The sequence below is a fragment of the Synechococcus sp. CBW1004 genome (assembly GCF_015840715.1).
GTDB lineage: Bacteria > Cyanobacteriota > Cyanobacteriia > PCC-6307 > Cyanobiaceae > Cyanobium.
Window position 1 is genome coordinate 785,432 of sequence record NZ_CP060397.1, and the last position, 111,668, is coordinate 897,099.

The following is a 111,668-nucleotide window of genomic DNA, read 5'->3' on the forward strand; positions in this document are numbered from 1 at the left end:
CCTTGCGCAGGGAGCGCTCGACGAGTTCATCCATGTCACCGCGGTAGCCATTGATCCGGGCACCGAAGGCGATGTTCTCGTAGATGCTCTTCGGGAACGGGTTCGGCTTCTGAAACACCATGCCGATGCGACGCCGCACCTCCACCGGATCGACGCGGGGGTGATAGAGGTCCTGACCTTCAAACACCACCTTGCCCTTCAGGTGGCAGCCCGGAATCAGGTCGTTCATCCGGTTCAGGGCGCGCAACACCGTGGATTTGCCGCAGCCGGAGGGGCCGATGAAGGCGGTGACCTTCCCGTACGGAATGTTCATGAAGACATTGCGCACCGCTTCAAAGCTGCCGTAGGAGATCGTCACGTTCTCCAGCGCCATGCAGGTGCTGGTGCTGACGCTGGCCGGGCTGGCGAGGGTGGAGGTCATGACTGTAGAAAAGGAGAGAAGGAAGACCGGGCGTTGGAGGAATCGTGGCTCCGGAGGGCTCAGCTCCGGGAGACGTGGCTGATCCAACGAGACAGCAGATTGGCGATCAGAATCATGACAACCAGGACGAAGGAGGCCGCCCAGGCCAGTTCGTTCTGGGCCTCATAGGGCATGATCGCGAAGTTGAAGATCAGCACCGACAGGGTCGCGATCGGGTTGAACACCCCATCGGGCCAGAAGGGGGAGAACAGGGCCGTGAAGATCAGTGGCGCCGTTTCCCCCGCCGCCCGGGCGATCGCCAGCACGACTCCTGTGGAGATCGGCGTGAGCGCTGCTGGAATCACCACCCGCGTGATGGTGACGAAGCGCGAGGCCCCGACCCCGTAGGCGCCAAGCCGCAGGTCGTTGGGCACCAGCTTGAGGCCCTCGTAGGTGGTCTTGATGACGGTGGGAAGCATCAGCACCGAAAGGGCCACACCCCCGGCCAGGGCGCTGTAGCTCTGACCAAAGAACAGGCGGGTGGCGACGATCATCCCGTAGATGAAGACGCCGCTGATGATGGAGGGCACACCGGCCAGCACGTCATTGGCAAATCCCACGAACTGACCGAACCAGCCCTTGCCCGCGTATTCGGAGAGATAGACGCCACCGCCGATGCCGACAGGCACTGTGATCAGAGTGGCGAGAAGCGTCACCAGGATCGTCCCCAGGACCGCGTTGCCGATGCCGCCGCCACTCAGGCCCGGAGCCGGGGGCAGCTCCAGGAAAAGCCGCAGACTGAGCAGGCGTCCCCCCTGAAGGAGCACATACAACAGCACCAGGACCAGCGGCAGGACCGCGATGGCCGCAAACAGGGCCGAAACGCTGGTGAGCAGCTTGTTGACGCGGTTGCGCCTCAGAGCTGGATCGAACTGAAGCGGACGCCGCTCGAAGAGTCCGGAACTGGCGCTGGCTGAGGCGAGATTGGTGGGGTCCATGTCAGTACTTCAGGCTCAGGCGCCGGACGACCCACTGGGCCAGAACATTCACCGAGAATGTGAGAACCATCAGGATCAGCGCCGCATACATCAGCGCTGAAACCTGGATGCCATCGGCCTCGCCGAACTGATTGGCCAGCATCGAGGCGATGGTGTTCCCGGGGGCCAGCAGGGAAAAGCTGAAATTGAGCGAATTGCCGATGATCATGGTCACCGCCATCGTTTCGCCCATCGCCCGTCCCAAGGCCAGCATCACGCCGCCGATGATCGACGAGATGGCCGCCGGCAGGATCACGGCGAAGATGGCCCCCCAGCGGGTCGTTCCCACCCCATAGGCCCCCTGGCGGAGCTCCACCGGCACCTGGCGCAGCGCATCGCGGGAGATGGCCGTGATGATCGGCAGGATCATCACCACCAGAATGAGAATCGCCGGAGCCATGCCCGGCCCCATCGGAGTGGTGGAGAACAGGGGCAACCAGCCGAGCACGGCATGCAGCAGCTGGAGAACCGGTCGGATGGCGGGTTCCATCACGAAGATGGCCCACAGTCCGAGCACGACGGAGGGAATCGCCGCCAGGAGCTCCACCATCAGGCCGATCAATTCCCTGAGTTGCATCGGAATGAGATCTTCCGTGATGAACAGGGCTGTACCGACACCGAGCGGCACCGCGATCAGCAGGGCCAGGAGGGAACTCACCAACGTTCCATAGATGGCGACGAAGGCCCCGTAGCTCTCATTCACCGGGTCCCAGGCCGAGGTGGTGAGGAAGCGGAGGCCGAAGCTGGCGATGGCCTCGTGGGATCCCTGGATCAGGGTGAGGAAGATCGCCAGCAGGACGATCGCCACCACCGCCGCCAGGGCGAGAGTCAATTGCCGGAAGACGATGTCCAGCATCCGTTCGCCGGCAGGTCTGCGCCTGCGGCTGAACAGTTGCTCCCTGCCCGTTCCTGGGGTGACGGTCATGGAATCTGCGGCGGGGAGAGCTCGCTGTGGAGTCGATCGGACTGTACGAAGCCTGAGGACGGCGGCGATTAAACCCCGTTTAACGCTTGCCACCCCGCTCTCCCCGTGCCGGTCAGGAGCCGTGGGAAGCCCCGGCTCCAGCTTGTGTCGTTGGGGCTCGGTAGCCTGGGCTCGAACGAAGGACTGCATGGCGAGGAGCGCCGGACTGAACGCTTCCAGGGATCCGGGCCGCGAGCGGGGCCGTGATGCCGCCGCGACCGCGTCGCAGCCTGGTGACGCTGGGCTGGGCCGGATCGTCGGGATCGATCTGGGCACCACCAATTCGGTGGTGGCGGTGCTCGAGGGGGGCCGTCCCCAGGTGATCGCCAGTGCCGAGGGTGGTCGCACGACCCCCTCCGTGATCGGCTTCAACCGTGACAAGGAACTGCTGGTCGGCCAGCTGGCGCGGCGCCAGCTGGTGCTCAACCCCCGCAACAGCTTCGCCAACCTCAAGCGCTACGTCGGCCGCAGCTGGGACGAACTGGAGGAAGGCAGCCTGGCGGTTCCCTACACAATCCGTGCCAACGACCAGGGCAACGTGCGTGTCGTCTGTCCGGCCACCGAGCGGGAATATGCACCGGAGGAGCTGGTCGCCAGCATCCTGCGCAAGCTGGTGGACGACGCCTCCACCTATCTGGGGGAGCCGGTGGAGGCGGCGGTGATCACCGTGCCGGCCTATTTCAATGACGCCCAGCGCCAGGCGACCCGCGACGCCGGACGCCTTGCGGGCATCAGCGTCGAGCGCATCCTCAACGAACCCACTGCCGCTGCCCTGGCCTACGGCTTCGACCGCAGCACGGTGAAGCGGGTGCTGGTGTTCGACCTGGGCGGCGGCACGTTCGACGTCTCGGTGCTGCGCATCGCCAATGGCGTGTTCGACGTGAAGGCCACCAGCGGCGACACCCAACTGGGTGGCAATGACTGGGATCGGCGCATCGTCGACTGGCTGGCCGATGCCTTCCAGGCCGAACACGCCATCGATCTGCGCCGTGATCGCCAGGCATTGCAGCGTCTCACCGAGGCCGCTGAGAAGGCCAAGATCGAACTCTCGGGAGTGCAGAGCACGCCGATCTCGTTGCCGTTCATCGCCACCGGCCCGGAGGGGCCGCTGCACATCGAGACCACCCTCGAGCGGCGCACCTTCGAGGGGCTCTGCCCCGATCTGCTCGATCGTCTTCTCCGACCCGTCCAGCGGGCCCTGCGCGATGCCTCCTTGGCCGCCGATGACATCGACGACGTGGTGCTGGTGGGTGGCTCCACCCGCATGCCGATGGTGCAGGAGATGGTGCGAACGCTGATCCCCCGCGAGCCCTGCCAGTCGGTGAACCCCGATGAGGTGGTGGCGATCGGGGCCGCCGTGCAGGCCGGCATCCTCACCGGTGAGCTGCGCGATCTGATGCTCAACGACGTCACGCCCCTGTCGCTGGGGCTGGAGACGATCGGTGGCGTGATGAAGGTGCTGATCCCGCGCAATACGCCGATTCCGGTGCGCAAGAGCGATCTGTTCAGCACCTCCGAGGCGAATCAGAACTCGGTGGAGATTCATGTGCTCCAGGGGGAGCGCCAGATGGCCGAGGGCAACAAGTCGCTGGGGCGATTCCGGCTCTCCGGCATCCCGCCCGCTCCCCGCGGCGTGCCCCAGGTGCAGGTGTCGTTCGACATCGACGCCAACGGTCTGCTGCAGGTCTCGGCCACCGACCGCACCACAGGCCGGCAGCAGAGTGTCTCGATTCAGGGTGGTTCCAACCTCAGTGAGCAGGAGATCGAGGCCCTGCTGGCCGAGGCCGAGGCGAAGGCCGCTGAAGACCGCCGCAAACGGACCGCGATCGATCGCCGCAACCGCGCCCAGACCCTGATCACGCAGGCGGAGCGGCGCCTGCGTGACGCCGCGCTGGAGCTGGGCCCCTATGGGGCAGAGCGCCAGCAGCGGGCCGTCGAGCTGGCGGTGCGCGATGTTCAGGATCTGCTGGCGCGCGAGGACGATGCCGAGCTGGAACTGGCGGTCTCGCAGCTGCAGGAATCACTGTTCGGCCTCAACCGCAGACTGCTGCAGGAGCGCCGGGCCGAATCCGGGCCGCTGCAGGGTCTGAAGAACACGCTGGGATCCCTCAAGGACGAGCTGTTCTCCGACGATGACGACTGGGATGACTGGAACCGCGACAGTCGCTCCGATCCCTGGGCCTCTCCGCGCGATCGCGGCGACGAACGCTTCGGTTCCCGCTTGAGTGAGCCGCGCTTCGGTCCCGACCGCTTCGAGACGGCTCGCTTCGACGATCGCTTCGACAGCCGATTCGAAGAACCTGTCCGGGAGCGTTTCGGGGTTGATCGGGGCGGCGAGCGTCTCAGCGATGAGCGCCCGGCGGCCCGCTGGAGCGCTGAGCCGCAATCCGGCTGGGAGCGCGAGGAGCGCGGTGACGTCCCCGCCCGCCGCGAGCCGCGCCGCAGCCCCGATGCCGACCGCGAGCCCTGGAGCGATGCCGACTCCGAGGGCGGCTGGCGAGCCGACTCCCAGGCGCGGCAGCAGCCGTGGCGCCAGGACCCACCCTCCGCCGCATGGCCCGCCGAACGGGACGAGCGGGGCCGCGAGCCGCTCCGTCGCCCTCCGGTTCCGGCAGCCCGGGACGCCGAACCGGATCGCTCGCGGGGCTACGACGATGATCCCTGGCGCGACGTCTGATTCACGGTGAGTCGCTCCTTTCCCCAGGATCCCCCCGGCGCCGCCGCCCAGGATCACTGGCAGATCCTCGGCCTCTCACCCGGGGCCGACGCGGTCGCTCTCAAGCGAGCCTTCCGGGAGCAGGCCCGGCGCTGGCATCCGGATCTCAACGGCAACGACCCGGTCGCCGAGGAGCGCTTCAAGCAGGTCAACGAGGCCTATGCCGTGCTCTCCGACCCGGTGCGTCGCCGCGCCTGGGAGCGGGGTGAGGATCTCTCCGGCGGCGAACCCCCCGATCCGTTCGCCAGCGGCTTCCCCGACTTCGAGGACTATCTCGCGGAGCTGGATGGTGGCCGCTCCGCCAGGGCTGATCGCGACTGGGGCGAGCCGTCCAGGCCTGCAGGCCGGCGGAGTGACGAGCCGGCCCAGGAGTCCCCTGTCGATCCGGGGCGGCCGCAGCGTCAGCCGGAGCACGGCGAGCCGCCCACCAGCGAAACGCGTGGCTGGGTCGCCACCGCACCTCCCTCGCCGCCGCCGGTTCAGGCCGCGGGCGATCAGGAGAGCCTGGTGGAGCTCACTCCCGAGCAGGCCCTGCATGGGGAGCGGGTCGAGCTGGAGCTCCCCGACGGCACGCTCGTGGAGGTGCGCACGCCCCCGCTGGCCGGCGACGGCTGGCGGCTGCGCCTCGCCGGCGTGGCTCCCGGAGGCGGTGATCACTTTCTGCAGCTGCGGGTGCGCACCTCCGAGGGCCTGCGCATCGACGGTCTGCGGGTGCTCTATCCACTGGATCTCACGCCGGCCGAGGCCGTTCTGGGCACCCAGGTGGTGGTCCCCACCCTGGAGGGTCCGGTGCGCCTGCGCGTACCACCCGGATCCTCCAGCGGCCGCCTGCTGCGCCTGCGGGGCCGTGGCCAGCGCCTCGGCGAACGCCACGGTGACCAGCTCGTCGAGGTGCGCATCGCCGTTGATGAGCAGGCCGGCGATGCCGAGCTGGCCCTCTACCGCCGTCTGCGGGAGCTGGAACTGGAGCGGTGTGGCGCGACCGGCGAGGAATGAGACACTGGCCCAGCGCCAGGGAGTGTTGTCGTGAGTCTCAGAGAGCCCCAGGAGCGGGTGCATGTGCTGCTGTTCGATGCCGGCGGTGATCAGGAGGGCATCCATTCGCTCGAGCTGGGCGGCCGCACCGTGGTGCTGCTGTTCGAGGATCCCGATGACGCTGAGCGCTATGCCGGCCTGCTGGAAGCCCAGGACTTCCCGGTGCCCAGCGTCGAGGCCCTGGACCGCCGCGAGCTGGAGCAGTTCTGCACCGAGGCCGGCTACGAGGCCCGCTTCGTGCCCGCCGGCTTCCATCCCCGCAGCGATGAGGACCGGCTGCTGATCGCGCCGCCTGAACGCAACATGGATGTCAGCACCTGGCAGGAACAGGTGAGCGGCGATCCCGCCGACGGCGCCGCCAGCCCCTCCCAGTTGGAGGATGACGAGGCGTCCGGTGGTTCCGATCCCGAACTGGAAGCCTTCCGTCGTCGCCTCGAGGGTCTGCTGTGAGTCAGTCCAACCCCTCAGAGCCCCGGCCGCTTGTCAGCCGCGGTCACCTGCTCACCGAGCAGCCCCATCCCCGCAGCGGCGAACTCGATTGCCTGCCAACGCCCGAACTCGTCTCGCTGTTCTGTCAGAACGACCTGGACTGCGTGCGCGCCCTGGAGGGGGCCTCGTCCGCGCTGGCTGACGCCGTCGATGCCATCAGCGAGCGCCTCAGCCGCGGCGGCCGCCTCTTCTACCTGGGAGCCGGCACCTCCGGCCGTCTCGGGGTGCTGGATGCGGCCGAGTGCCCGCCCACCTTCTGCACCCCGCCGGAGCTTGTGCAGGGGGTGCTCGCCGGCGGCGCACCGGCGCTGCTGCGCAGCTCCGAGGGGCTCGAGGATCTCGAGCACGCCGGACGCGGTGATCTGGAGGAACGGGGCTTCAGCAGCGCCGACTGTCTGGTGGGCATTGCCGCCGGCGGCACCACGCCCTATGTGCATGGGGGCCTGCGCCATGCGCGCTCGATCGGGGCGCTGGCCATCGCCATGGCCTGCGTGCCCGCCGACCAGGTGGCCATGCCCTGTGACATCGACATCCGGCTTCTCACCGGCCCGGAGCTGCTCACCGGCTCGACACGCCTGAAGGCCGGCACCGCCACCAAGCTGGCCCTGAACATCCTGTCCACCGGCGTGATGGTGCGGCTGGGCAAGGTGTATGGCAACCGCATGATCGACGTCTCGGTCAGCAACAGCAAGCTCGAGGACCGCGCTCTGCGCATCCTGGCCGACCTCGCCGGCGTCAGCCGCGAGGAGGGGCAGCGGCTGCTGGCGCTCAGCGAGGGCTCCGTGCGTCTGGCGCTGCTCATGGCAGCTACAGGTCTGGAGCCCAAGGCGGCACGCGAGGCCATGGAGCGCCATGGCCCCGGTCTGCGCCAGGTGCTGGAGGCGCTGAGCGCTCAGCTGGCGCCGGCCTCCGCCGCAGGGGCTGCCCCCCAATAGGGGCCTGTGAACAGTTCGGTGCGGCGGCGGGTCTCCGCCGGCACCGCCTCGGGTGGCGTCATCAGAGCATGACGCAGGGCGTGATGGGCGCTGCTGCGCGGCCGCTGGGCCGCCACCCGTCCGGCGGCCATGCGCACGATCTCCTGGGCCAGGGTGGCGTTGGCCTTCAGGTTCTCGATCACCATCTCCACCGTCACCGAGGCATGGTCGTCATGCCAGCAGTCGTAGTCAGTGACCATCGCCAGGGTGGCGTAGGCCATCTCCGCCTCGCGGGCCAGGCGGGCTTCGGTGTGATTGGTCATGCCGATCACCTCACATCCCCAGGAGCGATACAGCTGTGATTCGGCCCGGGTGGAGAAGGCCGGCCCCTCCATGCAGAGGTAGGTGCCGCCCCGGTGCAGCCGGCGCCCTTCCGGCATGAGGCTGTCGCCCACATCGGCCAGGATGCGGCTGAGCACACCGCAATACGGATCAGCGGCGGTGACATGGGCGACAAGGCCCTCGCCGAAGAAGCTCAGCGGCCGCTGATGGGTGCGGTCGATGAACTGATCCGGCACCAGCATGTCCAGCGGGCGCACCTCCTCCTGCAGCGAACCGACCGCCGACACCGACAGGATCCAGCGCACGCCCAGGGAGCGCAGGGCCCAGAGGTTCGCCCGGTACGGCACGTCCGAGGGTGTGAAGCTGTGGTGACGGCCGTGGCGGGCCAGGAACACCACCTCGATGTCATCGATCCGGCCGAGCCGCAGGCTGTCGGAGGGGGAGCCGTAGGGGGTGTCCACCACGATCTCGCGCACGTCCTCGAGACCCTCCATGGCGTAGAGGCCGCTGCCGCCCAGAACCCCGAGCCGGGCGTTGCTGAGATCGGGGGTCGTGGGAGTGGCGCTGACCATGCCGCCGGAACGGGGGAGAAGGAGTCCCTGTCTACCGCAGGGCCCCTGGCGGGCGGATGCCGATCCTCTGGGCCACCTGGCAGGATTGCCGCACTCCCCGCCTCCCGACGCGATGACCACGGCCCTGATGGAGACTGACGCCGGCACGATCACCCTGACGCTGTTCGATGCCGATGCGCCTGGCACCGTCGCCAACTTCGTGAAGCTGGCCAATGAGGGCTTTTACGACGGCCTGGCCTTCCACCGTGTCATCCCCGGCTTCATGGCCCAGGGCGGCTGCCCCAACAGTCGCGAGGGCGCCCGCGGCATGGCCGGCACCGGCGGCCCCGGCTACACGATCCCCTGCGAGATCAACCCCAACAAGCACAAGGCTGGAACGCTGGCGATGGCCCACGCCGGCCGTAACACCGGTGGCTCGCAGTTCTACATCTGCTTCGAGCCCCAGCCCCATCTCGATGGCCAGCACACCGTGTTCGGTCAGACCGACAACATGGATGTGGTGCTCAAGCTGCGCAATGGCAGCCGCATCAACAAGGTGTCGATCCAGGCCTGAGCTGCGGCCCCCTCTCCCGTGGCGCCCCCTCCCCCGCCTGGATGGGGGATCCAGCCCGCAGGCCCGCCTGGCGATGCCTACGGGCCTTATTAGCAGTCGCGCGATCGTGCCGCCCGCAGTCTGCCCCCGCTGATCCGCGCGTCGGGCGCTGTTGCCGCATCGGTCGGCGCCCCGTTCAGCTCCAGACGAGGAACGCCCCGGGCTGCAGCACCGGCAGCGGGCAGCTGCGGCTCTCCGCAGCCCGCAGTTCACTCAGCGGACGCCGTTCCGGCTCCAGGCTGGAGCTCGGGTGGGCCGCACGGCGCAGATCCGGCGCCAGCAGCAGGGACACTGCCCCGGTCGCCGTGGGTTCCGCCAACCTCTGCACCGTCGCCGCCAGATCGGCGGCCGTGAGGGGGTGCCCCTGGGGTGAAGCCAGCAGGATCGCCAGATCCGGCCGTTCCAGCAGGGCCAGCAGCCGGGGGTCGTTCTCGGCCTCCAGCAGCAGCCCGTGGCCTGTGGCCCAGGCCTGCAGGGTTTCGAGCATCAACCCGAGCCGATGGGGATCCTCCTCCCCCCTCCAGGCGACGACCGCCGTGAGGCCATGGGCCTCCTCCTCCATCAGGTGGCCCAGCTTGGTGCGCTTCGCCTGCAGATAGGTGGCGTTGTGCTGGCCGGGATCCATCACCAGCGGCACCCGATCCACCACCTCGAGCCCGTAGCCGCCGAGGCCGGCGATCTTGCGCGGGTTGTTGGTGATCAGCCGCAGCCGCTGCACCCCCAGATCGCTGAGGATCTGGGCGCCGACGCCGTAGTTGCGCAGATCGGCCGGGAAACCCAGCCGCTCATTGGCCTCCACCGTGTCGAGTCCGCCGTCCTGGAGGCTGTAGGCGCGCAGCTTGTTCACCAGGCCGATGCCACGGCCCTCCTGGCGCAGGTAGACCACCACCCCCTCGCCGGCCCGCTCGATCATGCGCAGCGCCGCCTCCAGCTGCGGCCGGCAGTCGCAGCGCAGCGAGCCGAAGGCATCGCCGGTGAGGCATTCGCTGTGCACCCGCACCAGCACCGGAGCGCTGGCGGACTCCGGCTGACCTTTGACGATCGCCACGTGCTCGCTGCCGTCGAGTTCGTTGCGGTAGCCGATCGCCCTGAAGGTGCCGAAGGCGCTGGGCAGCCGCGCCTCGGCCTGACGGCGCACGAACCGCTCGGTGTCAAGCCGGTAGCGGATCAGATCGGCGATCGAGATCAGCCTCAGGCCATGCCGCCGGGCGTAGTCCACCAGCTGTGGCAGCCGCGCCATCGAGCCGTCCGCGTTCTGGATCTCGCAGATCACGCCGGCCGGGTAGAGGCCCGCCAGCCGCGCCAGATCGATGGCGGCCTCGGTGTGGCCGGCCCGCTTCAGCACGCCGCCGTCCCTGGCCCGCAGCGGGAAGATGTGCCCCGGTCGGCGCAGGTCGCTGGGTCGGCTGTCGGGATGGATCGCCACCTGGATCGTGCGCGCCCGGTCCTCGGCGGAGATGCCGGTGCTCACCCCGTTCTCGGGGCCGGCGTCGACGCTGACGGTGAAGGCGGTCTGATTGTTGTCGGTGTTGCGATCGACCATCAGGGGCAGATCGAGCGCATCCAGCCGCTCGCCTTCCATCGCCAGGCAGATCAGGCCGCGGGCTTCGGTGGCCATGAAATTGATCTGCTGGGGCGTCGCGAACTGGGCGGCGCAGATCAGATCTCCCTCGTTTTCACGGTTTTCGTCATCCACCACGACGATCACCTCGCCGTTGCGGATCGCGGCCAGCCCATCGGCGATCGAGTCGAAGCGGAACTCGGCCTGGGTCAGGCTGCCGGCAGCGTCACCCGCTTCGGCAGGGAGGGGCGAGGGCATGCCGGAGGTGGGAGGGGGAAGGAGGTCGGGTCGGAGGTTCAAGGGAACCGCGGCAGAGGATGCCGGCGTCGGTCCGGTCTCAGGAACCTTTTATAGAACCCGGTACGATCCCTGCTTCCTGCGATCGCGCCATGACGAGCCAGCGCGTCGCCGTGATCGGCGCCAGTGGATACGGGGGTCTGCAGACCCTGCGGTTGCTGCAGGGCCATCCCGGCTTCACCGTCACCTTCCTTGGAGGCGAGCGCAGCAGCGGCCGCCGCTGGAGCGAGCTGGTTCCCTTTCTCCCTCTGGCCGGCGATCCGCTGGTGCGCAGCCCCGATCCCGATGCCATCGCCGCCGAGGCCGATCTGGCGGTCCTCAGCCTGCCCAACGGCCTTGCCGCCCGCCTGGTGCCCCAGCTGCTGCAGCGCGGCGTGCGGGTGGTGGACCTCTCCGCCGACTATCGCTACAGCTCCCTGGCCCAGTGGCAGGACGTGTATGCGAGTGAGGCGCGCGAACTGAGCCGCACGGATGCCGATCTCTGCGCCGAAGCCGTCTATGGCCTGGCGGAGTGGCAGGCCGAGCGGATCGCCGCCGCCCGCCTGGTGGCCGCTCCGGGCTGCTTCCCCACCGCCAGCCTGCTGGCCCTGCTCCCCTTCCTGAAGCAGGGCCTGATCGAAACCGGCGGCATCGTGATCGACGCCAAGACAGGCACCTCCGGTGGCGGACGAGCCGCCAAGGAGCACCTGTTGCTGGCCGAGGCGGCCGAGTCGGTGATGCCCTACGGCGTCGTGGGCCACCGTCACACCAGTGAGATCGAGCAACTGGCCAGCCAGGCCGCCGGACAGTCGGTTCAGGTGCAGTTCACCCCCCACCTGATGCCGATGGTGCGGGGACTGCTGGCCACGGTCTATGCCCGGCTGCGTGACCCCGGTCTCACCGCCGAGGACTGCACCGTGCTGCTGGGGGCCGCGTATCGCCACAGCCCCTGCGTCGAGGTGCTGCCGGTGGGCACCTATCCGGCCACCAAATGGGCCCGCCACACCAATCGTGCCCTGCTCTCGGTTCAGGTGGACACGCGCACCGGCCAGCTGATCGTGATGAGCGCCATCGACAACCTGGTCAAGGGCCAGGCCGGGCAGGGGGTGCAGTGCCTCAACCTGATGGCGGGTCTGCCTGCGGAGACCGGTCTGCCTCTGCTGCCGTTCTATCCCTGAGCCGCCCCGCGTCAGCCCCTGAGACGGGCAGCCGCCAGGGCGATCGCCAGGGGAAGAATGCGGTGCTCCTGCCGATGGATGCGTGCCGCCAGGCTGCCGTGGTCATCCCCCTCCAGCAGGGGCACGGCCGCCTGAACCAGCACCGGTCCCGCATCCACCTCCGGCGTCACCAGATGGGCGGTGCAGCCGGTCAGCCTGACGCCGGCGGCCAGGGCCTGGCCGACGGCGTCCACGCCCCGGAAGCTCGGCAGCAGCGAGGGATGGATGTTCACCAGCCGCTCCGGAAACGCCTCGATCAGCACGGTCGTGACGATGCGCATCCAGCCGGCCATCACGATCAGATCGACCCCCGCGGAGCGGAAGGTCTCGATCAGGGCCTGATCCAGCGCCTCGCGGCTGGCAAACAGGCGGTGATCCAGCAGCTGCACCGGCACGCCCAGCCGGTCCGCCCGCTGCATCGCGCCGCACTCGGGCTTGTTGACCACCAGCAGCGCCACGTCAGCCCGCAGCGGACCCTGGCGGCAGGCCCGCACCACAGCCTCGAAATTGCTGCCGTCGCCGGAGGCCATCAGGCCGAGGCGCACGGGCCGATGCTCGGGCCAGGGCTGTGACGACGGCCACTGGACGGTCTGCAGGTGATCGCTAGGGTCTCCGGACCCGGACATGCCTTCATTCCTTGTCCCACCTCACCATCCTGCCAACGGTTCTGCGCGATGCCGATCGGCTCGAGGCCGTTCTGATCGCCCGGGGTCTGACGCCGAGCCGGGGCGGCAGCCTGCCCAGCTTCCCGCCGGAGCGGCAACCGGTGGAGCTTCAGGTCCAGCTGGCCGATGGTCTTCAGTTCGGCTGGCAGCGCCAGAGGGATGGGTCGCTGGGCCTGGTCTGTGATCTGCAGCGCCTCAGCCGCAGCCAGCGCCTCGAGCGCCTGCTCGGTGAGATCACCCGGGCCTACGCCGCCCGCAAGGCCCTGGACGAGGCGGCCGACCAGCTCCCGATGGCGCAGATCGAGCTCAGTGCCTGAGGTTCGCCTCGATCTACGCCAGCCCCACCGCCAGCTGGTGGAGGTGGAGCTTCATGTCCGGGCCCGCCCCCATCCGCAGCGACTGCGGCTGCCGGCCTGGACTCCCGGTTCCTATCTGATCCGGGACTACGTCCGCACCCTCGAGGATCTGCATGCCGAGGCGGAGGGGCGGCGGCTGCCGCTCGAGCGCACCGGGGTGGCCGAATGGCTGCTGGATGCCAGCAGGATCCGTGGCCCCGTGACGCTCCGCTACCGCATCCTGGCCACGGAGCTGACGGTGCGCACCTGCCATCTCAGCGCCGAGCACGGCTTCCTGGCCCTGGCCGGTGTGGTGCTGCTGGTGGAGGGAGAGCGCTGGTCGCCCCACAGGCTGGAACTGTGGCTGCCCCCGGGCTGGCAGGGTTTCGTGCCCCTGCCTGTGGATGGTCAGGGCGGCTGGCAGGCCCGCGATTTCGACCAGTTGATCGACAGTCCGGTGGAGGCCGGGCCCCATCCGGAGCATGCCTTCGAGGTGCAGGGCGTGCCGCACCGCTGGGTGAGCTGGGGTGGCGATCTGCCGCGCCACGACCCCTCCTGGCTGAGCGATGTGGCGCGGCTCTGCCACCAGTGTTGCCTGCTGATGGGTGAGCCGGCGCCGGCGGCGCCGCACTATCTGTTCGTGCTGCATCAGCCCCTGAGCGGCTATGGCGGGCTGGAGCACGATGACGGCTGCGTGCTGCTCTACGGAAGGCAGGATCTCGAGCGGCCCGAGGGACGCCGCCGGTTGCTGCAACTGGTGGCTCACGAATACCTGCACCAATGGAATGTGCGCCGCCTGCGCCCGGCGGAGCTCACCCCCTACGACTACGACCGGCCGACGATCGTGCCGACCCTGTGGTTCGCTGAGGGGATCACCAGTTATTTCGACCAGCTTCTGCCCGTCGCCGCCGGTCTGGTCGAGGAACAGCAGCTGCTCGACGATCTGGGAGCCGACCTGAGCCGGTACCTGCTCACCCCCGGCCGCCACGTGCAGAGTCTGCGCGCCAGCAGCCAGGAAGCCTGGGTGAAGCTCTATCGGCAGGATGCCCATTCACCGGACTGCCAGGTCAGCTACTACCTCAAGGGCGCTGTGCTGGCCCTGGTGCTCGATCTGCGCCTCAGGCGCCATGGCTCCTGGCTGGGGGCCGTGCTCCAGCAGCTTTGGCGCTCCCATGGCCGCTGCCGGCGCGGCTACCGGGAGGCTGATCTGCTGGAGGCCTTCACCGGTCACGATCCCGATCTGGCGACACTGTTGCCGCAGTGGCTCGATGGCCATCAGGATCCACCGCTGCACGAGGAGCTGGCCGGGGTGGGTCTGCGTCTGGTCAGCGAAGCCTCCAGCCAGTGGGGCTGCGGTTTCAAGGCGGCTGCCACGGCCGGCAGCCTGACGCTGCAGCGGGTGGAGCGCGATGGTCCGGCCCAGCGGGCGGGCCTGCTGGTGGGTGATGAACTGCTGGCCCTCGCCGGGCGGCGTCTGCGCAGCCCGGAGGAACTGGCAGCGGCGCTGCGGGCCACCGAGCCCGATGCTCCCTCGATGCCGCTGCTGTTCTGCCGCGACGGTCGCGTGCGCGAGACCCTGATCGATCTGGAACCGCCGCCGCTGACGGTCTGGCGCCTGGAGCTCGATCCCGCCGCCACCAGCGAGGCCCATCAAGGGCGTCGCCGCTGGATGCACCTGCAGCCATGAAGGCCCGCTTTCATCCTCTGCTCCCCGCGGCCGTCGGCGCCGCCGCGCTCGTCTTCGCCGGACTGGGCTGGCTGTTGTCCGGGCTGCGCTGGCCCGCTCCGCAGCTGAGTTCCGACCGGCTTCTCGAGATGCTGCAGGCCAACCCCACCCCCAGCCGGCCGGCGACGCCCGCACCACGCCCTCCCGAGGCCCCGGCCTGGCAATCACCCATGGCCGCCCTCTGTCCGGCTGTGGACGGGGATCTGGTGGAGCGCATGGCCGGCCTGCGGCTCAACCAGCGCAGCATCCGCACCGATCCCACCAACTATGGCGAGCGTTTCGAGCGGGATGCCTTCGGCAACCGCCTCGACCCCACACCCCGGGTGGTGGTTCTGCATGAAACCGTGTACGGGATCGAATCGGCCATTGCCACCTTTCTCACCCCCCATCCCCGTGATGAGGACCAGGTCAGCTATCACTCCCTCGTGGGTCTCGACGGGCAGGTGGTGCAGGTGCTCGATCCCTCCAGGCGCGCCTTCGGGGCCGGCAACTCCGCCTTCCAGGGCAAATGGGCGATCACCAATCCCAAGGTGGGCGGTTCGATCAACAACTTCGCCCTGCACCTGAGCCTCGAGACGCCTCTCGATGGCGAGCACGACGGGCCTCGGCACAGCGGTTACAGCGCGGCCCAGTACGACGCCCTCGCCCTCGTGCTCGCCGACTGGATGCGCGCCTACGACATTCCATGGGAGAACGTCACGACGCACCGCCATGTCGATCTTGGTGGCGAGCGTGCCGATCCCCGCAGTTTCGACTGGTCGGCGCTCAAGACACGCCTGATTGCCCTCGGGTTGGCCCCCGCCTGCTGATCTGAGCCCTCCGGTCCCGGGGGTGGCGGATCAGGGGCTGGCCTTCAGATCAGGGGGCTGGTGGGCGTGCGGCGCGTGCCGTAGAGGATTCCGTGCAGCTCGGGGTTCTGCATGTAGCGCAGGATGCGGCCGGGATAGTCGAGCTTGCCGTTGTGCAGATAGGCCAGGGTGGCCAGGGCCTTGGCGTCGCGTGGGTCGCGGCTGGCCATCAGCAGGCGATGGCGGGGCAGGTTCAGGACGCGGCTGAGCCGGGCGAACTTACCGACCAGCACCTCGACATTGCGCTCCGGATCGAGCAGGTGCAGGCGCGCCGCACTGATCTGCTCCGGGGTCGGGTCGTCGGGAAGCAGCCCCTGCTTCTTCAGTTCCCCGATGCTGAGCTGGGCCGGGCCGTGGGTCTGGAAGAGCCCGGATTCGGCGGCCAGGGGGGTGTCCTCGCCGGGCTTGGCGTGCTGCAGTTCATCAAAGAGCACGGCGGCGACCAGCATCGGATTGATCTGCTGGCGACGGCTTTCGCTGAGGATGACCGGCCTGAGCTCCTCGAGCCGGCTGAGGGTGTGAGCCCGCAGAGGCTGCAACTGATCAAGGCCCTCGGTGAAGAGCTGGGCCAGCTTCGGTTGGGGCCCGTGCACCCCGAAGCGCCGGCGCAGTTCCGCGAGCTCCTCGGCGGTGAAATCGAGCGGGTCGGGTCGCTGCCCTTCATTGACTGAACCATGGGGATCGGTGCCAGCAGCGCGACCCGGCGCTTCGGTGGTGAGAGCGCGGTCGGGCCCCATCTGACCGATCGGCCCGATTCTCCAGGCCAGAAGGGGACCGGCCAGCACCGCCGCCAGGGTGAGCAGCCCGAGCGGCCAGGGGAGTGGCCATCGCCCGGAAGAGCTGCGGCGATCAGGAGACAGGAGCCCGACGGCACCGCTCGCACCCAGGGATCCTTTGTGCCCGGCGCTGGAGCGGGAGAAAGGAGAGCGCAAGCGAGAACCGTAAAAAAGTCAGATTGATTTAAGGAGAACCTGGCGTTTTTGGCCAGTGCCGCAGCGCGGTGTGTGGGCTGGCCCATATGACCTGCTCCCGGCGCATCCGGCTTGCCGGATGCGCACCCGCCTGGATACGGTTCCCACGCCAGTGCGGCGCTCCAGAGGCCATGACATCGCTTCCGCCGCTTGACGGCCAGGATCCAGCCGCGCTCTGGCAGCGCTTCTCCCGGTTGCTCTGGCACGACGACGCCCTCGGTTTCTGGCTCGACGCCAGCCGCATGGGCCTCGATGAGACCAGCCTCGCCGCACTCGAGCCACGCTTCGCCCAGGCATTCGAGGCCATGGGTGCGCTTGAAGCCGGTGCCATCGCCAATCCCGACGAGCAGCGTCAGGTGGGGCATTACTGGCTGCGGGCTCCTGAGCTGGCGCCTGATCCCGCCGCCGCCCACCACATCACCGCTGAGCTGGATCGCATCGAGGCGTTCGGCCGTGATGTGCTCTCCGGGGTGCTGGAGGCCAGTCCCGGTCGGCCCTTCACCGATGTGCTGTGGATCGGCATCGGCGGCTCGGGCCTCGGGCCGTTGCTGATGATCCGGGCTCTGCAGGAACCCGGGGTCGGTCTTCCGTTCCACTTCTTCGACAACGTCGACCCCGACGGCATGCGGCGAACGCTGACGTCTCTGGGGGACCGGCTGGCCACCACCCTGGTGATCGTCGTCAGCAAGTCCGGCGGGACGCCTGAACCGCACATCGGCATGCTTCAGGCCCGACGGGCGCTCGAGGCCTGCGGTGGGACCTGGAACCGCCAGGCGGTGGCCGTCACCATGCTCGGCAGCAAGCTCGATCAGGAAGCCGAGCAGGGGCGCTGGCTGGCGCGCTTCGACATGTTCGACTGGGTGGGCGGCCGCACGAGCATCACCAGCGCCGTGGGCCTGCTGCCCGGTGTGCTGATCGGCAGTGACATCCGTGCCTTCCTGGCCGGCGCGGCGGCGATGGATGCCCTCACCCGCTGCACCAGCCTGCTCGACAATCCCGCCGCCCTCCTGGCCGCCAGCTGGTACGTCGCCGGTGATGGTCGCGGTATCCGCGACATGGTGGTCCTCCCCTATCGCGATCGGCTGGAGGTATTCAGCCGCTACCTGCAGCAGCTGGTGATGGAGAGCCTCGGCAAGAGGCTCGACCGTTCCGGCCAGGTGGTGCATCAGGGTCTGGCCGTCTACGGCAACAAGGGCTCCACCGATCAGCACGCCTACGTCCAGCAGCTGCGCGACGGTGTCGACAACTTCTTTGTGACCTTCATCGAGGTGCTGGAGGATCCCGGCGACATCCCGACGCTCGAGGGCGAGAATCCCGGTGATTTCCTCGATGGATTTCTGCAGGGCACGCGTGCGGCCCTCAGCGAGGAGGGGCGCTCCAACCTGACGATCAGCCTGCGCCGCCTCGATGCCCATGCCCTCGGTGCCCTGATCGCCCTGTTCGAGCGGGCCGTGGGCCTCTACGGCGAACTGGTCAACATCAACGCCTACCACCAGCCGGGTGTGGAGGCGGGCAAGAAGGCCGCCGCCGCTCTTCTGGAGCTTCAGGGGCGTCTGGAGCAGGCTCTCGAGCCTGCCGAGGAGCGCAGCCTGGTTGAGCTGCAGGAGCAGTTGCAGCTGCCCTCTCCCGAGCCCCTCTACTGGATCCTGCGCCATCTCTGTGCCAATGGCCGGCCGGTGGTGGCCACCGGAGACTGGGGCGAGCCCGCGTCGCTGCGCTTCCGGGCCACGGTCTGAACTCCTCTCCAGAGGGCGCCCCCCCCCCCGCAGGTCTGGGGGCCCGTCCTTGCTGTACTCAGAGCGCGACCAGCACACCCCCCACCGCGATCAGGGCCACACCGATCCAGGCGCGCAGGCTGAGCTGTTCACCCAGCAGTGCCGCCCCGAGCAGGGCCACCAGCACCACACTGAGCTTGTCGATCGGGGCCACCCGGCTCACAGGCCCGAGGGAGAGGGCGCGGAAATAGCAGAGCCAGGAGGCCCCGGTGGCCAGGCCCGAGAGCACCAGGGCGATGAGACTGGCCCGGGGCAGCGTCTGCAGGCCCTCCCAGCGCAGCTGCCCGCTGGCCGCCACCAGGGCCGTGAGGGCCAGCAGCACCACCAGGGTGCGCAGCAGTGTGGCGACATCGGGCGGGATCCCGCTCACCCCCTGCTTGGCGAGAACGGCGGTCAGTGCAGCGAAGGCTGCCGCCAGGAAGGCCCACAGCTGCCAGCTGCCGAGCAGTGCGCTCTGTCCCACGGAGGGGTCGCCGAGGCCGGGGTCGCCGCTCATGGAATCGCAGCCGCTGGGGAGTTCAGGGGACCAGATTCACCAGCTTGCCCGGAACGACGATGACGCGGCTGGGGGCCCTGCCCTCGAGCCATTTGGCGGCGATGTCGCTGGCCAGGGCCAGTTGCTCGAGGGTGGCCTTGTCGGCATCGGCGGGTACATCGAGGCTGCCGCGCACCTTGCCCTTGATCTGGATCACCAGAGGCACGGTGTCACGCACCAGGGCGCCGGCATCAACCGCGGGCCAGCCCTGGTTGTGGATGCTGCTGCTGGCCAGGGAATCCGCCTCGCTGCGGCCGCCGAGCTTGAGCCACAGCTCCTCGGCCAGGTGCGGCGCGAAGGGCGCCAGAAGGATCAGCAGCACCCGCAGGGCCTCGCAGGCGACCTCCGGGCGGCTGCCCTCCAGGTGCGCAGCCATCGCGTTGCTGAGCTTCATCAGCTCCGAGACGGCGGTGTTGAACTGGTAGTCGCCGTCGAGGTCCTCGCTGATCGCCGCGATGGCGGTGTGCACCGCCCGGCGCAGGGCCTTCTCGTCGTCGTTCAGGGCTGACCCCTCGGCTGCCAGGACGCTCTCCACAGCCCCGGCGCATCCGGCATCGCCCACGAGGCTGAGACCGCGCTCGTGTGCCCCTTCCACCAGGCGCCAGAGGCGCTGCAGGAAGCGGAACTGGCCCTCGACATCGGCGTCATCCCATTCGAGGTCCTTCTCGGGAGGAGCCTTGAACAGGATGAACATCCGCGCCGTGTCAGCGCCGTAGCGATCGATCACCGCCGCCGGATCGACGCCGTTGTACTTGGATTTGGACATCTTTTCGTAGAAGACCTCGAGCCGCTCACCGGTGACCGGATCGCGCGGATCATCGGGATCCGCCACATCTGCGGGAGCGATGTACTTGCCGCTGTGGGGATTCTTGTAGGTGATCCCCTGCACCATGCCCTGGGTGAGCAGGCGGCTGAAGGGCTCATCGAAGCTGAGCAGGCCACGATCGCGCAGCACCTTGGTGAAGAAGCGCGAGTACAACAGGTGCAGGATGGCGTGCTCAATGCCACCCACGTACTGATCCACCGGCAGCCAGTGGTTCACCGCCGCCTTGCTGAACGGCAGCTGGCTGTTGCCCGGATCGCTGTAGCGCAGGTAGTACCAGCTGGAGCACATGAACGTGTCCATGGTGTCGGTCTCGCGCTGGGCGGGCTGGCCGCAGCAGGGGCAGGCCACCTGCTTCCAGGATTCGAGCTGCGAGAGCGGCGAGGCGCCCTTGCCGCTGAAGGCCACATCACGGGGCAGCTCCACCGGCAGCTGATCGGCGGGCACCGGCACCACGCCACAGCTGTCGCAGTGGATCACCGGGATCGGGCAGCCCCAGTAGCGCTGGCGGGAGATCAGCCAGTCGCGGAGGCGGAACTGGATTTTCTCGCGGCCCCAGCCCTCCGCCTCGGCGGCAGCGGTGATGGCGCGCTTCGCCTCTGCAGAGGCCATGCCATCGAAGCGGCCGGAATGGATCAGCACACCCGCCTCGGTCCAGGCACCACCTTCGAAGGCATGCTCGTCGCTGCCTTCGGGGATGATCACCTGACGCACCGGCAGCTCGTACTGGCGAGCGAACAGGAAGTCGCGCTGGTCGTGGGCGGGCACCCCCATCACGGCGCCGGTGCCGTACTCGGCCAGCACGTAATCGGCGATCCAGAGAGGGATCAGCTCACCGTTGGCCGGGTTGCGCACCCGCGTTCCGATCGGCACGCCGCGTTTGGGCTTGTCCTCGGCGGTGCGCTCCTGCTCGCTCTGGCGGCTCACCAGATCGCAGAAGGCCTCGACGGGGATCTGCTTCGCTTCGGTGGTCAGCTGCGGCACCAGCGGATGTTCCGGGGCGAGCACCACGTAACTGGCACCGAAGATCGTGTCCGGCCGGGTGGTGAACACGGTGATCCGTTCGCCGCTGGAGTTCCCTGCGGCTTCCACCACGTCGAAGATCAGTTCGGCCCCGGTGCTGCGACCGATCCAGTTGGCCTGCATCGTGCGCACCCGCTCCGGCCACCCCTCGAGCCGGGGCAGGTCGTCGAGCAGCTGATCGGCATAGGCGGTGATCTTCAGAAACCACTGGCGCAGCTTGCGCTTCTCCACCAGTGCGCCGGAGCGCCAGGAGCGGCCTTCGCTGTCCACCTGCTCGTTGGCCAGCACCGTCTGATCGACGGGATCCCAGTTGACGCTCGCTTCCTTCTGATAGGCCAGGCCGGCCTCCAGGAACTGCAGGAACAGCCACTGGGTCCAGCGGTAGTAGTCGGGCCGGCAGGTGGTCAGCTCCCGCTCCCAGTCGATCGACAGGCCCAGCTGATCGAGCTGGCCGCGCATGGCGGCGATGTTCTGCTCGGTCCAGCCCGCCGGATCGACACCCCGTTCGATCGCCGCATTCTCCGCAGGCAGGCCGAAGGCGTCCCAGCCCATCGGATGCAGCACCCGCCTGCCGCGCATCCGCATCACCCGCGCCACCACATCGGTGATCACGTAGTTGCGCACATGCCCCATGTGCAGGCTCCCCGAGGGGTAGGGGAACATCGACAGGGCATAAAACGTCTCGCCGGGCTCGTCCGCGCTGGGCGTCGCCCACAGCTGTTCGTCCTGCCACCGGCGCTGCCACTGCTGCTCGATCGCCTGTGGGCGATAGCGGGAGGAATCGGTCACGGGCCAGGGGGACTGGAGCAGGCGTGATCGTGACACAGCCAGACCCAGGCTCGTCAGGCAAGAAGCCATCGCCACCGCCTGCTTCCTCCGCGCCAGGGAGTCCGTGGAGGAAGCAGGCCCCGGCGCCGCGCCCCGATCGCCGCCGGGCAGGAATCAGCTGAGCCAGGTCGTGTCGAAGCTGCTCACGCCGTTCAGGGCGATGACCCCATCGAGTGTGGCCGGGTCACCGAATCGGATCTGGAGCAGGCCCCCTTCCGCGGTCGTCTGGAATGCGACGACCTGCTGCCAGTCCTGCTGGGTGGGGATGAAGAACAGATCGCCGACGGACTCGGCGAAGGCGGCCGACAACTGCAGCCGATCTCCGTCAGCGGCATTGAAATCGAGGATGGTCTGCAGTCCGTCCGCCAATGCTTCCGAGCCGATGGCGAACACATCCGCCCCTGCTCCGCCCCGGAAACGGTTGCGGCCGCCACCGCCGATGAGCAGGTCATTGCCCACCCCGCCGTCAAGGAGATCGTCACCGTCCAGGCCGGTGAGCAGGTCGTTCCCGGCGAAGCCGTTGAGTTCACTGCCGCTGCTGAACGCCGTGATCGCGTCGTTGAAGCGGCTGCCGTTGGCCACCCCGCCCTGCGCCACGATCGTCTGATTCAAGGTGGCAGCGTCCAACTGCGTCTGCTCGGCCTCGAGGGTCAATTCGATCGACCGCGCCAGCATGGCGTGTCCGGACTGGGTGGGGTGGACATCGTCGAAATACAGATAGGCGTCAGCATCGGTGGCCTGATTCGCCTGCGACGATTCAGTGGTGTCGGCAATGCCATAGGAGGCGAAGGTTCCAAGGGAATCGCCGAACCGTGAGCAGTTGAAGCCGTACTCGTTGTTGAAATCAATCAGTGCCGCGTAGGGGAACATCGCCTGCACGTCGTCAATCATCGCCGAGAAGGCATCGCGGAACACCGTGACGGCGCCGGCGTCGAGCAGGGCCTTCCATTCGGGAGGCAGCTGGCTCAGGAAGGGCATGGTGTAGGTGACCCCATCCACCTCCCCCTGGAGGGGCGCCAGGCTGGATGTCAGCACCGAGCGGGCCCCTCCGGAGCGGAGCAGGGTGATCAGGCTGGCCCGGGTCTCCTCGAGAATCGTCAGCAGCGTCGTCTCCAGTGTCTCCCCGGTGCTGACAGCGGCCAGAAGGTTGTTCCCCCCGGACCAGAGCGTCACCAGATCGTTGGCCAGTGATCTGGACTCAACCGTCAGGGCGTGAGCGATCTGGGATTGCACCCTCAGGCCGCTGAGTGAGTAGGGGGGACCGAGCAGCGGTGGTGGAAACTCCGGCGGATTGAGACTCGCCAGCACCTCGAACAGAGTCTGGTTGCCGCTGAGTGCCCCTCCGATCGCATAGGAGGGGTTGCCGGGAGGGGCGGGAATCGTGCTGGGAGGCCCGCCGATGAAGCTGTTGCTGATGCCGGCGCCCGTGCTCGTGTCGAAGGGAATGCCCAGGCTGATGCGCAGGTCGGTCTGCCAGTTGGACTGGGCATTGCTGAAGGTGGATCCGCTCCAGGCGGGCTGGGCCTCCGGTGCCAGGACCTGCTGGTAGAGCGCGGCGGCACGGGAGCCGAAATCACTGAGGCTGTCACCGAAGACGGTGAGCTGTTCGAAGCCCGTCTCGAGTTGCGACTCGATGATCAGGATCAGGTCATTGAAGTCGTCGTCGCACGGGGCGGTGCCGATCTGGAGATCCTCCAGGCCAAAGACGACTTGGTTGTTGTCTTCCGGGAGAAAACTCTGCACCTGAACGGCGAAGCCGCGATTGGCAGCGGAATAGGTCGAATAGACAGTGCCGTTGGCGTCATCGAAGAACAGCACTCCGTAGCTGCTGCCAGCGTTCAGGCGCACATCGGTGAGGGTGATCTCCTCTCCGTAGGCGGGCATGCTGTCTGCAGCGAACAGCAGGCCAGTGCGTGTCGCCAGCTCGCGTGCCGCCTGCACATAGCCGGGCTGCACCGCAGTGAATGTCTGCCCGTCCAGCGTCACCGCCCCGGTCACCGGGTCGACGGCGTAGAGGGCAAAGCCGTTGTTGTTGGAGCCAAGTCGCTTGATGGTGATCGAGACGCTGTCGCTGCCTGCCGCGAGATTCAGAGCTCCCGAACCCTGCTCGTAGAGCCGGTAGACATCGCCTTCCGTGGTTCTGATCTCCACGGTGTTGGCCGTCGCCACGATGTCTTCGATCGTGGCAGCCATGCCAGCCTTGTCCCCGGCGACATCGCTGATGATCACCTGGTAGGTGCCGGCGCCGTTGATCTGTGTTGCCCGGGAGCTGCCGATCGCCTGCGCTTCGGTGATCAGCCAGTTGGAGGAGGGATCCGCGGAAAAGATCCTGGCGCTGGTGAGGGACTCCGGTGCGGACGCCTCCAGGGAGGTGATCAATGTCTGCAGCGTCTCTGCCTCCGACTCCGGTCGGGCGATGGCCAGCGAACTGTCGCGGCTGGCGAGGCTGTCGGCGCGGGTGACGTTGAGGCTGATGTCACGCAGGACTTTCAGTTCGAGCTTGTCGGAGACAACGAAGGCCGACTCCCAGGTCATCCCAGTACAGCGAATCACACGCTACATCTTAGGAACCCCTGAAAAACCCGATAGAATCAGTACAGTTCCAATAATGAGACTGGCAGCGGATGGCGGCCCCCCTCCAGTTGGGTTTCACGGACTACGAGCAGACCTACGCCAAGAAGAAAACGCGCCGGCAGCGCTTCCTCGATGAGATGGAAGCCACAGTGCCCTGGGATCCTTTCCTGGCCTTGATTTCGCCTGTGTACCACAGGCCTTCTGCCAAGGGCGGGCGCCCACCGTTTCCGCTGGAGGTGATGCTGCGCATCCACCTGCTGCAGCAGTGGTTCACGCTTTCCGATCCCTTGATGGAGGAGATGCTGATCGATACCCCCTGCTTCCGCCGCTTTGCTGGGATCGACATGGTTGAGGACCGGATCCCTGACGAGACGACGATCCTGAACTTCCGCCACCTCCTGGAAGAGAATCGGATAGCAGAGCAGATCCTGGAGACGGTGAACCAGAGCCTGCGGGAGAAGGGCGTGATGCTTAAGGAGGGTACGATCCTCGATGCCACAATCATCAACGCTCCCAGTTCAACCAAGAACAAGACGGGCGAGCGGGATCCTGAAATGCACTCGGTGGCCAAAGGCAACCAGTGGTTCTTTGGGATGCGGTGCCACATCGGTGTGGATGCAGCCTCGGGTCTGGTCCATTCCGTGGTGAGCACGGCTGCCAACGTCCATGAGCTGAACACGGCACCCGATCGCGTCCATGGCGAGGAACGCGTGATCTACGGCGACTCTGGCCACATCGGCATCGAAAAGCGTGAGGCGTTCAAGGACTGCGAAGCAGAGATGCGCATCGCCATGAAGCCCGGACAGCGCCGAGTTCTACCGGACACCCCAGAGGGAAGACTGCTGGATCTGATGGAGGCGGCGAAAGCACATGTCAGGGCAAAGGTGGAGCATCCATTTCGGATCATCAAGTGCCAGTTTGGATTTCGGAAGGTCTTCTACCGAGGCATCCGCAAGAACAACCTCAAGCTGACGATGCTGTTTGCCCTCGCCAATCTCTGGATGGTGCGCGAACGTTGTCCTTCTACAGCGTAAATGACAGAATAAGTGTGCCATCTTGAGGGTGAGCAGCCAAAAATGATCGGGGAACTCACGAGAAATAAGCCAGTCAGGCCCTGGATTGGAGTACCTGGCGAGTAGCCAAGGACAAAATACCCCACTTGTGTCTCATTGGCGAGAATGAGACACGCTTGCGCTCAATTCCCGGTCTTGATCAGAGCTTCCCTTACGGGGATCTGTCTCTATGGCTGTGCTGGTGACGTTTCGTCACTCTGCTTGGGTCGTCTTGGTCCTGAAATAGGAGTGAATGATGCGCGCGCCGGCCATGCGGAGAGCGCAATACCCCCCTGAGCATCGTTCCGTGCTCCGGCCGTCTGAGGCCATGGCCGCTCGCTGCCGGCGTCGATGGGCCAGGCCAGAGTGTCCTGCCGCGGCCACTCCGCGGCTCAGGCCAGTGCCCGGAGCACCACGATCGCGTCGCGGCTCAGAAGGGCCAGCGGCATCCCCGCCTCCTGCCGCAGCGCCAGGAAGTGAGCGTCCTGCCATTTGATCGTGCCCTCCATCTCGTGCCCTCCGAACAGCGCGATGCGGACGGGTGTGCGATTGCGGATCAGCTCCTGCACATGGCGCACGCTGGGCAGGCTGGTGTCGAGCCGGGGGGAGCGCTTTTCGAAGAAGCTCTGCATAGGATCAAGCGGTTCCGGCGCGGCGATTGTGCTTCAGTTCAGCAAGTATCAGGGCCTCGGCAACGATTTTCTGCTGCTCGACAGCCGCCATGGCCTGGCTTTCGGCGACGGTGGCGGTCCCGTTGATCTCGACCCGGAGAGCATTCGCCGCCTGTGTGACCGTCGCTACGGGGTGGGGGGCGATGGCGTGATCCTCGCTCTGCCGCCACGGGAGGGGGGCGAGCTGCGCATGCGCATCTTCAATGCCGATGGCACCGAACCGGAGATGTGCGGCAACGGCATCCGCTGTCTGGCCCGCTTCCTGGCGGATACGGACGGCGACAGCCCCGGCCGCTCCTGGCAGATCGAGACCCTGGCCGGCCGGATTGTGCCCGAGCTGCAGGCCGATGGCCGGATCCGCGTTGACATGGGCGCTCCCTTTCTCGAGCCGGAGCAGGTGCCGACCACCCTGCCCGTCGGTCCTCAGGGCCTGCCCCAGGGGGAACTCGAGGTGGACGGCTATCGCCTGCGGGTGGCGGCGGCGGGCATGGGCAATCCCCACGTGGTGATTCCGGTGGAGGACGTGGCGGCCGTCGACCTGGAAGGCCTCGGTGCCGCCCTGGAGGTGCATCCCGCCTTTCCGGCCCGCACCAATGTGCATTTCGTGCAGGCCCTGCAGCCACAGCATCTGGTGATGCGTGTCTGGGAGCGTGGCGCAGGCCCCACCCTGGCCTGCGGCACCGGCGCCTGCGCCACGCTGGTGGCCTGTCATCTGCTGGGGTTGAGCGAGCGCCGAGCCCGTCTCGATCTGCCCGGCGGCAGCCTCGAGATCGACTGGGACGACGCCAGCGGCCACCTGTTCATGACCGGTCCGGCGGAGGCGGTGTTCCAGGGGGTGCTGGCCCCCGACCTGATCGCGCTGCCGGAGTTTCCCCCGCTGGCGCCGCCTGCAGATGATGACGCTGCCGCGATGGCAGCCCCGCTCCCCGATGCCGCCCCCGACGTCATCGCGAGCGCCGCGCCTGCCACCGGCGTCCCGGACATCGATTGTTCAACGGCCTGCGTCAACGGTTGCGTGCGGCCCGAGGCCTGTGCCAGCGCCGAGGCGCGCGCCCGCGTCGAGGCGCTGCTGGGTGGCCGCTCCCTCGATGAGCTGGTGGATCTGGCGACCACGTCGCTGGAGTCCCGAACGCGGGCCCGCTTCACCTCCGGCGGCATTCCGGTCGACCCCGGGGTCTGACGGCCCTGCTGCGATGGCCCTGCCGCCCCTGAGCCGCTACCTCGACGCCTCGGCGACGGCGCCGCCGGCTCCCGAGGTGCTGGCGGCCATGCAGGAGGCGTCCCTGGAGGCCTGGGCGAATCCCTCCAGCCTTCACGCCTGGGGTCTGGCCGCCGCCGAACTGCTGGAGCGCAGTCGGTTGCGGCTGGCGGATGGGTTGGGCACCGATCCGCGGCAGCTGGTGCTCTGCTCCGGCGGCAGCGAAGCCATCCACCTCGCCCTGCTGGGAAGTGCCTCCCGCCTTCCTCCCGGTCGCCTGCTGATCTCGGCGGTCGAACATCCGGCCACCCTGGCCGCCGCCAGCCTGCTGCAGCGTCAGGGCTGGCAGCTTGAGATGCTGCCAGTGGACCGGCTGGGGCGGCTGGATCCAGCCCAGGTCGCGCGGCGACTCGATCCCCCCACCCGGATGGTGTCGATCCTCTGGGGGCAGAACGAGGTGGGCACTCTTCAGGAGATCGGGGCGCTCGGCCGTCTCTGCCGCGCCGCCGGAGTGCGGCTCCATGTTGATGCCGTGCAGGTGCTCGGCCATCTCCCGATCGATCTGGCCCGGCTGCCGATCGATCTGCTCAGCGTCGCCGCCCACAAGCTGCAGGGGCCGCGCGGCATCGGCGCCCTCGCCCTCGCTGAGGGGGTGGAGATCGACCCCCTGATCGCCGGTGGAGGCCAGGAGGGTGGACGCCGCGGCGGCACCGAGCCGGTGCTGCTGGCCCATGGATTCGCCACCGCCCTCGATCTGGCTCGCGATCGGCTGGCCGCCCATGGCGGCGTCGACCCGATGGCCGTCCGGCGTGATGACCTGTGGCGAGAGCTGCAGATGCTGCCGGGCGTGCGGCTCTCCGGCCCCGATCCGCTGCTGCCGGGTGCCCGTCTGCCCCATCACCTCTCCCTGCTCGTGGCGGATGGGCAGGGGCGGCCGCTGTCGGGTCGGGCGCTGGTGCGGGCTCTGGCCCGACGCGGTTGGGGGGTGAGCAGCGGCTCGGCCTGCAGCCAGGGCGGCGGTGAGCGCCCCAGTCCGGTGTTGCTGGCGATGGGCTGCAGCGCCGCGGAGGCCCTCAGCGGCCTGCGGATCAGCCTCGGCCCCTGGGTGAGCGCCGAGGTGCTGCAGACCTTCCCGGCGGCTCTGGAGGATGCTCGCCGCGATCCGGCGGTGGCGGCGGGCGCGTGAGTGCTCTCAGCGGTGGACGTCCATCGCCACGCCTTGGGTCTGCTGCAGGGTCCTGGATCCGGAGGATGCCGGCCGATGGGCCGGAGCCCGGGATGGCGCTCGCCTCGGCCTGGGAGCCAACCCGGTAGGGTCCGGCCACCACCCGACCGGCCATCGCGCGCATCATGCTTCCCCCTGATCTGCAGAGCGCTGAAGCCGAGGCCCTTGGGGCCATCCGCGCCGCCCTTGCGGTCGGAAGCGGCGGCCGCTGGACGGTGGAGCTGCGCTTCCAGGGGCTGCGCCTGCTGCCGGTGGTGCTGCGTCTGGCCTCGGCTCTGGTGCAGGACGGTGTGCCGCTGCGGTTGCTCTGCGCCGACATGGGGGCCACCGCCCTGGCCCGCCGGGATGCGCCGGAGCTCTCCGAGCGGATCGCCAGCTTCGGTGATCAGATCCGCCGCCAGGCCGAGGGGCCCAGCGAGGGGGTGCTGCTGCTGCTCGGAGCGAGCCAGGCGGAATACGAGCAGGTCGAGCAGCTCTGCGGCAACCATCGCGGCCCGGTGCTGCTGCTGAATGCGGCCCTCGAGGACGCCGCCGTGGGCATCGGCAGCGTTGCCCGCCAGCGCCGCCGCGGCTTTCTCTCCCAGTGGGAGGCCGCCTATGCCCTGATCCCCCAGGCGGAGAGCGCCCTGCGGCGCGTCTATCCCGGCTCCTGGCAGCTCTATCGCCTCGACCCCGATGGCTACCGCCTGGCCGGTGAGTTCGAGCGGCGTCCTGATGGTGAACAGCAGGCGGAGGCGCTGGGCGCAGAGGCGGGCCTGGGGGGCAATCTGAGGGCCCTGGGGGATCTGATCGAAGGCCTGCAGAACTGAGGCCGGCCATTGCGGGCACTGGTGGCCCCTGGCGGACCTCCGTACACTTCGCTGACTTTCCGGACGCCATGGCCAGCGAATCTTCCACCCCCCGCTCCTGGAACCTGGTGGACCTGGGCGCCGGGGCGGCCGTGCTGCTCGCCGTGGTCGGCGTGTTCTGGAGCCCCAAGCTGAGTGGTGCCGTCGCCCGTGCCACCGGTGGCATGCAGCCGGTGACGGTGTCCGTGGATGTGCGCGGCGTGCCCTCCGCCGACGCCGCCGGCCTGCTCAAGGCCGCTGAGAGCGAAGGCAAGGTGTCGATCGTGATCCGCAATCAGCCCCATGGCACGGTGAAGATCAACCGCATCATTCCGCTCCAGCGGCGCATCTCGACCCTCACTCCCGATGGACGTGTCGTGAGTGCCGACGACCCGAACCAGAAGACCTTCGGCACCTTCGATGCCCGTTTCATCCTCGAGGGTGAGGGGCGCAGGTCTGCCGGTGGCGTCGTCTTCGGCAACCAGACGATCAAGATCGGAGCGCCGGTGGAACTGGAAGGGGGCACCTATCGCTTCGGCGGCAGCGTCACCGATCTCAAATCCGGTCAGCCCTGACAGGGCCGTCTGACCGCTCCGATCCCTCCCTGAGTTTCCGCCATGCGTCCCCTGTCACTGCCCCGCACCTGTCGCCGACTGCCGCTGCGGGGGGGGCTGCCGGCGGTTCTTCTCGGGGCCTCTCTGTGCGCTCCGTTCCTGGTGGGCGCGGCGCAGGCCCAGTCCTGGGCACCGGCACTGCCCGCGAACCGGCCCCTGGAGGTGCCCGGGCCGGTGTCCCTTCCCCCCCAGCCGGCGGCCCTGGGTGCCCCGAGGTTGGCTAGCCAGGTCAGCTGTCCGACGCTGCAGCAGCGGCTGCAGGCGGTGATCGGCTCCGAATCGTCGGTCTGGAGCGTGTCCGTCGCGGACCCCAGCGGCCGTCTGCTGGCCGATGTCAATGGTCTGCTGCCGCGGGTTCCGGCCTCCAATCAGAAGCTGCTCAGCAGCGCCTTCGCGCTCGACCGTCTGGGGCCTGATTTCCGGCTCAGCACCCAGCTGTGGCGCCTCAACGACGGCACACTGCGTCTCACCGGCCAGGGCGATCCCGATCTGGCCGTGCCCCAGCTGCAGCGCTTCGCCAAGCTGGTGGCCACGACCAGCGGCGGCCAGCCGGTCCGCCTGGAGCTGGCGGAACTCCCCTCCCAGGCCTGGTGGCCTCAGGGCTGGGCTTCCGGTGATCGCGCCATGGCCTACGGCGCCCCGGTCACCCGGCTGGCGATCACCAGCAATGTGATCGAGGCCGCGGTGATGAATCCGCCCGCCCGCCTGCGCACGCTGCTCGGTCGTGCCCTGAACCAGCAGGGCGCTCGCGCGAATGTGAACCTCATCGATGCGAATGCGCCGCTCCCAGCGGATGCGGTACTGGTGCATGAAGAGCCCTCCACGACGATGCAGGGGCTGCTCAGCCTAGCCAACACCGAAAGCCACAACTTCACCGCGGAGGTGTTGCTGCGCTCCGCCGCCGGCACCTGGAATCTTGACCAGGCCGCTCGGGCGCAGACCGACTGGCTCTTCAATCAGGGGCTGCCGATGCAGGGGGTGCGCGTCTCTGACGGCAGCGGCCTGAGTCGCAGCAACCGGCTCACGTCACGCTTCCTGGCTGCCCTGTTGCTGCGCATGGATCAACATCCCTACGGCCGCGACTACATCGCTTCGATGGCGATCGCCGGTCAGCGCGGCACCTTGCGCAATCTCTACAAGGGAACCTCCCTGGACGGCCGTCTGTTCGCGAAGACCGGCACCCTGACCGGTGTGCGTTCGATCAGCGGCGTGCTGCAGACCAGCGACGGCCCCCGTTATGTCAGCGCGATCGCGAACGGGGCCTCGGCCCCCAATCGCACCATCGGTTCGATCCTGCGCCAGGTTCAGAATGTTTCCCTCTGCGCGGTGGCTCCCAGCGCGGTTTCCCCGTACTGAGGGTTCTGCCGGTCGCTGAGGGTTTGCCGCGGTGATGCGGCTGACGCTTCGATCTCAGCCCGTGGCCAGGGCGATCGTCCCGCTGATCCACGACACGGAACCGGGAGATCGGAGGCTGGTTTCACCTGAAAACCGCAGGAAGAGGGAGCCGAAGTGCACCCCTCCTCCTGCGGTCGCTTGTTCGTCCGGACGTTGGCCGGCGGTCTCCGCTCCTGACGGAATCCCTGCTCAGCTGGCCAGGTTGCGACTGGCGGCGCGGCGAAGCCGGCCTGCGGCACGACGGGCCCGTCCACCCACGGGCTCCAGCTCCTGGATCACGGCGGCATCGCTGCGGGGCGCTGCCGGCGGTTCCTGCACCTGAATGCGACCCAGCTCCTGGCGCCCGGCGAGCACCACCTGGCTCAGGTCCTTGAGGCGCCCCTCCAGCTCCCCCAGCACCTGCTCGGCGTAACGGTTCGCTCCCTCCTGAATCGCATTCGCTTCCTGGCGGGTGCGGCCCATCAGGATCTCGCACTGCTGCTGGGTCTGCTTGCTGAACTGCAGCGCGTCGTTATGCAGTCGCTCGGCCTCGGCCTGGCTGTCCCGCTGGATGCGCAGTCCCTCCTGGCGGATCGTTTCGAGTTCCTGCATCGCCTGCTGACGCGCGCGCTCATGCTGCTCGAGCAACTGACGACCGCGATCGGCCGCCTCCTGCTCCAGTTGTTGCCGGCGGGCCTGTGCCTCCTGCTCGAGCTGCTGACGCCGGCCGGCGTACTGCTGCTCCATCTGGGCCATCCGCCCCTGATGCTCCTGCTCGGTCTGGGCGACCTGCTGACGGGTCTGCAGGACCATCTGCTCGCACTGCTGGCGGGCCTGCTCGCGAAGCTCCGTCACCTGGCGCTCGGCCTCCTGACGGATGCCGGCCTGGTTGATGAGCTGCTCGCGTTCTCGCCGTGCCTGGTTGACGATCTCCTCGGCCTGCTGACGGGCCCGTTCGATGAACTCATCGCGCTTGCGCAGCAGATCCTCAGCCTGGGTGAGCTGCAGAGGGATCGCTTCCCGCAGGGCGTCCATCAGTTCGATCGCGTCCTGCTCGTTCACCAGTCGGCCGCCGCTGAAGGGGATGCGGCTGCCCTCAAGGACGATCTCCTCGAGCTGGTCCAGCTGGTCGAGGGCGGTGATGCGGACCTCAGACGTCATGGGGAGTGGAGGCTGATGCACGATTAAAGAGCCTCTGAAGGTCCTGCGCCACTCCCCTCGGCACCATGTGGGAGACATCGCCGCCGAAACGGGCCACCTCCTTCACCACCGAACTGCTGAGGAAGCTGTAGCCCACGGCCGTGGCCAGAAACAGGGTCTCCAGCCTGGGGGCCAGGCTGTGGTTGGTGTGGGCGATCTGCAGCTCGTATTCGAAATCGCTCAGAGCCCGCAGGCCCCGCAGGATCACATCGGCGCCGCATCGCTGGGCAAAGGTCACGGTGAGGCCGTCGAAGCTCGCCACCTCCACCCGCTGCAGATGGGCGGTGGCGGCGCGGATCTGGGCGAGCCGTCGCTCCAGAGGAAAGCAGGGCTGCTTACCGGGGTTCTGGAGCACCGCCACGGTGACGCCATCGAACAGGCGCACGCCCCGTTCGATCAGATCCAGGTGTCCCAGGGTGAGGGGATCGAAACTGCCGGGGTAGAGGGCACGCATCGCAGGCCTGGAGAGGGCCCAGCCTATGGACCCGTGGTGGATGCTGCGCGGGGCCACCCCGGAGCCGCTTCCGGCCGTCCTCCGGGAGGGGATCCCTAGAGTCGGTCGGCCTGCCCCTGCCTGCCATGAGCGAGATCGCCTTCGATCCGGCTGCCAAGAAGACACTGCTGCGCAAGATCCCCCACGGCGTGTTCATCTGCGGCGTCGCCGAAGGCGATGAGGTCAATGGGTTCACGGCCAGCTGGGTGACGCAGGGCTCCTTCGAGCCGCCCCTGGTGGTGATGGCGGTGCGCGCCGACTCCACCAGCAATGGCATGATCCAGCGCACGGGCCGCTTCTCCCTGAACGTGCTCGCCGCCGAGCAGAAGGATCTGGCGGCCGTGTTCTTCAAGCCGCAGAAGGCTGTCGGTGGTCGTTTCGACGCCGCCCCCTTCCAGCTGGGTGCCCTGGGTCTGCCGATCCTCGATGACGCCCTCGGTGCCGTGGAATGTGAGCTGGTCGGCCAGGTGGCGGCAGGCGATCACACCGTCTTCGTCGGCCAGGTGAAGAACGCCGTGCTGCACCGCGACGGCGCCGCCCTCGAGCTGGCCACCACCGGCTGGCAGTACGGCGGGTGAGCCACGGCATCGCGCAGGGGGCCGGATCCGGTCCTCTGCTGCTCGATCCGGCGCGGCTGAAGGATCGCCTGGGACAGATACCGGCTGAGCCCGGCTGCTATCTGATGCGCGATGGGGAGGATCGCATCCTCTACATCGGCAAGGCCAAGGTCCTGCGCCATCGTGTGCGCAGCTACTTCCAGAGTGGTGCCGGTCACGGCCACAGCCCGCGCATCCGTCTGATGGTGCGCCAGATCTGTGAGATTGAGTTCATCGTCACCGACAGCGAAGCCGAGGCGCTGGCGCTGGAATCGAATCTGATCAAGCAGAATCAGCCGCACTTCAATGTGCTGTTGAAGGATGACAAGAAATATCCTTATCTCTGTATCACCTGGAGTGAGGCCTATCCGCGCATCTTCATCACGCGCCGTCGCCGCTTCCACTCCCCTCTCGATCGCTTCTACGGTCCCTACGTCGATGTGGGGCTGCTGCGGCGCACCCTCGCCCTGGTGAAGCGGGTGTTCCCGCTGCGGCAGCGGCCCCAGCCCCTCCACCGGGACCGCACCTGCCTGAACTTCGACATCGGCCGCTGTCCCGGGGTGTGCCAGCAGAAGATCAGCTCGGAGGACTACCACCGCAGCCTGCGGCAGGTGGCGATGGTGTTCCAGGGCCGCAACGAGGAGCTGATCGCCCTGCTGCGTGAGCAGATGGAGCGCTACGCCGAGCGCCTCGATTTCGAGAGTGCCGCCCGCGTGCGCGACCAGCTGCAGGGCCTCGATGCGCTCACCGCCGATCAGAAGATGAGCATCGGCGACAGTTCGGTGAGCCGCGATGTGATCGCTCTCGCCAGCGACGGCCGCGTGGCTGCGGTGCAGCTGTTTCAGATGCGCGCCGGCAAGCTGGTGGGCCGTCTGGGCTACACCGCCGATGCTGTGTTGCAGGAATCCTCTGTGGCGTCTGCCGGCGGCGGGGGGCCAGCCGCGGCCCGGGCGTCGCCTGGCGACGCCGAGGACGACGGAACCGCAGCCTCCGCCAACGGCCTGATCCTGCAGCGGGTGATCGAGGAGCACTACAGCCAGGTGGAGGGCGTCGAGATCCCGCCGGAGCTGTTGCTGCAGGCACCGCTGCCGCAGCAGGAGCTGATCGAGGCCTGGCTCAGCGAGCTGCGCGGCCGACGGGTGAGGCTCTTGGTGCCGCAGCGTCAGCAGAAGGCGGAACTGATCGAGCTGGTGGTGCGCAATGCCAGCTATGAACTGCAGCGCGCCCAGCGGGCCAGCGAGCAGAACCAGCTGGCCACCGAAGACCTGGCCCAGCTCCTCGACCTGGCCGTGCCGCCGCGGCGGATCGAGGGCTACGACATCAGCCACATCCAGGGCAGCGACGCGGTGGCCTCCCAGGTGGTGTTCATCGACGGCCTTCCCGCCAAGCAGCACTACCGCAAATACCGCATCCGCAGCAGTGCGGTGCGCGCCGGCCACTCCGACGATTTCATGAGCATGGCCGAGGTGATCCGCCGCCGCTTCCGCCGCTGGGCACAGGCCAAGGCGGAGGGCGCCGATCTGGCCGAGCTGCGCCGCTGCGGCGGCTCGGCGCTGCACACCGACGGCATGGGCGACTGGCCCGATGTGGTGATGATCGACGGCGGCAAGGGGCAGCTCTCCGCCGTGATGGAGGCCCTGCGCGAACTCGATCTCGATCAGGAGCTGGTGGTCTGCTCGCTCGCCAAGCAGCGCGAGGAGGTGTTCCTGCCCGGCGAGAAGCAACCCCTCGACAGCGAGCCGGACCAGCTGGGGGTCGCCCTGCTGCGGCGCCTGCGCGATGAGGCACACCGCTTCGCCGTCACCTACCACCGCCAGCAGCGCGGCGAACGCATGAAGCGCTCCAGGCTCGGTGACATCCCGGGCCTGGGCCCGAGGCGGGTGCGTGATCTGCTCGCCCATTTCCGCTCGATCGACGCCATCCAGCTCGCCAGCCCCGAGACGATCGCCGAGGCGCCGGGCATGGGTCCGGCCCTGGCGCGCCAGGTGTGGGAGTACTTCCATCCCCAGGAGGATGAGGACCCCGGAGCCGCGTCGCCGGAGGCTGGCGACGGAGAGAATGAACGGTCTCTGGAGCTGGCCGGTTGAGGCACGTCGTTTTCCTCGCCGCCTGCACCTGGATCACCCTGCAGGTCCTGTGCGCCGCCCCCGTCCTGGCGGCTCCGGGGCTGTGCGTCGGTCCTGTCTGCGGCGATGCCTTCACCCGCAGCGCGAAGCACGTCTTCCAGCTGCGCATGCGTCTCAGCGATCAGAGCGGCCATCACGAACGGATCACGGTGGACTGTCGTGATGGCCGCATCAGTCCGGCGATCGGACCGGTGGAGCGCGGCTACGGATCGGCCGTGGCCCGCCGTGCCTGCCGCCTCGTCGGCCAGGCACAGTGAAACCGCTGGTGCAGCGGAGCGACGACCCATGACGGCGGGGATCTGGGTGCTCGGCGATCAGCTCAGCGCCACCCAATCCGCGCTCGCCGCCTTCCGGACCGGCGAGGTCCCTGTGCTGCTGATCGAAAGCACCTCGGTGCTGGAGCGCCGTGCCTTCCACCAGCAGAAGCTGGTGCTGGTGTGGAGTGCCATGCGCCACTTCGCCGCCGAGCTCACCGAGGCCGGCTGGGCCGTGGACCAGCGCCAGGCCGCCAGCTTCGGCGCGGCGCTCTCCGCCTGGATCACGGAACGCGGCATCGACGAGCTGCACCTGATGGAGCCCGCCGACCGGCCGTTCCGGCAGGCCATCGAGGCCACGGTGGCTCGCCTGGCCGACGAAAGCCCTCTGCGGCTGGTGTGGCATCCCTCCAATGCCTTCCTCTGGAGCCGCGAGGACTTCGCGGCCTGGGCCGGCCGCTACAGGCAGCTGCGCATGGAGCTCTTCTATCGCGAGGGGCGCCGGCGCTTCGGGGTGCTGATGGAGGACGGCGAACCGCTGGGCGGCCAGTGGAACTACGACCACGACAACCGCAGAGCGCCACCGAAGGGGCTGAAAGGACCCGAGCCCCTGGGGTTCGAACCCGATGCGATCACCGAAGCCGTCATCGCCAGGGTGGAGGCGCTCGATGGCGAGCGTCGCGCCGGGGGTCTGCCACCCCTGCCTGGCCAATCCCGTCCGTTTCGCTGGGCGGTGACGCGCGAGCAGGCCCTGGCGGTGCTGGAGCACTTCATCGCCACCCGGCTCGATGGCTTCGGCCCCTATCAGGACGCCATGGTGACGGGCCAGAGCACCCTCTGGCATGCGTTGCTGAGCCCGTACCTGAACGTGGGATTGCTGCAGCCGCTGGAGGTGATCCGCCGCCTCGAGCAGGCGGGCCTGGAGCGGGGCACGCCGTTGGCCAGCCTGGAGGGGGTGATCCGCCAGATCCTCGGCTGGCGCGAATACACCCACGGTCTGTACCACTGGTTCGGCGCCGATTACGCCGGCCTCAATCATTTCGACGCCCGTGCTCCCCTGCCGGCATGGCTGGAGGACCTGGCCACCAGCGGCATGACCTGCATGGACACGGTGCTGGGCGAGATCCGCACCAGCGGCTACGCCCATCACATCCAGCGGCTGATGGTGCTGGCCAACTACGGCCTGCTGGCGGGTCTGGATCCCCAGGCGTTCACCGCCTGGTTCCATCGCATGTTCATCGACGGCTTCGACTGGGTGATGCAGACCAACGTGCTCGGCATGGGTCTGTTCGCCGATGGCGGCCGCCTCGCGAGCAAGCCCTATGCCGCCAGCGGCAACTACATCCGCCGCATGAGCACCTACTGCCGGGGCTGTCGCTACGACGTCAAGGCGCGCAGCGGTGCCAAGGCCTGTCCGTTCAATGTCCTCTACTGGGACTTCCTGGATCGCCATGCCGAGCAGCTGCGCCGCAATCCGCGCATGGGGCTGGTGATGAAGCAGCTCGAGAAGCTTGATGCCACCGAGCTGGAGGCGATCAGAGCCGCAGCCGCTGCCCACCTCGCCGACGAGGCGATCTGATCTCCCGGGGTGTGGGCTTCAAGCCGCGTCGGGGAGCGGCCGGCCTGAGCCCCCTAGCCTGATCACTGCCTCCGCCCCGGCTGCCGCTCCCCCATGCCGCCCCTCGCGATGCCCTTCGCCGCCCTGCCTGCCCTCCCCTGGCCGCCCGAGGCCTACCTGTGGTTCAAGACTCTCCACATTGTCGGGGTGGTGGTGTGGTTCGCCGGGCTCTTCTATCTGGTGCGGCTGTTCATCTATCACCGCGAGGCCGACGAGCTCGAGCCCGCCCTGCGCACCGCCTTCCAGCAGCAGTACGGGCTGATGGAGCGGCGCCTGGCCAACATCATCACCACCCCCGGCATGGTGGTGGCGGTGGTGTGCGCCATCGGACTGCTCAGCGTCAATCCCGCCTGGCTGAAGCAGGGCTGGATGCACGCCAAGCTGGCCTTCGTGGCGGCGTTGCTGGCCTACCACTGGTTCTGCTACCGGCTGATGGGGCAGCTGCAGCGCGGAGTCTGTAGCTGGAACGGCAGACAGCTGCGCGCCCTCAACGAATTGCCCACACTGCTGCTGGTGATCGTGGTGATGCTGGTGGTGTTCAAGAACCAGTTCCCCACCGGCGCCGCCACCTGGTTTGTCGTGGCCCTGGTGGTGTTCATGGCCGCCTCGATTCAGTTCTATGCCCGCTGGCGACGGCTGCGGGCCGAGCGATTGGCGGCTGAGGCCGCTGGAGGCAGCGGTGCTGCGGCCTGAAGCCCTCGCCCATCCGCTGACGCCGGTGCTGCGGCAGGTGGAGGCCACAAGCTGCCCGGGCAAGCTGAATTTCCACTGCCACACGATTCACAGCGACGGCAGCCTCGACCCGGCCGATCTGGTGATGCAGGCCTGCAACCTCGGGCTGGAGCATCTGGCGATCACCGATCACCACTGTCATCGCGCCCTCGAAGGTGCCCGCAACGCCCTCGATCTGGCCGCTGCGGAGGGTGTGGCAGTGCCGACGCTCTGGCGGGGCGTGGAGATCAGCTGTCTTCTGGAAGGCTGTCTCGTGCATGTGCTGGCGCTGGGTTTCGGCGACGACCACGTCTCGCTGCTCCCCTACCTGCAGGGCAGTGCCGTGGTCGGACAGGCGCTGCGGGCCGAGGCGGTGCTGGCGGCGATTCAGGCCGCCGGCGGACTGGCGCTGCTGGCCCATCCCGCCCGCTACCGCCTGCCCTACACCCGGCTGATCGCCGCCGCGGCCGATCTCGGCTTCGATGGCGCCGAGACCTGGTACGACTACGACATGCAGCTGCGCTGGCAGCCGACGCCGCTGGTCTGTGAGGCGATCGCCGCGGACCTCGACAAACGTGGCCTTTTGCACTGTTGTGGCACCGACACCCATGGTCTGGTGCTGGATGGCCGCTAGGGTCTGCTGCAGCATTCAATGCCGCCGATGGGACTGTTCGACCGACTGCTGGGCAAGGGTTCCGCCTCCATGAAGGTGTCGGGCCAGGACGCCAAGGCCGCCCCGAAGCCTGCCAAGGAAGCTGTGTTCCTTGGCCCTGACGCGTCGAGCAGCCTGGGCAACGTGGAATTCATGCGCCGTTCGAACACGATCCGCCACACCTTCCCCGGCACCGCCGACAGCCCCGGCAACAAGGAGATGGTGGCTGAGGTGGCCTCGATGGAGGCCCGCCTCGAGACGATGACGCCTGGCCTGGCCGGCATCAATCCCGACTCCGATGTGAACGTCGACCTGACCGGTGGCATCCCCAAGCCGGTGAAGAAGACCTTTGCCAAGCCGATGTCCCAGGCCGAGCTCGACCAGCGGATGCGCGGTTCGGCGGTGGCCGTCAACGAGCCCGCTGCCTCCGCCCCGGTGGCGCGCAAGGCCGAGCTCAAGGAAGAAGCCCCTTCGCAGCAGCCCCAGATCACCCAGCAGGGCGGCAAGCCGGGTGACATCAACCCCTTCAAGGCGATGGCCAAGGACCTGCGCAGCTGAGAGGAGCGCCGTTCCGGCCCATCCGCCTGGTTTGCGTTGCCATCCGACGACTCCCAGATGTGTCGGGGGATCACGCAGACCGGCTCCGGGTGCATCCCCGGGGCCTTTTTGATGGACTCCCCTGCTGGCCAGCAGGACCGAGCGCCAACCTCCCCCAGGCAGATCCCTCAGCTTCCCCGATCGCTGCAGAAATCCGGTGGCTGGCCAACGATCTGCCGGCTCTGCTCCAGGTGATTGCGAGGGAGCGTGGATTGTCTTGGCGCCACGCTCCCCCGCCGGGGTTCAGCCCGACTCGATCAGCGCCTCGCTCTCGAGCAGCAACTGCCGCAACCGCGCCAGCTCCTCGGCGGGCGCCCCAGCCCACAGTCCCCGCTGCTGCGCTTCCAGCAGCCGCTCGGCCATGTCCCGCAGCGCCCACGGGTTGTGGCGTCTCAGAAAGGCCAGCACCTCCGCGTCCGCCAGCCAGGTGCGGCTGAGGGCGCCGTAGCTCCAGTCCGGCACCCGGCCGGTGCTGGCGTCATAGGCGAACAGGTAGTCCAGGCTGGCCGCCATCTCGAAGCCGCCCTTGTAGCCGTGCTGCTGCATCGCCTCGATCCAGCGGGGATTGAGCAGGCGTGAGCGCAGCACCTTGTCGAACTCCTTCTCGAGCCGGTGCAGCCGCGGCCGCTGACGGCGGGAATGGTCGCCGAACCAGAGTGCCGGGGCCTGGCCGCGCAGCCGCTCCACCGCCGCGCTCAGGCCCCCCTGGAACTGGTAGTAGTCGTCGGAATCAAGCATGTCGTGCTCGCGGTTGTCCTGGTTGTGGAGCACCACCTGCACCTGCGCCAGGCGCTCCTCGAGGCCGCCTCGGTCGAGTCGGGCCTGCAGGCCGATCCCGCCGGAGGCGCCGGTCTGTCCGAGGGCATCGTCCGCGGCAGGGCTGACCATGCCGGTGGCACCCGCCAGCATCTCGCCGTCGTAGCGCCACTGGCTCCAGTTCAGATAGGCCTCGGCCAGATCGCTCCGCTCCTCCCACTGGCCGCTGTCGATCAGCCCCTGCAGGCCGGCGCCGTAGGCCCCGGGGGCCGATCCGAACACTCTGCCGCAATGGCCTTCCACCAGCGCGGCCTGGGCCAGCGGATTGGCTGCGCCCTCCTCCGCCAGGGAAGCGATCAGCCGGGTGGCGCGGTTGATCCAGCCCACCAGCTGCGGGAAGGCATCGCGGAACAGTCCCGAGATGCGCAGGGTCACATCGACGCGAGGTCGGCCGAGCAGCGCGAGGGGGATCACCTCCAGGTCCACCAGGCGCCGGGTGGGGCCGTCCCAGACCGGGCGCACCCCCATCAGGGCAAGGGCCTGGGCGATGTCCTCGCCGCCGTTGCGCATCGTCGCGGTACCCCATACCGACAGCGCCAGGGTGCGCAGCTCCTCCCCCTGCTCGAGGCGGTGCAGATCGAGCAGCAGCTCGGCGCTGCGCCGGGCCAGATCCCAGGCGGCCTCGGTGGGCAGTCCGCGCAGGTCGACGCTGTAGAAGTTGCGGCCCGTCGGCAGCAGATCGGGCCGGCCCCGGGTGGGGGCCCCCGAGGGGCCGGCGTTGATCCGGCCTCCGTCGAGACCGCGCAGGAAGGCCTCCCGTTCGGCCTCGCCGCAGGCGAGCAGCGATGGCGCCAGGCGCTCCCGCACATGGCGCAGCACCGCCTCGGTGCGCTCACCGATCGGGGGAAAGGCGCCATGGCTGTTGGCGAACGGCCCATCAGAGGGCGTCGTCGTCGGGCAGCCGGTGCCATGCGCGTCGGTGGCTCCAGCGCCTCCGGCTGCTGCAGGGACCGCTCGGCGGGTCAGTTCGCGGCGCATCAGCTGCAGGGCCCAGGCCTCCAGCCGGGCGATGCCGTCGCCGCAGCAGCGCAGCAGGGGGGCCGTGGTTCCGTCCGCGGCCTCCTGGGATGGGACGTCTGACTGGGATGGGGCATCCATGGAGCTGGCTGGATCCCAGGCTGGCAGTGCCGCCAGAGCGCGCCGATCCCCCTCGGTCAGGGGGCCTTCCTCAGGGTCGGCCCAGGGATCGAGTTCCAGGCCCAGGTCGTGGGCCAGGGCCTGGGTGAGACCGCACAGACCGGCCTGGGGCGGCCGCGCCAGGCAGAGCAACAGCTCCGCCAGTGCCCCACCCTCGGGGAGGCTGCCGAAGCGGTGCAGCCCGATGCGGATCTGGGCCTCCTTGATCTCGCAGAGATAGCCATCAATCCGGTCCAGTCGCGCATCCAGTCCCTCGTCCGGGTCGGGCAGGGCCCCGCTGTTCACGGGTGAGGGAGCCGGTTCCGGCAACTGCAGCCGCTCCAGCTCCTTCGCCAGGCGCTGGCGCAGGCCCCGCGCCCGTTCGCCGCCCAGGGCGCGGGCCTCCCAGTACTCATCCAGCAGGCTTTCCAGCGCCTGCAGGTCGCCGTGCAGGCCGGCGCGGCCCAGGGGAGGGGTGAGGTGATCAAGGATCACCGCCTGGGCGCGGCGCTTGGCCTGGCTGCCTTCGCCCGGGTCGTTGACGATGAAGGGATACAGATGCGGCAGCGGCCCCAGCGCCCACTCCGGGAAGCAGCTGTCCGACAGGCCCACCCCCTTTCCGGGCAGCCACTCGAGGTTGCCGTGCTTGCCCACGTGCACCACCACGTGGGCGCCGAAGTTCTCCCGCAGCCACAGGTACTGGGCCAGATAGGCGTGGGTGGGGGGCAGATCGGGGCTGTGATAGCTGAGTGACGGGTCGCGGTCGTAGCCGCGCTCCGGCTGGATCAGCACCACCACCTGTCCGAAGCGCAGGCCGCGCACGGGGAAGCCCTGGGCTGAAGGGGGATCGGTTCCGGCTCCGGGTGAAGGGGCGACGAACCGCTCCAGTCCGGCATCTGACGCCGGCGCTCCCCACACCGCCTCCAGCCGCTGGCGCCCCGCCTCCGGCAGCTCCTGGTACCAGCGCTGGTAGGCCGCCAGATCCAGATGTTCCAGGGCGGGCCGGTGACCGCTCTCGGGATCGTTGCTGCGACCGGCCAGCAGTCGCTGAATCAGTGCCTCGCCATCGGCGGGCAGGGGGCCGTCGCCCAGGTCGTAGCCCGCCTGCCGCAGCCACTCCAGCATCGCCGCCGTGCTGGCAGGCGTGTCGAGGCCGACGCCGTTGGCCAGGCGGCTGTTCCGGGTGGGGTAATTGGCGAGGACCAGCGCCACCCGGCGCCGCTCCGCCGGGGTGTGGCGCAGCTGGATCCAGTTGTCGGTGAGCGATGCGATCCAGGCAAGCCGCTCCGGGTCGGGCCGCAGGCGCTGCAGGGCCGTGGCCAGGCCCGTGATGCTGCCCTCCCGATCGCCGCCGCCTTCGCTCGGCACCACCTCCTTGAAGGCGCCGACGCGGGTGCCGATGCGGCCGTCGAGTTCCGGCAGCGCCACCTGCAGGCTGAGATCGAGCGGGCCGAGCCCGATGGCGCTCTGGTCCCATTCACGGCGGGGACGTCCGCTGGTGAGCAGCTGCAGCACCGGTACCGCCAGGCGATCCCACAGCGGGGCGCCAAGACCCGCCTCCTCGAAGCTCACCGAGGCGAAGCCGGTGCCGCACAGCACCGCCTCCGCCCGCTCTCGCTCCAGCAGGTCGCCCACCCCTTGCTGCACGGCGCCATCCCGCAGGCTGCTCACCCACAGGCCACGGGGGCAGAGCCCGCGGGAGCGCAGGGCCGCCAGCACCGCCTCCATCAGTTCGGTGTCACCTGCCTGGTGCAGGGCGCGATACAGGATCACCCCCACCCGTGCCCCCGGCTCATCGCGCCAGTCGTGGGGCAGGGGATCGGGGGCCGGCACGACCGCCGGCGGCTTCGGCCGCTTCCCGGCCACCAGGGCGGCCAGGGTCTGCAGCACGGCCCTCAGGTTGTCGGCACCGCCGACGCGCAGGCAGTCCGCCAGGGCGAGGGCCAGCGGTTCTGGAATCGTGCCCAGTGCGGCCAGTTCCCGGTCGAGTTCGGGGGTGCCGGAGAGCACCAGCAGCTGGCGCGCACCGCCATCCGGGCCGGGCTGCCGCGCCCATGCCTGCAGCTGCTCGAGCCCGTAGGACCAGTGACCGCGGCCGCCGAGCAGCCGCACCAGCACCAGCCGCGCGTGGCGGACGGTGCTGGCCAGGTAGTGGTCGATCACCGCCGGATGGCTCAGCGCCGCCAGGTTGAGGGCCCGTGCCTCGACGCCGAGCAGCTCGGGTTGACGTGCCAGCAGCTCGGCGCAGGCCACCAGATCGGTGTCGGCGCTGCTGAGCAGGAGAACCGGGGCCGGTGGCTGCTCCACGTAGGGAATCTGGCCATCGGCATCCGGCCCCTCGGGCAGCCCCGGAACCGCTGCGAGTCTGTGCATCACCCCATCCTGCAGTCCGCAGTGAGAAGATCGGGCGATCGCTCCCGCTCCTCCGCCCGCTTCCCGCTGCCATGCACCAGTTCCTTCCGTACGCCTGGTTCGGTGGCAAGTGCGTTCCGTTCGCTGAGGCCACCCTCTCGGTGGCCACCCATGCCCTGCATTACGGCACCGGCGCCTTCGGCGGCATGCGCGCCCTGCCCAACCCGGCTGATCCCTCCGAGATCCTGCTGTTCCGCGCCGACCGCCACGCCCGCCGGCTGAGCCAGAGCGCCCGTCTGCTGATGGCGGAGCTGGAGGAGGAGACGATTCATGCCGCGATCGAGGCCTTCCTGAAGGCGAACCGTCCCACCTGCCCGATCTACCTGCGGCCTTTCGTTTACACCAGTGATCTCGGCATCGCGCCGCGTCTCCATAACATCGAGACCGATTTTCTGATCTACGGCATCGAGCTCGGCGACTATCTGTCTCCGGATGGGGTGAGCTGTCGCATCAGCAGCTGGACCCGCCAGGAGGACCGCTCCCTGCCCCTGCGCGGCAAGATCAGCGGCGCTTACATCACCAGCTCCCTGGCCAAGACCGAGGCGGTCAAGAGCGGCTTCGACGAGGCCCTGCTGCTCAACAGCCGCGGCAAGGTGAGCGAGGCCAGCGGCATGAATCTGTTCATCGTCCGTGATGGTGTCCTGATCACCCCCGGCGTCGATCAGGACATCCTTGAGGGCATCACCCGCGCCAGCGTCCTGGAACTGGCCCGTGCCATGGGCATCCCGGTGCTGGAGCGCGCTGTCGACAAGTCGGAACTGCTGATCGCCGATGAGGTGTTCCTCAGCGGCACCGCGGCACGCGTCACACCGGTGCGTCGCATCGAAACCACCGACCTGCCGGTCCACAGGCCGGTGATGGAGCGTCTGCGTGAGCGCATCACGGCGATCACGGAGGGTCGTGACCCGCAGTATGACCACTGGGTCACCCGCGTCCGCCTCGACAGCTGATGGTCGTCTCCGCAGACTCCCGCCCGGCCCAGCAACGGCGCGTCGGCTTTCTGGAGCGCCTGCATGGCCCCGGCCGGCCGGTGCTGGTGTTCGACGGCGCCACCGGCACCTCGCTGCAGCAGATGAACCTCACGGCCGCCGATTTCGGTGGCCCGGCCCTGGAGGGCTGCAACGAGAACCTGGTGTTCACCCGCCCGGATGTGGTGCAGGCGGTGCACCGCCAGTTTCTGCAGGTGGGCTGCGATGTGATCGAGACCGACACCTTCGGTGCCGCCTCGATCGTGCTGGCGGAATACGACCTGCAGGATCAGGCCTTCGCGCTCAACAAGCGCGCCGCCGAGCTGGCGCGCGAGATGGCGGATGCCTACAGCACGCCGGAGAAGCCCCGGTTCGTGGCTGGTTCCATGGGCCCCACGACCAAGCTCCCCACCCTCGGCCATATCGATTTCGACACGATGAAGGCCTCCTTCGCCGAGCAGGCCGAGGGCCTGATCGCCGGCGATGTGGATCTGTTCATCGTCGAGACCTGCCAGGACGTGCTGCAGATCAAGGCGGCGCTGCAGGGCATCGAGGAGGCCTTCGCCCGCACCGGTCAGCGGCGGCCGCTGATGGTCAGCGTCACGATGGAGACCACCGGCACGATGCTGGTGGGCAGCGACATCGCGGCGGTGGTGGCGATTCTCGAGCCCTTCCCGATCGACGTGCTCGGCCTCAACTGCGCCACCGGCCCGGAGCAGATGAAGGAGCACATCCGCTATCTGAGCGAGCACAGCCCGTTTGTGGTCAGCTGCATTCCCAATGCGGGTCTGCCCGAGAACATCGGTGGTGTGGCCCATTACCGGCTGACGCCGCTCGAGATGAAACTGCAGCTGCTGCACTTCATTGAAGACCTGGGTGTGCAGGTGATCGGCGGCTGCTGCGGCACCACCCCCGCGCACATCGCCGCCCTGGTGGAACTCGCCAGTGCGATGCGGCCTGCCGAACGGCATGTGCGCACGCCGGAACTGCTTCACGACCAGGCCGACCCGCGGCCGCTGCTGGCCTATGAGCCTGGCGCCGCCTCGATTTACGGCGTCACCCCCTATCTGCAGGACAATTCGTTCCTGATCATCGGCGAGCGGCTCAACGCCAGCGGATCGAAGAAGGTGCGCGAACTGCTGGCCGAGGAGGACTGGGACGGCCTGGTGGCGGTGGCGCGCGGGCAGGTGAAGGAGAACGCCCACGTGCTCGATGTCAACGTCGACTATGTCGGCCGCGACGGTGAGCGCGACATGCGCGAACTGGTGAGTCGGCTGGTCACGAATGTGAATCTGCCGTTGATGCTCGACTCCACCGAGTGGCAGAAGATGGAGGCCGGTCTGAAGATGGCCGGCGGCAAGTGCATCCTCAATTCCACCAACTACGAGGACGGGCCCGAGCGCTTCTTCAAGGTGCTGGAGCTGGCCCGCGATTACGGCGCCGGCGTGGTGGTCGGCACGATTGATGAGGAGGGCATGGCGCGCACGGCGGAGCGCAAGTTCGCGATCGCCCAGCGCGCCTATCGCGATGCGCTCGAATTCGGCCTTCCGGCCCACGAGATCTTCTACGACCCGCTGGCCCTGCCGATCTCCACCGGTATCGAGGAGGACCGTGAGAACGGCCTGGCAACACTCGAGGCGATCAGGCTGATCCGCGAAAACCTGCCCGGCGTGCATGTCGTGCTGGGGGTGAGCAACGTCAGTTTCGGTCTGTCGCCGGCGGCCCGGATCGTGCTCAATTCGGTGTTCCTGCACGACTGCTGCGAGGCAGGCATGGACGCGGCCATCGTCAGCCCGGCCAAGATCCTGCCCCTGGCCAAGATCAGCGAGGAGCATCAGCAGGTCTGCCGCGATCTGATCCACGACCGCCGCCGCTTCGAGGGCGTCGATCCGTCCGTGCGTGCCACCGAGGCGGCGGCCACCGGTGCCATCTGCAGCTACGACCCGCTCACGGCCCTCACCACCCTCTTCGAAGGGGTCAGCGCCAGGGAGGCGCGGGCTTCAGGCCCCTCGCTGGCGGATCTGCCGATTGAGGAGCGCCTCAAGCAGCACATCATCGACGGCGAGCGTATCGGCCTTGAGCCGGCGCTCGATGAAGCGATGCAGAGCTATCCGCCGCTGCAGATCATCAACACCTTCCTGCTCGATGGCATGAAGGTGGTGGGCGAGCTGTTCGGCTCGGGCCAGATGCAGCTGCCCTTTGTGCTGCAGAGCGCCGAGACGATGAAGGCGGCCGTGGCCCACCTGGAGCCCCACATGGAAAAGGTGGAAGGCCAGAGCTCGGCGAAGGCGAAGTTTCTGATCGCCACCGTCAAGGGCGACGTGCATGACATCGGCAAGAACCTGGTCGACATCATCCTGACCAACAATGGCTATGAGGTGATCAATCTCGGCATCAAGCAGTCGGTGGAGGCGATCATCGAGGCGCAACGCCAGCACAAGGCCGACTGCATCGCCATGAGCGGCCTGCTGGTGAAATCCACGGCCTTCATGAAGGACAATCTCCAGGCCTTCAACGACGCCGGCATCGACGTGCCGGTGATTCTTGGCGGCGCTGCCCTGACGCCGCGCTTCGTCCATCAGGACTGCCGTCAGGTGTATCGGGGCCAGGTGATCTACGGCCGCGATGCCTTTGCCGACCTGCGCTTCATGGATGCCTATGTGATCGCCCGTGACGCCGACCAGTGGGACAACCGCCGCGGTTTCCTCGCGGGTGCGCCTGAGGGTCTTGGTCTGGACGATCGCTCGCCGGAGTCCCCGGCCGGGGAGACGGAGCAGTCCGTTGATGAGGCTGCGGACGCCCCCCGTGCGGATGACACCACATCGGAAACGGCTGCAGCTCCCGTGGACACCAGTCGCTCCGAGCGGGTGGCGGAGGAGCCCCTGCTGCTGCCTCCCTTCTGGGGCAGCTGTGTGCTCAGCGAGGGAGACATCCCCCTGGAGGAGGTGTTCGGCTACCTCGATCGCAGCGCGCTCTTCGCCGGCCAGTGGCAGCTGCGCAAGGCCCAGGGTCAATCCCGCGAGGACTACGAGGCGATGCTGGCTGCCAAGGCCGAACCGGTGTTGCAGCACTGGATGGGCCGCTGCCGCGAGGAAGGATTGCTGACGCCGCGGCTGGCCTATGGCTATTTCCCCTGCGGTCGCGATGGCAACGCCGTGGTGGTGTTCGATCCGGCAGGGCTGGCCGCCGGAGCCGATCCCGCCGGCGCCGGGGCGGAACTGGGCCATTTCGCCCTGCCGCGGCAGCGCTCCGGCAACCGGTACTGCATCGCCGATTTCTATCGCGATCTCCAACCTGGCTCCGACCAGCGGTCGCGTCCCGCCGACGTGCTGCCGATGCAGGCGGTGACGATGGGCGAGCGGGCCAGTGTCTTCGCCCAGGAGCTGTTCCGCGCCGATCAGTACAGCGACTATCTCTACTTCCACGGTCTCGCCGTGCAGATGGCGGAAGCGCTCGCCGAATGGGTGCATGCCCGCATCCGCCGCGAGCTTGGCCACCCCGACCCGTCTGACATGCCCCTGCGCGATGTGCTGGCCCAGCGTTATCGCGGCAGCCGCTACTCGTTCGGCTATCCTGCCTGCCCGAACGTGGCCGATTCGCGGCAGCAGCTGCTCTGGCTGGGTGCCGATCGCATTGGTCTGTCGATGGATGAGAGCGATCAGCTCCATCCTGAGCAGAGCACCACGGCGCTGGTTGCCCTGCACAGCCAGGCTCGCTACTTCTCGGCCTGAGAAGTTCAGTCTGATCAGTTCGGCCTGAGCGGTGCTTCGTGGCCTCAGGCCTGCGCCGCCAGCCAGGTGGCCAGAGGCTGGAGCGGTTGGGCAGCGCTGCTCGTGATCTCGATGATGCGGCCGATGGCCGCCGGCGTCTCGAGGGCCTCCAGGCAGACCCGTCCCACCAGCCGGCGGGGGATGCTGTTGCTCTCCTGCTGGTCGGCGGTGCTGTAGAGCACGCCTTCGCGTTCGCAGCGGCTGTCGTCCTCGCTCAGACCGCCGGGTCGCACCACCGTCCAGTCGAGGCCGCTGGTCTCGAGCCACCGCTCCCCGAGTCGCTTCCACACCAGGATCAGCCCGAACAGGTTCAGCGGGTGCAGCCAGCGACCGGCGCACAGTGAGCTCACCAGCACGACGCGCTGGAGGCCGACGGCGCGGCAGGCCTGAATCTGCTCCCGCACGCCCAGGGCATCCACCTGAAGCGGCCCCGCCAGGTTCGGGGAGGGTCTGGCACCGGTGGCGATCACCAGGGCATCGCAGCCGCTCAGGGCGTGCTGCAGGGCCTCGGTCTGGCTCAGATCCAGCCGTTGCACATCCAGACGACCTTCGCGTTCGGCTGCTGACAGGGCGTCGGGGAGCCTGGACTCCGGCCGCACGATCGCCCGCACCGACCAGCCCCGTCGCAGGGCTTCATCCACCACCCGCCAGCCTGTCTTGCCGGAGGCACCGGTCACAGCCACCAGGGTCATCGCCCATCTCTCCAAAACGCGGCCCATGCTGGCTGCTGGCCGGCGGTGCCGCGGCTGTCCTGGTGCAGAGGCCGCGGTCGGATCACAGCCCCTGCCTGGCCCGCTTCACCGCCTGCCCAGCCTCCGCGGCGGTGACCCCCGCCAGCACCAGCAGTCCGATCAGTCCCAACAGCTGGTTCTGCGCTTCGGCGGCGGCATCCGCCCGCTGGCCCAGCAGGGCACCGGCGACGAACCAGGCGGTGGCCAGGGCCGAGGTGATCCAGTAGGCGCGCCAGCGCCGTTGGTACAGATAGCCGGCCCCCAGGCCGGGGACGATATTCAGCACCACAGCCACCCAGCCGGCTGACGCGGCGAGGATCTGCTCTCGGGTGGGTGGCATGACGTCGAAGTGTCTGGCCCGCACTCTGACCGAATCGGTTCCCTGCCGTGGCGCCCGCCGGGTGTGCTGTGGATCGGTTCCCCGTATGCAGCGGCACGCCCACTCGCCTGCCATCAGGCCAAGGATGGTGCTGTTCTGAACGTGATTGCCCCTGCATGCGCGAGGTCGTGTTTCGCGTCCTGGTTGAACGGCCCGGCCACCTCACCGCTCAGGCCGTGGATCCCTCCGTCCGCATCGAAGCGCCTTCCCTCGAGGAGCTGCATCACGAGGCCCGTGAGGCCCTGATCAAGCATTTCGGAGCCGCTCACACGGCCTTCCGCGTCAGGATCCGCCGCAACCGCCCCCAGCCCGTGTCCCGCATCCGCCCCCTGGCTCCGGGGTCGGGTTGCTGTCGCTGATCCAGCCGGCCCGATGAGGAGGCCTCGGATCCCTGTCGCTTTCAGCGGTTCAGACGCTGCATCTGCCAGGTCACCAGGGTCCCCACCGGGCTCCAGAGCAGATACGGAATCAGCAGCGCTGCCGCCGCTCCGGAGCGGGAGAGCACCCACACCGTCAGTGCCATCCCCCAGAGCCAGCCGCTGAACCCCAGCGCCGTGCCGTACGCCAGGCGGCGGCTGCGGCAGATCACCCAGGTGTAGCTCTGCACCAGCAGCAGCAGAACCAGGTAGGCCGCCATCAGCCCCAGGCTGCGGCTCGCGTTCCAACTCAGCAGCGCCGACAGGTAGAAGCATGCGTAGATGCTGATCCAGATCAGCGGGATCAGCCGCTCGAACCGCAGCCAGGCCGGCCGGCGCAGGCGCATGAACCAGGCGAACTGCTCCCGGCCCGGGTTCAGCGTGACGGTGACCACCACCATCACGATCAGGATCGACAGGGCCGCGCTCATGGGTGCAGGCGATGCCACCCCAGACTGGCGCGGCCCTGCCGTGGCGACTGCCTAGGCTCGCGGTGCCCTGCCTGCTCCCCATGGCCATTGCCGGTCCTGGCGGCGTCGATGACGCCATTGCTTCCGGTCTCGATCTCGACGGCACCCCCATCCCGACCGAGATGCTCGCCCTCTACAACGAGGTGATGGAACTCGAGAGCCAGCGGGCCCGCAGCGGCGTGAAGAAGTCGATGCGCAACCGCATCGTCAAGACAGGCTCCAAGCACCTCGACCAGCAGACCCTCGATGCCCGTCTGAGGGCAGCCGGCTGGGATGGCCTCAAGGACAAGGAGATCGCCTTCTTCTACGGATCCTGAGACGAATCGCCTGTCCCGGGGGCCCGGTTCAGATCGCCACCGGACCCCAGGGAGGCTGTGGATCGGCGTTCGGGGAGCCTGATCTCATCCCCGAGTCACGAAGGCGACGGGCTCGCTGCCGCTGTCAGCTGCAGAGATCCTCGAGGGTCTCGATCACTTCCTGCTGGAACTCCTCGAGATCGCTGGAATCGCTCAGGTCGATGCCCTCGCCGGCGGCGTTCTGGGAGAGCTCCTGGAAGTGGAAGGCGCCCTCGCCGTGGGCCAGAAACTCCATGGCGGAGGACTCACCGCTCTCCTTGAAGGCGTCGCAGAGGGCCAGGAAGGCCGCGTCCTCGGTGAAATCCCAGCTCATGAAGGGTGGCGGCGGAAGGCGCTTCGTTTCCTAGACCTTTAACGCCTACCCCCCGGAATGCGTCAACCACCCGGCCCGCTTTTTTGTGCGGATCCTCCGCCAGGATGGTGCTCCCCAGACCTGCGATGCCATGGCTCCGCCGGGCTCCTCCGCGATCGACCCCTCTTCCGGCGCAGGCCCTGACGGGCCACGCAACGTGCTCGGTGAACCCCTCCGGATCTGCGGCTGCCAGCCGATGACCGGCTGGTTCCGCGATGGTTCCTGCCGCTCCGACCCCACCGATCAGGGTCGCCACACCGTCTGCTGTGTGGTGAACGAGGCTTTTCTGAGCTACAGCCGCGCCCAGGGCAATGACCTCAGCACGCCCATGCCCGCCTTCCGCTTCCCGGGCCTGAAGCCGGGGGACCGCTGGTGCGTCTGCGCCAGCCGCTGGCTGCAGGCCTACGAGGACGGCATGGCACCACCGGTGGTTCTGGACGCCTGCGAGGCCTCCAGCCTGGAGGTGATTCCGCTGGAGGTCCTGCGCGGGCACGCCGCCTGAGCGGGGGCGAGCGGTTCCGGAGCTACCAGGGAATCGCCTCGCCGTCCCAGGCCAGGAAGGCACCGCTGCGCTCCGGCGTCTGCCCCGCCAGCACCGTCAGCAGTTGCTGGGCCGCCTGCTTCGGCGTGAACAGCGTCCCGGGGGGCACCGAGCCCCGGAATGGCGCGGACAGGGCCGTGGCTGTGGTTCCCGGGTGCAGGAGCGTGACGCAGGCCTGCGGCAGCCGGCGGCGCCACTCCAGCGCCAGGGTGGTGAGCAGCTGGTTCTGGGCCGCTTTCGCCGCTCGGTAGGCGTACCAGCCGCCGAGCCGGTTGTCGCCGATGCTGCCGACCCGGGCCGACAGGCTGGCGAAGTGGGTGGGGGCGTCGCGGGGAAGCAGCGGCTCGATCGCCTGGGCCAGCAGCAGCGGCCCCCAGGCGTTGACGGCGAAGCTGCGCTCCAGATGGGGACGGCGCACCTGGCTGAGCCGTTTCTCGGGCTGCAGGTTCCCGTCGTGCAGCAGACCGGCGGTGCAGATCACCATCCGCAGAGGCGCCAGTCGTTCTGCGGCCAGAATCGCGAAGCGCTCGAGGCTGGCGTCTTCCTCCAGGTCAAGGGGCAGATGGCGCGGGCCAGCTCCGCGTCGCCCCGCCGTCCAGAGCGTCAGGCCCGGGGCGCGAGCGGTAAGGGCTTCGGCCAGCGCGGTGCCGAGCCCACCGGTGCCGACGATCAGGGCGTGGCCCTGCCAGCCCCTCCACTCCTGCTCTGCCATCGACATCGGTTGAATCAGGGGTTCGGGCCGGTCCGGCATGGCGCATGATGGCCCTTCGCCGGAGGAGGGGAGCCTGCGCATCACCCTGCTGGGACGAGGGGCCTGGGGCAGCACGCTCGCCCATCTGTGGCGTGACGCCGGCCATGATCTGGCCCTGTGGTCGCGCCGTGACGGAGGCAGTGCGGCGTCGCTGCTGGCCGGCAGTGACCTCGTGGTGGCGGCCGTCTCGATGAGCGCCATCTCGCCGCTGGGGCGCGATCTGGGCGCCCACTGGCCCGCTGGTCTGCCGCTGCTGAGCTGCAGCAAGGGCATCGATCCCGAACGGCTCGGTACCGCCACCCAGCTCTGGGCCCACTGGCTGGGGGAGCAACCGCTGGCGGTGCTCAGCGGTCCCAACCTCGCCGAGGAGCTCGACCGCGGTCTGCCGGCTGCCAGCGTGATCGCCAGTGCCGACACGCAGCTGGCTCAACGGCTGCAGATCGCCCTGCGCACCCCCAATCTGCGCCTCTACACCAACGACGACCCGATCGGCACCGAGGCGGCCGGAGCGCTCAAGAACGTGATGGCCGTGGCAGCCGGCATCAGCGATGGCCTCGGACTGGGCGCCAACGCCAAGGCATCGCTGCTCACCCGTGGTCTGGCCGAGATCGCTCTGGTGCTGGCGGCCCTCGGTGGCCAGCCCGCCACCCTCTACGGCCTGGCGGGTCTGGGAGATCTGCTGGCGACCGCCAACAGCCCGCTCAGCCGCAACTACCGCTTCGGTGGCCTGCTGGCTGAGGGCCGCAGCGAAGCCGCGGCCCTGGCCGGCATCGGCGCCACCGTGGAGGGGCCCCGCACCGCCCGCGCCACCCTGCAGCTGGCCCGCACCCGCGGCCTGAACCTGCCGATCTGCGAGCAGGTCGTCCAACTGCTGGAGGGGCACTGCGATGCCCCGACCGCCGTGCGGCGGCTGATGGAGCGCGATCCCCGCCCGGAAGCGCTGCGCTGATGCCGGCCCGGGCCCTCACCGCCGTCGCGAGCACCCTGCCGGTGCGCCGTTCCGGATCCGCCTTCCGTGCTTCCAGGGACCGCCTGCAGGCCGCTCCACTGCCACCACCTCACCGGAAGCCGTCATGCAAGCCGTTCTGATCGAGGCCTTCAGCGACCGTTCCTGCGCCGGCAATGGCGCCGCCGTCGTGCTGCTGGATCAGCCCCGTACGGAGGCCTGGCTGCAGGCGGTGGCCGGCAGCCTGCGCCAGTCCGAGACGGCCTTTCTCCTCCCCCATGACGGAGGGTGGCTGCTGCGCTGGTTCACCCCCAGCTGTGAGGTGCCCCTCTGCGGCCATGCCACCCTGGCGGCCCTGCTGGCCCTGGCCCACTGGCGGCATCTGGCAGCCGGGCAGGCCGTGCGCTTCCTCACCCGCAGCGGTCCGCTGCAGGCCCGGCTGGACCCGGACTCCACCCAACGCGGCAGCATCGATCTGCCGAGTGGCGGCCTGCTGCCGGCGGAGGCACCGGCCGATCTGCGCGCCCTGTTGCAGCGAAGGAGGCTGGGGGATCCTCTGCGGTTCTGGACCTCCGCCCTCGGCTATGCCGTGGTGCTGCTGGAGCCGCAGGCGCCTCTGGCGGGCCTCAGCTCGATCGCCGCCGAACTGCAGGGGGATCTGGCCCGTGGGCTGGTGCTGATGAAGGCCCAGCCCGCAGCCGCTGCAGTCAGCGAGTCCGTCCCGGCCTCGGTGGCGGATCTGCCGGTGGACTATCAGCTGCGGTTCTTCGCCCCGGGCCTCGGCATCGCCGAGGATCCGGTCACCGGATCGGCCCACGCCCTGGTGGCACCGTGGTGGCAGGACCAGCTGGGCCGCAGCCGCGTTGTCGGATGGCAATGTTCCGACCGTCCGGGGGGGGTGGTGTGTGAAGCCCTTTCATCCGGCAAAATCCGCCTGTTTGGTTCGGGGCATCTGCTGTGGGACGGGACGCTGCACACCCAGAGCCCGGCGGAGTCCGCGTCTTCCGCCTCCCTTTCCGCCTCCGGCGACGACGCGACGGAGGCCCCGTCCGATCCGGATTCCGCCTGCGCTTGGCTGGAGCTGGCCGCCGCCGCCTGATCCGTGCCCTGCGGCTGCACCCGGTGCTCGTCACCGCACCCCTGGCAGCGCTGGCCGTGGGAGCCGGCTTCGGCGCCCAGGCCCTGCTGCGGCCAGAGACCCACGACCGTGACCTCCTGGAAGCCCTGATCGCCCGCCCGGAGGTGGTGGCCACCACCGCGCCCGGCCAGGTCCGTGGCGCAGCCCCTGCGGATGCCAACGGCCTGCCTGCTTCGCTCCAGGCCCAGCGCGCCGCAGCCGCCTCCGGTGGCGGAGGCGCGCTGGCCGAGCCTCAGGCCGGTCCGGAGGTGCCGCTCGAGATCCGGGTCGCCCTGCTCAAGCTCTCCGGCCAGCCCTCCCTGTCCGCGAGCGGCCCCTGGCGCCTCAGTGACCGCACCGGCCGCCTGCTGCGCAGCGGCGCGGGTGGCGAGGCGGTGCCGTACCAGGCTCTGCTCGGTGAGCTCAGCGAACTGTGGCTGGAAACGAGCGCGGGTGGTCGGCTCAAGGCCGATGGCCGCTCCTACGAAGGGCGGATGCGCCTGCTGCGCGGTGATGGCGGCGTTCGGGTGGTGAATCACCTACCGCTGGAGACCTATGTGAGCTCCGTGGTCGGCGGTGAGATGCCCAGCAGCTGGAATCCGGAGGCCCTGCGGGCCCAGGCCGTGGCAGCCCGCTCCTATGCGATGGCCCACATGGCCCGTCCTGCCGGTGAACACTGGCACCTGGGCGACACCACCCGCTGGCAGAACTACGAAGGTCTCGGCAGCGTCAGTGCCGCCACCCGCTCGGCCACGGCCAGCACGGCGGGCATCATCCTGAGCTACCAGGGAGGCATCGTCGAAAGCCTCTACGCCGCCACTCAGCAGATCGTCGATGAGGCCCACGCCCACCTTGGCGCGAGCATGAGCCAGACCGGCGCCCAGCAGCTCGCCGCCCAGGGTCTCCGCTACAACGAGATCCTCGGCCGTTACTACCGGGGCGCCTCGCTCGCCCGACTGCAGGCCGGTGCGCGCTGAGCGCCACTGGCGCAGCGCCCTGGAGGTGTCCCGCCTGGCGCTGGAGGCCGGAGCGCTTGTTCCCCTGTCCACCCGGCTGATCACGGATCCGGCCCTGAGCCCCTTCCTGCTGCGGGAGCTCACCGGTCTGCCCCCCCGTCATCTCCGCTCCCCCGGACCCCGCCCCAACCCTTTCCTGCCCTGGGATCAGCCGCTGGAGGTCGGCCGGCTCGGCACCCGCCATGTGCTGCTGCTCAACAAGTACCCGGTGCAGGCGGCCCATCTGCTGGTGATCACCCCCGAGTGGCAACCCCAGAGCGGCTGGCTGCGTCCGCTCGACTGGCAGGCGGTGGCTGAGGTGGCCGCCGATACCGGTGGACTGTGGTTCTTCAACAGCAGCGCCACCGCCGGAGCAAGCCAGCCCCATCGCCACCTCCAGCTCCTGCCGCGCCATGCGGGACAACCCAGCTGTCCCCTGGCCCCGCTGCTGCTGGGGCAACTGGCGGGAGAGCGGTCCACCTGGCCGTGGGCCTACCGGCTCAGCCGTCGTCAGGACCCTCAGGGTGGCAGCGATCTGAGCGGCCTTTACGCGCGTCACTGCCGTGACCTGGAGCTGGGCGATTCGGCCCAGGATGGCGCCCCCCTGCAGGCCTACAACCTCCTGTTCGACGACGAGTGGTTCCTCACCGTGCGGCGTGACCGGGAACACCAGGCGGGATTCAGCATCAATGGTCTGGGTTTTGCGGGCTGCCTGCTGAGCACCGCTGGTTCCGATCGGGACTGGCTGCTGCGCCATGGACCCTGGGCGCTGCTGGAGGCGGTCGCCACCCCAGGTTCCGTAATTCCACGGTTGCGGAGGCTGGATTGATCGGGGCTCTGTGAAGGAAGGGGAGCGCAGATGCCCCCCGTTCCGTTTGCCGTCCATCCCGTCCATGACCACCACCGCACCGCGCCGCTCGGACACCGCCTCCCCGGCACCTGCCGCGAGCGCCGTCCGCCGCTCCGGAGCCTCGGCCACCCTCCGCCGCCGGAACCGTCGCGTTGAGACCCACCGGGATCTGGTGCGGCCTCTGGCTCTCCACTACGCCCGTCGCTGCCAGGAGCCCCTGGACGACCTCCATCAGGTGGGGCTGCTGGGACTGATCCGCGCCGCGGAGCTGTATCGCCCTGAGCAGGGCACGCCGTTCGCGGCCTTCGCCAGGCCCCACATTCGTGGCGCCATCCTCCACTACCTCAGGGATGAAGCTCCTGCTGTACGGCTGCCGCGCCGCCAGGCCGAGCTTCAGGAGCGTCTGCAGCGGCTTGAAGGCGAAGCGGTCTGGACGGCGGGCGGGGCGGCGGATGGCCTGAGCCTCTGTCAGCGCCTCGGGGTCGATGAGGAGCACTGGAGGCTCCTGCTTCGCCACCGCCAGCTGTGCCGGCCCCTGCCCCTGGAGGGGCCGCAGCTGGAGGAACTGCCCGCCCCCGAGGAGGTTCCTGCGGAGGAGCGCCTCGTCGCCCTGCGGGAGCTCCTCGAGCAGCTGGATCCCCGCCAGCGTGAGGTGGTACGCCAGGTGGTGCTGGGGGGCTGGAGCTACCGCCGGCTGGCCGCCCGGATGCAGGTGAGCCCGATGACGGTGCAGCGACTGCTGCATCGGGGGCTCGCCAGCCTGCGTCAGCAGCTCGAGGAACGGGAGCTCAGGAGGGATCGGGCTGGCTGTCCCTCTGGATCTGCGCTTCGAGGGTGCTGATCGCGGCGTTCAGAGCCGCCAGCTGACGCTCAAGGCCATCCCGCCAGAAGCTGAGCATCTGGAGCTTGCGCTGCTGATGGCGGCGACGGAAGGCGAGGCCCTCCTCTCCCCCCCTGCAACATCCCATCGGTGGCATCATGGTGCGGTTTGCTTCGGCAGCAGGTTCTAGCTACCCCTTCGCATCCACCGGGAGTCGGCCAACGCCCCTCCCTCTTCCTGCCGCCACCGGCGGTGCGATGTTCCAGGCGACCCACGATCCAGGTCGGGAACCTCCCACCAGCCCCTCTCCTCTCCGCCGCATTTCCTCCCTGTCCAATCCGTCGCCCTGACCCGACCTCCCCGGGCGGTGGATCCCTCTGAACAGTTCCCACCCGCTGGCCCTTGCATTCGGTACGTCCCACTCCTGCTGTCCCGTCCCTGATGGCGGTGGCGGTGGCTCTCAGCGCCACCCTGCTTCCCACGGCCGCCCATGCCTACGTGGCCCTGATGGCCGGCCAGCGGGCCAGGCCCCTGAACGGCACCTTCAACAAGGTGCCCGTGCTGCACTCCAACCAGCCCGAGGAGGTGGAGGGGCCGGGAATCCTGATCAGCACCGCCCCTGGCTACGCCTACACCGCAGAGACCGGGCAGCCGCTCAGCAATGCCGCCTACACCTTCAATGGTGAGTTCGGCATGCATCTTCACCACAAGTATTTCCCTCCCAATCGGGCGTCGATTTCACCCGCTGATCGGCGAGCTGAACTCACGCTTGCGGCCATTCTGATCAATCCAGGCAACAAGCCTGTTCACATCCGTTTTGCGAATGGGGCTGTGCGTAACAGCTTCGAGGCCCCTTATCTCGCCAACAACCTGATGGGCGTCAAGCCGCTCGGTGTGCGCCCATGGAACACCGGCCCCGGCGATGCCACGGCGGTGCAGATGCTGCGCGGTCGTCTCGATGCGCGCCTCACCGATGAGATCACCATCCCGCCCCGTTCGCGTCTGGTGCTGTTCCAGACCGCTCTGCCGGCACTCGGCATTGCCAATGCCCTCTTGCGTGGCCGCAGCGATGGGCCGTTTCAGATCGCCGTGGTGGCAGCCAAGAACCCCCGAAGTGACGCCGATGTCCTGGCGGTGCTCGACAGCGGCCGCCTGGCTCCTGGTCGTGTCTATCTCAATCGCATCGCGGAGATCAACAATCGCCGCATCTTTTCCCGGGTCGGTGGGGTGGCCGTGGGTGATGCCTACCAGGCCTCGATCAGCCACGACCTGAGCAGCCAGGGGCCTCTGCATGTGCCCTTCACCAGCACCCATCGCCATGAATTCGGCACCGGTGACGTGCAGGTCAATCCGCTCGCCACCCGCATGCTCGATTCCTCTCTCGACAACGTCGGCACCTACGGCGTGCGTTTCGACATCGACCTCAACCTGCGTGGCAACGGCCCTTACGAGCTGGTGATGAGTCACCCGTCACCCACCGGAGGACGGGATTTCGTCGCCTTTCGCGGGTCGATCCAGATTCAGACCGAGGAGGGGCTTCGCGAAGTCCATGTCGGCCTGCGTTCCAGCCAGAGCCTGTCCCTCGGTCAGCTGAACCTGCAGCCTGATCGTGACAACAAGGTGCGGGTCAGCATGGTCTATCCGGCTGATGCCACTCCCGGCCATCTGCTCAGCGTCGTGACCGCCACCCAGCTGGCCCAGGTTCAGGAGCGGGAGCGCCGGCTGGCCCTGGCGCGCAGTGCACCGCCGCCGCCGGTAACGCCCGCGGCTGCTCCCCCCCAGCTTCCTGCAGCGCCGGGGCCGGGCGCGGCTGCCATGCCCGCACCTCCCCCCCGTTTGGCCCCACCGCCCCCCCTGGCGGGTCCCGCTCCTGCCGGCCAGCCCCTCAGGCCACCGCCGGCGCTGTGGCAACCAGCGCCTCCAGGTGGCCTGGCGCCGCCCCCTCTGTCACCCCAGAGTGCCGACCCCCTGATCGAGCGCTACCGTCAGGCGGTTGAGAACCAGCGACGCCTGATGCAGGGCTGGTCGCAGCCATGAGCCCGGCCTGAAGGAAACCATCCCCGTGGACGAGCCGGTCGCCAAGAGCTGGAAGCGCACCAGTGTCGAGCTGCCGACCTCCATGATCGAGCAGATCGAGCAGCTGCGGCGCGAGTGGGGACTGCGCCATCGCGGCGCCGTGCTGGAGCGGCTGTTGCTGCAGATCTTCGAAGGGGATGGCGATGAGCCGGCCCTGCCCGAGGATCTCGAAAGCGCCAGCCGCGGCGTCAGCGAGCCGGAGGAGCTGGATGACCAGGTGGCTCTCGTTCTGATCGGACGAGGAGAGCTGGAGCCGGTGGAGGTGGAACCGGAGGGATCCGCCGCCGGCGAGCGCAGCGACGCCACCCGGCGTGGGGGGATCGATCTGCCGGGTTTCGTCCAGCGCCGGGCCCGCGAGATCAAGCGGGGGCTGCGCACACCCATCCCGGATTCAGGCACCGCTCCGGTTCCGCCGTTGCGCCTGTCGGCCGAGGAAATCGAGCAGGCGCTTGTCGAGGCACGCGACCACTGGAGCCATCTCTATGGCCATGCACCCAGTTCCACGGTGCTGGAGAACGCCATGATCTGGCTCGCCCATGACATCTGGCCCCATTCCGATCAGAGCGACGGTCGCCTGTTCACCTGGAGTGCCGCCTGTCAGGTGATGCGCGATGTCGCTCCCTCCTGGACCGACAGCCCACCCAGCTTCGAGCGGGTGATGGTGGTGGCCGGGGTGCTCGAGGATCCCTACAGCGCCTCGACTCTGGCCCTGCGGTTGCCGACGCTGATCCGTCGCTTCGTGCAACGCTTCCGGCGCCGCAGCCGCGGCACCTCCTTCCAGACCCTGGAGCACACGATGACGCTGCAGGGAGCCCTGAAGCTGCTGCAGCTCCCGACCCATCTCGGCCAGAGCCTCACCCTGGGACAGATCCGCGAGGCGTACCGGGAGATGGCTCTGAGTCACCATCCCGACGCCGGCGGCTCTGCCGAGGCGATGCGCCGCATCAACGAGGCCTACCAGCTGCTCAAGGAGCTCTACCGGAAGCACAGCAACGCCCAGAGTCGCTGACTCGCCTGTCTCGGGCAGGCCTTGTTGATAGACGCATGATGCGTCTTGCCTGGGACGGCTGAGAGCTCGAGACCGCTCTCGACTCGACCGGACCAAGGCCCCTCGACCAGGTAGCCATGTCGAGTGCCGTGGGTCCCGATCGGGTCTCTCCATGAGTCCCGGGATCAGGCTCGCCTGGTCTCCGTGAGATTGATCCATCTGGGGTGGTTCCTGCACGGGCATGGGATGGCCGCACCTCCCTGGGGCATCACCCGGAATTGCGCGGGAGGGTGATCGCTTCCCGTGCGATGGGTTCACGCCCCGAGCGGCACGGTTCCGTCGTGCGCGCTCGATTGTGGTGCCGTTCAGGGAGGCGCCCTGCTGTCCGTCCGAGCTCGGCGAGGCTTTCCGAAGCGGCAGCCCTGCCTGCTCCATGACGGGTCCGAGCTGTCTCGTCCGGGATCGCTGCCTGGACTGAGCACCGGACACAGGTGCGACGATCAAGACCCTGATTTTCTGCGATTTTCATCTGAGCGTCTGGTCTTGCCGGTTCCCTGCGTTCCCGGGCTCAGAACGCGCGGGTTCCGGCTGCGGGCTGAGCCGTCGGGATACCTGGTGTGGCCATGGCCAACTCTGGCCAATCACGAAACCCCTTTCAGGCAGACGTCTCTGACTCTCTGCGTACCTGCTTCAGACACAGGTACGCAGGGTGTTAGCTTTCTGGGACGGGCCTGTCGGTCGTGATTCGGCATCCTTGGGTCGCTGCCATGGAACAGGCAACGCGTGCTCCGGACATCCGATGGCCGTTCATCAGTCTGGATCGCCTTCGGGGAGAAGAATCTGGCGATCAGGGATCACTCCTGAGCGGGTCCTCCCGTGCCGGTGGTGCGCAAAGGGCTCAGCCCGAGTCTTGCCATTGCTGATCAGCCGTTCAGGTCATGTCGGTCTGTCGCGCAAGTCCTGCATGCGTCCCAGACCAAGACCTGTGACAAGACTATTGCGAGACTCCTGCATCATGCTTTTACGCCCTCGCCGGTGTCCTCGGCCGATGCTCGACCGACTGCACGCCCTCCCGCTCTGAGACCGTTCGGATCATCAGAGTGCAGGAGAGGCATCTGACTGGTCTGCTCCAGGGCGCCAAATGGATCGCGCGTTGGTCGCTGGATGCTGCCCCTTTCGCTCATGGCAGCGGTGCCATGACATGGCGCACGGGAGGCACTCGGCTCGGCACCCCTGCGGCGGGTCGCTCCAGGGACGAGTCTTCTCGTCTGTCTTGCCTGTATCGCGAGGCTAGAAGCGAAATGGGATCTGGCTGAGACTCAAGAGAGCCTCTCGTGGCTGCTGCTGCTTGGCCGTCGCGGTCTTTCCCGAGAGTCCTGGCTAGGTACCGACGCAAGACCTGCGCCGAGACCATGGTGCGACACCTGAGTCGCGCAGGGGATTCCTCGTTGTTTCAGGCCGTGCTGATCCACGGGTCGCTGCCATCCCTTGGCGCAAGACGCACGCGACAAACAAAAAAAGCGGCCCCCCGGGGACCGCCGCATCGTGATGGCTCACGGATCTGATCGACTGAGTCTGAGCGCGACGGCCGGCTTCAGGCTCCCGTTCGGCACAGGGGCTCAGGTGGTGGTCTGCATCCCCTGGATCAGGAAGTCGAAATAGGGCGCAGCCAGGGCAGCATCCTCGCCATTGAGAAGATCGAGAGCCGCCTCCTTGAGCGTGCGCATGGCCTCCACCATGCCGGGCATCGGCACACCAAGGCTGTTGTACATCTCGCGGGCACCCACCAGTCCGATCTGCTGGATCATCTCGGTGCTGCCGGCGAGCACGCCATAGGTCACCAGGCGCAGGTACCAGCTGTAGTCGCGCAGGCACTGGGCTCGCTGCTTCTGACCGAAGGCATTGCCACCGGGAGCGACATATTCAGGCTTGCGCGTGAACAGCTGCTTGGCGGCTTCGTTGACGATCTTCTTCTCGTTCTGCGTGAGGACGCGGATCACGCTCAGGCGGCGATTTCCTCCTCCCAGGAAGTCCACCATCGAGCGCAGCTCGCCACCGGTGGGATAGCGGAGCTGATCATCAGCCTGGAGGATCAGATCGCGAACGACGCTCATGGCAGCGACCACAGACCGGCGCATTCTATCGAGCGCAACCGACCAGGCCCGACCTGACGTCGAAGGTGTAACGCCCGTTTGCACGCGCACCGATAGGGTCAGGCCAGAGGGATCGGGGCGGCGTCATGGACCAGGAGCAGGCGGCGGCGGTGGAGGTGCAGGTCACCGATCTCGACCGTCAGGGACGGGGCATCGCCCGCCACGGCACTCAGGTGTTGTTCGTGGACGGCTGTCTTCCCGGCGATCGCGCCGAGGTGCGCCTGTTGCCGCGCCGACGCGGTCAGATCAGCGCCCAGCTGCTGCGGTTGCTGCAGCCCTCCCCGGAGCGCCGCCGGCCTCCCTGCATCCTGGCGGACCACTGCGGTGGCTGCAGCCTGCAGCCGTTCAGTCCCCGGGGGCAGCAGCAGTGGAAGCAGGAGCTGGTGCACCAGACGCTGCTGCGCATCGGCGGACTGGATGTGCCGCTGGAGCCGCTGCTCACCGCCCCCGCGGAGCTCGGCTACCGCAACCGGGCGATCATTCCGCTGGAGCGCTCCGCGGATGGGCGCCTGCGCGCGGGCTTCTACCGCCGCGGCTCCCATCAGATCGTCAACATGAACCGCTGTCCGGTGCTCGACCCGCGTCTCGACGTGCTGATCGCGCCGCTCAAGGCGGACCTCGAGGCCACCGACTGGCCGGTGGACCGGCACGGCAGTGAAGGGGGCGGACTGCGCCATCTGGCCCTGCGGGTCGGTCATCACACCGGCGAGCTGCTGATCACTCTGATCGCCAGCCACGGCGACCTCGATGGCCTGGAGGACCAGGCCCAGGCCTGGATGGCCCGCTGGTCCGACCTGGTGGGAGTGACTCTCAACCTGCAGCCCAGGCCCACCAACCTTCTCTTTGGTCCCCAGACCCACACCCTGGCCGGCCGTGACTGGCTGCACGAGCGGTTTGCGGACCTGGTTCTGCAGATCAACGGCGACACCTTCTTTCAGGTGCACACCAGCCAGGCGGAGCGACTGGTGCCGTTGCTGGAGGCCGCCCTGGCCTCGCCGCGCGGTCTGCTGGTGGATGCCTACTGCGGCATCGGCACCTATTCCCTGCCGTTGGCGCGGCTGGGCTGGCAGGTGCTCGGCCTCGAGCAGCATCCCGGCGCCGTGGCGCTGGCCGAACGCAACGCCCTGCTCAACGGCCTCTCGGAACGCTGCCGCTTTCAGACGGCCGATGTGGTTCAGGCCCTCGAGCCCGTGCTGCCGCATACCCAGGCCCTGCTGCTCGATCCTCCCCGCAAGGGACTCGATCCCCGCGTGCTGGCCGCGATCGCCGCCTGCCCGCCACCGCAGCTGCTGTATCTCAGCTGCGATCCCGCCACCCTGGCCCGCGATCTGCGACAGCTCTGCACAGGTGGCTATCGCCTGAGCTCGGTGCAGCCCGTGGACTTCTTCCCCAACACCACCCACGTCGAGACGCTGGCTCGGCTGGAACGGGCCACCTGAGAGGGCCCTCCAGGGTGCACACGCCTCAGGGGCCGGCCATCAGCTGCGCAGCCTGGCGCCGAACTGTTTCTCCAGGCTGGCGCGCACCTTGTCGTGAACCTTCTGCACCTCCTCATCGGTGAGGGTGCGGCGCTCATCGCGGTAGCGGAGGCGGAAGGCCTGGCTGCAGCTTCCCGATTCCACCTGGCTGCCGCTGTAGCGGTCGACGAGCTCCACCTGCTCCAGCAGCGGTTTGCCTGCTTTCCGGATCGCCTGAAGGAGTGCCGATGCCGTGGTGTCTTCGGGCACCACCAGGGCCAGGTCGCGCTCCGAAGCGGGCACCGTGGCGAACGGCCGGAAGGCCGGCTGCCAGCGGTTGCGGCGCGTGGCGGCGCTCAGCACAGGCTGCAGCGACAGGCTGAACAGATAGGTGGCATCGGGAAGATCCAGTGCCTCGGCCCGCGAGGGATGCAGCTGGCCGAACCAGCCGGCCGGCCGGCCCTCCACCACCAGCTGGGCGCAGCGCCCCGGGTGCAGCAGGCCAGGCTCCCCGAGGCTGCCATCCCCCGGACGGTCTTCCAGTGGAAGCTGCAGCGGCGCCAGGCCGGCCTGCAGCACACCACGGGCCTCGTAATAGTCGGGGCAGCGGGGCTTGCCGCTGCTGCTCCAGAGCTCGGAGCGCCGTTCGCCGGCGATCACCCCCACCAGCAGGCTCTCCTCGCGGGGCAGATCGTTCGTGGGATGGAACACCTGGCCGATCTCGAAGCCCCAGAACCCGACCTGGGAGGCCTGCAGATTGCGACGGGCCGCCTGCAGCAGCTCTCCATGGAGGGTGTCGCGCAGGTGGCCGTAGTCGGCGAGCAGTGGGTTGGCAAGAGGGACCCGCCCCTCGCCGGCCTCCACCAGCGTCAGGGAGCAGCATTCCTGCAGGCCCGCCGCCGTCAGGGCCCGGCGCAGCCGCCGCTCGGCCTGTTGTTCGGGGGTCAGACCACCCGGCTCGAGCGGATCGGGCAGATGGGCCGAGAAGCGGTCGTAGCCCACCAGCCGCGCCACCTCCTCGATCAGATCCACCTCGCGGCGCAGGTCGACGGCCCGCTCGGGCGGCACCTGCACCAGCCAGCCCTCCTCCGAGCCTTTCAGGGTGCAGCCGAGGGCCTCCAGAGTCGCTTCAATCCGCGCATCGGGCAGATCCTGCTCCTCGCCGTCGCTCTGCACCGGACCCAGCAGGTTGTGCAGGGCATCGCGCCGCAGTTCCAGGGCCTCCGCCGGGCCCTCAGGCCGTCGGTGGCACCAGCGGCCCACCACCGACGCGCCGGCCAGCTCCTTCAGGAGCGCCACGGCCCGGTCGGAGGCCGCCAGGGTGACCTGGCTGGGCAGACCCTTCTCGAAGCGGCTGCTGGCCTCGCTGCGCAGGCCGACGCTGCGGGCGGAGCGGCGCACCGCCTGCGAGGGGAAGACGGCTGCCTCCAGCCAGATCGCTGTTGTCGTCTCGCTAACGGCCTCCTCCATCCCACCCATCACACCGGCCAGGGCGATCGGGCGATCGGCATGGGTGACCACCAGGGCGTCCTCTCCCAGCAAACGCTCCTCGCCATCGAGGGTGAGGAGCCGTTCGCCGGGCCGTCCGCTCCGCAGGCCCACCCGGCCTGGATCGGCCGTGCCGCCGGCACCACGGGCCAGGGCGTCCCGGTCGAAGGCATGCAGGGGTTGGCCGGTCTCAAGCATCACCAGGTTGGTGATGTCCACCACGTTGTTGATCGGACGCACTCCGGCCCGTTGCAGGCGCTGCTGCAGCCAGGCCGGAGAAGGCCCCACCTGCACCCCCTCCAGGGCCGTGAGGCTGAACAGTCCTCCCTCTTCCATGCGGGCCAGGTCCGTGGCGGCGGCAGCCAGCGGCTGGAGCGGCGCCGCCTCCGGAACCGGGTTGAAGCGGGTGTGGCCACCGCAGAGGGCCGCCACCTCCCGGGCGATGCCGCGCATCGACAAGCCATCTGGACGGTTGGCGGTGATCGCCAGCTCCAGCACCTGATCCTCCAGGCCGAGGGCCGGACCCACCGGCTCACCGATCGATGGAAGCGCCGGCAGAAGCTCGTCGAGGATGGCGATTCCGTCGCTGCTGTCGGCCAGGCCGAGTTCCTTGAGCGAGCAGATCATTCCGCTGCTGGCGACACCTCGCAGCTCGGCCGACTTGATCGTCAGACCCACTGCGGGGAGGGTGCTGCCCACCAGTGCCACGGGCACATGGATGCCGGCCCGGACATTGGCCGCGCCGCAGACGATCTGCAGCGTCTCTCCATCCGCCACCCGCACCTGGCAGACGCTCAGCTTGTCGGCGTCCGGGTGGGGGTCACGCTGCTCGACGTAGCCGACGACGACGCCCCGGGCCAGGGCGGAGAGATCCTCGATCTCCTCGACTTCGAAGCCCGCGATCGAGAGCCTCTCCGCCAGCTGGGAGGGCTCGAGCTGATCTGGCTCCACCTGCACCAGCTCCTGCAGCCACTGGAGCGAGACCCGCATCGAACCAATCAAATAAGTAGGCCGGATCCTAGGCAGCGGTCCCGCGCCGGCCCCTGGCTGGGTGGGACAGTCGGGGAGGTATGGTGCTCGTTCAACCTCGTTTCGCGCACGCGGCGCAACGTCCTTCCCACCATGGCCAAGAACAAGGGCGTCCGGATCGTGATCACTCTCGAGTGCACCGAATGCCGGTCCAACCCCGCCAAGCGATCTGCGGGTGTGTCTCGCTACACCACCCAGAAGAATCGCCGCAACACCACTGAACGGCTGGAGCTGAAGAAGTTCTGCCCCCACTGCAACAGTTCCACGACCCACAAGGAGATCAAGTGAGGTTGTCGGCTTTGTGCCGCCCTTCCCCGCTCCAGTCCTGACTGTCGCCTTCGTTCCACCGTTCTCTCCCTGCCATGTCCAGCTCCTTCTTCAAGAAGCGCCTGTCGCCGATCAAGCCCGGCGACCCGATCGACTACAAGGATGTCGATCTGCTCAAGAAGTTCATCACCGAGCGCGGCAAGATCCTGCCCCGCCGTCTCACCGGCCTCACCGCCAAGCAGCAGCGTGACCTCACCAACGCGGTCAAGCGTGCCCGCATTGTGGCCCTGCTTCCCTTCGTGAACCCCGAAGGCTGAACTTGCCGCCGTCCCGCAGTCCGCTGCCCCGGCGCTCCAGCCTGCATCCCGGTGATCTGGTCGGGCTCCTCGAATCCCGGGGGGCCCTTCTTGCCGTGGTGGAGGACGTGCGATCCGGCAAGATCGCCCTTCGCATCGGCTGGGAGGGGCGTCGCGCCACCGCGCCCCTACGGGATCTTGAGCTGATCGCCGCACTGCCCGATGCCGCGGCCGCGGTCCCCGTTGACCCTGCTTCGCCTCCCTGGTCCCTGCAGCGGGAGTCTGTCGCGAAGGCCCTGCCGGCGAAGCGGGAACTGGCCGCCGCCTGGCTGCTGCTGCGCGAGAGCCCCGATTCCGCCGGCAGCGCTCCCTGCCTGGAACTGGCCGAGCTCGCCGATCTGCTCGGTGATGGCGCCGAGCCCGCCCTGCGGGCCGCTCTCTGGCTCTGGCTGCAGGGCGAGCAGGATTGGTTCCGCTGGCGTCAGCAACGGGCCGAGCCCCGTCCCCCCGAAGAGATCCGCCAGCGCCGCCGCCAGCGCCATCGCCAGCAGCTCAGTGACACGCGGCGGCGGGCCTGGCAGCAGGCGCTCATCGCCCGTCAGCCGCTGGATGTCACCCGCCTTGATGCCGAGGCCCGCGCTCAGTTGACGCTTCTGCGCCAGTGGGCAGCGGGGGACTGTCAGCTACCACTGCCCGCTGCGTTGGTGCCGGTGCTGCACCGCGCCCACTGCCCACAGGAACCGGGCGCGATCCGGCACCTTCTGGTGGATCTCGGCCAGTGGGAGCGGCACCATCTGCCCGCTCTGGAGGACACGACCTGGGCTCTCGGGTTCAGCCCGGAGCTGGAGCGGGAGGCGGCGCAGCTTGAGGCAGCCGCCGAAGATCCTCAACCGGGCGATGCCGATCGGCTTGATCTCACTGCGCTCCATTGCTTCACCATCGACGACGAGGACACGCTCGACATCGATGACGCCCTCGGCCTCGAGGAGCTGGCGGATGGCCGTCACGCTCTCTGGATTCACATCGCCGATCCCGGTCGCCTCATCCAGCCGGACTCTCCGCTCGATCTGGAGGCGCGCCGCCGCGCCAGCAGCCTCTATCTGGCGCGCGGCACCCTGCCGATGTTCCCGCCGCGGCTCGCCAACGGCGTGTTCAGCCTCCGGCAGGGCCGGCGCAGTGCCGCCTGGAGCCTCCGGCTCGAGCTCGACGACCAGGGTGAGCTGCACAGTCAGCGCCTGGTGCGCAGCTGGATTCGGCCTGCCTATCGGCTGAGCTACGCCGATGCGGATGAACTGATCGAGCTGGCACCGCCCCAGGAGCCCGCGCCGGCCCTGCTGCACCGCCTGCTGGAGCGCCGTCGTCAGTGGCGTCTGCGGCGCGGCGCCCTCTGCCTCGATCAGCCGGAGGGCCGCATCCACAGCCATGGCGAGGATGCCGAGCTCGCGATCAGCGAACCCACGGCGGCCCGGGCGCTGGTGGCCGAGGCGATGATCCTGGTGGGTGCGGTGGTTGCCGAACTCGGCCGTCAGCATGGACTGGCTCTGCCCTATCGCAGCCAGCCAGCGGCAGGGCTGCCCGCTGCCGAGGAGCTGGCGCTGCTGGAGCCGGGGCCCGTTCGTCACGCGGCGCTCAAGCGCTGCCTCAGCCGCGGCCACATGGGGGTGACGCCAGCGGCCCACTTCAGCCTCGGACTCGACGCCTACGTGCAGGCCACCTCACCGATCCGTCGTTACGGCGATCTTCTGGTGCAGCGACAGCTGGAGGCCCATCTCAGCGGTCGCCCGCCCCTCGATGCCGCCGCCATGGCGGCCCTGCTCGAGCAGATCGAGGGTCCGCTGCGGGAGGGCATCCGCATCAGCCGCGACGATCAGCGCCACTGGCAGCAGGTGTGGTTCGAGCAGAACCATCAGCCCAGCTGGGCCGCTCGGTTCCTCCGCTGGCTGCGGCCCCAGGATCAGCTGGCGCTGGTGCACCTCGACGACCTGTGCCTTGAGCTGCCCGCCACCGCGCCGGCCGGCTGCGAGCCGGGCACGGCGCTGCGGGTGCGGGTTCTGCTGGTGGATTCGCTGCGCGACCAGCTGCGGCTGCAGGCCACCACCTGACGCTTCGCTTCACGCCAGCCGACTGACCCGCAGCCAGGGACCCCAGGGATTGGCGCAGCCGATCAGGGCCACGGGGGCGGGGCGGTCCTGCTGCTGCAGCCAGTGATGCAGCGCTGGTTCCAGGGTGATCACCGGCCAGGGCCGTCCGCCCACCACCAGGCGGTAGCCGCCCTCGCCGTCGGGTTCCAGTTCTCCCTGCCACAGCCGTTCGCCGGGCTCCGCCGGAACCTGGTGGGGATTCAGCACTCCCCCGGGGCCGGCCGCCAGGTGTCCCTGCCGGTCGAGGCGGGCGGGGTCATCGAGGGCCTGACGTTGCCGCTCCGCCCAGGCGGGGTGGTGCCAGGGGGTGTCCCAGAGCGGCAGCGGCCCGGCGGGAGCCTGCCGGTCCGCGATCAACGCTTCCTGCAGCTGGCGCACAGGCAGCTCCCCCGGATCGAGCCCCAGGCGCACGCACAGCGCCGCCGCCAAGCCGGCCACCTGGCCGATGTTCAGCACCAGCGGCTGCAGGCGGGTGGCGCCGTTGGCCATGTGGCTGACGCTGAGGCACTTGTCGGCGGCCAGCAGATTGACCACCCCAGTGCTCACCAGCGCCCCGTACGGAATCGTGAAGGGGGTGCCGCTCCAGCGGCCGCCCCAGCGGCAGCTCTTGGGCGCCAGCGGCCAGTCGCCTCCTGGGTAGTGGTGGTCATTGGCGTAGTTGCCCACCGCGATCGCGCTCAGGGCGCCGGCGGCATCGCGCGGCAGTGCCGCGATCGAAGCCCCGGGGCCCTGGGGCAGCAGGTCCTGTTCGATCACGGTCTGCAGGCCCACCAGCCGCCGGCCCTCGCGCCAGTAGGGCATCGCCGCCAGCCAGGCTGCCGGACTGCCGGATTCGGCCGGGAAGCCAGTCCCCCGCTGCAGCCAGCCGCCGCTGGCTTGCTCAAGAGCCCGGGCAAAGCGCAGGCTGTGGGCCTGCATCTCGGCGAACAGCGCGGCCTCGGCCTGTGGATCGGCGCTGAAGGCACGCGCCAGGCCGTCGTGCCAGTCGTTGCCGTGCAGGGGCCAGTTGAGCATCACCAGCCCACCGGGCAGTCGGCCGTAGGTGATCGTGCGCTCCAGACCGAAGGCCTCACAGGCCTGCTCGAACGGCGGCGGCAGCGGGGGCGCGCCAGTTGGAGAGGGGCCTCCCTCCTGCTGATGCCCAGCGCTGCCGGGATTCACCGACAGGCGTTCGCGCGCCAGCTGGCCCATCACCACCCAGGTGGGTGACTGCACCGGCTGCTCCTGAAAGAACGGCTCCCGCTCCAGCCGCTCGCGGCTGGGGGCACTGGGCTCCCCCCATTGCTCCTGGGCCTCCCAGCCCAGGCGGTGGGACGCCCCCGCCAGGGCGAGCAGCTCGCCGCGGTCGCTGCCGTCGATCACCAGGGTGCAGGGCACCCGGCGGTGGCTGCCTGGACGGTCTGCGCCGCCACCCCCTGAGCACTCCACCCGTACGGCGCAGATGCGCGTCCCGGCCCGCTCCACTTCCAGCAACCGGCAGTGCGGCCACCACTGGAGGTTCGGCAGCGCCCGGACCCAGTCCTGCAGGATCGCTTCGGCGGTGGCCGGCCGATACCCGAAGCAGCTCACCCAGTTGTGGTCGAGACCCTCGGGCTCCCGCCGGGCAAGCTCCCGCAGAAACGCCCCCCACAGGCCCGTCTGCCAGGTGGTGAGTTCATTGCCATCAGGGCAGCACACCCCGGCGGCACTCACCATCCCGCCCAGCCAGGCCCCGGGTGTGAGCAGCAGGGTGCGCGCGCCGCTTCGAGCTGCCTGCAATGCCGCCGCGACACCGCCGCTGCCGCCCCCCCACACGAGCACGTCCACCGTCTCCCCTGACCCCGTGCGGCTGCCTTGCCCTGTTGCCATGACCGGACGTTCCGTTGGCCCCGATCCTGCCGGGTCCGCTGCCGGGTGCCCCCGGTAAGATCCGGCCTGACGGCTGGACGCGGCGATGGCGCTGGCGGCGGCGCAGCACCCCCGAATCCCGCCTTCCATCCCCGCGTTGATGGCCTACACGCTCACCACACCGCTCTATTACGTCAACGACAGGCCCCATCTCGGCAGCACCTACACCACGCTGGCCTGCGATGCCATCGCCCGCTTCCGGCGGCTGAGCGGCGAGGAAGTGATCCTGGTCACCGGCTGCGATGAGCATGGGCTCAAGATTCAGCGCACCGCCGAGGCGGCGGGGGTCACCCCTCAGGTTCACTGCGATCGCGTCAGCGACCGCTACCGCGATCTGTGGCAGCGCTGGGGCATCAGCCACGACCGGTTCATCCGCACCACCGACCCTCACCACCGGCGGGTGGTGGAGCAGTTCTTCGCCCGCGTCGAAGCCAGTGGCGATGTGATCGAGGGGCGGCAGCAGGGCTGGTACTGCGTCGCCTGCGAGGAGTTCAAGGACGACCCGCACGAAGCCGACGATCCCGAGTGTCCGATCCATCGGCGCCCCCTGGAATGGCGCGATGAGGTGAATCTCTTCTTCCGCCTGTCGCGCTATCAGCAGCAGATCGAGGACCTCGTCTCCCGGCCGGGCTTCATCGCTCCGGCCAGCCGGCGCCGCGAGGTGGAGAACTTCGTGGCCGGTGGTCTGAAGGATTTCTCGATCTCCCGGGTGGGCCTGCCCTGGGGAATTCCGGTGCCCGGGCACGGCGACCACACCTTCTACGTGTGGTTTGACGCGCTGGTCGGCTACCTCTCCGCCCTGCTCGACCCTTCGGTGCCGGTCGATCTCGATCAGCTGGCGAGTCGCGGCTGGCCGGCGCAGCTGCACGTGATCGGCAAGGACATCCTGCGGTTCCATGCGGTCTTCTGGCCGGCGATGCTTCTGTCGGCCGGCCTTGAGCTGCCCGAGCGGGTGTTCGGCCATGGCTTCCTCACCCGTGAGGGCCAGAAGATGGGCAAGTCGCTGGGCAACGTGCTTGATCCGGAAGTGCTGCTTGAACGGTGCGGCGGCGATGCGGTGCGCTGGTATCTGCTGCGTGACATTCCCTTCGGCGAGGACGGCGACTTCCAGCAGCAGCGCTTCCAGGATCTGGTCAACAACGATCTGGCCAACACGATCGGCAACCTTCTCAACCGCACCGCTTCGATGGCGCGCAAGTGGTTCGTGGAGGCCGTGCCGCCTTCCGGAGACGCCGCTGCCGGGGATCATCCGCTCGCCCAGGCCTGCCGGACGGGTCTTGAGGGCTACCTGCAGGCGATGGATCAGGTCGACTTCCGCAGGGCCTGCGAGGCGGTGCTGCAGCTGGCGATTGAGGCCAACGGTTACCTCAATGACCGTGCTCCCTGGAAGCTGATGAAGCAGGACGGGCAGGCGGATGTCGTCGCCGCCGATCTTTATGCGGTGCTCGAGACCTGTCGCTGGATCGGTCTGCTGCTGGCGCCGCTGCTGCCGGATCTGTCGCAGCGGTTGCTCTCTCAGCTCGCTGAACCCGCCTGGGAGAGCCGCTCCGGAGGGGCTCTCGGCGGCGATGCGGTCTCCCCGTGGCGTGCTGCCCTGCAGTGGGGAGGCCTGCCCGCCGGGCGCGCGCTGCCGGAACCCTCCCCGGTGATGCTCCGGCTCGAACTGGATCAACCCCTGTGATGGCCGCTCCAGCCCGCCGCTTGCCGCTCGTCGCTGCCCTGGCGCTGTTGCTCCCTGCCTGCGGCAGTACCCCTCTGAATCGCCCACCGGAGGCCAGTGCACCCCCCTTCGTGTTCCGCTCCCTCGACCTGCGCCAGCAGGATCTGCTCGGCCGGCCGACCTGGTCGCTGATCAGCCCGGAGGCCCGCTACGACATGCGTCGCCGCGTCGCCCTGGCCGAGACGCCCCGGGGCATGATCTTCCGCAACGGCAAACCTGCGTACCGACTGTCGGCCACCAGCGGCACGGTGCTCAACGATGGTGAGGTCGTTCTGCTCGAGGGCCGCGTCCGCGTCGAGCAACTGGGCGCCAATCCGATGCTGATCCGCGCCGAACGGGCCCGCTGGTTCCCGGAGCGCAAACTGATGGAGATCGATCGTCGCCCTGAGGCCCTTGATGCCTCGAATCGGCTGACGGCGGACCGCGCCAGCTTCAATCTGGACAGCAACCGCCTCAGCCTGCGCGACAGGCCGAGGCTGCAGCACTGGAACCGTCGCTTCGAACCGTTCCGGGACGTCGATCGCGGCCTTCCGGAAGTGGTTCTCCGCGTCCGCGAGGCCGACTGGTACCCGCTGAATGGCACCCTCCAGACACGCGGTCCGGTGCTCGCGCGTCGGCGCGTTCCTGGCAGGACCGAGAAACAGCCCAGGCAGATCCTCACCGCCACCAGCCTCGATGGCAACACCACCACCCAGGAGTACTGGCTGCGGGCTCCGGTGCGGTTTCAGGACGCCGCCGAGGCCACTGACCTGCAGGCCCGGGATGTGCGGCTTGACCTGCGCGAGCGCCGGGCCACCAGCGACAGTCCCTTCCAGGGCAGTCGTCGCGAGCTGCGGGTCCGTGGTCGGAGCTTCCTGGTTCAGGAGGATCAGAAATGGGTCACCATCCCTGAAGGCTGCCAGCTGTTTCAGACGGGTGATGCCCTGCAGGCCCGTCAATGCCGCTGGAACTGGGGAACCCAGGCTGTCGAGGCCGATGGTGGCGTCGAGCTGCGACGCCAGGCCCACCAACAGATCAGCCGAGGCGAGTTTCTGAGGGGACGGCTCGGTCCGGCCGGCGAGATCACGCTCACCAGCCCGGGCGGTAGGGTGTTCAGCCGGTTCCAGGTGCCCCAGCGACCCGGTCCACCGCGGCTTTCGCGGCCGCGTCCAGCTGCGGAGCCCATTCGCCTGTGAGGCGGCGGGTCCAGCCCTCCAGCCAGGTCAGATCACTGCGGCTGAAACAGCGGGCCGACCATCCACCCAGCACCAGAACACCGGCATCCTCCAGAGGCTGCACCACCACCGAGGGGAGGCCGGGAAGCAGGGCTTCAAACTCCGCCCGGCCTGGATAGAGGCGCAGGTCCACCAGCGAGATGGCCCGACCGCTCTGCCTGGCCCGTTCGCAGATCGCCCCCTCGATGAAGGCCTGGTCACCGGCCTCCAGGGGCTGGAGACCACGGCGCAGCAGCACCACACCACGCCAGACCAGAAGAAGTGTGGCCGCGGGCGTGGCGGTGAGCAGCAGGGCACTGCCCCAGGCCAGTTCGCGCTGCAACGACGGGTCCAGCCCCTCAGCCAGCTGCAGCCTCTCCACCCCCTGGAGCGGGGCACGCTCCGCCGGCTCCGGCGCGATCCGCGTCCAGAGCAGACCGACCAGCATCAGGACCACCGCAAGGATGCTGGCAAGCACCCCGGCGCGTTCCAGGGCCGGCTCGACGCTGCCGGCGGTGAACTGATTCAGCACACTGAGCGACAGGCCGATCGCGCCGGCGACGAGAGGAATGCGGGCGGCGACCGGAAGGGCCATGCATGAGCGGGTTCGAAGCCGCTTCAGGATGCCGGAACGGCCGCCCGCTGCTCCAATGGGAAGGCGATCGACGTTCCCCATGACTCCAGCCGAGGCCTTCGCGGCCCTTGCCCTTGTCGCCGTGGCCTGTGACGGCAGCCTGGAACGGGAGGAAGCCCATGCCCTGCGTGAGCAGCTGGAGGCGCGCACCCCGTACCGCAACCTGAGCGAGGCGACCATGGGGGCGATGTTCGACCAGCTGCTCGAATTGCTGCGACGCGATGGCTGGCAGGGTCTGCTGGCCGAGGCCCTTCCCCTCCTGACCGCCGAGCAGCAGGAGACGGGTCTGGCGATCGCCGCCCATCTCGTGCAATGCGATCGCCTCGTGCAGCAGGAGGAGCTGACGATGCTCGAGAGCATGGCCGCCCAGATGACTCTCCCCGCCGAGCGCTCGCGCCAGATTCTCGAGGTGATCCGCGTCCTCAACCGCGACAGCCTGGCCGGCTGAAGGCAGACTGGCCCCAGAACGCCCAGGCGCCGTGAAGACTGTCTCCCCGCCGCAACCCAGCCTCCGACCCTCCCTGCCGCCACCCCCGTCGTTGGGCCGTGCGGGTGTTCCCTTCGCGTGGATGCTCGCGGTTCTGCTGACTCTGCTGCTGCCGCTGGCACCGGTCCATGCTCTGTCGCTGAGCGATCTGCCTCCCGATCCACCCGCCGCCCGGGTGCTCGACACGGCGGATGTGCTCAGCAGGGCCACCCGTGCTGATCTCGACAGACAGTTGCAGGAGCTGGACGGAGAGCGCGTCGACGCCCGTCTGATCACCGTGAGTCATCTCGATTACGGCCTCGACCTCTCCCAGCTCGGTTCCCAGTTGCTGGAGCGGTGGTCGGTGGAGGGCAACGGCGGGGGTGAGGGTGAGTCCCAGCTGCTTCTGCTGATCGACACCCAGAACAAGGCCACGGCGATTGTGGCCTCTCCGGCTCTGCAGCGACAGCTGCCGGCGGCGCTGCTGCGGAGCACGGCCCGGACGACCATGGCGCAGCCCCTGCGCGAGGGCGATCGCTACCGCCAGGCCAGTCTCGATGCCCTGACCCGCCTGCGCACCGTGCTCCGGGGGGGTGAGGATCCGGGAGACCCCGTCGAAGCCGAGGTGGCCGTCCCCGTCAGCAACATCCCCACGGCTGAGGAGACCCGGGAGGGCAACGGTCTGACCTGGGTCGTCGTGCTGCTGGTGGTTGGCTCGGTGGTGCCGATGCTGACCTGGTGGGTGTTCTCCCGCTGAATTCCCGCCCGCTTCACGCCACACTTTCCATGGGACTGACCGACTGGATGGGCACCTTCGGACGGGCCCAGTCGCTGGATCTGAGCAACGATCTGGAGCGGGGCTATGAGGCCGCTCTGCTGATCCAGAGCATTGAGCTGGAGCACTACAACGACCGGCCTGTCAGGCCCGAGCTCGAGCTGCGCCTGCCCCGTGGCATGCAGGCACAGATTCTGCGGCGCTTCAGGGCTGCCCTGCAGGTCTGTCGCCAGACCCTCGAGAACGTCGAGCCCTACCGCCAGGAGCTCTCCGGTCAGGAGATCCGGCAGATCCAGCTGGTGGAGGCGGTGGCCTCCCGCTACGACGAAAGACGACAGACGCTCCCCGCCATCAGCCGTTCGCCGGAGGTGTTGCCCCGCAGTCTCCTCGGGGTGGTCGATCAGGTCCGAAGGCAGCTGGATCCGGATGCGGAGGCCAGCGTGGTCGCCGGTTTCCGCCGTCGTCGGGATTCCACCCTCGTCTCCCTGCGCATCCTGCTGCTGCTGATTCTGGTTCCGGTTCTGATCCAGCAGTTCAGCCGCACCTACATCGTGACGCCAGTGGTGGACCGCCTGTCTCCCGAGCATCCGCTGGTGACCTATCCACGCCCCCAGCTCGAGGAGAAGGCTGTTCAGAAGTTGAGGCTGTACCAGGCCGAGATCGAATTCGAAGCGTTGCTCCAGGATCAGCCGCTGCCGACGCGCGAACAGATGCAGCAGAAGCTCAACCAGAAGGCCCACGAACTTGAGGAGGAGGCTCAGCAGGAGGGGTCCCATGCGGTCAAGAATGTGCTCTCCGATGGCTTCGGTCTGATCGGGTTCGTGCTCGTCTGCCTGCTCGGTCAGCGGGACATCCAGGTGCTGCGTGGCTTCATCGACGAAATGATCTATGGCCTGAGTGACAGCGCCAAGGCGTTTGCGATCATTCTCTTCACGGATATTTTCGTTGGCTTCCACAGTCCGGAGGGCTGGACGGTGCTCCTTGATGGTGTTGCCCACCACCTTGGTCTGCCAGCGCGCGAGAATTTCATCATGTTGTTCATCGCCACCTTCCCTGTGGTGCTGGCGACGATTTTCAAATACTGGATCTTCCGTTATCTCAACCGTGTGTCCCCCTCCTCGGTGGCGACCCTGCGCAATATGAATGGTGGAGGTTGAGAGCCTGTCCGTACATCCCCTGTCTTCTGCCGTCGACTCCTCCGCTCAGGCCCCTGCCGTGGGCATCACCCTGATCTGCGGCCCTGCCGGTGGAGGCAAAAGTCGATGGGCCGAACATCTGGCGTCCTGCAGTGGCCGCCAGGTCGTCTATCTGGCCACCGGCCCGCTGCTTCCAGACGATGCCGACTGGCAGCAGCGCCTGGAGCGCCATCGCCGCCGTCGTCCGGCCCAGTGGCTCTGCCGGGAGGTGGGGGCCGAGCTGGCACCGGCGCTCTCGGATCTCAGGGACGGCCAGATCGCCCTGATCGATTCTCTCGGCACCTGGGTCGCCGCCTGGCTCGATGCCGACGCCCCACTGTGGTGTCGCTGCTGTGATGTTCTGGTGGAGTCCCTACGCCTCAGCCACGCACCGCTGCTGCTGGTGTGTGAGGAGGTGGGCTGGGGGGTCGTGCCCAGCTCGGTCGCCGGCGGACGATTCCGGCAACGCCTGGCGGAGCTCGAGCAACGGCTGATGGCTGACGCAGCGGCGGCATGGCTGGTGATCGCCGGCCGGGCGCTGGATCTGCAGCAGCTTTCCGTTCCGGTCCCGCCCGAGCCGTGATGCCCCGCGTCGTCCTGGTTCACCCGGAGATCCCCCCCAATACCGGCAACGTCGCCCGCACCTGCGCCGCGACGGGGACGGAGCTGCATCTGGTGGAGCCCCTCGGCTTCGAGATCAGTGACCGCCAGCTGCGTCGTGCTGGCCTGGATTACTGGCCGCTCGTCGACCTGCATCGGCATCGATCGCTCGAGAGCTTTCTGAACGTGCGTCGCAGCCTCGGTGGGCGGCTGGTGGCGCTGAGCGCCAGGGCCCGGCAGGACTACACGGAGTTCCGCTTCCAGCCGCACGACTGGCTGCTCTTCGGCTGCGAAAGCGTTGGCTTGCCAGAGGCTCTTCAGGAGCAGGCCGATGCCTGCCTGACGATTCCGATGCGCCTCTCGTCGACTCCGGAAGGCGTGAGCGTGCGCAGCCTCAATCTGTCCGTTTCCGTCGGCGTCGTGCTCTTTGAGACCCTCCGTCAGGCAAAAGGCCCTGCACCACAAGGCGTCTAGAGAGTCTTGTCCGCTTGTCCCGATCTGGGACCTGCCGGGGACGACCGCCCGGATGGCACCCGGCGCCTTGTCCGGGGCGGTACAGGGCGTTACTCTCTGCGCGGCCCGGGGATGTCGGCTTCTCTGCCGGGCTTTGCCGTATGGGTGACTTTCTGCATGAAGCCTTCTCGCTGGATCCTGCCCCTGTTGCTGACGACTCCCGCGATCGCTCCTCTTCTCTCCGCCATCGCTGACAACAGCAGGAGCGCTCCGAGTTCTCAGTCACTGTTGCTGGCCGCCCTGCCTCCATTGCCTCAGGAGCTCACCTGGGTCTCCGCCACCGAATCGGTGACGATCGAGGAGCTCTCCAGCCAGCTCTCGATCGATGAGACCCAGCTGGCACGCCTCAACAACGTCGACGAGGACCATCGCTTCGACAGGGGTGAGTGGATCGCGCTCCCTTCCCGTGATCAGTCGTCCCTGAGCCAGATCGCCAGTGTTGATGCGTCTTCGGCTCGCACCATCCCCCCCCAGCAGGTGCAGCGGACCCCGCTCACCAGCTCAGGAGTGATCCGCTTCGGTGACACGATCGCCGAGATCGCTCGCCGCTACGGAATGACGATCGCCGAGCTGCTGCGTCTCAACCCTGGCCTGGAGACAGCACGGCTTGTCGTCGGCTCCCAGGTCCGTCTCGCGCAGTCCGCACCCCTGCCGGCGATCCGCCCCGTGCTGGGACTGAATCCTGTCGGCAGCGGCGGCACCAGCTGGCCGGAGACCCCCCAGTTCGAGCCAGGAAACGGCTTTGAGGCTCCTCGGACCGCCGGCTTCATCTGGCCTGCCGAAGGGGTCTTCACTTCGGGCTTCGGCTGGCGTTGGGGCCGCATGCACAAAGGTATCGATGTGGCCAACAGCGTCGGTACCCCGATCCGTGCTGTCCAGGATGGCCAGGTCAGCTTTGCTGGCTGGGACGACGGTGGCTATGGCTACCTTGTCAAGCTCACCCACGCCGATGGCACGCTGACTGTTTATGCCCACAACAGCCGCATCCTGGTTCGGACGGGTGAATTCGTCAGGCAGGGGCAGAACATCAGCCTGATGGGAAGCACCGGCCGCAGCACCGGGCCCCATCTGCATTTCGAGGTGCGTCCCCCCGGGCGCTCTGCGGTCAACCCGATGCAGTTCCTCCCACCGAGAGCCTGAAGCCAGAGCCCCCTTGATCCCTTTCAGGGGGGCGGCGCTTGATCCGGTAGGATCTCAGCTCACGGCTCGGTAGCTCAGCTGGTTAGAGCGTGGGATTCATAACCCCAAGGTCGCGAGTTCAAGTCTCGCCCGAGCCATCGGTTCATGCTCTTTCGAGTGATGAACCATCCGGTTTTCAGTCCCCACGGCTGTCCCCTCAAGCCGGTTTCTGGGAACGTCCCTCTGTGTTCGTTATGAGCTGAAAACCTGTTTCGGGGCGTGGCGCAGCTTGGTAGCGCGGGTGCTTTGGGAGCACTAGGTCGCAGGTTCGAATCCTGTCGCCCCGACTGACTTTTCACCGATCGACCAAGGGAGATGGGAGAGATTTGGGGAGAGATTCTCGCTCCGCTCCCCACCGGGTGATCTCTCCCGCTCCACATGGGAGAGGTTCTCTCCCATGCTCGATAGGACTGGATGGGCCACTGAAGACAGATCGCCGTGGGGCCTCGATGATTGATGTCCTGATCTGCCAAGGGCTGGGGTTGTGTCCACTCGCCTGATCGTTTCCGACAACCGTGACGACCCGGGCAACCCGCTGGTACTCGATGGTGAAGCCATTGACGCAGCGGCGCGGGATCCACTGGCCATCGGAAAGCTGATGGTCGATCAGGTCTGGGCAGAGGGGAGCGATCCCACAGGTGGGGGCCTGTACTACGAGCGCAGCAGCAACCAGCACCGGCGGCTGCAGGCCTTTGAGACCGGCAGCGAAGACTTCATGACCGGCGGCTGGGTGCGGGTGCTGGCCACCGCGGAGCAGGTGCAGCGTGAGCGCCCCGGCATGGAGCAGGCAGCCAGGGCGGGCCTGGTGAAGATCCACGGCATCCACCGGGGCGTGCTGCTGGTGGAGTTCCTGGACGTTCCCTGGGGCTGAGCAGCCACCGCAGGGCTCTGGTCGTCGTCGGCCGTCCTTCAGCGTGCCACGGCTGAGCCGTGGCGTGCATCGGCCAGCCGCCGCCGCCCTCCGCGCTGGGGCCGGTGTGGTGGGTGGTAGCGGGCTTGGCCGCGCTCCCGCGGCTGCGGTGGCGTGGCGGCCCGTCCCTTGCGGTGCGCGGGGTGCTGGCTCAGGTGGCCTCGCGCGGCTGCGCGGCCGGTGTTGGTTTGGTGGCTCATTCAGTGCCCCTTCTTTGCATCGAGATTCCTCGGCTTCCAGTGGCATCGGCCCGTTGAGTTCCATTGCCCTGCAGCGGCTCTGCCGGCCCCGTAGTGCGCTTGTACTGGTAGAATAAAGGTTGCGCCAAAGGCCACGAGCCCATCGCCGGCGGCAACGAAATCCTCAGACAACTTGTCCCGTTCGTTTGCTCTGTAGCCATGAGCTTGTCTTCTGCTGCAGTGGCCCCGGCCGCTGCATTGGCCCTCCCTGGCCTGTTGCCTCCGCCTGTTCAGGTCCATCGCTCGGTGGTCATCGTCGCCGGGGGTGGGCGTGATCTGGCCTGGCCCGTTGAGCGCATCGCCTACGCCCTGGTCCAGCGCAGCGGTGGCCGTGCCGTTCATCTCCTTCCGCATGGCGGTGCCCGTGGTGCCGATCAGGCCATCGGTCGGGCTGCTCATCAGCTCGGCTGGCGCGTCCAGTCCCTTGCCGCTGAGTGGCGGCGCTTTGGCCGCTGCGCCGGGCCCATCCGCAATCGGCAGCTGCTTGAGCAGGCCCTCATCGAGGCCCAGGCCCACACCTCCCCGTCCTTCAGCGCCTCGGTGCTGGTGGTCGCCTTCCCCGGTGGGCCCGGCACCGCCTCGCTGGTGCAGCAGGCCCGGCGCTGTGCCACTCGTTCCCCGGTGCCGATCGCGGTGATGGAAGTCTCTGCGCCCTTCTCCCCCGAGCCCCTCGCCGCCTGATCGGCGCCCTCCTGTCTCCCTCATGCCGGTCCGGTGTTGCGGGTCGGCCCCATCCCTCTGCTCTTCACTCCTTCCCCCATGGCTCTCCTCTCCCCTCCCTCGTCTGCACTCGTCCAGGCCGCGCCCGCTGCCGCCGGTCCGGTCTGCTCCTTGCAGCGCTCCGGCTCTCTCTGGCAGCTGAGCATCGAGGCCCAGGAACTCACCACCGCCATTGGCCTGCTCGCCGAGCAGCTGGAGGCCGATGACGACGACACCCGCGCCCAGGCCCTCGGCGAACTTGAGGGGCCCTTTTGGCGGAGGAAGGCAACAAGGCGGCACTCGCCGCCAAGGCTGATGCCACCTGCTGGGTGATCGAGCACCTGCGAGGCCAGGCCTCCTACCGCCAGCAGCAGGCCAAGCGCCTCACCGAGCTGTCCCGCTCTGATGCCAGCCGGGCCGATGCCCTTGAGGACTCGCTGGTCCTGGTTCTCACCCGGCTGCAGCCCACCTCTACCCGCTTCTCCTTCCCCAACCACGAACTCACCTCCCGCAAGTCCCAGGCCGTCGAGATCGACGACGAAGAAGCCCTCCCCTCTGAGTGGCTGAGCTTCACCACCACCAGCAAGCCCGACAAGGCCGCCATCAAAGAAGCCCTCAAAGCCGGCCAGCAGATCACCGGCGCCCAGCTCGTCTCCCGCCGCTCCTGGCGCATCCACTGAGGGGGGGGGGCAGAGCCCCCTTTGTCATGGGCGGCTGCAATTGCGGGCCCAGGCGCTGCAGCAGACATCAACCAACAGCCCAGGCCCCGGCATCGGCAGCAGGCCGCCGGGGCCATCCCTCGTTTCCACTTCTCACCCACGCCACGCCATGACCGTCACCACCCCCACTCGCAATGGCCGCAGCGCCCCTGGCCGGCCGCCGACAGCCCTGGAGCTGATCCGCCGGGCTGACGCCACGCCGGAGGCATCGCCGGCAAAGACATCGCCCCCGCAGCAACCCTCACCCGGCTTCTCCCCCGAGCAGGTCGCCGCCTTGGCTGCCCCCCTCGATCGAGCCAATGTCCGTCAGCGGGAGCAGGGCCGCGGAAAGGTCGCCTATCTCGAAGGTTGGCAGCTGATCGCCGAAGCCAATCGCATCTTTGGGTTTGACGGCTGGCAGCGGCAGACCATCGCCGTCCGCTGCGTCGCCCAGGGCGAACGCACGATCGGAAGAGAGCAGCGATCAGGCTGGGGCGTGACATACACCGCCCGCGTCCGCGTCACCGTGACCGCCGGTGGTTTGCCGCCTCTCGTCCGCGAGGGCACCGGCGCCGGCCACGGCATCGACACCGATCTGGGCCAGGCCCATGAATCGGCGATCAAGGAGGCCGAAACCGACGCCATGAAACGGGCGCTGATGACCTTCGGTAACCCGTTCGGACTCGCCCTCTACGACAAGCAGCAGCGGGAGGTCACTGGGTCAGGCGGCGCACCAGTCACCTCGGGACGTCCTGCCGCTCGGCCGGCGACAGCACCGCAGCCCAACGGCAGGCCGCAGCCCACCCAGGGCCCGACCCCATTGGCGGGCGCTCAGCCGAGAGCTCTATCACCGGCTGGCCAAACCCCATCAGCCCCTACAGCCCCCGAACCAGCTCAGGTGCCCCTGCCGGCCGACACCATCCAGCAGCTGCACAGCACCCTGCGCAGCCTGCCCAGGCCGCTGCTCGACTCGCTCACCCAGGGTTTCCGGCGGCGGTTCCAGGTACCCGATAGCGCCGTGACCATCGCCGACCGAATCATCCTGCAGTGCCATCACGATTGGATTGAGACCTTCCTCGTGCAGCACTCCGACACCAGGGCCTGACCAGCTGGCGCTGAACCACCTTCCCTGCTAGTACAGGTGTACTTGTTGAGGAGTTGTCATGGTGCCGGTCCCGCTCTCAGGGCTGCAGCCCTCTCGCGACGAGGCGATCGAGGAGTGGCCCTGGCTCGACGAGGCGATCCTGCGTTCTAGCCGCAGCCGCCAGGTCTGCATGACCTGCCACTTCTTCCGGCACCACCCGGGGCCCAACTGCATCCCCCAGCTGGCCTGCCATCTGCACCAGGGGCTGATCGCCCATGGCGACCACCTCACCCATCGCTGCAGTGGCTGGACGGAGGATCTTCACCGCCAGCGGGGCTGGGCGCCGGAAGTGGCGTGAGCAAAGGGGCCCGGAGGCGACCGCCGCTGTCGCCCCGTGAGGCGTGGATCAGCGACGGTCGGCAGGTGCTGCACTTCCGGCCCACCCTCTGGGATCGCTGGAGCCAGCGGCTCGAGATCACCAGCGGTGAGCTGTTGCCCGATCAGCCGGTGCCGCTGCTCAAGCGCCGGTGGGAGCTCAGCAGGGAGGAGGCCCTCAGGCTCTGGGCAGAAAAGCGCCAGCAGGGCTGGCAGCCCTGTGAACCCCAGTGGCTGCCGCCTCCCGCCCCGGCTGAGCGCTGAACTGCTTCAGAAGCGGGAGCCCGGCGTCTGCAGGAAGGCCAGCTCCTCCGCGCTCGACACCCGCCCGAGGGCAGCATTGCGGTGGGGGAAGCGGCCAAAGCGGGCGATCACATCCCGGTGCCGACGGGCGAAGTCGGCGGTGCGGGGATCGCTGAACCGCTCGAACAGCGGCAGCGCCGCTTCCTGCACCGCCATGTCTTCGCTGTGCATCAGGGGCATCAGCCAGAACTGCCGCCGCGTCTGCTCCACTTCCTCCTCCAGCCAGCCCTTCTCCACCGCGCACAGGCTCAGCGACTGGGCCTGGGGATCGCCCGCGAAGGCCATGGCGGTCTCGCGCCAGATCTGGCGGGGGAACTGATCGAGCAGCAGCACCAGGGCGAGGCCCCCGGTCGGCTCCGTGCTCCAGGCGTCGAGCTCGCCGGCAAGCGCCTGGCGGGTGAGCCCGAGGAAGCGATCCCGCACCAGCGCGTCGAAGGCCGGGTCCTTGGCAAACCACTGGCGCGGCCGGGTCTCGCCAAACCAGAACACGAGAACCTCGCCAGTTTGGTCCCGCTGGCCTGGCATCACAGCAGCGCCTGCACGCTGGCCACCTTGTCCTCCAGGCTCTGATCCTTATCTGTACGGGTATTGATCTTGACCGTCGTGTAAACGCGGGGACAGCCCATGGTGTGCACCGCCTGGTGGCAAGCCTCGATCGCGGCGAACACCGGCTCCCACTCGCCCTCGATGGCGGTGCCGTTGGGATGCAGCTGAATCTTGAGCCTGACGTTGGTGAGCACCTTCTCGCAGGCGGCGACGTAGGGCGCGAGGTGCACGCCCACGCCGATCGGCACCACGCACAGATCCACGATCACCTTCATGGCGAACCCCGCTTGATTGCATCCATCGTGGGAGCAGTTGCCCGGGTCCTGACATGTCCGTGTTCCCGCTGCTGGTGATCGTCCATGCCCTGGCCGCGACGGTTTGGACCGGCGGGCATCTGGTGCTGGACCTCGGGGTGCTGCCAAGGGCGCTGCGGGCACAAAGCGCGGCCGAGATCCGCGGCTTCGAGGAGGTCTTTGAGCCGCTGGGTCTCACGGCCCTGGCCATCCAGGTGGTGACGGGGGTGTGGATGGCCTGGAACTACCTGCCGGGCTTCCGGGGGCTGTTCAGCCCGGCCAACCCGATCGGAATGCTGGTGGGCGTGAAGCTGCTGCTGCTGGCCGCCACAGCCGCCCTGGCGATCCACGCCCGGCTGCGGCTGATTCCCAACCTCAGCGACGCCAACCTCACCGGCCTGGCCTGGCACATCCGCGGCATCACCGCGCTGGCGATCGCCTTTGTGGTGGTGGGTGCCCTGATCCGGCTGGGTGGGCTGGGCTGAGCCGGAGTTCCCGCCAAGGGTGGGGCTTCACGAGGCAGGCAACACCAGCAACAGCAGGCGGTTGCCCTCCGGATCCAGCAGCCAGGCCTCAGCGCCGAATGGTTCCTGGCGCGGTGGATCTTCTGAGGTGGCGCCCAGATCCAGAGCCGTGGTGATCCAGGCCTGGAGCATGGCAACGGTGCCCGGCCCATCGGTCTGGCGTTGCAGGCACAGCGCCAGGCGACCCTGCTGGCGCGGTTGCGGCCGGTTCCGGGATGGGCGTAAACCTCCAGACATCCGCCGGCCGGCCAGGGCACGCGCCAGTGCGCGGCGCTCATGCCCGGCTGCGGCGCAACGCCCAGCAGAGCGCCATAGAACTGAGCCAGGGCGGCGGGATCGTCGGCGGCCAGCACGAGCGAACTGGTGATCGAGCCGGTGATGGCCGTGGCCTCTGGCTCGGGCATCCCAGATCAGCGGAAGAGGGCTGCATGGCGGGCCATGGTCCGGATGCTGCTGACGGCAGCACTGGGGCCACGGCGCACGCGCACCCGAACGGTGCAATGGGCTGGCCCCATGTGCTCGATCAGGGCCTCGCGGGCCTCGTGCTGCAGCTCCTCCATGGTCGGGGCCGTGATGCGGATGGGCAGGGTTTCGGCCTGAGCTTCCAGATGGCCTGGGCGTTCTGCCACAACGTGGAACACGATCTCTCGCATGGGCTGGGTATGACTGTCTTTCCGACTCCACCCTTGGGCGGCAGTGGCCAAGGTGAGCGTGCCGCCCGATACGGGGAACCGTCTGTTTTGATCCACCACAGAGAGGACCCGCTGGCCTGAGTCCAGCCACGATCGAAGCAGGGCCGCCAAGAGCAGGGATGACAGCCCAGCAGGACCGTCACAGCCGACACCCCCAGGAGAGGGGATCGACCAGCGAGCGGCAGAAGCCTCAACTGCTCGAGACGCTGCAGGACATGGAGCAGCAGCTGCGCCGCCATCCCCCTCTGGAGGATCTGGGGCCGCTGTTCGGGCCGGAGGCACAGGGCCGCCCCTCCTGATCTGGCTCAGATCCGCCAACCCGCCAGGGATAGGAAAGCCTGCAGCCTTGAATGGCGTCTGAGCAAGGCCGCTGCGTCGATGCAGCGAAACACGGGGCAACGCTCGCTACCACGACAGGTACCCGAGGGGGGTTGGCGCCGCATCGCGGCGATGGAAGCATTCGAACTCGGCCCACGGGAGGTGGTGGACCTGGCGTCCATCCCCTGGCTTGCCCTCGCCGAGGTGGGAGTTCAACAGTTTGAGCTCGCCCATCAAGACCCTGTCACCACCTGGGTCCTGCGCTGCTCACCAGGCAGCGAGCTGGATCTCGATCAGTTTGAGGCGTGCAGCGAGATCCTTGTGCTGGAGGGGGATCTGCGTGAAAGTGGATCTGACTATCCGGTCGGCAGCTTCCTGCGGGGGCCATCGTCCTCCCTTCAGGGCTGCGGCTCCCGTGAAGGCTGCGTCCTGCTGCTCCGGCAGGTTGCCGGGGGCGACGAGTCTGAGCCGCTGAGACTCCAGGCTTCTGCAGTGGCGTGGCAGAAGGGGCCGGCACTGGGCCTGCAGGTGATTCCGCTCCACACCACAGACGCCGAGGAGCTCTCCTTGCTGCGTTGGCAGCCCGGTTCCTCCTACGAGCCCCACCGCCACGCCGACTGGGAGGAGATCCTCGTGTTGGAGGGTGTTCTGCAGGATGAACACGGCACCTATGGCCCGGGGACGTGGCTGCGCTACCCCCCCGGCAGTGAGCATCACCCCTGGAGTGATCTGGGTTGCACGATCTGGCTCCGCACCGCGGCGCCCACCAGGCAGCCCTCTTCTCCTGCGACCCAGTCCTTGCCGTCACCGAGCAGAAACCTGATCACACCCCTCAGCGGACAGCCATGGCATGAACATCGGGGCGTCCTCCAGCACCGGCCACGCCGTAAGACCGCCATCGGCATGGCCCGGGAAGAGTTCGCTGAGACCTCCTCCTCTCCCCTTACAGTCCAAAACGGATCCACGCGCTGAGGAGGTCGATGGCCGGTGGATCAGGCAACGGAGGCGGTGAACAATCCGGGCTGACGGTTGGACAGCTGGAGGCCAGCTACCCGATTTACTGCAAAGCCCTCAAGATGCTGATTCAGGAGGAGAAGAAACTCTCCGAGATTCAGCGCACTGTGTGCTGGGACCGACTGGAAAAACTGCATCGCGCCATGCCCAGACAGTACCGGGATCCGTTGATGCACTACAGCATGCTGAAACGCCAGATTGAGGCCCAAGGCTCTGGCGAACGTCACTGAACGTTGCGCAGCCTCGCGCTGCAACGCAGCGACAGCCAGCGTTGATGACATCCAGATCATGCCACTGCGCCTCTGCCTTTGATGTCCGATGAAGCCGCCTCTCCACTGAAGATCCTAGTGGCGGATGATCAGGAGACGATTCGTCAGCTGCTGGCAACCCGCCTGCGTCTGCAGGGCCACCAGCCGGTGATGGCAGGCAATGGGCTTGAGGCCTTAGAGCTGTTCGGCAGTGAGCAGCCAGATCTGGTGATTCTCGATGTGATGATGCCGGAGCTGGATGGCTTTCAGGCCACCGAGCGAATCCGCGCTCAATCGGACGTGCCCATCATTCTGCTGACAGCACTGGATGAGGTGGAACAGCGCATTATGGGGCTGAACCTTGGGCTGATGATTACATGATCAAGCCCTTCAGTCCCAAGGAATTAGAGGTGCGCATCCGCTGCGTGATGCGCCGCTGCACCGCGATCCCAGGAGAAGCGGAAACCATGCCCGCGCGGATGAGTCAGGCTGTGCAGGTCGGCGATCTGAGCATTGACCTCCCCCGGAGACAAGTGTACCGGGACAACGAGCGAATCCGTCTGACGGAGATGGAGTTCAATCTGCTGGTGTTGCTTCTCAAGCAGGCCGGAACAGCGATCCAACGACAAGAGATGCTCGAGAAAATCTGGGGCTACACCCCTAAAAGGGCGGTCGACTGCCGTGTCGTGGATGTGCACATTTCACGCCTGCGCGCAAAGCTAGAACTGGATCCGATCAATCCCGAACTGATCCTCACCGTACGCGGTCTTGGATATATGTTCCAGCGCCTCCCCGATGGGCTTGAGATCGCATTCTCCTGATGTCAGAGGCCCCGAGAACGGGGCCTCCTGGCTGTGCTCTGCCGCTGGGAAAGGCCTGGATAGGCGATCAGCTCACCACCACATTGGTGACGCGCCCCAGCGCGTTGGCACGCTTGAGGGCCTCATTCATCCGGGTGAGGGGAACGCGGATCACGTAGTCGCCGCTGCGGACGTAGTCCTGGGCGACCACCCCGGAGACACTGATCGTGACGGTGCGCGAGCCACGGCCGCGGAAGCCGGAGCCGCCGAGGCGGACCGATTCGCGGTCGCTGCGGGCCGGAGACTGGCGGGCACCGCTGTCGAGGGCGCCCTCATACAGGCCCTGGGCCTCGGAGACGACGGCCCGGTAGGGCCCCTCGGTGCTGATGTGGCTGTAATCGGTGATCGGGCGGATGAAGCTGCTGCCCAGGGAGACGGGCGGCAGCGCGCCGGGGACCGGCATCGCCCGGTTCTGGTGCAGCGCCCGGTTCAACGCCGCCTGGCGACCGGAGCTGGATCCCTTCACCGACGCTGCAGCACCGCGGGCCAGCTGCATCAGCCACGAGAACTGGCGACCCTCATGGCCGATCGAATAGCCCCAGCCGTGCAGGTATGGCACCACATCGTTACCGAACCGATCCTGGTATTCGGCGCTGTCGATGTAGGAGTCGATCTCGGCGTCGTAGCCCTGCTCCTGGAGGATGGTGAAGTGGTGCAGCATCTCCTCGCGGTTGTGAGGAGCGCGGCCGAGCAGGTGCTTGTGGTTCAGCTCAATGAAGCGGTAAGCGTTGCAGTGCTCAAAGAACTTGGCGCGATACAGCGCGCTCTTGGCCACCGTCCGCACTAGCTCACGGACATTCAGATAGCCATCGCGGAAGAGGGATTCAGCCCCCTTGAGCCGTTCGCTGCTCATCAGGTACTGCTGGCCGAGCACCTGCCGATACACGGAACGAAGGATAATGTCCTTGGCTTCTGCTGAGGCGACCGACCAGCTTTCCTTGTCTCGATCATTGGCAAAGCGTTCAATGCCAAGTTCTGCGGCGCGAACGAGGGTCATGTGTTCAGGGATCAGTGAGACGACAGGTGCTGCAAATCTGCCTGCATCGTGACGTCAACGCACAGACTGGATGGCCGCACGATGACAACTCCGACTGCTGGAGATCAATAGGCGAAAAACCTGTCAGGAAACCCTAGCCATGGCTCGGTGAACAGCACAGAATCGTTACAAACGACACTCCGGCGCTTGCGCCCAGGGCCAGGCGCCCCGTTGTGCGGTCCACTGGGCCCGGGCACCTCCGCCGGCGCCACGCCACTCACGCGAACCGCGCCCCCCGGGGCGGCGGCTCGGTTTGGGGCCGTTCTGTCTGTCAGGGGAGAGGGACGTCGCTTGGCCTGGCAAGGCTCCGATGCTCCGACCCATCGTCTGCCGAGCGCCTGCCCATGCAGGCCATCACGGCTAAAACGACTGCACAGGACATGGATGTCGATGTCACGGCTGGAGGAGACCGCCTCGGTCGTTCCCCGCTGTCCCTGGGATGCAGGGGAGGGGTTTCTGCTGCTTCCTGGAGATGGGCTCATCCTGGCCACGGGGGATGGGCGGATCAGCTACTTCGATCACCGGGCCCAGCAGACGGTGGGGAAGCCGGAGCCCTTCCACTGCGGTGATCCGCTGGATCTGATCTGGCCTGAACTGGCGGAGGCGTTGGAAGCCCATTCCAACGCGATCAGTGAGGGGCCACTCGACACCCGGTTGCCCTGTGGTGCCGGCGTGCAGACGGTGCGGCTGTTCCGCTCGGACGGCGGGATCGGAATCGTGCTGCTGGCCAATCGCGATGCCCCGGACAACAGCAGCTCGGATCAGCAACTGCTGATGCACCAGAGCATCCTTCGTCATGTCCGTGATGCGGTGATTGTGACGACGGCCGAGCCCGTGGACCCTCCCGGCCCGGTGATCGTCTATGCCAATCCTGCGGCACTCCGGCAGACGGGCTATCGCGCGGCTGAGCTGCTGGGCCGCAGTCCGAGGATTTTCCAGGGCCCGCTGACGGATCGCGACGCCCTCTTCTCTTTCCATCAGGCGATGCGGCACTGGCAGCCGACGCGGCAGAAGGTGTTGAACTACCGCAAGAACGGCTCGACCTTCTGGGTGGAGATCGACATCGCCCCTCTGGCGGATCGGGATGGTTGGTACACCTTCTGGGTGTCTGTGCAGCGCGAATGCGACTCACCCGCCCGGCACGCTGCTGGTGGACCGATCACGGGATGAGACTGCGTTCGGATCGGCCTCGTCGTCAGCCATGAGGCCCACAACAAAGCCCGGAGCGTTGGCCCCGGGCATTTGCCTGCTCAGCCGTGGTGCCGTCCCAAGGGGGTCGGGCGCAGCTGTGCGGTCGGTTGATCGTCAGACCAGGGTGTCTTTGGTTGTGGGGCGGAGCTGCCGGCGCTGGCACCTGGGGCCAGGTGTCGAGTGGGACGTTCCGTTTGGTCCGGGGCACCTGGGACGGTGCAATGGACGGCGTGTGTCCCCTCCAGGAAATGACACGCCAAGAACGTCAGAGATCCGTCGAGAAGTGTTGGAGCAGGGGCCGGATCGTCAGCGCGCTCCTGTCTGCTGCTCAGGGGGGGTGTCTTCCATCTGTGGAGCCTCCGAATCCCGTTGCAGCCACGATGCTCCCGCCGGCCAGGGCCAGCAGCGGTTGCAGCGGCTTCGACACCGGTCTTCACTGCGGGCAACGGGGCTTCATGAAGCGGTCTTCACCAGGAGGTTGGAGACTTCTCCCGCTGATCGGCCAGGCGGTTCGCAAAACCGCCAGTTTCACGGCGGGAACAGGCACCTCGCAGCGCCCCCACCACCAGGCGGATGGCCTAACTTGTGATTGAGGGGAGGCCCGGGAGCCAACCCGACCCTCACCCTCCCAAAGAGTCCGGCCAGGGATCACCCGAGCCGGTGTGCACAGAGGAGGTGCGCCAACGATGCGACACACAACAGGTGAACTCGGTGACGCGGCGCGAACGCCATCCCGTAACCGCAGAGAGCGATACGCCAGTTCTGATTCCCGCGTGTTGAACCCCCGAGCTGCATAACTTGGGACGGGATCACAGCCGAGAAGGTCAAGCCCCGAGCATCTCTTCTCCCAGACGTGATCTGCATTCCTTTCCTGCTAGGCCCAAGACAGGTCATGCGTGAACGACAGACACCCGACCGGTAGTCCTTGGTGTGAGGACGTGACCGCCGCAACCGGTGCTAAGGCGCCCCTACACGGGGCGCCTTCCTGATGCGCTGCCCCGGAGAGCCATGCAGATCCTGCATCAGGTGCCCAGGCCCTGCAGCCCAGTGGCAGGCTGGGCCGTTGCCTGGTTCGCCTCCCCTGATGCCTTTGCTCCAGCGGTCAGACGCGCTGGTCGGCCTGGCGATCGTTGCCTGCTCCTCAGTCGCGGCCCTGGAACCTACGGGTGCTGCTCCTGGTGCCGGCTACAGGGGGACTCCTGAAAAAGATTCTCGGCCCATCGGCGCCGAATTCGTCCGTTTGCTTCGCGTTAATCAGGCCGGCAAGCGCCGTGACATCAAGTGGGCCAGATCTCAAAAGTCTGGCTTGCAGATGACCGCAGGAGCTCTGATCGCTGACCAGGCCATAAGAAAGCTGTAGATCCACCCAAAAAGAAGGGCAAAAAAGAGGCGCAGCAGCCTCAAGACCTTTTCCGCGCACATCACGACAAAGGCCATTGAGATGGAGGATTCGGCACCAGCTGGTAGACGAACCATGATCAGATCCAGGGAATACTTGCGCTTTCCATATCCAAAGACGCCTTCCACTTCATTGCGTCGAGCTTGATCAGATCGGAGCTGCTGCTTGTGTGCAGTGGTGACATCAGGATCCTTGGGCGGGCGGCCCAATCGCTTGCCGGAGAGGCGAATACCGTTCCTCATGCAGAAATGCCTATTCTTGGCCGTGATATAAATCCGGTCGGCGCAGATGCGCTCTGGGTAAGGTCCTGTATCCAGCTTGTATTTTTCCGCCTGAGCGATCAGGTCTTCTCCTTCGTTGTAGGGGTTCCAGCTGATGCGGTGCAAGAACGGAAAGCCGTTTTGAACCGAAACACTGATTTTGGCACCAAACTCCACCGCAGCACGTGCTTTGCCTCGCACCATTGGGCGGATATGGGTCTGCACAAGATTCACCAGGCGGTCTGGAATGCTGTTGGTCTGAGAGGCGAGCAGAAGGCCCTGCTGCCGCTCCAACTCGCTGCAGGCCAACAACTTCTGCCACCAATGCCTCTTGAGCTCAGAAAGCCTTGCCCCACAGCCGATCAGAGCATCAATGGCTTTGAGATTCTGCCGCACATATCCAAGCTGATGTTTAATGGCAGCCTTCACTTTTCGGCGGCGTGTGATCCGCGTCAACCCCCTTGGCCGTTTCGCGACAACCAAGTTGGCCGGTGAGAGTCCCTGATCGCCCCCAGGTTGTCGCCGGCGACAACCTGGGGGCGGCGACATGAAAACTGAGCCACCTGCCTGCCAGAAGTCCGATCAGCACTGGCTTTTCGTGTTCGGCAGCAGACGACAACCCGGTTGGCCGGTACCGCTGGTGACTCTCCGCCCCAACCTCTGGCGGAGCGCACGAGCCGGCGGACCCCATAGTCCGCCGGCAGCGCGGAGCTCACCACCGGGGGCTGCGCTGATCGGCGCCAGGTTGTCGCCTCGCGTCAATGTCTCCTCGCCCTATCCCTGCTCCTTGCGCCGCCTCCCTGCGCGGCGTTCGGCATCGGCGCGGCGGTGGCTGTCGCCGCCGATCTCGACGATGTGGCAGTGATGCACCAGCCGATCCACCGCCGCGACGGTCATCGAGCTGCTGGGGAAGATCTCATCCCAGGCCGTGAACGGCTGATTGGCGGTGATCAGCAGCGATCGGCGCTCGTAGCGGTGGCAGATCAGCTCAAACAGCACACTGCTCTCCTGCTCATCGCGCCGCACATAGCCGATGTCATCGATCAGCAGCAGCGGGTAGCGATCCAGCCGCTCCAGTGCCTGCGGCAGGTTGTAGTCGGCGCGGGCCTTCTGCAGCTCCTGCACCAGTGCCGTGGCTGGGTAAAAGCGGCAGGGCTGATCCAACGCAATCTGCGCCAGGACGATGCCGATCGCCAGATGGGTCTTGCCGACGCCGCTGGGGCCGAACAACAGCACGTTCTCACCCCGCTGCAGCCATTCGCTCTGGTGGGTCAGCCCCTCCAGCTCCTGCCATGGGCCGGCCTCGATTCTGCCGCTGTGGTCATAGTCCGCGAGCGCCTTGCTCCAGGGCAGCTGGGCCGAACGCAGCAGCCGTTGCTGGCGGGCCTGCTGGCGCTGCTCCACCTCCTGCTCGCAGAGGGAATAGAGAAATTGGCTGTGGCTCCAGCCCTCGGTCTCAGCTTGCGAGGCGATGCTCTGCCAGTGGGAGCGGATCCGTGCCAGCCGCAGCTGCCGCAACAGGATCGGCAGGGCGGCCTCCGCTGCCTGGGGCCTTGGCACGGAGGACGAGGAGATCGTCATAGCTCTGCAGGGGGTGTTGAGGGATGCGTTGCGTGGGCAGGGGGCGATGGGGCGGCAACCGGAAGCGTTGCTGCAGCGCCGCCAGCGACAGCCCCTGCCGTTGGTGGGCCTTTTCCAGCCAGGTCAGAACTGGCTCGTAACCGGCCAGCCGGCAGCCCACGTAGGGACTCCTGAAAAAGATTCTCGGCCCATCGGCGCCGAATTCGTCCGTTTGCTTCGCGTTAATCAGGCCGGCAAGCGCCGTGACATCAGGGCCCATTAGAAGTCTGTCCCAGTAGCCCTGGCGGGGCCTCTGCCGCAGCGGTTTGCTGGTCAGGTCTTGCCTCTCACCGTTGGCCACGCCACTCCTGAACCCTGCTGCTGCAACCGATCTGATCAGCTTCCTCAAGGCGCTGCCCGACTGCCGCATGCGGCGCGGGGTGCGCTTCCCGCATTGGTGGATGCTGCTGGTGGCGATCCTGGCCATCCTGAGCAACCAGGGTTCGCTGATGGGGATGGAGCGATTCGCCAAGCGGCATCGCAAGACCCTCAACGAGCTGCTCGGTACCCACATCGCCAAGCCGCCGTCGGACTCGACCTTCCGGTTGCTGCTGGCTCAGCTTGATGTGGAGGGCTTTGAGAACCTGCTGCAGCAGTGGATGGCATCCCAGCCAGGCGTGACTGAGTCCGTCGAGACCCTGGTCTGCGACGGCAAGACGCTGCGGGGCTCCATCGCTGAGAACGCTTCCGGCGCAGCGCGTTTCATTGCCCAGGTGAGCCTCTACTCGAACACGCTGGGCGTGGCGATCGCCCAGAGCACCTACGCCACCGACGCCGGCGGAGAAATCGCGACCCTGCGGCAGCTCCTCGATCGCGTGGAGCTGGAAGGACTTTTGGTTCAAGCGGACGCGCTGCATGCGAACCGCCCTTTTTCCTCTACCTCGAGCAGCGTGGCGCCGACTTCATGATCGCGGTCAAGCACAGTCGCCGCAAGGGGTTTCGGATGATCCGCGATCGGCTGACCTACGGCCGGCAGGTGCCGTTTCAGACCAGCAAGCGAGAACGCAAACGCGGCCGTGATCTCACCTGGACCCTGCGCGGCATGCCGGCTCCCCCGTGGGTAGTGGAGAACTGGCCAGGCAGCGCCACGATCCTGGCGGTCCGCTGCAAGGGCATCCGCGAGGGCGAGCCCATCGATGAGACCCATTACTACGTCACGAGTCTCAGGACAACGGCGCTGGCTCTGCTGCAGCACGTCCGCGACCGCTGGTCCATCGAGAATTCCTGGCACTGGCCCCGCGACACCCAGCTCAGGGAAGACGCGCATCGCTACCGCGAGTCCAATGGCGTTCGCATCCTGGCCACGCTCCGCAGCCTGGCGATGAATGCCCTGCGCCTGGGTGACTTCTGGTCCATCACCGAGGGCCTTGCCGCTCTGGCCCATGACGTCAGGGGACTTCTGGCACTGCTGGGTTGGCGAGAACCGGCTCAGACACTCAGTTCGGCTTGACTTCTAATGAGCCCTGGCCGTGACATCAAGTGGGCCAGATCTCAAAAGTCTGGCTTGCAGATGACCGCAGGAGCTCTGATCGCTGACCAGGCCATAAGAAAGCTGTAGATCCACCCAAAAAGAAGGGCAAAAAAGAGGCGCAGCAGCCTCAAGACCTTTTCCGCGCACATCACGACAAAGGCCATTGAGATGGAGGATTCGGCACCAGCTGGTAGACGAACCATGATCAGATCCAGGGAATACTTGCGCTTTCCATATCCAAAGACGCCTTCCACTTCATTGCGTCGAGCTTGATCAGATCGGAGCTGCTGCTTGTGTGCAGTGGTGACATCAGGATCCTTGGGCGGGCGGCCCAATCGCTTGCCGGAGAGGCGAATACCGTTCCTCATGCAGAAATGCCTATTCTTGGCCGTGATATAAATCCGGTCGGCGCAGATGCGCTCTGGGTAAGATCCTGTATCCAGCTTGTATTTTTCCGCCTGAGCGATCAGGTCTTCTCCTTCGTTGTAGGGGTTCCAGCTGATGCGGTGCAAGAACGGAAAGCCGTTTTGAACCGAAACACTGATTTTGGCACCAAACTCCACCGCAGCACGTGCTTTGCCTCGCACCATTGGGCGGATATGGGTCTGCACAAGATTCACCAGGCGGTCTGGAATGCTGTTGGTCTGAGAGGCGAGCAGAAGGCCCTGCTGCCGCTCCAACTCGCTGCAGGCCAACAACTTCTGCCACCAATGCCTCTTGAGCTCAGAAAGCCTTGCCCCACAGCCGATCAGAGCATCAATGGCTTTGAGATTCTGCCGCACATATCCAAGCTGATGTTTAATGGCAGCCTTCACTTTTCGGCGGCGTGGCCGTTTTTGCTTCGCCACTCTCAGGAAATGAGCACGAGCAAGGCCACGGTCGTAGCGAGGTCGATGTCTCCTGAATCCCGATGACTGACTGCACAGATCATCAATGACTCGCTCGGTCGTTGTGCGAGCCTCGCTGAGGAGCCTGAGGTCTCTGGGATAGGTAATGTCGGCAGGAGTGCAACTAGCATCAATCGTGAGAGTGCCCCAATTCTTTCCTTCTGGCCAGTCAGCAGGCTTGATCAACGCATCAAGTTCCAGCTGAGCGCCTCCTCCTCTGGAATCAGGATCATCATGGTCGTCATCGTCTGCTACCTGAGCAAGTGCTTCCAGAAGGATCTCTTTGCCGCGCTGCACCACCAGCTCATTGATACGGCGCAGATCCTCGTCAGAAAAGCGTTTGCGAAAATGCACCATCATCGAGGCATCAAACGGTGCCTTGGCTGTGTAACCCGCAAAGCCGAGAAAGAACTGCATATAGGCGTTCTCTCTGATCTGATGGACAGTCTCTTCGTCGGTTAACCCCAACTTCTGTTTGATGTAGAGAGCACCAAAGGCCATCCGCACTGATTTGGCTGGAGCGCCAATTGTGGCGTTGAATTGAGGGGCATAGGCTTGTTCCAGCTCATCCCATGGCATCAGCCCCTCCAGTTGAACCCAGCGATTCTCGGGATCAAGTGTGCCGCCAAATGGCAGGTGGAACTCCTTGATTGAGATCTGACCGTTATTGTGCCTCCGGTACATCTGGAGTGATCAGGAGTAAAGGCAATCACGGATTGCCTGGTTCACGGCCATTTTAGCGGCTTCTCATGCTTGAGACCAGCCGCGGCGCAATGGATCTGGATTTTTCAGGAGTCCCTACAGGGCCACGGTCATTTCCGTCGGGGATGGCGACACCTTGCGGGTCAGCAACGCCGGCCGCCCAATCACCATCCGGCTGGCCTGCATCGACGCCCCCGAGACGGCGCAGAGCCCCTATGGCCAGCAGTCCCGCGCCTACCTGCAGCAGCGCCTGCCCCCTGGCCGCCAGGTGAGCATCCTTCCCCACACCACCGACCGCTACGGCCGCACCGTCGCCGAGGTGATCAGCGACATCAACATCAACCTGGAGATGGTGGAAGACGGCCAGGCGTTCGCCTATCGCCGCTACCTGAGCGGCTGCAACGCCAAGGAGTACCTCGATGCCGAATACCGGGCCAGTCGGCACCGCTATGGGGTGTGGCAGGTGCAAGGAGGGACTCCTGAAAAACGACTCGCGTGCCTCACTGGGGCAAGCCGACGAACAGGGGTGATGGCAGCTCGAATCCGCGGCTTTACAGCAACCGGCGATTCGGCTGCCTCAAACTGGCAAATGCTTCTTGGCGCCACCAAGAGCCAGCCAAGACGTTGTAACGCACAAAAACCAGGAATAAATCGCGACAAAAAAGAGGCGGAGGAGCCTCAGGATCTTCTCGGCACACATCACCAGGAATGCCATCGAGATCGTCGTTTCTGCACCCTGAGGCAGGCGAGCCATGATCAACTGAAGTGAATACTTGCGCTTCCCTGAACCAAAGACACCCTCAACCTCGTTTCGCTTGCGCTGGTCAGCGCTGAGCTGCTGCTTGTGCACAGCGTTGACTCCTGGATCCTTCGGTGGCCTCCCAAGTCGTTTGCCAGATAGTCGGATATTGTTCCTCGTACAGAAGTTTCGATTCTTAGTGTTGATGTAGATGCGATCGGCGCAGATGCGCTCAGGGTAGCAGCCATGCTCTCGCTTGTACTTCTTGGCTTGTGAAATCAAGTCTTCGGACTCATTGTACGGATCCCAGCTGATCCTGTGAAGGAAGGCAAAGCCATTGCGCACGGAAACACTAATTTTGGCACCAAACTCAAAAGCGGCTCTTGCTTTGCCACGAGCAATGGGGCGAACATGTCGCTGAATCAAGTTGACGATGCGGTCGGGCATGCTGCGTGTCTTGGAGTACAGCAAGATCGTCTGCTGTCGGTGCAGCTCACTGATCACGAGAAGCTTCTTCCACCAATGCGTCTTGAGACCCGAAAGGCTTGCGCCAGAGGCGATCAGGGCATCGATGGCATCAAGATTGCGCTGCAGGTAGTCGAGCTGGCGGCGTATTGCGGCTTTTGTTTTGCGACGACGTGGCTTTTTCTGCTTGGCGACATTGAGGAAAGCAGCACGCGCCCTGCCTCGATCATATCGAGGCTTATGCTTACGCAGATCTGGGTGCTGACTGCGCAGATCATCAATGATTCGTTCGGTTGACTCCCTCGCCTCATTGAGTAGCTTCAGATCAGTGGGATAGGTGATGTCGGCTGGCGTGCAAGAGGCATCGATGGTCAATGTTCCCCAGTTCTTGTCCTCGGGCCAATCTGCTGGCTTCACGAAATCGTCAATGGAGATCTGGGTTCCAGCATCAACACTTGGATCGTCGGGGTGGTCGTCATCTTGCCGTGACGACACAGCCTCGATCACCATGGCCTTACCGCGTTCTGCAATCAGTTCGTTGATCCGCTTGAGGTCATCCTCTGAGAAACGCTTGCGGAAATGCACCATCATCGACGGGTCGAATGGTGATTTACTGGTGTAGCCGGCAAAACCCAAAAAATACTGCATGTATGCATTTTCTCGGATCTGCTCGACGGTTTCCTCATCGCTCAAGCCAAGGCGCTGCTTAATGAACAGCGCACCAAATGCCAATCTCACAGACTTCGCGGGGGCACCAGTCGTGGGGCTGAACTGAGGGGCATACGTTTCTTCCAGCTCTTCCCATGGCATCAGAGAGGAGAAGATCACCCAGCGGTTGTCCGGGTCCAATGTTCCGCCAAAAGGGAGATGGAACGCCTCGATTGAAAGCTGCCCGTTATGGTGTTTCCGGTACATCTACTGGGTTGAACAGTTGCAGCAATCATCGATTGCCCCTTGCAAGGCCAGTTTAGCGAGCCTCGACCGCTGAAACCAGCTGCGCTGCAGTCGATCTGGCTTTTTCAGGAGTCCCCAAGGAGGTATCACTCGCCCTTGGGACTTCCGCCATGGGCGCAGCGCTGCCGTGACACCGGATGGCACCACGCCCGGTGGCCGCCGCTATCGCTGCAAGGAGATCGGTTCCTACGCCCGAGCCCAGGAGCTGCTGCACCAGGGGCACACCTATCTGGACAGCAACGACGATGGGGAGGCCTGTGAGTCCTTACGCCGTTGAGGTCCACCTGGAATAGCTTCCATTCGAGAACCTCCACCCAACAGCACAAATGACTGCCCGGGTGGCGTCACTGAACATGCTTTCTTTGGACTAGGAGTGCTCGGGAAAGAACGGCTCTGATTGTGTTCCTCCTGTACCACTCGCGGCACAGATTCATCACCACAAACTGGGTCCAATGCCATTCGCGTGCATTGGGTCGCTCGCAAGAGCCTTGATGGCGTCGCACAAAGTCGCAGAAAAAAGTTTGCGCGACCCCCTTCTCTCCTGGATTTGCGTTATGCCGTAAAATAGCAAAAGCGCTCGACAAATTTGCGTGGGCACAAGATTTCTATACATGCTAGTCAATTGCTTTTGGCGGGATTTAAATATTGCGAGAATCCTGCTCATGGGAGCAATCTTGTAACCGGCGGCCTTGGCGAGTTCGCTCCTGAAGCGGCCAATCTCTTCTGAATCATAGCTACATTTAATCGCAATAATAATCTCAGATTTGCCCTGACCTTCTAGGTCAAGGGTAGCAGTCAGCAGGGCGCTCGCAGTTAGCCGAGAGCGCCTAGCTGGGGCTTCCTGAAAAAGTGAGAGGGAGGTCAAGCTGTCAAAGAGCCGAGCCTGAGTGAGGCGGAGACTGGCCGTTCATGTGGGGCTGAGATGAGTGCTCACACACACGAATGGTGACCCCTTGCCTGGTTGATTGCACAGGAGAAGTTGCAGCCAGGACGCAAAAAGAACAAAAAGAAGCTCCAGCAGCTTCTCGAGGTTCATCACCAGAATATTGAGTGCGATGGTTGAACCCTGGGTCACAGCGAGCTTCTCACGTATCAGGCCCAGTCCAAAACGCCTCTTGCCTTGGCCGATCTTGCCTTCAACGGCATTCCTTTGGCGCTGGTCATCGATGAACTGCTGCTTCTCGGCAGCCACCAATTCAGGATCGTTCTTCGGCCGTCCAAGTCGCGGGCCACTCAAACGGATTCCATGGCGCTGGCAGAAAGCACGGTTCGATCTTGTGCGGTAGATCTGGTCAGCACAAATCACCTTCGGATAGTGACCATGGCGACGCCGATAGGAAATCGCTTGACCCTTGAGGTCTTCTCCTTCGTTGTAGGGGTCATAACTCAGGCGATCGAGGAAGGTGAATCCCTCGCCGGTGACAGAGATTGAGATCTTGGCTCCGAACTCAACATTGCAACGAGCTTTCCCGCGGACAATCGGCCTGATATGTGCCTGGCAGAGGCTGACGATGCGATCTGGGATACTTCTGCTGTCTGCGTGATAGAGAATGGTCTGCTGGCGGACCAGCTCGCTGATCACCAGCAACTTCCGGTAGATATGCCGTCCGGCGGCCAGAAGGCAGCCACCACAGGCGATCAGGGCGTCAACGCTTGCCAGATTCCGCTTGAGGTGACCAAGCTGCTGTTTGATCGCTTTGCGGATCTTGCTGATCCTTGGCTTCTTCTTTTTGGCCACTGCAAGAAACTGCCGCCTCGCCTTTTTGCGGTGTGTACGCGGCTTGTGGCCAAAGCGTTCCCTGACGTGGGGATGCATCGCATCAATCAGGATCTCAGTCATCTCCCTGGCTTCATTGAGCAGGGATAGATCGGTGGGATGACGGATATCCACCGGCGCACAGGTGGCATCGATCAAGAGTGAACCCTGATTCGGCTGCTTCTGCGAGGATGGCTTTGGTTGGTCGGGAGGACTGGTCGATCCGCCACTGCTGTCGTCATCCGCTGGGCCCTGGGGATCTGATGAGCGAATCATTTTCAGGCCGCGGCGCACAATCCGTTCATTGCAGTCATTCACAATCGCTTCTGGCAAGCGCTTGCGGAAATACACCATCATCGATGGATCAAACGGCGCCGAAGACTGGAACGCTTCCAAGCCAATGAAAAACTGGAGATAGGGGTTTTCCTTGATCTGCTCCACCAGTTCTTCATCCGTGAGCCCGAGACGGGCCTTGATGATCAAGGCACCCAGTGCCATGCGAAAGGGTTTTGCCGGTGCTCCAAAGCCCTTACAGAATTGCGCCGCGTAGTCGTCCTCCAGTTCATCCCACGGAATGAGCTCAGCCAGCTTGATCCACCGATTATCACCGGAGAGTTTGCCGCCAAACGGCAGGAAGAAGTTTTCGAACGAGAGCTGATAACGATGCTCACGCCGATACATGTGGAAACCTCCGGACCGCTTTTGGGCTCAGATCGGCCCGTTCACGCACATTTTACCGTCAGAAACTGCCGAGATCCATTGCACTGCAGTGGATCTGCCCTTATTCAGGAAGCCCCAAGCAGGTGATGGCACTGCCGGCGTGCATTCGGGACTGTAATTGTCAGGTGGGCACCTCGAAAAATGGGCATTGCCGCGACGATCGGCCAAGGTCGACGCAGGCCAGGATATGAGTCTCAGTCGGTGCTGCCAGGGAAAACTGGTATTTTTCGAGGTGCCCAGGTGCCAATCACAGCATCTTGGTGATTGTCTCCACAGCATTGTAGACAGATACGACGCGGCTCATCGCCGCGCACCTGGCCTTGAGCGCTTCATCATGAAGGGCGCGGAGGATCGCAGTCTCCAGATCGTGAAGCTTTGGCGCCGCAATAGCCACGCCTGCCGCCACCAGCCTGGCAGCGTTGTCAAACTGGTCGAAATCCAGCGGATGGACCACCGCTGGGATGCCGTGTTTCAAACAGTGGTTCATCACACCAGAACCCGCATGATGCACGACGAGGTCGTAGCGCGGCAGATAGTCCAAGTAGGACACAAAGGCATACTCGTGAAAGTTGCCCTCCTGCCGCGCGAAAGCTGCCACCGAGTTGCCGTGTGTGAAATGAAACACGATCCCCGGATGAAGCACTGCCATGCTGCGGATCGCATTTCTCATCCCGTCCTTTGCATGCATCAGATGCGTTCCGATGCTGATGAGAACACAAGGCCTGCCATCGTCGCGAAAAGCCGGCAGGGGGCCTTTATATGGTGGTATGTAAAGAACTGGACCCACGAACTGGACAGCTTTCGGCCAGGTGCAGTCAAACTCAATCTCCTTCGCACCGAGGGCGAGGATGCAGTGCGGTGAATAAACCGCCTCACTGCCATCGGAACGATAGATGCCGCAAAAGCCGATCCTTTGGAAAACACGCCAGAATAGTAACCAAATAATGTGCTTAAACCCCTTCGTCGTCCACCGCATTGCGACATGCATCAACCGCTGCAATGCCGTTCGGGCAGGTCTCTGCCCGTTGAAATATGCAGGTGGTCCATTAGGAGTTTCGATCACGCTGGGTGATGCCGTCACCGTCCACCAAGGAATGCCATGACGAATCGCCGTGAATCCGGCGACAGGTACGACAAAGTCTGCAATGACAAGATCCGGTTTCTCTTCCCGATAGATCCTCTCAAGCTCCTCCTGAAGCCTCCCCATCAGCCCCACATTTTCGGTCAACTGACCATAGAGCCGCAGCGGATTATTTTTCACTGCATGACCGGGTTCACTGATCCCTATCACAACATGCTCGTGCGCCGCCATGATCTCACGGGCCCGCAAATTGGCTTTTTCTGCGGCCTTCACACCCTTTGGTGTGCTTAGAACGAGCACATCTGCCACGCTGGCAATTCCCTTCCCTATGCCCAACAGCGGATTCAAGTGTCCGCTAAATGGCGGGCCGATTAGTAGGATTTTTTTCCTCCTCATGGCAGCACAACGCTTCGGTAGAATGCCTCAAATAATCGTAGTGTCTCCACCTTCTCCAGGTAGTCCATGTGTGCGCAATCAATGCGTGCATCCACCTCACGGTGAAACGTTTGTGAAATGAGATCCAAGTCTCCTTGCACCAGAAAGTATGACGCAACATCCGGCTGACGCCTTGAAACCGGACCATACGCAAATACATGTAGCCTCCTCCGCGTCTCTACCGGTAGCTTGAGGTTGTTAAGCAACTCCAAACCACAACTTCCTGCCAGAAGAATGACCGCGTCTATTCCTTCAAGTCTTACCACTACCTCGGTGCGGTGCTTTGCGCGAAAAGTCGCAGTCTGCGAGCAGAGATATTGGCTGACGTTGTTGATACTTGCAGAAAGGAGTTGTAATCGCTCGGGGAACGGAAAGGTCTCCTTCCATGGAAAATTGTAGCGCAACCAGTTGGCCTGCGGTACGATGCTGAGGCGCTGAAATGCCCTCTGCTGCTGTGATAGACCAGTGCATCCCCGCACACTATGTCCGGTGATGAAGCCAACGATATGATTCATACCGCCGAGAAGTCATTCGTGTCACGCACCCAATAGCGCCGCATCCGCCAACTAATCGTCCGGCTAAAGAGAGCATGGCTGAGGTGCAACGGTTGGATGAGTTCGGAGAACAGAGACATTAGAGGTTGGTGCCGGCTCACGCAAAAAAACATTCTCTGGATTGACGCTAGGGACGATCTGCGAAGCAACATCACTATGAGCAGTAGGCAAGAGGTGGGTTCCCCCCTGATCCACATCAAGGTCAACAACGCCAGTGACGAAAGCAGCACAGTAATCAATGGCGAACGCAAGCTGCTAACCAAGATGAAATAGAAGCAAAGGATGATCAACAGGATCTGCCAGCTAACCACAGCCAAAAGCAAGAAGCTAAAACCAAGCAACATTGGTGGCAGCCCATGTAGCACAAAGATGAGTAACTGAACAGGAATGCTTTGCCCTTTCAGTAATAACAGCGTGAAAACATTCCAACGATGCATCATTTGAAAGTAATGCTTCATATCTCGCACTCCCGTCTGCACATATAGCGGTGCTTGTGACTGGTTGATGCTGCCTCCAAGCTTCAAAACGAGAGTAGCAAGCGCAAAATCGTCAGTTAGCTCATGCAGGATGGGATGGAAGTGCTGAATCCGATCCAGTTCCTCTCTCCGCATCACGTAACCCATACCATTTAATGTGAAAGGAGACAGCAAACGCGATGTGCCGAGGTATGTGAAGATGGAGTTATTGTTCACGAACTGCCCCAGCAGACATGAGGCGAGATTTTGGCCATTCTGATAACACGGCAACCCTGTTGCGACGGTCGACGTCCTTGCGGCTTCAACGAGCGCTGAGGCGCTAGCGGCAGACAAGCTCGTGTCATCATCAATTACCGCAAAAAAAGGTGTCTGAACGAGACGAGAAGCGATCTGGAGCTTCCATAACTTTGGGTTTGTCGCGTCTGGGCAGGGCGGACAAAGTACAACTCTGATTTGTGGCCGCTTCTGCTTGCCAGCAATGCGCAGTGCCTCCGCATCATCTTCATCGATAAGCCAGAGGAAGTTCTGTCCGGGCAAATTGTCGAGATTTGCCTCTAGACGCGACTCCAGCAGCGGATCACCACTCAAAATCGCCTGATTGATGGTGAGCGTTCCCTCTGGTAACGACTCCAAGGGCAAGGGCGGCTTCGAATTGGCATAAGACAATGCCAGCCATCGACGCCAAATAAGAGAGACAGTATAAAGAAGCAGGATAATAAGTAGAGACATGGTCATGATTAGAGTTGATGCTTTTGCCATTCCACAAATCGCCTGACACCCTCCTCAAGGCTCACGCTTGGAGGCCCAAGCACACGAAGGCATTGACTAGCATCAAAGGTCTTGGTGCTGCTTAGCACCTCGACCCCGAAACGCGTGATCGGCGGCTCCCGCCAGGGCATCAACAGACCAAAGATCTTCTCCAGCAGCCACGCCACACGCATGGCCTTTGCCCTAGGAATGGCCCTTGTGACAGCGGGCAGATCGAGGCGTGCAAACACATCAGCAATGAAGGACTGTATCTCCACTGGCTGATGATTGGTAAGGTTAAAGTCCCCTGTCACTGCCGGATTCAGCGCGGCAGCCAGCATGTAGTCACACAGTGTATCGATGTAGATCAAATCACCGACGGCAGGTGGACCAGGCCGAGTGATCGAAATCATGCGCCCCTGCTGCGCGGCCCTGAGCAACCGTGGAAAAAGCACGGTGTCCCGCGGACCGAACACTGCGCGGGGCCTCAGCACACAGCAATCACCGGAATAGGCGCACGCGACCCGCTCGCCTTCGAATTTCGTTTGCGCATACGCATTCACAAACGTCGGGCCAATTGGCGAGTACTCCGTGAGCCCGAACTGGTCGCCCTTTCGATAGAACACAGAGCTGGAAGAAATGTAGATCAGCTTGCGCACCCTTTGCATTTCGCAAAACTCGACCACATGTTTCGTGGCTAGTACGTTCTGCTGCCGATACTGTTTTAAACTCCCCCAGGGTGACGAACGTGCAGCCGCATGGATCACCACATCCGGCGACCAGTCAAGCCGCAGCGGCTTCGTCAGGTCCATACGGATGTAGTCAGGCAAATCCATCGGGCGACGTCCTAGGCCGCGAATTTCCACATCCTCACGTTTCTCATGCTGCATGCAGAAGGAACTTCCGACAAAGCCAGATGCACCGGTGATGAGGATTCTTGTTTTCATACTGGCTTCGTGATGCAGCAAATACGTTTCTCTTTCTCTGACAGTGGCTGAGCACTCCAGGGCTGAAAATCAAACGTGGGTCGTTCTAGTCGTAAACTATCGATGAGCGACTCAAGTGACGACTGCACAGCATTACTATTCCCATTAAGCAGTTGGACTTGCCAGCGCTGACCGTGCTGCTCAATGCGGTAACGCTCTACTGGATGCGTGTAGAGCACTTGCCGCAGCACATCGGGAAATACCGGTGAGAGGGCGCCGCTGGCATCCTGCAACCACAAAACCTCCTCGGCGCGGCCTTCAATTTGCTTCAGCGTCATCGTCTTACGTCCGCACGGACACGGCGTAGGGTCGAGCCGTAAAATGTCATCTAGTCTATGACGCACGAACCACTGTGTCTCTCGCGAGAAATCTGTAATGAGCGGATGAAAGCGCTCGTGCTCGTCATCCAGCCACTGGGGCTCGATATCCAACGATTCTTCGTTCAAATGTATACGACCCTTTGAGCATGTGCAGCCGAGAAATCCCTCCGCAGCTTGGTAAATCTGTCCAACGGCTACGCCGAAGGCCTCTTCAATCGCCGCACTGTCCTTCTCATCCAGTACTTCCGCTACGGAGATGACCTGCTTAGGCCGTACGCGTGCGCTCCGAGCCAGTTCGGCCAATACTGTCGCCGGAGCAACCAGCACATGGGGCCGATAGTTGTTGAGCCGGCCAACCAGTTCATTGATGGGCTGAGTGAGATCAAAGTACTCAAGCTCCACTCGGAAGCTTGAAAGTGTGCCATATAAATTGCTGTTAGCACGCAGAAAAAATGCGATGCGTAACGGCTTGGCGAAGACGTTGCAGATTTGTAACAATGAGCTCGTGTTTAACATCCGCGCCAGCATCTGCCCCGCCCAGCGGCAGCGGTCCGCGCGCCCAACCAGAAAAACCAGCCGTGCACCCGAAGTGCCAGATGACAATCCCACCGTGACGCCGCCCGGAAGTTCGGGCTTGAAATTACGCTCACACTCCGCCCTCAGTGCCACCGCCGTGGCCTGCTCTAGGGTGATCCCATGGCGGTTCAGCGATGAGAAATGCTCGAGATAGGAACTTTTCGTCATCACGTCTGCAAAATGCGGTGCTTTGGCTAGAAAACGCCGCAACCGTTTCTCTCGATTCCGCGGCGCACGCAACCAGCGTGTGCTGATGAAGTGCCAAAGTATAAGGAAACGTTCAACCACGCTGGATCCTCCGGCTGCCCCCATATTGACGCCAAGTCGTGGTGCAGTGTGACGGAATGACCAGCGGCGCATGTGGTGAAAGATACAGGGCACGCAGTTTTGCGAAGGTGGCGTCGTAGGCCTCGCCATCATCAAAAACTAGATATGCCAGCGGTGAGGGCTTCTTGCCGCGAATCAGACCTTCGATTTTCCAGCAGGAATCCCCAATGAGGAAAATCGGCTTATCCGCATAAAAAGCCAGGCCGAGCTGGGAAGCCGTATGCCCCGGCAGATCAACTCCGAGCAAACTGCCATCGTGCAGCAAATCGTGCATCGCTTCAAAGGGTTTCCACGCGTCTGGCAGAGGTATGAGTGGCATCATCTCGGCATATTGGAGGCGCTTTTCCATATCTTGCGGCAGCAACTCGCGCATGTAAGCTCGACGCAGGCGTCCTAGGCGGTTTTTTTGCTTACACAGCGTATGTTCGGAGCGGGTGGCGATGAAACTTGCCTTCGGAAAGTCACGTAGCCCCGCCACGTGATCTGCATGGAAGTGCGAAATGATGATCGTCTCAATATCTGAGGCGCGGATGCCGCGCGATTCAAGTTGTGCGAGCAGTTCCTCCTCTGGCGGTGGCAGCGTCACCGGAGTGATCATGCGATAGAGACACTCTGGAAAGCGTTTCGTGGCTTCGTGGAAGTGCCGCGAGTAGCCTGTGTCGTAAAGCATTAGCCCGCGCTGTGGATGCTCGATGAGCCCGACCAGCGCGGGAAAATCGATTGCACGCCGACCACCACTCCTGAGTGCCATGCACTCTGGGTGTTGGCAATGGCCGACCTTTAACAGATCAAACTTTACGCGGATGGCAAACGGTTTGTTCATCTCAGTAGGTGAAAACAATACCGCCGATGGAGACCCCCGCGCCCGTGCCGAGCAACAGCGCTTTTTGCCCCCGCTGCAAACCATACAAGTGAATCCCAAAATGCAGCGCCGTGGGTAGTGACGCTCCAACTTGGTTGCCAAACTCCCCGAACACATCGACCATGCGCCCGTCATCAAAGCCGAGTAACTTCGCAACATGATCCAGTGCCTGACGGCTCGCTTGATGCGGGATCATCAGCGCCAAGTCCGAGCTCTTCACACCGGCCTCTGCCAGCAGGGTCTCGACGAATCCAGGCAGCTCCCGCGCTGCCAGCGCATAGAGCTGCCGGCCTCGCATTTCAAACAATGCTTCAGAGTGCTCCGGACAGCCGCGCCGGTGATAACGCGACCCACCGGAGCGAATCTGGCAAAACTCCACACCCTCTGGCAGCGTTACGCTGCGCACAGCATGAATGCGGGACGTGCCGTCCCCACGGCGCAGCACCACCGCCGCCGCACCATCACCAAAGATTCCGTTCTCACGAAGATTTGTGTAAGTCGTCGTGAAGGTCGAGATATCTGCCGAAACGATCACCACGTTCGCATAGCGCCCTGTCGAGATGGCGTTGCTCATGAGGTCTAGCGCCTGCAAAAAGGACAAGCAGCTTGCCCCCACGTCTAGTGTCGACACACGGTGCGTGAATTCCTTCAACTCAGCGAGAACCATTGCCGCGTTGTAAGGCAGGGCTTGATCCATCGTGGCCGAGGCGCAGACGAGGCAGTCAAGTTCGCTCCAGCCCATGCCCGCATCCGCCAAGGCCGAACCAACAGCCTGCGCTGCGAGCTGCGCGGCCGTTTCAAGCACAGCCGTATGTCGCTTTGCGACTCCTGTAACACGCAATACCTCTCCCGTGGGCAAGCCCAGCTCCGCATCCAGTTCAGCTGCTGTCAGCACTCTCTCGGGTAGGGCAACTCCTGTTCCGGCGATGCGAACTAGGTATTCAGAATTCATGCCGCCGATGCAACGCGCCCCGCTGCTGTGTCCAAATCGCAAAACCAGCCATTGTCAGCTTAGCTGTGCTTTCTCACCAAGTCATTCAGCGTTCAGCAGCCGCTGGAGGGACGGTTGAGGGGATGGGGGCGGCCACCGAGGGCCATGTGGCACCTGTGGCCGTTATAGAGCCCGAGATAGCGAGGAACCAGCGCTTTCGCTCCTCGGAGGTTTGAAACGGCATGGCGTAAGCCCACTCGCCCATGGGGGTCTTGCTGAACCGGTGCCTGGTTCTCAGCGCGCTTGCGCGTTAGCTGAGAGAGCGTCCTGATTCCGTTGATGCTCAACCCAGGCGTTCTGCAGGTCGGTGCGGGTGACCCGGTAGCCCAGGTGGCGGGCAGCCTGCAGTAGCTGCTGACGACTGCGGCAGCGGCGCAGGGTGTCGCGCAGTTCGGCACTGGCTTCCGCGTCGCTGACCAATCGCTCCAGTTCCGACCAGCTCATGCCCGTGCCTCGGTTGGCTGCACGTTGCCGCGGGTAGGGGCAGTGCACCACGTTCCGCCGGGCACATTCAGGCAAGCGCCGGAGTCACAGACGCCGTGGCCAAAGCAGCCCTGAGCTGGGCCTGGTGTTCACGTCGGGCTCATCGGCGCCACTGCCGCCACTACCGGAACCGCTGAGCAGCGGCCCCTGCTGCGGGTGCTGGCGGGCGCCTGCTGCGCTCATTGGCGGGTAGTTACGGATGAAATCCGGCGTCGCGGTCACCATCTGCAGACCCCAATGGGACAGGCTCTGGGGCGGGAGGCCGGTGATGAAGTGGAGCTCGTTGCACTCCCGCCACTGGGTCAGGGCGGTTGCTGATGTCCAGGGGCTGGCCTGGCTGTGGCTGGTACCGCTGGGTAGCCACAGCCAGACGTCGTAGGCGAGGGAACGCTGGCCCAGCTGCAGCATCACCCCATCGGGTCTGGTCACCTTGCCGAAATGGGTGCTGGCGCCGCGGATGGTGGTGGAGCCGATGAACAGCGGGGCCGGCAGCTGGATGAGAGGCGGCGGGGTGTCGAGCAGGCCCTGGGGCTCGAGGATGAAGTCGTAGTGGCCGAGGCTGATGCCGCTGCGCAGTTGGTGGCCGTTGCTGTGCAGGCTCGCGTTCAGGGCAGAAGGCAGTCCCCCAAAGCGGTTGCCGGAATAGCCGTGCAGCAACACCGTCTCGTAGGGCTGCCGGCTGGTCCTGGGGAAGACGGTGATTGAGCACCCCATCCCGATGTGCCCGGGCTCTTGTAGAGGGCATGGCAGCAATCGCGGTGCAGCTCGTCGCTGCCGCCGCTGGTCTTGAGAGCCCAGCAGAAGAATTCCCGGCCCGGTGTGGTGTCCTGCGCGATCAGCAGGATCGTGCCGATGGCGGTCGCGCCGGAGAGGGTGCTGTCGACGTAGGCGAGGCCCGTCGACCAGCCGGTGGAGTTGTTGTAGGAGCCGTAGCCGCCGTTGCTTGTGGTGTCTGAGAAGGTGCTGGCCTTGGCACTCCCGAAGATCGCACTGCTGCTCGATTGGCTCTCCCCTTGGGCGGTGGTGCTTTCGGTGAGGAACCAGAGGTGGCCGGGTTCCACGGGATGGCCCAGCTGCCAGGTGTAGCCCCAGCGGTTGGCGGTGGCATCGGCATGGGAGCGGATCACCGAGAGGGGCGTGCTGGCATTGCCGGGCAGGGCGTTGACGGCGGCTGCAAAGGCGCGGAAGGCCTCGTCGAGCTGCATGCCAATCCCTGCCGGATCCCTGCCGGATCCTTGCTGGTCCACTTCCAGGTCCCAGGGGCAAAGGACTGGCAGAACACCTGATAGGTCATGGGGTTGTGCCTCCCTGGAGGGCAGGTGCGTCCTTGGTGAGCAGCAGCAGGCCGTGGCCGCCGATCGCAAACCACTCGCTGCCATCGGGCGCCTTGAAGTAGCTCATCGCCGCACTGCTGAGATTCACCACCGCGAAATCAGGCGGAAGAAGCAGGGGTTCCCAGAACTGGGCCGGTTCGTTGGCGACCTCGTAGTAGCTCCAGTCGGTGGTGGCGATCACCAGCTCGGCGGGCCGGCTGATCCGCACCACCGTGAGCAGCCCATCGCGCAGCAGGCCGCGGGAGCCGGACGGCTGGCCGGAGCGCACGTTCCAGCTCACCACTGGCTCGAGACCCTGGAGGAGGGCTTCCGCCACTGGGGCGGGGTGCCGCAGGAGGTGCTGGTGGACAACGCCCGTGCGCTGGTGAGCCAGCACGATCCGGAGCGGCAGATCCTGGTCTTTGCCGAGCGGCTGGAGGAGTTCTCCAGCTACTGGGGGTTCAAACCTCGCGCCTGCCGGCCGTATCGGGCGCGGACGAAAGGCAAGGACGAGCGCGGGGTGGCGTACGTCAAGAGGAATGCGATCGCCGGGCGGGAGTTCAGCAGCTGGGCGGAGTTGGAGGCACACCTGGCGCGCTGGACCCGCGAGGTGGCGTGTCCGCCGACAATGAAGTTGGCCGATCACGAAAACCATGAGCAAACACCGAACCAGCCGCCGGCCAAGCCAAGGCGGAACGACTCCGAGAACAGCCGCCCCCCAGGTGTCAGGGGTGGCTCAGTTTTCGATGTCGGAAGTGGCTCAGTTTTCAGTGTCGCTTGACACCTTGTAGCGGTTGAGGCTGAGGTCGTAGCCCTGGGCGCTGATCTCCTCCTTGGGCACGCAGAAGCTCTGAGCGGTGCGCGCTCGCCCCCGTTCTGAGTCCTTGCGATGGCGCCAGCGGTCGAGGCAGTCGGGCAGGTTGTTCTTCTCGTGCTCGTTTTCGCCAAGGGCTTCCTTGGGTGTCGGGCCGAGTTTCTCAAGCGGCAGCAAGGGGTTGCGCTTGTCGTCGAGGCTCCAGCCGTCGGCGGTCATGTCGTAGAACCACACCTGATCGGTGCCGCCCCGGCCGGTCTTGGTGAAGAGCAAGATCGCTGTGCTCACACCGGCATAGGGGCGGAACACACCGCTCGGCAGCGACACCACGCCTTCGAGGAAATGGTCTTCCACCAGGGTGCGGCGCAGTTCCTTATGGGCCTTGCTTGAGCCGAACAGCACGCCATCAGGCACGATCACCGCCGCTCTGC

Annotated in this window: 108 protein-coding genes, 2 tRNA genes and 3 pseudogenes (2 of these 113 running past the window's edge); 67 read left to right on the plus strand and 46 right to left on the minus strand. The window is 66.4% G+C overall.

The genetic code is table 11. From position 1 onward, the window contains the following. The 3 genes in view from pstB to pstC are tightly spaced (at most 59 nt apart) and all read right to left on the minus strand, a layout consistent with a single transcriptional unit that may run on beyond the window. Positions 1-421, minus strand: the 5' portion of a protein-coding gene (gene pstB / locus H8F25_RS03745; RefSeq protein ID WP_197212072.1) for a phosphate ABC transporter ATP-binding protein PstB. Its footprint begins 395 nt before the window's first position; only the first 421 of its 816 coding nucleotides appear in the window; the start codon lies at positions 419-421; its stop codon lies beyond the left edge, outside the window. Between the two features lie 59 nt (positions 422-480). Beyond that, the gene (gene pstA / locus H8F25_RS03750; protein ID WP_197212073.1) at positions 481-1,398 is read right to left on the minus strand and encodes a phosphate ABC transporter permease PstA; all 918 of its coding nucleotides are present in this window, start codon (positions 1,396-1,398) and stop codon (positions 481-483) included. Position 1,399: 1 nt separating this feature from the next. Continuing rightward, positions 1,400-2,362 carry a phosphate ABC transporter permease subunit PstC gene (gene pstC, locus H8F25_RS03755; protein WP_197213411.1) on the minus strand — a complete coding sequence of 321 codons (963 nt, stop codon included), beginning with the start codon at positions 2,360-2,362 and terminating at the stop codon, positions 1,400-1,402. A 283-nt stretch (positions 2,363-2,645) separates the two neighbouring features. Between pstC and dnaK the strand changes: the two genes are divergently transcribed. From dnaK to murQ, 4 genes are read left to right on the plus strand one after another with little or no spacing between them, the layout of a single operon-like run. After that, positions 2,646-5,078: a molecular chaperone DnaK gene (dnaK, locus tag H8F25_RS03760; RefSeq protein ID WP_231597310.1), complete on the plus strand. Its 2,433-nt coding sequence runs from the start codon at positions 2,646-2,648 to the stop codon at positions 5,076-5,078. Positions 5,079-5,084: 6 nt separating this feature from the next. Further along, positions 5,085-6,113, plus strand: coding sequence for a DnaJ domain-containing protein (locus H8F25_RS03765; protein WP_197212074.1), 1,029 nt, complete (start codon positions 5,085-5,087; stop codon positions 6,111-6,113). A 30-nt stretch (positions 6,114-6,143) separates the two neighbouring features. Beyond that, positions 6,144-6,602: a DUF3110 domain-containing protein gene (locus H8F25_RS03770; protein ID WP_231597053.1), complete on the plus strand. Its 459-nt coding sequence runs from the start codon at positions 6,144-6,146 to the stop codon at positions 6,600-6,602. Next, positions 6,599-7,576, plus strand: coding sequence for an N-acetylmuramic acid 6-phosphate etherase (murQ, locus tag H8F25_RS03775; protein WP_197212075.1), 978 nt, complete (start codon positions 6,599-6,601; stop codon positions 7,574-7,576). The genes H8F25_RS03770 and murQ overlap by 4 nt, the downstream gene beginning before the upstream one ends. Here the strand turns inward: murQ and mtnP are convergent. Further along, a complete protein-coding gene (gene mtnP, locus H8F25_RS03780; RefSeq protein ID WP_197212076.1) occupies positions 7,534-8,469 on the minus strand; it encodes an S-methyl-5'-thioadenosine phosphorylase in 936 nt (311 codons plus the stop codon). The genes murQ and mtnP overlap by 43 nt on opposite strands. 112 nt (positions 8,470-8,581) lie before the next feature. Here mtnP and H8F25_RS03785 point away from each other — a divergent pair, with 112 nt between their 5' ends. Beyond that, entirely contained in the window at positions 8,582-9,022 is a 441-nt protein-coding gene (locus H8F25_RS03785; protein WP_197212077.1) for a peptidylprolyl isomerase, read from the plus strand. A gap of 175 nt (positions 9,023-9,197) precedes the next feature. On the opposite strand, the gene ribBA is transcribed toward H8F25_RS03785, so the two are convergent. Beyond that, a complete protein-coding gene (gene ribBA, locus H8F25_RS03790) occupies positions 9,198-10,769 on the minus strand; it encodes a bifunctional 3,4-dihydroxy-2-butanone-4-phosphate synthase/GTP cyclohydrolase II (RefSeq protein ID WP_370525871.1) in 1,572 nt (523 codons plus the stop codon). Positions 10,770-11,011: 242 nt separating this feature from the next. Here ribBA and argC point away from each other — a divergent pair, with 242 nt between their 5' ends. Then, a complete protein-coding gene (gene argC, locus H8F25_RS03795; RefSeq protein ID WP_197212079.1) occupies positions 11,012-12,076 on the plus strand; it encodes an N-acetyl-gamma-glutamyl-phosphate reductase in 1,065 nt (354 codons plus the stop codon). A gap of 11 nt (positions 12,077-12,087) precedes the next feature. On the opposite strand, the gene purN is transcribed toward argC, so the two are convergent. Continuing rightward, on the minus strand, positions 12,088-12,660 hold the full coding sequence (gene purN / locus H8F25_RS03800; RefSeq protein WP_370525808.1) for a phosphoribosylglycinamide formyltransferase: 573 nt from the start codon (positions 12,658-12,660) through the stop codon (positions 12,088-12,090). A gap of 92 nt (positions 12,661-12,752) precedes the next feature. Between purN and H8F25_RS03805 the strand changes: the two genes are divergently transcribed. The 3 genes from H8F25_RS03805 to H8F25_RS03815 are packed head-to-tail and all read left to right on the plus strand — an operon-like array spanning position 12,753 to position 15,650. Further along, on the plus strand, positions 12,753-13,097 hold the full coding sequence (locus H8F25_RS03805; protein WP_231597054.1) for a DUF1257 domain-containing protein: 345 nt from the start codon (positions 12,753-12,755) through the stop codon (positions 13,095-13,097). Beyond that, a complete protein-coding gene (locus H8F25_RS03810) occupies positions 13,090-14,802 on the plus strand; it encodes a M61 family metallopeptidase (RefSeq protein ID WP_231597055.1) in 1,713 nt (570 codons plus the stop codon). The genes H8F25_RS03805 and H8F25_RS03810 overlap by 8 nt, the downstream gene beginning before the upstream one ends. After that, positions 14,799-15,650 (plus strand): N-acetylmuramoyl-L-alanine amidase, encoded by an 852-nt coding sequence (locus tag H8F25_RS03815; protein WP_197212082.1) that lies wholly within the window; start codon positions 14,799-14,801, stop codon positions 15,648-15,650. The genes H8F25_RS03810 and H8F25_RS03815 overlap by 4 nt, the downstream gene beginning before the upstream one ends. A 44-nt stretch (positions 15,651-15,694) precedes the next feature. Here H8F25_RS03815 and H8F25_RS03820 read toward each other — a convergent pair whose 3' ends face one another. Beyond that, complete coding sequence (locus tag H8F25_RS03820) at positions 15,695-16,474, minus strand: helicase DnaB (protein WP_231597056.1); 780 nt, start codon at positions 16,472-16,474, stop codon at positions 15,695-15,697. A 317-nt stretch (positions 16,475-16,791) separates the two neighbouring features. Between H8F25_RS03820 and H8F25_RS03825 the strand changes: the two genes are divergently transcribed. Beyond that, positions 16,792-18,396 carry a glucose-6-phosphate isomerase gene (locus tag H8F25_RS03825; protein WP_197212083.1) on the plus strand — a complete coding sequence of 535 codons (1,605 nt, stop codon included), beginning with the start codon at positions 16,792-16,794 and terminating at the stop codon, positions 18,394-18,396. Positions 18,397-18,454: 58 nt separating this feature from the next. On the opposite strand, the gene H8F25_RS03830 is transcribed toward H8F25_RS03825, so the two are convergent. The 3 genes from H8F25_RS03830 to H8F25_RS18025 form a co-directional block, all read right to left on the minus strand. After that, the gene (locus H8F25_RS03830; protein WP_231597057.1) at positions 18,455-18,931 is read right to left on the minus strand and encodes an EamA family transporter; all 477 of its coding nucleotides are present in this window, start codon (positions 18,929-18,931) and stop codon (positions 18,455-18,457) included. A 22-nt stretch (positions 18,932-18,953) separates the two neighbouring features. Continuing rightward, positions 18,954-21,605 (minus strand): leucine--tRNA ligase, encoded by a 2,652-nt coding sequence (gene leuS / locus H8F25_RS03835; RefSeq protein ID WP_231597058.1) that lies wholly within the window; start codon positions 21,603-21,605, stop codon positions 18,954-18,956. A gap of 153 nt (positions 21,606-21,758) precedes the next feature. Next, positions 21,759-24,179 carry an SGNH/GDSL hydrolase family protein gene (locus tag H8F25_RS18025; RefSeq protein ID WP_197212085.1) on the minus strand — a complete coding sequence of 807 codons (2,421 nt, stop codon included), beginning with the start codon at positions 24,177-24,179 and terminating at the stop codon, positions 21,759-21,761. Between the two features lie 89 nt (positions 24,180-24,268). Between H8F25_RS18025 and H8F25_RS03845 the strand changes: the two genes are divergently transcribed. Further along, entirely contained in the window at positions 24,269-25,252 is a 984-nt protein-coding gene (locus H8F25_RS03845; protein WP_197210200.1) for an IS5 family transposase, read from the plus strand. A gap of 410 nt (positions 25,253-25,662) precedes the next feature. Here the strand turns inward: H8F25_RS03845 and H8F25_RS03850 are convergent, their stop codons facing one another. Beyond that, positions 25,663-25,902, minus strand: a complete 240-nt coding sequence (locus H8F25_RS03850) for an RNA chaperone Hfq (RefSeq protein WP_197212086.1) — start codon at positions 25,900-25,902, stop codon at positions 25,663-25,665. 28 nt (positions 25,903-25,930) lie between these two features. Between H8F25_RS03850 and dapF the strand changes: the two genes are divergently transcribed. The 5 genes from dapF (at position 25,931) to dacB (ending at position 31,161) form a co-directional block, all read left to right on the plus strand. Next, complete coding sequence (gene dapF, locus H8F25_RS03855) at positions 25,931-27,121, plus strand: diaminopimelate epimerase (RefSeq protein WP_197212087.1); 1,191 nt, start codon at positions 25,931-25,933, stop codon at positions 27,119-27,121. 13 nt (positions 27,122-27,134) lie between these two features. Further along, positions 27,135-28,325 carry a cysteine desulfurase family protein gene (locus tag H8F25_RS03860; protein ID WP_197212088.1) on the plus strand — a complete coding sequence of 397 codons (1,191 nt, stop codon included), beginning with the start codon at positions 27,135-27,137 and terminating at the stop codon, positions 28,323-28,325. A 164-nt stretch (positions 28,326-28,489) separates the two neighbouring features. Then, positions 28,490-29,173, plus strand: coding sequence for a DUF1995 family protein (locus tag H8F25_RS03865; protein ID WP_197212089.1), 684 nt, complete (start codon positions 28,490-28,492; stop codon positions 29,171-29,173). Between the two features lie 68 nt (positions 29,174-29,241). Continuing rightward, positions 29,242-29,766 (plus strand): DUF4330 domain-containing protein, encoded by a 525-nt coding sequence (locus tag H8F25_RS03870; protein ID WP_197212090.1) that lies wholly within the window; start codon positions 29,242-29,244, stop codon positions 29,764-29,766. 42 nt (positions 29,767-29,808) lie between these two features. Next, positions 29,809-31,161 (plus strand): D-alanyl-D-alanine carboxypeptidase/D-alanyl-D-alanine-endopeptidase, encoded by a 1,353-nt coding sequence (gene dacB, locus H8F25_RS03875; protein WP_197212091.1) that lies wholly within the window; start codon positions 29,809-29,811, stop codon positions 31,159-31,161. Positions 31,162-31,389: 228 nt separating this feature from the next. On the opposite strand, the gene H8F25_RS03880 is transcribed toward dacB, so the two are convergent. Together H8F25_RS03880 and coaD are read right to left on the minus strand one after the other, a co-directional pair. Continuing rightward, on the minus strand, positions 31,390-32,340 hold the full coding sequence (locus H8F25_RS03880; RefSeq protein WP_197212092.1) for a hypothetical protein: 951 nt from the start codon (positions 32,338-32,340) through the stop codon (positions 31,390-31,392). Further along, on the minus strand, positions 32,330-32,833 hold the full coding sequence (gene coaD, locus H8F25_RS03885; protein ID WP_197212093.1) for a pantetheine-phosphate adenylyltransferase: 504 nt from the start codon (positions 32,831-32,833) through the stop codon (positions 32,330-32,332). Before coaD ends, H8F25_RS03880 begins: the two co-directional genes overlap by 11 nt. A gap of 125 nt (positions 32,834-32,958) precedes the next feature. Here coaD and H8F25_RS03890 point away from each other — a divergent pair, with 125 nt between their 5' ends. The 7 genes from H8F25_RS03890 (at position 32,959) to H8F25_RS03920 (ending at position 39,387) form a co-directional block, all read left to right on the plus strand. Further along, the gene (locus H8F25_RS03890; RefSeq protein WP_197212094.1) at positions 32,959-33,450 is read left to right on the plus strand and encodes a flavin reductase family protein; all 492 of its coding nucleotides are present in this window, start codon (positions 32,959-32,961) and stop codon (positions 33,448-33,450) included. Continuing rightward, positions 33,447-35,555 (plus strand): excinuclease ABC subunit UvrC, encoded by a 2,109-nt coding sequence (gene uvrC, locus H8F25_RS03895; RefSeq protein ID WP_231597059.1) that lies wholly within the window; start codon positions 33,447-33,449, stop codon positions 35,553-35,555. The genes H8F25_RS03890 and uvrC overlap by 4 nt, the downstream gene beginning before the upstream one ends. Then, the gene (locus H8F25_RS03900; protein ID WP_370525810.1) at positions 35,552-35,851 is read left to right on the plus strand and encodes a hypothetical protein; all 300 of its coding nucleotides are present in this window, start codon (positions 35,552-35,554) and stop codon (positions 35,849-35,851) included. Before uvrC ends, H8F25_RS03900 begins: the two co-directional genes overlap by 4 nt. Before the next feature lie 28 nt (positions 35,852-35,879). After that, positions 35,880-37,427 carry a cryptochrome/photolyase family protein gene (locus H8F25_RS03905; protein ID WP_197212095.1) on the plus strand — a complete coding sequence of 516 codons (1,548 nt, stop codon included), beginning with the start codon at positions 35,880-35,882 and terminating at the stop codon, positions 37,425-37,427. A 93-nt stretch (positions 37,428-37,520) separates the two neighbouring features. Next, positions 37,521-38,159, plus strand: a complete 639-nt coding sequence (gene hemJ / locus H8F25_RS03910; RefSeq protein ID WP_231597060.1) for a protoporphyrinogen oxidase HemJ — start codon at positions 37,521-37,523, stop codon at positions 38,157-38,159. Beyond that, positions 38,146-38,811 (plus strand): PHP domain-containing protein, encoded by a 666-nt coding sequence (locus tag H8F25_RS03915; protein ID WP_197212096.1) that lies wholly within the window; start codon positions 38,146-38,148, stop codon positions 38,809-38,811. The genes hemJ and H8F25_RS03915 overlap by 14 nt, the downstream gene beginning before the upstream one ends. A gap of 27 nt (positions 38,812-38,838) precedes the next feature. Then, complete coding sequence (locus H8F25_RS03920) at positions 38,839-39,387, plus strand: hypothetical protein (RefSeq protein ID WP_197212097.1); 549 nt, start codon at positions 38,839-38,841, stop codon at positions 39,385-39,387. A 282-nt stretch (positions 39,388-39,669) separates the two neighbouring features. On the opposite strand, the gene cobN is transcribed toward H8F25_RS03920, so the two are convergent. Next, positions 39,670-43,731 (minus strand): cobaltochelatase subunit CobN, encoded by a 4,062-nt coding sequence (gene cobN / locus H8F25_RS03925; RefSeq protein ID WP_197212098.1) that lies wholly within the window; start codon positions 43,729-43,731, stop codon positions 39,670-39,672. Between the two features lie 71 nt (positions 43,732-43,802). Here cobN and H8F25_RS03930 point away from each other — a divergent pair, with 71 nt between their 5' ends. Both H8F25_RS03930 and metH read left to right on the plus strand, forming a co-directional pair. After that, complete coding sequence (locus tag H8F25_RS03930; RefSeq protein WP_197212099.1) at positions 43,803-44,720, plus strand: branched-chain amino acid transaminase; 918 nt, start codon at positions 43,803-43,805, stop codon at positions 44,718-44,720. Continuing rightward, positions 44,720-48,469, plus strand: coding sequence for a methionine synthase (metH, locus tag H8F25_RS03935; protein ID WP_197212100.1), 3,750 nt, complete (start codon positions 44,720-44,722; stop codon positions 48,467-48,469). Before H8F25_RS03930 ends, metH begins: the two co-directional genes overlap by 1 nt. A 44-nt stretch (positions 48,470-48,513) precedes the next feature. Here metH and H8F25_RS03940 read toward each other — a convergent pair whose 3' ends face one another. Next, the gene (locus H8F25_RS03940; protein WP_197212101.1) at positions 48,514-49,200 is read right to left on the minus strand and encodes an SDR family oxidoreductase; all 687 of its coding nucleotides are present in this window, start codon (positions 49,198-49,200) and stop codon (positions 48,514-48,516) included. Between the two features lie 82 nt (positions 49,201-49,282). Beyond that, positions 49,283-49,579: a hypothetical protein gene (locus tag H8F25_RS03945; protein WP_197212102.1), complete on the minus strand. Its 297-nt coding sequence runs from the start codon at positions 49,577-49,579 to the stop codon at positions 49,283-49,285. Between the two features lie 155 nt (positions 49,580-49,734). On the opposite strand from H8F25_RS03945, the gene H8F25_RS03950 reads away from it, so the two are divergent. Beyond that, positions 49,735-49,977, plus strand: coding sequence for a hypothetical protein (locus H8F25_RS03950; RefSeq protein ID WP_197212103.1), 243 nt, complete (start codon positions 49,735-49,737; stop codon positions 49,975-49,977). Between the two features lie 41 nt (positions 49,978-50,018). On the opposite strand, the gene H8F25_RS03955 is transcribed toward H8F25_RS03950, so the two are convergent. Beyond that, a complete protein-coding gene (locus H8F25_RS03955; RefSeq protein WP_197212104.1) occupies positions 50,019-50,465 on the minus strand; it encodes a TspO/MBR family protein in 447 nt (148 codons plus the stop codon). An 80-nt stretch (positions 50,466-50,545) separates the two neighbouring features. On the opposite strand from H8F25_RS03955, the gene H8F25_RS03960 reads away from it, so the two are divergent. After that, positions 50,546-50,821 carry a DUF4090 family protein gene (locus H8F25_RS03960; protein ID WP_197212105.1) on the plus strand — a complete coding sequence of 92 codons (276 nt, stop codon included), beginning with the start codon at positions 50,546-50,548 and terminating at the stop codon, positions 50,819-50,821. A 124-nt stretch (positions 50,822-50,945) separates the two neighbouring features. Here the strand turns inward: H8F25_RS03960 and H8F25_RS03965 are convergent, their stop codons facing one another. Next, positions 50,946-51,173 carry a hypothetical protein gene (locus H8F25_RS03965; protein ID WP_197212106.1) on the minus strand — a complete coding sequence of 76 codons (228 nt, stop codon included), beginning with the start codon at positions 51,171-51,173 and terminating at the stop codon, positions 50,946-50,948. Between the two features lie 130 nt (positions 51,174-51,303). Between H8F25_RS03965 and H8F25_RS03970 the strand changes: the two genes are divergently transcribed. Further along, a complete protein-coding gene (locus H8F25_RS03970; RefSeq protein WP_197212107.1) occupies positions 51,304-51,714 on the plus strand; it encodes a DUF2237 family protein in 411 nt (136 codons plus the stop codon). 22 nt (positions 51,715-51,736) lie between these two features. On the opposite strand, the gene H8F25_RS03975 is transcribed toward H8F25_RS03970, so the two are convergent. Further along, complete coding sequence (locus tag H8F25_RS03975; RefSeq protein WP_197213419.1) at positions 51,737-52,465, minus strand: SDR family NAD(P)-dependent oxidoreductase; 729 nt, start codon at positions 52,463-52,465, stop codon at positions 51,737-51,739. 37 nt (positions 52,466-52,502) lie between these two features. Between H8F25_RS03975 and H8F25_RS03980 the strand changes: the two genes are divergently transcribed. The 5 genes from H8F25_RS03980 (at position 52,503) to H8F25_RS04000 (ending at position 57,253) form a co-directional block, all read left to right on the plus strand. After that, positions 52,503-53,453 (plus strand): NAD(P)H-dependent glycerol-3-phosphate dehydrogenase, encoded by a 951-nt coding sequence (locus tag H8F25_RS03980; RefSeq protein WP_197212108.1) that lies wholly within the window; start codon positions 52,503-52,505, stop codon positions 53,451-53,453. A gap of 124 nt (positions 53,454-53,577) precedes the next feature. Continuing rightward, entirely contained in the window at positions 53,578-54,549 is a 972-nt protein-coding gene (locus H8F25_RS03985) for a PhzF family phenazine biosynthesis protein (protein ID WP_197212109.1), read from the plus strand. Then, on the plus strand, positions 54,522-55,544 hold the full coding sequence (locus H8F25_RS03990) for a SpoIID/LytB domain-containing protein (RefSeq protein WP_231597061.1): 1,023 nt from the start codon (positions 54,522-54,524) through the stop codon (positions 55,542-55,544). The genes H8F25_RS03985 and H8F25_RS03990 overlap by 28 nt, the downstream gene beginning before the upstream one ends. Continuing rightward, positions 55,534-56,391 carry an ATP adenylyltransferase gene (locus H8F25_RS03995; RefSeq protein WP_197212110.1) on the plus strand — a complete coding sequence of 286 codons (858 nt, stop codon included), beginning with the start codon at positions 55,534-55,536 and terminating at the stop codon, positions 56,389-56,391. Before H8F25_RS03990 ends, H8F25_RS03995 begins: the two co-directional genes overlap by 11 nt. 64 nt (positions 56,392-56,455) lie before the next feature. Then, the gene (locus H8F25_RS04000; RefSeq protein ID WP_197212111.1) at positions 56,456-57,253 is read left to right on the plus strand and encodes a sigma-70 family RNA polymerase sigma factor; all 798 of its coding nucleotides are present in this window, start codon (positions 56,456-56,458) and stop codon (positions 57,251-57,253) included. Here H8F25_RS04000 and H8F25_RS04005 read toward each other — a convergent pair. After that, positions 57,201-57,380, minus strand: a complete 180-nt coding sequence (locus tag H8F25_RS04005) for a sigma factor SigF (RefSeq protein ID WP_231597062.1) — start codon at positions 57,378-57,380, stop codon at positions 57,201-57,203. The genes H8F25_RS04000 and H8F25_RS04005 overlap by 53 nt on opposite strands. 293 nt (positions 57,381-57,673) lie before the next feature. Here H8F25_RS04005 and H8F25_RS04010 point away from each other — a divergent pair, with 293 nt between their 5' ends. Together H8F25_RS04010 and H8F25_RS04015 are read left to right on the plus strand one after the other, a co-directional pair. Continuing rightward, a complete protein-coding gene (locus H8F25_RS04010) occupies positions 57,674-59,269 on the plus strand; it encodes a DUF3370 domain-containing protein (protein WP_231597313.1) in 1,596 nt (531 codons plus the stop codon). A 25-nt stretch (positions 59,270-59,294) separates the two neighbouring features. Beyond that, the gene (locus H8F25_RS04015; RefSeq protein ID WP_231597063.1) at positions 59,295-60,317 is read left to right on the plus strand and encodes a J domain-containing protein; all 1,023 of its coding nucleotides are present in this window, start codon (positions 59,295-59,297) and stop codon (positions 60,315-60,317) included. A 1,598-nt stretch (positions 60,318-61,915) separates the two neighbouring features. On the opposite strand, the gene apcD is transcribed toward H8F25_RS04015, so the two are convergent. Then, on the minus strand, positions 61,916-62,410 hold the full coding sequence (apcD, locus tag H8F25_RS04020) for an allophycocyanin subunit alpha-B (RefSeq protein WP_197212113.1): 495 nt from the start codon (positions 62,408-62,410) through the stop codon (positions 61,916-61,918). A 125-nt stretch (positions 62,411-62,535) separates the two neighbouring features. On the opposite strand from apcD, the gene rlmD reads away from it, so the two are divergent. Next, positions 62,536-63,888, plus strand: a complete 1,353-nt coding sequence (gene rlmD / locus H8F25_RS04025; protein ID WP_197212114.1) for a 23S rRNA (uracil(1939)-C(5))-methyltransferase RlmD — start codon at positions 62,536-62,538, stop codon at positions 63,886-63,888. Between the two features lie 39 nt (positions 63,889-63,927). Here the strand turns inward: rlmD and pheT are convergent, their stop codons facing one another. Next, positions 63,928-66,384: a phenylalanine--tRNA ligase subunit beta gene (pheT, locus tag H8F25_RS04030; protein WP_197212115.1), complete on the minus strand. Its 2,457-nt coding sequence runs from the start codon at positions 66,382-66,384 to the stop codon at positions 63,928-63,930. A 132-nt stretch (positions 66,385-66,516) separates the two neighbouring features. Between pheT and rpmG the strand changes: the two genes are divergently transcribed. The 3 genes from rpmG (at position 66,517) to H8F25_RS04045 (ending at position 69,088) form a co-directional block, all read left to right on the plus strand. Beyond that, entirely contained in the window at positions 66,517-66,711 is a 195-nt protein-coding gene (gene rpmG, locus H8F25_RS04035; RefSeq protein ID WP_197212116.1) for a 50S ribosomal protein L33, read from the plus strand. A 74-nt stretch (positions 66,712-66,785) separates the two neighbouring features. Next, on the plus strand, positions 66,786-67,007 hold the full coding sequence (gene rpsR / locus H8F25_RS04040; protein WP_006041316.1) for a 30S ribosomal protein S18: 222 nt from the start codon (positions 66,786-66,788) through the stop codon (positions 67,005-67,007). Between the two features lie 2 nt (positions 67,008-67,009). After that, positions 67,010-69,088, plus strand: a complete 2,079-nt coding sequence (locus H8F25_RS04045; protein WP_231597064.1) for a ribonuclease catalytic domain-containing protein — start codon at positions 67,010-67,012, stop codon at positions 69,086-69,088. Positions 69,089-69,097: 9 nt separating this feature from the next. Here H8F25_RS04045 and H8F25_RS04050 read toward each other — a convergent pair whose 3' ends face one another. Continuing rightward, on the minus strand, positions 69,098-70,975 hold the full coding sequence (locus H8F25_RS04050) for an FAD-dependent oxidoreductase (RefSeq protein ID WP_197212117.1): 1,878 nt from the start codon (positions 70,973-70,975) through the stop codon (positions 69,098-69,100). 139 nt (positions 70,976-71,114) lie between these two features. On the opposite strand from H8F25_RS04050, the gene metG reads away from it, so the two are divergent. Both metG and lptC read left to right on the plus strand, forming a co-directional pair. Further along, complete coding sequence (gene metG, locus H8F25_RS04055; RefSeq protein ID WP_197212118.1) at positions 71,115-72,695, plus strand: methionine--tRNA ligase; 1,581 nt, start codon at positions 71,115-71,117, stop codon at positions 72,693-72,695. Continuing rightward, complete coding sequence (lptC, locus tag H8F25_RS04060; RefSeq protein ID WP_197212119.1) at positions 72,695-73,909, plus strand: LPS export ABC transporter periplasmic protein LptC; 1,215 nt, start codon at positions 72,695-72,697, stop codon at positions 73,907-73,909. Before metG ends, lptC begins: the two co-directional genes overlap by 1 nt. On the opposite strand, the gene H8F25_RS04065 is transcribed toward lptC, so the two are convergent. Beyond that, positions 73,827-74,522, minus strand: coding sequence for a cofactor assembly of complex C subunit B (locus tag H8F25_RS04065; RefSeq protein WP_197212120.1), 696 nt, complete (start codon positions 74,520-74,522; stop codon positions 73,827-73,829). The two genes, lptC and H8F25_RS04065, sit on opposite strands and share 83 nt — an antisense overlap. 79 nt (positions 74,523-74,601) lie before the next feature. Between H8F25_RS04065 and H8F25_RS04070 the strand changes: the two genes are divergently transcribed. The 15 genes from H8F25_RS04070 to H8F25_RS04135 all read left to right on the plus strand — a co-directional run bounded on the left by H8F25_RS04070 (position 74,602) and on the right by H8F25_RS04135 (position 83,538). After that, positions 74,602-75,009, plus strand: a complete 408-nt coding sequence (locus H8F25_RS04070) for a tellurite resistance TerB family protein (protein ID WP_197212121.1) — start codon at positions 74,602-74,604, stop codon at positions 75,007-75,009. Positions 75,010-75,130: 121 nt separating this feature from the next. Then, a complete protein-coding gene (gene psb32 / locus H8F25_RS04075; protein WP_197212122.1) occupies positions 75,131-75,784 on the plus strand; it encodes a photosystem II repair protein Psb32 in 654 nt (217 codons plus the stop codon). Between the two features lie 29 nt (positions 75,785-75,813). Next, the gene (gene pxcA / locus H8F25_RS04080) at positions 75,814-76,959 is read left to right on the plus strand and encodes a proton extrusion protein PcxA (RefSeq protein WP_197212123.1); all 1,146 of its coding nucleotides are present in this window, start codon (positions 75,814-75,816) and stop codon (positions 76,957-76,959) included. Between the two features lie 58 nt (positions 76,960-77,017). After that, positions 77,018-77,560, plus strand: coding sequence for a bifunctional adenosylcobinamide kinase/adenosylcobinamide-phosphate guanylyltransferase (locus tag H8F25_RS04085; RefSeq protein ID WP_231597065.1), 543 nt, complete (start codon positions 77,018-77,020; stop codon positions 77,558-77,560). After that, positions 77,560-78,051, plus strand: a complete 492-nt coding sequence (locus H8F25_RS04090) for a tRNA (cytidine(34)-2'-O)-methyltransferase (protein ID WP_197212125.1) — start codon at positions 77,560-77,562, stop codon at positions 78,049-78,051. Before H8F25_RS04085 ends, H8F25_RS04090 begins: the two co-directional genes overlap by 1 nt. A gap of 156 nt (positions 78,052-78,207) precedes the next feature. Next, positions 78,208-79,230, plus strand: coding sequence for a M23 family metallopeptidase (locus tag H8F25_RS04095; protein ID WP_197212126.1), 1,023 nt, complete (start codon positions 78,208-78,210; stop codon positions 79,228-79,230). 63 nt (positions 79,231-79,293) lie between these two features. Next, a tRNA-Met gene (locus H8F25_RS04100) sits at positions 79,294-79,367 on the plus strand. Positions 79,368-79,482: 115 nt separating this feature from the next. Further along, positions 79,483-79,556, plus strand: a tRNA-Pro gene (locus H8F25_RS04105). A gap of 197 nt (positions 79,557-79,753) precedes the next feature. Beyond that, positions 79,754-80,140 carry a hypothetical protein gene (locus H8F25_RS04110; RefSeq protein ID WP_197212127.1) on the plus strand — a complete coding sequence of 129 codons (387 nt, stop codon included), beginning with the start codon at positions 79,754-79,756 and terminating at the stop codon, positions 80,138-80,140. Between the two features lie 437 nt (positions 80,141-80,577). Beyond that, positions 80,578-81,099 (plus strand): hypothetical protein, encoded by a 522-nt coding sequence (locus H8F25_RS04115; RefSeq protein ID WP_231597066.1) that lies wholly within the window; start codon positions 80,578-80,580, stop codon positions 81,097-81,099. 78 nt (positions 81,100-81,177) lie between these two features. Next, entirely contained in the window at positions 81,178-81,450 is a 273-nt protein-coding gene (locus H8F25_RS17530) for a hypothetical protein (RefSeq protein ID WP_231597067.1), read from the plus strand. After that, positions 81,447-81,797 (plus strand): siphovirus Gp157 family protein, encoded by a 351-nt coding sequence (locus tag H8F25_RS17535; RefSeq protein ID WP_231597068.1) that lies wholly within the window; start codon positions 81,447-81,449, stop codon positions 81,795-81,797. The genes H8F25_RS17530 and H8F25_RS17535 overlap by 4 nt, the downstream gene beginning before the upstream one ends. Before the next feature lie 148 nt (positions 81,798-81,945). Beyond that, entirely contained in the window at positions 81,946-82,920 is a 975-nt protein-coding gene (locus H8F25_RS04125; RefSeq protein WP_197212128.1) for an RAD52 family DNA repair protein, read from the plus strand. 58 nt (positions 82,921-82,978) lie between these two features. Then, complete coding sequence (locus H8F25_RS04130) at positions 82,979-83,257, plus strand: galactose oxidase (RefSeq protein WP_197212129.1); 279 nt, start codon at positions 82,979-82,981, stop codon at positions 83,255-83,257. After that, entirely contained in the window at positions 83,254-83,538 is a 285-nt protein-coding gene (locus tag H8F25_RS04135) for a DUF1651 domain-containing protein (RefSeq protein ID WP_197212130.1), read from the plus strand. Before H8F25_RS04130 ends, H8F25_RS04135 begins: the two co-directional genes overlap by 4 nt. Before the next feature lie 6 nt (positions 83,539-83,544). Here the strand turns inward: H8F25_RS04135 and H8F25_RS04140 are convergent, their stop codons facing one another. Together H8F25_RS04140 and H8F25_RS04145 are read right to left on the minus strand one after the other, a co-directional pair. Continuing rightward, on the minus strand, positions 83,545-84,102 hold the full coding sequence (locus tag H8F25_RS04140) for a DUF924 family protein (RefSeq protein WP_197212131.1): 558 nt from the start codon (positions 84,100-84,102) through the stop codon (positions 83,545-83,547). Continuing rightward, positions 84,102-84,398, minus strand: a complete 297-nt coding sequence (locus tag H8F25_RS04145; RefSeq protein WP_197212132.1) for an MTH1187 family thiamine-binding protein — start codon at positions 84,396-84,398, stop codon at positions 84,102-84,104. The genes H8F25_RS04140 and H8F25_RS04145 overlap by 1 nt, the downstream gene beginning before the upstream one ends. 53 nt (positions 84,399-84,451) lie before the next feature. On the opposite strand from H8F25_RS04145, the gene H8F25_RS04150 reads away from it, so the two are divergent. Beyond that, positions 84,452-84,901 carry a CopD family protein gene (locus H8F25_RS04150; RefSeq protein ID WP_197212133.1) on the plus strand — a complete coding sequence of 150 codons (450 nt, stop codon included), beginning with the start codon at positions 84,452-84,454 and terminating at the stop codon, positions 84,899-84,901. A gap of 27 nt (positions 84,902-84,928) precedes the next feature. Here the strand turns inward: H8F25_RS04150 and H8F25_RS18085 are convergent, their stop codons facing one another. Together H8F25_RS18085 and H8F25_RS04160 are read right to left on the minus strand one after the other, a co-directional pair. Continuing rightward, a complete protein-coding gene (locus H8F25_RS18085; RefSeq protein WP_370525812.1) occupies positions 84,929-85,072 on the minus strand; it encodes a VOC family protein in 144 nt (47 codons plus the stop codon). A gap of 278 nt (positions 85,073-85,350) precedes the next feature. After that, positions 85,351-85,593: a hypothetical protein gene (locus H8F25_RS04160; RefSeq protein ID WP_197212134.1), complete on the minus strand. Its 243-nt coding sequence runs from the start codon at positions 85,591-85,593 to the stop codon at positions 85,351-85,353. A gap of 158 nt (positions 85,594-85,751) precedes the next feature. Here H8F25_RS04160 and H8F25_RS04165 point away from each other — a divergent pair, with 158 nt between their 5' ends. The 4 genes and pseudogenes from H8F25_RS04165 (at position 85,752) to H8F25_RS04180 (ending at position 88,033) form a co-directional block, all read left to right on the plus strand. Continuing rightward, positions 85,752-85,931 carry a hypothetical protein gene (locus tag H8F25_RS04165; RefSeq protein ID WP_197212135.1) on the plus strand — a complete coding sequence of 60 codons (180 nt, stop codon included), beginning with the start codon at positions 85,752-85,754 and terminating at the stop codon, positions 85,929-85,931. A 151-nt stretch (positions 85,932-86,082) separates the two neighbouring features. Continuing rightward, a complete protein-coding gene (locus H8F25_RS04170; RefSeq protein WP_197212136.1) occupies positions 86,083-86,922 on the plus strand; it encodes a cupin domain-containing protein in 840 nt (279 codons plus the stop codon). Positions 86,923-86,930: 8 nt separating this feature from the next. Continuing rightward, positions 86,931-87,194: a DUF3136 domain-containing protein gene (locus tag H8F25_RS04175; RefSeq protein WP_197212137.1), complete on the plus strand. Its 264-nt coding sequence runs from the start codon at positions 86,931-86,933 to the stop codon at positions 87,192-87,194. Between the two features lie 81 nt (positions 87,195-87,275). Further along, a pseudogene (locus H8F25_RS04180) lies at positions 87,276-88,033 on the plus strand (response regulator). Positions 88,034-88,100: 67 nt separating this feature from the next. On the opposite strand, the gene H8F25_RS04185 reads toward H8F25_RS04180, so the two are convergent. Then, positions 88,101-89,069, minus strand: coding sequence for a phycobilisome rod-core linker polypeptide (locus H8F25_RS04185; protein ID WP_197212138.1), 969 nt, complete (start codon positions 89,067-89,069; stop codon positions 88,101-88,103). 429 nt (positions 89,070-89,498) lie between these two features. On the opposite strand from H8F25_RS04185, the gene H8F25_RS04190 reads away from it, so the two are divergent. Further along, the gene (locus H8F25_RS04190) at positions 89,499-90,278 is read left to right on the plus strand and encodes a PAS domain-containing protein (RefSeq protein WP_197212139.1); all 780 of its coding nucleotides are present in this window, start codon (positions 89,499-89,501) and stop codon (positions 90,276-90,278) included. Positions 90,279-91,592: 1,314 nt separating this feature from the next. Here H8F25_RS04190 and H8F25_RS04195 read toward each other — a convergent pair. Together H8F25_RS04195 and istB are read right to left on the minus strand one after the other, a co-directional pair. Continuing rightward, positions 91,593-92,414, minus strand: a complete 822-nt coding sequence (locus H8F25_RS04195; protein ID WP_197212140.1) for a transposase — start codon at positions 92,412-92,414, stop codon at positions 91,593-91,595. A 318-nt stretch (positions 92,415-92,732) separates the two neighbouring features. After that, the gene (istB, locus tag H8F25_RS04200; protein WP_197212141.1) at positions 92,733-93,539 is read right to left on the minus strand and encodes an IS21-like element helper ATPase IstB; all 807 of its coding nucleotides are present in this window, start codon (positions 93,537-93,539) and stop codon (positions 92,733-92,735) included. Between the two features lie 332 nt (positions 93,540-93,871). Here istB and H8F25_RS17935 point away from each other — a divergent pair, with 332 nt between their 5' ends. Both H8F25_RS17935 and H8F25_RS17940 read left to right on the plus strand, forming a co-directional pair. Further along, a complete protein-coding gene (locus H8F25_RS17935) occupies positions 93,872-94,486 on the plus strand; it encodes an ISAs1 family transposase (RefSeq protein ID WP_197212142.1) in 615 nt (204 codons plus the stop codon). Then, on the plus strand, positions 94,483-95,028 hold the full coding sequence (locus H8F25_RS17940) for an ISAs1 family transposase (RefSeq protein WP_197212143.1): 546 nt from the start codon (positions 94,483-94,485) through the stop codon (positions 95,026-95,028). The genes H8F25_RS17935 and H8F25_RS17940 overlap by 4 nt, the downstream gene beginning before the upstream one ends. A 41-nt stretch (positions 95,029-95,069) precedes the next feature. Here H8F25_RS17940 and H8F25_RS04215 read toward each other — a convergent pair whose 3' ends face one another. Beyond that, complete coding sequence (locus H8F25_RS04215; RefSeq protein ID WP_197210800.1) at positions 95,070-96,620, minus strand: IS5 family transposase; 1,551 nt, start codon at positions 96,618-96,620, stop codon at positions 95,070-95,072. Between the two features lie 154 nt (positions 96,621-96,774). Here H8F25_RS04215 and H8F25_RS17545 point away from each other — a divergent pair. Beyond that, positions 96,775-97,041 (plus strand): annotated as a pseudogene (locus tag H8F25_RS17545) (thermonuclease family protein); the annotation flags it as partial. A gap of 174 nt (positions 97,042-97,215) precedes the next feature. On the opposite strand, the gene H8F25_RS17550 reads toward H8F25_RS17545, so the two are convergent. After that, entirely contained in the window at positions 97,216-98,757 is a 1,542-nt protein-coding gene (locus H8F25_RS17550) for an IS5 family transposase (protein WP_197210729.1), read from the minus strand. Between the two features lie 166 nt (positions 98,758-98,923). Here H8F25_RS17550 and H8F25_RS04225 point away from each other — a divergent pair, with 166 nt between their 5' ends. Beyond that, entirely contained in the window at positions 98,924-99,073 is a 150-nt protein-coding gene (locus H8F25_RS04225; protein WP_197212144.1) for an excalibur calcium-binding domain-containing protein, read from the plus strand. A gap of 630 nt (positions 99,074-99,703) precedes the next feature. Here H8F25_RS04225 and H8F25_RS04230 read toward each other — a convergent pair. From H8F25_RS04230 to H8F25_RS17555, 12 genes are all read right to left on the minus strand, one after another. Then, complete coding sequence (locus tag H8F25_RS04230) at positions 99,704-101,233, minus strand: IS5 family transposase (RefSeq protein ID WP_231597069.1); 1,530 nt, start codon at positions 101,231-101,233, stop codon at positions 99,704-99,706. Positions 101,234-101,519: 286 nt separating this feature from the next. Then, positions 101,520-102,701: a glycosyltransferase gene (locus H8F25_RS04235; RefSeq protein ID WP_197212145.1), complete on the minus strand. Its 1,182-nt coding sequence runs from the start codon at positions 102,699-102,701 to the stop codon at positions 101,520-101,522. A 44-nt stretch (positions 102,702-102,745) separates the two neighbouring features. After that, positions 102,746-103,303: a hypothetical protein gene (locus tag H8F25_RS04240; protein ID WP_197212146.1), complete on the minus strand. Its 558-nt coding sequence runs from the start codon at positions 103,301-103,303 to the stop codon at positions 102,746-102,748. Next, positions 103,300-104,577, minus strand: coding sequence for a glycosyltransferase (locus H8F25_RS04245; RefSeq protein WP_197212147.1), 1,278 nt, complete (start codon positions 104,575-104,577; stop codon positions 103,300-103,302). Before H8F25_RS04245 ends, H8F25_RS04240 begins: the two co-directional genes overlap by 4 nt. Continuing rightward, positions 104,556-105,512, minus strand: a complete 957-nt coding sequence (locus H8F25_RS04250; protein WP_231597070.1) for an NAD(P)-dependent oxidoreductase — start codon at positions 105,510-105,512, stop codon at positions 104,556-104,558. Before H8F25_RS04250 ends, H8F25_RS04245 begins: the two co-directional genes overlap by 22 nt. Further along, complete coding sequence (locus H8F25_RS04255) at positions 105,509-106,735, minus strand: F390 synthetase-related protein (RefSeq protein WP_197212149.1); 1,227 nt, start codon at positions 106,733-106,735, stop codon at positions 105,509-105,511. The genes H8F25_RS04250 and H8F25_RS04255 overlap by 4 nt, the downstream gene beginning before the upstream one ends. Next, positions 106,728-107,597, minus strand: a complete 870-nt coding sequence (locus H8F25_RS04260; protein ID WP_197212150.1) for an MBL fold metallo-hydrolase — start codon at positions 107,595-107,597, stop codon at positions 106,728-106,730. Before H8F25_RS04260 ends, H8F25_RS04255 begins: the two co-directional genes overlap by 8 nt. 1 nt (position 107,598) lies before the next feature. Continuing rightward, the gene (locus H8F25_RS04265) at positions 107,599-108,588 is read right to left on the minus strand and encodes a 3-oxoacyl-[acyl-carrier-protein] synthase III C-terminal domain-containing protein (RefSeq protein ID WP_197212151.1); all 990 of its coding nucleotides are present in this window, start codon (positions 108,586-108,588) and stop codon (positions 107,599-107,601) included. A gap of 273 nt (positions 108,589-108,861) precedes the next feature. Continuing rightward, positions 108,862-109,071 carry a Nif11-like leader peptide family natural product precursor gene (locus H8F25_RS04270; protein WP_197212152.1) on the minus strand — a complete coding sequence of 70 codons (210 nt, stop codon included), beginning with the start codon at positions 109,069-109,071 and terminating at the stop codon, positions 108,862-108,864. Positions 109,072-109,155: 84 nt separating this feature from the next. Continuing rightward, a complete protein-coding gene (locus tag H8F25_RS04275; RefSeq protein WP_197212153.1) occupies positions 109,156-109,770 on the minus strand; it encodes a hypothetical protein in 615 nt (204 codons plus the stop codon). Beyond that, positions 109,716-110,315, minus strand: coding sequence for a hypothetical protein (locus tag H8F25_RS04280; RefSeq protein ID WP_197212154.1), 600 nt, complete (start codon positions 110,313-110,315; stop codon positions 109,716-109,718). Before H8F25_RS04280 ends, H8F25_RS04275 begins: the two co-directional genes overlap by 55 nt. An 85-nt stretch (positions 110,316-110,400) precedes the next feature. Next, entirely contained in the window at positions 110,401-110,760 is a 360-nt protein-coding gene (locus H8F25_RS17555) for a hypothetical protein (RefSeq protein ID WP_231597071.1), read from the minus strand. Between the two features lie 123 nt (positions 110,761-110,883). Between H8F25_RS17555 and H8F25_RS18090 the strand changes: the two are divergent. After that, positions 110,884-111,024: pseudogene (locus tag H8F25_RS18090) on the plus strand (IS21 family transposase); the annotation flags it as partial. Between the two features lie 159 nt (positions 111,025-111,183). Here the strand turns inward: H8F25_RS18090 and H8F25_RS04290 are convergent. Beyond that, positions 111,184-111,668, minus strand: partial view of a class I SAM-dependent DNA methyltransferase gene (locus H8F25_RS04290; protein ID WP_197212156.1) — the 3' end only. Its footprint extends 964 nt past the window's final position; the window shows 485 of its 1,449 coding nt (coding positions 965-1,449); its start codon lies off the right edge, out of view; it ends in the stop codon at positions 111,184-111,186.

Excerpts from the sequence above, each read along its gene's own strand:
- pstA (WP_197212073.1), bottom strand. The coding sequence starts at position 1,398 with ATGGACCCCACCAATCTCGCCTCAGCCAGCGCCAGTTCCGGACTCTTC.
- pstC (WP_197213411.1), bottom strand. The coding sequence starts at position 2,362 with ATGACCGTCACCCCAGGAACGGGCAGGGAGCAACTGTTCAGCCGCAGG.
- mtnP (WP_197212076.1), bottom strand. The coding sequence starts at position 8,469 with ATGGTCAGCGCCACTCCCACGACCCCCGATCTCAGCAACGCCCGGCTC.
- H8F25_RS03785 (WP_197212077.1), top strand. The coding sequence starts at position 8,582 with ATGACCACGGCCCTGATGGAGACTGACGCCGGCACGATCACCCTGACG.
- argC (WP_197212079.1), top strand. The coding sequence starts at position 11,012 with ATGACGAGCCAGCGCGTCGCCGTGATCGGCGCCAGTGGATACGGGGGT.
- H8F25_RS03815 (WP_197212082.1), top strand. The coding sequence starts at position 14,799 with ATGAAGGCCCGCTTTCATCCTCTGCTCCCCGCGGCCGTCGGCGCCGCC.
- H8F25_RS03825 (WP_197212083.1), top strand. The coding sequence starts at position 16,792 with ATGACATCGCTTCCGCCGCTTGACGGCCAGGATCCAGCCGCGCTCTGG.
- H8F25_RS03830 (WP_231597057.1), bottom strand. The coding sequence starts at position 18,931 with ATGAGCGGCGACCCCGGCCTCGGCGACCCCTCCGTGGGACAGAGCGCA.
- H8F25_RS18025 (WP_197212085.1), bottom strand. The coding sequence starts at position 24,179 with ATGACCTGGGAGTCGGCCTTCGTTGTCTCCGACAAGCTCGAACTGAAA.
- H8F25_RS03845 (WP_197210200.1), top strand. The coding sequence starts at position 24,269 with ATGGCGGCCCCCCTCCAGTTGGGTTTCACGGACTACGAGCAGACCTAC.
- H8F25_RS03850 (WP_197212086.1), bottom strand. The coding sequence starts at position 25,902 with ATGCAGAGCTTCTTCGAAAAGCGCTCCCCCCGGCTCGACACCAGCCTG.
- H8F25_RS03860 (WP_197212088.1), top strand. The coding sequence starts at position 27,135 with ATGGCCCTGCCGCCCCTGAGCCGCTACCTCGACGCCTCGGCGACGGCG.
- H8F25_RS03865 (WP_197212089.1), top strand. The coding sequence starts at position 28,490 with ATGCTTCCCCCTGATCTGCAGAGCGCTGAAGCCGAGGCCCTTGGGGCC.
- H8F25_RS03870 (WP_197212090.1), top strand. The coding sequence starts at position 29,242 with ATGGCCAGCGAATCTTCCACCCCCCGCTCCTGGAACCTGGTGGACCTG.
- dacB (WP_197212091.1), top strand. The coding sequence starts at position 29,809 with ATGCGTCCCCTGTCACTGCCCCGCACCTGTCGCCGACTGCCGCTGCGG.
- H8F25_RS03880 (WP_197212092.1), bottom strand. The coding sequence starts at position 32,340 with ATGACGTCTGAGGTCCGCATCACCGCCCTCGACCAGCTGGACCAGCTC.
- coaD (WP_197212093.1), bottom strand. The coding sequence starts at position 32,833 with ATGCGTGCCCTCTACCCCGGCAGTTTCGATCCCCTCACCCTGGGACAC.
- H8F25_RS03890 (WP_197212094.1), top strand. The coding sequence starts at position 32,959 with ATGAGCGAGATCGCCTTCGATCCGGCTGCCAAGAAGACACTGCTGCGC.
- H8F25_RS03905 (WP_197212095.1), top strand. The coding sequence starts at position 35,880 with ATGACGGCGGGGATCTGGGTGCTCGGCGATCAGCTCAGCGCCACCCAA.
- hemJ (WP_231597060.1), top strand. The coding sequence starts at position 37,521 with ATGCCGCCCCTCGCGATGCCCTTCGCCGCCCTGCCTGCCCTCCCCTGG.
- H8F25_RS03920 (WP_197212097.1), top strand. The coding sequence starts at position 38,839 with ATGGGACTGTTCGACCGACTGCTGGGCAAGGGTTCCGCCTCCATGAAG.
- cobN (WP_197212098.1), bottom strand. The coding sequence starts at position 43,731 with ATGCACAGACTCGCAGCGGTTCCGGGGCTGCCCGAGGGGCCGGATGCC.
- H8F25_RS03930 (WP_197212099.1), top strand. The coding sequence starts at position 43,803 with ATGCACCAGTTCCTTCCGTACGCCTGGTTCGGTGGCAAGTGCGTTCCG.
- metH (WP_197212100.1), top strand. The coding sequence starts at position 44,720 with ATGGTCGTCTCCGCAGACTCCCGCCCGGCCCAGCAACGGCGCGTCGGC.
- H8F25_RS03940 (WP_197212101.1), bottom strand. The coding sequence starts at position 49,200 with ATGACCCTGGTGGCTGTGACCGGTGCCTCCGGCAAGACAGGCTGGCGG.
- H8F25_RS03945 (WP_197212102.1), bottom strand. The coding sequence starts at position 49,579 with ATGCCACCCACCCGAGAGCAGATCCTCGCCGCGTCAGCCGGCTGGGTG.
- H8F25_RS03950 (WP_197212103.1), top strand. The coding sequence starts at position 49,735 with ATGCGCGAGGTCGTGTTTCGCGTCCTGGTTGAACGGCCCGGCCACCTC.
- H8F25_RS03955 (WP_197212104.1), bottom strand. The coding sequence starts at position 50,465 with ATGAGCGCGGCCCTGTCGATCCTGATCGTGATGGTGGTGGTCACCGTC.
- H8F25_RS03960 (WP_197212105.1), top strand. The coding sequence starts at position 50,546 with ATGGCCATTGCCGGTCCTGGCGGCGTCGATGACGCCATTGCTTCCGGT.
- H8F25_RS03965 (WP_197212106.1), bottom strand. The coding sequence starts at position 51,173 with ATGAGCTGGGATTTCACCGAGGACGCGGCCTTCCTGGCCCTCTGCGAC.
- H8F25_RS03970 (WP_197212107.1), top strand. The coding sequence starts at position 51,304 with ATGGCTCCGCCGGGCTCCTCCGCGATCGACCCCTCTTCCGGCGCAGGC.
- H8F25_RS03975 (WP_197213419.1), bottom strand. The coding sequence starts at position 52,465 with ATGGCAGAGCAGGAGTGGAGGGGCTGGCAGGGCCACGCCCTGATCGTC.
- H8F25_RS03980 (WP_197212108.1), top strand. The coding sequence starts at position 52,503 with ATGGCGCATGATGGCCCTTCGCCGGAGGAGGGGAGCCTGCGCATCACC.
- H8F25_RS03985 (WP_197212109.1), top strand. The coding sequence starts at position 53,578 with ATGCAAGCCGTTCTGATCGAGGCCTTCAGCGACCGTTCCTGCGCCGGC.
- H8F25_RS04000 (WP_197212111.1), top strand. The coding sequence starts at position 56,456 with ATGACCACCACCGCACCGCGCCGCTCGGACACCGCCTCCCCGGCACCT.
- H8F25_RS04005 (WP_231597062.1), bottom strand. The coding sequence starts at position 57,380 with ATGGGATGTTGCAGGGGGGGAGAGGAGGGCCTCGCCTTCCGTCGCCGC.
- H8F25_RS04010 (WP_231597313.1), top strand. The coding sequence starts at position 57,674 with ATGGCGGTGGCGGTGGCTCTCAGCGCCACCCTGCTTCCCACGGCCGCC.
- apcD (WP_197212113.1), bottom strand. The coding sequence starts at position 62,410 with ATGAGCGTCGTTCGCGATCTGATCCTCCAGGCTGATGATCAGCTCCGC.
- rlmD (WP_197212114.1), top strand. The coding sequence starts at position 62,536 with ATGGACCAGGAGCAGGCGGCGGCGGTGGAGGTGCAGGTCACCGATCTC.
- pheT (WP_197212115.1), bottom strand. The coding sequence starts at position 66,384 with ATGCGGGTCTCGCTCCAGTGGCTGCAGGAGCTGGTGCAGGTGGAGCCA.
- rpmG (WP_197212116.1), top strand. The coding sequence starts at position 66,517 with ATGGCCAAGAACAAGGGCGTCCGGATCGTGATCACTCTCGAGTGCACC.
- rpsR (WP_006041316.1), top strand. The coding sequence starts at position 66,786 with ATGTCCAGCTCCTTCTTCAAGAAGCGCCTGTCGCCGATCAAGCCCGGC.
- H8F25_RS04050 (WP_197212117.1), bottom strand. The coding sequence starts at position 70,975 with ATGGCAACAGGGCAAGGCAGCCGCACGGGGTCAGGGGAGACGGTGGAC.
- metG (WP_197212118.1), top strand. The coding sequence starts at position 71,115 with ATGGCCTACACGCTCACCACACCGCTCTATTACGTCAACGACAGGCCC.
- lptC (WP_197212119.1), top strand. The coding sequence starts at position 72,695 with ATGGCCGCTCCAGCCCGCCGCTTGCCGCTCGTCGCTGCCCTGGCGCTG.
- H8F25_RS04065 (WP_197212120.1), bottom strand. The coding sequence starts at position 74,522 with ATGGCCCTTCCGGTCGCCGCCCGCATTCCTCTCGTCGCCGGCGCGATC.
- H8F25_RS04070 (WP_197212121.1), top strand. The coding sequence starts at position 74,602 with ATGACTCCAGCCGAGGCCTTCGCGGCCCTTGCCCTTGTCGCCGTGGCC.
- psb32 (WP_197212122.1), top strand. The coding sequence starts at position 75,131 with ATGCTCGCGGTTCTGCTGACTCTGCTGCTGCCGCTGGCACCGGTCCAT.
- pxcA (WP_197212123.1), top strand. The coding sequence starts at position 75,814 with ATGGGACTGACCGACTGGATGGGCACCTTCGGACGGGCCCAGTCGCTG.
- H8F25_RS04090 (WP_197212125.1), top strand. The coding sequence starts at position 77,560 with ATGCCCCGCGTCGTCCTGGTTCACCCGGAGATCCCCCCCAATACCGGC.
- H8F25_RS04095 (WP_197212126.1), top strand. The coding sequence starts at position 78,208 with ATGAAGCCTTCTCGCTGGATCCTGCCCCTGTTGCTGACGACTCCCGCG.
- H8F25_RS04115 (WP_231597066.1), top strand. The coding sequence starts at position 80,578 with ATGAGCTTGTCTTCTGCTGCAGTGGCCCCGGCCGCTGCATTGGCCCTC.
- H8F25_RS17530 (WP_231597067.1), top strand. The coding sequence starts at position 81,178 with ATGGCTCTCCTCTCCCCTCCCTCGTCTGCACTCGTCCAGGCCGCGCCC.
- H8F25_RS04125 (WP_197212128.1), top strand. The coding sequence starts at position 81,946 with ATGACCGTCACCACCCCCACTCGCAATGGCCGCAGCGCCCCTGGCCGG.
- H8F25_RS04130 (WP_197212129.1), top strand. The coding sequence starts at position 82,979 with ATGGTGCCGGTCCCGCTCTCAGGGCTGCAGCCCTCTCGCGACGAGGCG.
- H8F25_RS04140 (WP_197212131.1), bottom strand. The coding sequence starts at position 84,102 with ATGCCAGGCCAGCGGGACCAAACTGGCGAGGTTCTCGTGTTCTGGTTT.
- H8F25_RS04145 (WP_197212132.1), bottom strand. The coding sequence starts at position 84,398 with ATGAAGGTGATCGTGGATCTGTGCGTGGTGCCGATCGGCGTGGGCGTG.
- H8F25_RS04150 (WP_197212133.1), top strand. The coding sequence starts at position 84,452 with ATGTCCGTGTTCCCGCTGCTGGTGATCGTCCATGCCCTGGCCGCGACG.
- H8F25_RS18085 (WP_370525812.1), bottom strand. The coding sequence starts at position 85,072 with ATGCTCCAGGCCTGGATCACCACGGCTCTGGATCTGGGCGCCACCTCA.
- H8F25_RS04160 (WP_197212134.1), bottom strand. The coding sequence starts at position 85,593 with ATGCGAGAGATCGTGTTCCACGTTGTGGCAGAACGCCCAGGCCATCTG.
- H8F25_RS04165 (WP_197212135.1), top strand. The coding sequence starts at position 85,752 with ATGACAGCCCAGCAGGACCGTCACAGCCGACACCCCCAGGAGAGGGGA.
- H8F25_RS04170 (WP_197212136.1), top strand. The coding sequence starts at position 86,083 with ATGGAAGCATTCGAACTCGGCCCACGGGAGGTGGTGGACCTGGCGTCC.
- H8F25_RS04175 (WP_197212137.1), top strand. The coding sequence starts at position 86,931 with ATGGCCGGTGGATCAGGCAACGGAGGCGGTGAACAATCCGGGCTGACG.
- H8F25_RS04185 (WP_197212138.1), bottom strand. The coding sequence starts at position 89,069 with ATGACCCTCGTTCGCGCCGCAGAACTTGGCATTGAACGCTTTGCCAAT.
- H8F25_RS04190 (WP_197212139.1), top strand. The coding sequence starts at position 89,499 with ATGTCACGGCTGGAGGAGACCGCCTCGGTCGTTCCCCGCTGTCCCTGG.
- istB (WP_197212141.1), bottom strand. The coding sequence starts at position 93,539 with ATGACGATCTCCTCGTCCTCCGTGCCAAGGCCCCAGGCAGCGGAGGCC.
- H8F25_RS17940 (WP_197212143.1), top strand. The coding sequence starts at position 94,483 with ATGATCGCGGTCAAGCACAGTCGCCGCAAGGGGTTTCGGATGATCCGC.
- H8F25_RS04215 (WP_197210800.1), bottom strand. The coding sequence starts at position 96,620 with ATGTACCGGAGGCACAATAACGGTCAGATCTCAATCAAGGAGTTCCAC.
- H8F25_RS17550 (WP_197210729.1), bottom strand. The coding sequence starts at position 98,757 with ATGTACCGGAAACACCATAACGGGCAGCTTTCAATCGAGGCGTTCCAT.
- H8F25_RS04230 (WP_231597069.1), bottom strand. The coding sequence starts at position 101,233 with ATGTATCGGCGTGAGCATCGTTATCAGCTCTCGTTCGAAAACTTCTTC.
- H8F25_RS04240 (WP_197212146.1), bottom strand. The coding sequence starts at position 103,303 with ATGAATCATATCGTTGGCTTCATCACCGGACATAGTGTGCGGGGATGC.
- H8F25_RS04245 (WP_197212147.1), bottom strand. The coding sequence starts at position 104,577 with ATGGCAAAAGCATCAACTCTAATCATGACCATGTCTCTACTTATTATC.
- H8F25_RS04250 (WP_231597070.1), bottom strand. The coding sequence starts at position 105,512 with ATGAAAACAAGAATCCTCATCACCGGTGCATCTGGCTTTGTCGGAAGT.
- H8F25_RS04260 (WP_197212150.1), bottom strand. The coding sequence starts at position 107,597 with ATGAACAAACCGTTTGCCATCCGCGTAAAGTTTGATCTGTTAAAGGTC.
- H8F25_RS04265 (WP_197212151.1), bottom strand. The coding sequence starts at position 108,588 with ATGAATTCTGAATACCTAGTTCGCATCGCCGGAACAGGAGTTGCCCTA.
- H8F25_RS04270 (WP_197212152.1), bottom strand. The coding sequence starts at position 109,071 with ATGAGCTGGTCGGAACTGGAGCGATTGGTCAGCGACGCGGAAGCCAGT.
- H8F25_RS04280 (WP_197212154.1), bottom strand. The coding sequence starts at position 110,315 with ATGCAGCTCGACGAGGCCTTCCGCGCCTTTGCAGCCGCCGTCAACGCC.